Source organism: Duganella sp. GW822-FHT06D06 (assembly GCF_058799615.1).
Map to the genome: position 1 here is coordinate 1 of NZ_JBXALQ010000005.1, position 111,437 is coordinate 111,437.

Sequence of the window (111,437 nt, forward strand, 5' to 3'; positions counted from 1 at the left end):
TACAACGGTCATTGTTTCTCCTTGATGGCGGCAGTGTCCTGCCAAATGACCGTTTACACAAAATTATTTACACCCTCTCTTTCTGGTTGGCTGGACAGTCTCCTTCTTCCTGCATTTTTTGAATGGAATTCATCCTTTCCCAGCCGAGATATTGGACTTTATTACAAAATTTGAACTATATTTGGTTTATGGTGACTCAGTGTTATGCGTGTTCGTGTTGTTGGGCGGTGCATTTCGCTTTATCGCCGAAGGATGGGAGAATCGAAAATGAGGAACAGATTGCTTGGCTCGTTCTTGGAGGGCTTCAAGAACAGTTTCCGTCTATCGACGTCGCTGGTGACGTCGGTCGTCGCGACCATCGCCACCTTTGCCCATCATCATCGTGCAGAGGCCCCTGCGAGATCCGCCAACCAGAAGATATCGAGGAAACATAGGAAGCGATAGACATCGATTTGTCTAAAGTCCCCGCTATCGGGACGCGAACGTTACAAGCGTTACAATCAGCTTCATCGCCTTGTCATATGCACTGCTGTATACTGCGCGATCACGCCCGCCGGCAATACCTGGAATTAGCATATGAACAAGCGCCCGACGCTCTCCCTGAAGTCCCCCGTCAAGGCGGCAGCGCCCAAGCTGCGCGCCAGCCATGCGCGCGAGCTGAAGCCGGCGCTGCAAACCAGCTTCCAGACCGGCCTCAAGCCCGATTCGCTGGCTTACAGCCTGATCGGCGCCGCCCAGGCGGTGGCCCAGGTCCGCACCGGCACCAACCTGCCGCAGGCGCTGGCCCAGGTCTGGTCCAGGGGCGACGCCAGCCCGCAGGCGCGCGGCGCGATGCAGGACATCGCCTACCGCTGCATGCGCCAGCTGGGCCAGAGCGAGATCTTGATCGGCCTGATGGCGCCCAAGGCGCCGGAGCCGCTGGTGGCGGCCCTGCTGGCCTGCGCGCTGGCGCTGATGACGGCGCCGGACGAAGTCCAGCCCTACGAGGAATTCACCGTGGTCGACCAGACCGTGACGGCGGCCGACGCCCATCCGGACACCGCGCGCGCCAAGGGCATGGTCAACGCCGTGCTGCGCCGCTTCCTGCGCGAGCGCAAGGCGCTGCTGGAGACCGCGCTGCTGCAGCCGGTGGCCAAGTGGAACTATCCGCAATGGTGGATCGACGCCGCCAAGGCCGCCTGGCCGCAGGACTGGCAAGACGTGCTGGCGACCGGCAACACCGCGCCGCCGCTCACTTTGCGCATCAACGCCCGCAAGACCAGCATGAGCGACTACCTGGCCACCCTGGACGCGGCCGGCATGGCCGCCACCCAGATCGGCCCGTACGCGGTGCGCCTGGCCAAACCGGTCGGCGTGACGCTGATCCCCGGCTTCAACGACGGCCTGGTGTCGGTGCAGGACGCCGGCGCCCAGCTGGCCGCGCCGCTGCTGGACGTGCGCGACGGCATGCGCGTGCTGGACGCCTGCGCCGCGCCCGGCGGCAAGACTTGCCACATCCTGGAACTGGCCGACGCCAGCGTGACGGCGCTGGACGCCGACGCCAAGCGCCTGGCGCGGGTCGGCGAGAACCTGGAGCGGCTCGGCCAGCAGGCCACGCTGCGCGCCGCCGACGCCCAGAGCGCCGAGTGGTGGGACGGCACGCCGTTCGACCGCATCCTGGCCGACGTGCCGTGCACGGCGTCGGGCATCGTGCGCCGCCACCCGGATATCCGCTGGCTGCGCCGCAAGGGCGACACGCTCCAACTTGCAACACTTTCGTCCAAAATCCTCGACAACCTTTGGCAGATGCTCGCACCGGGTGGTAAATTGCTCTTCGTGACATGTTCCTTGTGGCCGCAGGAATCCGAAGCCCAGGCAGCCGCGTTTGCCGTGCGCAACCAGGCTGTGCGGCTGGATGCGCCCGGCCAGTTGCTCCCCGCCGGTGGCGCAGGGCAGGATCACGATGGTTTGTTCTACGCGCTGTTCCAGAAAAATGCGTAATCGTTTTGCCTGCTTTGTTGCCCGCTTATTTGCCAGTACGCTACCGACGGACCTTTTGAACACCGGCCCCCACGTGACATCACGATTTTTTCGCCTCCTGATTGGACCACTGCTGCTGATCATGGCCTGCCTGCTGCCGCAGGCCGCCAGCGCCGCCGACGGCGTCGATATCCGTCGCTGGCAGATCGAGGCCAACGAAGAAGGCTACCGGCTCAACGCCAAGTACAGCTTCGAGCTGACCCACGACATGGAGGAAACGCTGCAATACGGCGTGACCCTGTACTTCAGCACCGAAATCGAATTCACCCGTCCGCGCTGGTACTGGTTCGACGAGAAGGCCATCGTCAAGCGCCAGACCATCAGCCTGTACTACAACGTGCTGACGCGCCAGTACCATGTGACCATCGACGGCAACGTGCGCCACTCCTTCTCGACGCTGGAGGACGCGCTGTTCCTGATCCGTAGTCCCAACCGCTGGGTGGTGGCGCCGCGCGGCGCGCTGGAGGTCGGCAAGACCTACAACGTCAAGCTGAGCATGGGGCTGGACCCGAACTACGTCTCCAAGCCGCTCAAGGTCACTGCCCTCAACAGCGCGGAATGGCGCCTGGCGTCCGACAAGAAAATCTTCCAGTACAAGGCGGAGTAAGTGAGCACTGCCCTGCGGTATTTTTCCGTCGTCGGCGGCGCCGTCATCAGTATCCTGCTGTTCCTGCTCGCTTCCGCCTCCGACAACTCCGGCTTCTTCGACCGCTACTACGCCTGGCTGCTGGGCCTGAACGCGGCGGTGGCCGGCGCGCTGCTGCTGCTGGTGACCGTGTCGCTGTTCCGCCTGTACGGCCGCTACAAGAGCGGCAAGTTCGGCTCCAAGCTGATGACGCGGCTGGTGCTGCTGTTCGCCGCCATCGGCGTGCTGCCGGGGCTGGTGATCTTCCTGGTGTCGGTGCAGTTCGTCTCCCATTCGATCGAATCGTGGTTCAATGTGCCGGTCGAGGAGGCGCTGGAGTCCGGCATCAACCTCAGCCGCGCCGGCCTGGACGCGGCGCTCAAGGAACTGACCGCCACCGCCAACAAGACCGTGCAGCAGCTGGCCGAACAGCCGTACGGCACCGAGCGCGCCGCGCTGGCCGGCCTGGTCAAGGGCCAGGCCGGCATGCAGAACGCCATCATCGTCGATGCCGAAGGCGGCCTGATCATCAGCGCCCGCGCCAACCGCAGCGGCAACCTCAGCGCCGACCTGCCGACCCGCGAAATGATGGCCAAGGCCAAGGAGAGTGACAGCTACGGCGCGCCCGAGGGCGGCAGCGAGCTGCGCAGCAACCTGATCAACGCCCCCGTCGCCACCGTCGACAACGCCAACCAACTGCGGCTGCGGGTGGTGATGGCGATCCCCGACCTGGTGCAGGCCAACGGCACCCACCTGGCGCCGCGCTACCTGCAGCTGATCCAGCTGGCGCCGGCGCAGCTGGCGGCCGACGGCGAGACCATCCGCAGCGCCTATTCGGACTACAAGGAACGCTTCATCGCCCGCGTCGGCCTGCGCAAGATGTACATCGTCACCCTGACGTTGACCCTGCTGCTGGCGGTGTTCGGCGCCATCGCCAGCGCCTTCCTGATCGCCAGCGACCTGGCCCAGCCGCTGCTGCTGCTGGCCGAGGGCACGCGCGCGGTGGCCGAGGGCGATTTGTCGCCGCGGCCTATCGTCGCCACCTCGGACGAGCTGGGCACGCTGACGCAATCGTTCAACACCATGACGCGCCAGTTGTCGGACGCCCGCAGCGCCGTCGAGCGCAACCGCTCGGCGCTGCAGAACGCCAAGGCCCACCTGGAATCGGTGCTGGCCAATATGTCGGCCGGGGTGATGGTGCTGGACCATGAATTCCACCTGATCAGCTGCAACGACTCGGTCGAGCGCATCCTGCAGCAGGCCGGCGTGACGATGATCGGCCAGAAGCTCGACGAGATCGAAGGCTTGCAGGAATTCGGCGGCGCCATCGTCGCCGCGTTCGCGGCGCAGAGCGCGCAGTCGGCGGCCGGGCGCAGCCTGCAGCGCATGCACTGGCAGCGCCAGATCGAGGTGCCGCGCCGCTCCGCCAGCCTGGACGACAACGACCAGACCCTGCTCACGCGCGGCTCGCGGCTGCCGGTCGAAAGCGGCGGCAGCGGCTACCTGGTGGTGTTCGACGATATTTCCGACGTCATCTCGGCGCAGCGCTCGATCGCCTGGGGCGAGGTGGCGCGCCGTTTAGCGCACGAGATCAAGAATCCGCTGACGCCGATCCAGCTGTCGGCCGAGCGTCTGCAAATGAAACTGGAAGGCAAGCTGTCGCCGGCCGACACGGAGCTGCTCAACAAGGGCACCGCCACCATCGTCAACCAGGTGGCGGCGATGAAGCGCATGGTCGACGATTTCCGCGACTACGCGCGCACGCCGCCGGCCGTGCTGGAGCCGCTGGACCTGAACGCGCTGGTCGAGGAGATCCTGCACCTGTACCTGCGCGGCGAAGGCGACGACATCATCCACCCGCAACTGGCGCCCGGCCTGCCGATGGTGATGGGCGACCAGACCCAGCTGCGCCAGGTCATCCACAACCTGCTGCAGAATTCCCAGGACGCGATGGCCGAGCGGCCGGAGGGCGCGCCGCAAGCGCACATTGACGTGATCAGCGAAGCCATTCATTATCAGGGCGCGGACGGCACCGCGCGCACCGCGGTGCGCCTGGCGATCTCCGACAACGGGCCGGGATTCGCGCCGAAAATCCTGGCGCGGGCGTTCGAACCGTATGTCACATCGAAGGCCAAAGGCACCGGCCTGGGCCTGGCGATGGTGAAAAAAATTATCGATGAACATGGGGGCCGGATCGATATCCAGAACCATGTCGATAGAAGTGGCGCGTCGGTATTGATTTTGCTGTTAAAGTTAGCACCGACGTCGCAAAATACCTAAGTAGCACTGATTAAAAAAATCATTGCCGGCCATGAGCGGGCGAAATGAGGAAGGCAAGGGAAGATGGCAAACATTCTGGTGGTGGACGATGAAATGGGTATCCGCGAGTTGCTCTCGGAAATCTTGAGCGACGAGGGACACGCAATACAATTGGCGGAGAACGCCCAGCAGGCGCGTGAGGCGCGGGCCGCAGGCGCGCCCGACCTGGTGCTGCTCGATATCTGGATGCCGGATACCGATGGCGTGACCTTGCTCAAGGAGTGGCAGCGCGACGGTTTGCTGACCATGCCGGTGATTATGATGTCGGGTCACGCGACCATCGATACGGCGGTCGAGGCGACCCGCATCGGCGCGCTGAACTTCCTGGAGAAGCCGATCGCCCTGCAAAAACTGCTGAAAGCGGTCCAGCAAGGCCTGACCCGCGCGCAGGAAACGGTGCGCGCTCCGGCGCTGGCGCCGCGTCCGATCGCGACGGCCCAGGTTGAAGAGGCGCAAAACGCCGGCTTCAACCAACCGAACCCGGCGGCGGCGATCTCCGTGCGCGGCGGTGCCACGGTGGCCGGCGCGGACAATCACATGTTCAACCTGTCGTTCGACCTGCCGCTGCGCGAGGCGCGCGACGCCTTCGAGCGCATGTACTTCGAACACCACCTGGGCCGCGAAGGCGGCAGCATGACGCGCGTGGCCGAGAAGACCGGGCTGGAACGCACCCACTTGTACCGCAAGCTCAAGCAATTGGGCGTGGAGCCGGGCAAACTCGCAAAAAAGGGCGCCTGAGCCCGTGACCGGACCCATGTCCACCGGTGCAGCCCCCAAGCGGGCGCCGGTGCCGACCTGGCTGGTCATTGGCTCCCGCGCCCGCGAGCGCGAAACCGCCATCGCCGCACACCTGGAAACCGGTGTGCCCAGCGTCGTCATCCTGGAAGGCCTGTCGGACGGAAGTTCGGCACTGGCCTTCGATCCCGCCGACCGTCCCTCCGCAGTAGATTCCCTACAACAAGATTCCGTACCGCAAGTGTTGCGTATTGCCCCAGGCTGTCTTCATTGCAGCGGCAATCTCATTTTGCGAGTAACATTGAATCGTGTGTTGCGCCGTCCTCCCGCGCGGCTCTACATCAGCCTGGCATCCGCCGAGCACCTCGAACCGCTGCGTTCCTGGCTGTCCGAGGCGCCCTACGGTGAGTTGCTGGATTTGCAATCCGACATCGCGGCCTGAACCCCGCCCGCTGATCGGCCTTGATTTGGCCTTGAATCGTCCGCCTTCAGCCCCATTTCGGTACTGAAGGCGCAACCGATAAGTGTTACGCCCCTTGTGAAAGGAAGCAACATGAACCTCATCTATAACAGCGAGCAATACAGTGTTGTCGAGTTTGGCGCGGACCGTACCCTCGATGCGCTACGCTTCGGCGGCTATGAGATTGTCGACAAAGGCGGCAAACGGGAGATCTTTATCAACGGCATCCTGGCGCAGAACTTCCGCCGCGACGTCAATGAACTGATCGCCGGCGAACCGACGATGGCGGAAATCGATGAATTTTTGGGCAGTTATGATGAGCTGATGAGCCATCCGGTGCTGCTGCACTGAAAAAAGCGGGTGGCGCATGGTATGGTTCTGCTGTAACAACAGAGAACCAGACCATGTGCCAACTTCTAGGAATGAACTGCAATGTCCCGACCGACATTGTGTTCAGCTTTACCGGCTTCGCCATGCGCGGCGGCCACACCGATACCCACCACGATGGCTGGGGCATTGCCTTTTTCGAAGGCGCCGGCGTGCGCCACTTCGTCGACCACCAGGCCGCGATCGCTTCGCCGATCGCCGAGCTGATCAAGCGTTACCCGATCAAGTCCACCAACGTCATCGCCCACATCCGCAAGGCCACGCAGGGCCAGGTGGCGCTGGAGAATTGTCATCCCTTCGTGCGCGAGTTGTGGGGGCAGTACTGGGTGTTCGCCCACAATGGCGACCTGAAGGAGTTCGCGCCGGTGCTCAACGGTTCCTACCGTCCGGTCGGCACCACCGACAGCGAACAGGCGTTCTGCTACATCCTGCAGCATTTGCGCGCCCGCTTCGGCGAGCAGCGCCCGCCGCTGGACCAACTGCGCGCCGCGCTGGGCGAGATGGCGCGCGAGATCGCCGGCTACGGCACCTTCAATATGCTGCTGTCGTCCGGCGGCGAGCTGTTTGCCCATTGCTCGACCCATCTGTACTACCTGGTGCGCCAGCATCCGTTCGACACCGCCAAGCTGTCGGACGAGGATGTCAGCGTGGATTTCTCGCAGGTGACCACCCCCAACGACCGCGTCGCCATCATCGTCACCCAGCCGTTGACGACCAACGAACAATGGACGGCGTTCGCTGCCGGCGAGTTGAAACTGTTCATCGACGGGGTGCCGCAGGCTTAGGGCCGGCCAAATTATCCGAGACAGGGGCAAGTATTGCTGTCAAAATATTAGTACGGCGAAATATTAGCCCCATGTTTTGTACTGATAGAAGCGATGATCGATCTCTCCCTACACGATACCGGCCCTCGAAGCCTGCGCGTGCGCGAATTCTATCTGGGCCGCCAGCCCATCCTGGACCGCAACCAGACGCTGTTCGGCTACGAGTTGCTTTTCCGCAATGCTCCGGTCGGCCCGGCACACATCACCAGTGAATTGTCGGCCACGGCGGCCGTGATCGCCCACGCCTCGCAGCTGGGCATGGAAAAAACCATCGGCGACGCCCTGGGCTTCGTCAATGTGGATGCCGATGTGCTGATGACCGACATCTTTTCCTTCCTGCCGCGCGAAAAAGTGGTGCTGGAAGTGGCCGCATCCATGCCGCTGACGCCGCAAGTGCTGGCGCGCATGACGGAACTGGCCGGCCACGGCTTCAGCTTCGCGCTGGACGACGTCACCGGCGACAACCCCAACGTGGCCGCGCTGCTGCCGCTGACCGAATACGTCAAGCTGGACATGCGCAATATTCCGCTGTCCACGCTGATGAAGCTGGCCCCGCGCTTCCGCCAGGACAAGAAGAAACTGGTGGCGGAAAAGGTCGAGACCCGCGAAGAATTCAAGAATTGCCTGGACCTGGGCTTCGATTTCTTCCAGGGCTATTATTTCGCCAAGCCGGTCATCATGAGCGGCAAGAAGCTGTCGCCGTCGCAACTGGCGGTGATGGAGTTGATGACCTTGGTTACCTCGGAAGCGGACAACCTGGAAATCGAGCGCGCCATCAAGCGCGACGTGTCGCTGGCGCTGAACCTGCTGCGCCTGGTGAACACGCCGGCCGTGGGCGCCCGCCAGCGCATCGATTCGCTGAGCCAGGCCGTGACGATACTGGGCCGCCGCCAGCTGCAACGCTGGCTGCAAATCATGCTGTACGCCGAGCCGAGCAAGCGCGGCCACAGCATGACGCCGCTGCTGATGCTGGCGACCACCCGCGGCCGCCTGCTGGAGCTGTTGGCCGGCAAGCTGCGTCCGAGCCAGCGGCAGTCCGCCGATGTCGCCTTCACGGTCGGCATCATGTCGCTGATGGACACGCTGTTCGGCATCCCGATGACCGAAATCCTGTCGCAGATCCCGGTCAACGAGGAAGTGTCGGAAGCCTTGCTGTACCGGGGCGGCTTCTTCGGCGACCTGCTCAAGCTGGCCGAATGCATCGAACGCATCGAAGAAATGGACGACTACATCGTACCGACGCTGCGCGACCTCGCCATGTCCACCGACGAACTGGTGGAACTGGAAATGGCCGCCTACGAATGGAGCGACAACGTGGTGCGCTACGCGCTGTAACGCACCACGCTAGCCGGGTTACGCCACGTCAGTTCATGTTGCGTGGCCGGCGCCCGGCCAGTGCTTGTGCAGCTCGGGATCGGTGCGCATTTCCCACAGCGCCAGCACCGCCACGGCGATGCCGACCACCAGCGAGTTCCACATCAGCTCGCGGTTGTCGGCGATTTTCAGCACCCAAGGGGAAACCGCCACCCATATCCCCACCAGCAGATTGAGTACCACGGCCCAGAAGTAGGTCTTGTACAGATCGAACGCCGCCAGCAGCGCCACCACCGCGCCGGAGATGAACGCGGTCCATGCCTGGATCGACGGTATCGGATAAGCGAACACCCATGGTGAGATGAAGAACCACAGCCCCAGCAGCAGGATCACCTGATCCTGCCAGCGTTTGAGCGATGGATTGTTTGCCGGATTGTTTGCCATGTCTGCCTCCCTGGTTACTAGTCAACACCTGCCGCCGGATGGCGGCGTTCATTCTTAGGCCGCGCAACAACGCAAAAGTTCACGCCAGCCGCTCCGTCCTTGCCATCCTGGCATCGCACCGCTATGCTTGCCGCTTATCGAAAACACATGGTGGGCTCGCTTATGGCATCGGTTTTACTCAGCGTGAATCAGGTTTCCAAATCCTACGGCGCGCGCAAGGCGGTGGATGGCGTGTCGTTCCAGGTGCGGCAGGGCCAGACCGTCGGCCTGATCGGCCCCAACGGCGCCGGCAAGTCCACCACGGTCGGCATGATCTGCGGCCTGCTCAGCGCCGACAGCGGCAGCATCGCCATGGACGGCGTCACCATCGGCCAGGGCTCCAGCGAGGCCAAGCGCAAGATCGGCTTCGTGCCGCAGGACCTGGCGCTGTATGAAGACCTGTCGTCGCTGGAAAACCTCAAGCTGTTCGGCGCGTTGTACGGACTCAAGGGCGCGCTGTTGAAGCAGCGCTGCGAGCAGGCGCTGGCGCTGGTCAACCTGGCCGACCGCGCCAACGACCGGCCATCGACCTATTCGGGCGGCATGAAGCGCCGCCTCAACATCGCCGCCGCGTTGCTGCACGATCCGCAGTTGCTGATCCTCGACGAACCCACCGTCGGCGTCGATCCGCAAAGCCGCAACGCCATCTTCGACACGCTGGAAACGCTGAAGGCGCAGGGCCGCTCGCTGATCTACACCAGCCACTACATGGAGGAAGTCGAGCGCCTGGCCGACCACATCGTCATCATCGACCACGGCAAGGTGCTGGCCGACGAAACCCCGGCCGCGCTGTACCGGCGCCTGCCGGCGCAGGCCGCCTTGCGCGCCGAGCTGGCCGCCGCGCCGTCGGCCGCGCTGCTGTCCGGTGTGCAGGCGCTGCCGGGCGTGACCGGCGTGCAAAGCGACGGCAATGCGCTCGACATCGGCCTGGCCGACGCCTCGCACGCAGCGGCCACACTGGCCTGGCTGGCCGCGCAGGACGTGGCGCTGCTGCACTTCGCCACCGCCAAGACTTCGCTGGAAAACATCTTCCTCAACCTGACCGGCCGCAGCCTGCGCGACTGATAGGAACACTATGATTGCTTTGATCGCCCTGGTCCGCAAGGACCTGATCCTCTATATCAACGACAAGCGCGCGCTGATGCTGCACCTGCTGATGCCGGTGGTGCTGGCGGCCTTTTTCGGTTCGCTGTTCGGCGGCGGCTCGGAAGCCAAGACCAGCAAGATCGAAGTCGGCCTGGTGCTGCTGGACCAGTCCGACAACGGCAAGAAAATCGCCGCCGGCCTGCGGGCCGACAGCGCGCTCAAGATCGTCGAGTTGAGCGACGCCGAGGCGCAGGCCAAGGTCCGCTCCGGCAAGCTGTCGGTGGCGGTGGTGATCCCGGTCGGCTTCGGCGAGCAGGCCGCCGACGCGCTGTTCAGCGGCCAGAACAAGCCGCAACTGCCGGTCTATTACGACCCGTCGCAATCGACCATGCTGGCCATGGTGAAGGGCATGCTGACGCAGCAGGTGATGCAGGTGACCAGCGCCGCGGCCATGAGCCCCAAGGGCAACAAGACCACGGAACGACAGCTGGCCGAGCTGCGCGACAGGCCCGGCAAGGATCCCGAGACGGTGCAGCTGAGCGAGTTCCTCACCAGCTTGAAGAAGTACCAGGACCAGCGCGTGGCCGCCGACGCCGAGAAGGAAGCCGCCGCCAAGGCCAGCGGCAAGCCGGCGCCGGCCGACGCGCCGGTCGGCATGAGCATGCCTTACACCACGCAGGACCAGGCGCTCAGCAGCGGTCCCAAGTACAACGGCTATGCGCACTCGTTTGCCGGCATGGGCGTGCAGTTCATCTTGTTCATGGGGATCGACATGGGCATCGGCATCTTGCTGGCGCGCCGCATGGGCATCTGGAACCGCCTGCTGGCGGCGCCGGTATCGCTGGCCACGGTGCTGATGGGGCGCGCCATTTCCGGCGCCATCATCGCCATGGGGCTGATGTGCGCGATGTTTGTTTGCGCCATGCTGATCTTCAAGGTGCAGATCGGCAGCGTGGCCGGCTTCCTCGGCATCGCGGCCAGCTTCTCGCTGATGACGGCGGCCTTCGGCCTGCTGATCGCCGCCTTCGGCAAGACGCCGGAAGCGGCGCGCGGCATCGCCACCTTCGCCACGCTGATCATGGTGATGCTGGGCGGCGCCTGGGTGCCGTCCTTCGTGTTCCCGGAATGGGTGCAGCAGATCACGCTGGTGGTGCCGACGCGCTGGGCGGTCGACGGCTTCGACGCCGTCACCTGGCGCGGCCTGGGGCTGGAAGGCGTGCTGGCGCCGATCGCGGTGCAACTGGGCTTTGCCGCCGTGTTCGGCGGACTCGCCGGCTGGAAGTTCCTGCGCGATCAGAAGTAGTATGGCGTTCTGGAAGGTGAAATTTGACACCATTCACATATAAGGCGATGTCCTCCTGATGAATCACGCATTTACCATTTCCGTGCCACACCTTCAGACGGAACGACTAACGCTTCGTGAATATCGGCGCGCCGACTTCGGCTTATTTGCAGACCATTTGGCGAATCCGGAAAGCTCCGCTCATTTGGGCTCAGTTGACCGCCAGACGGCTTGGAGAATCTTCACGTCACATTCAGGATTATGGCTCGTAGACGGAGCTGGATGGTGGGCGATAGAGGATAAGCAGACCGGCCAACTTGTCGGCACTGTGGGAGCCTTCTTTCGCGAACAATCAACCGAGATGGAAATGGGATGGAATACCTATCGCCCATTCTGGGGGCGAGGATTTGCGAACGAGGCGGCTGCAGCAGTTTTGAACTATGTGTTCGAGGTTCGCCGCGAATCGAAAGTTAGAGCGCTTATCAGTTCCGGCAATGATTCATCGCGACGCGTTGCCGAGCGCCTGGGAATGACCTACGAAATGGAGACTGAGCTGAACGGCAAGGCAATCAGCAGTTACATGCGTGAGCGCACGTGAATCGGCGCTTGTCGGCCAAGACCGGACATTTAACTTTAGATAGACTATGAGATTTCTTGAACGCTTGATGGATTGGGAAAGCACAGCTTATTTCGTCGGCGTAATTGCTGGGCTCGGTGTTGTTGGGTACATTGTCTCAAATTGGTTTCTAGCATTTTGGAGTCACGGCAGCTATGCCGCTGCGTTGGCATTATCGGTAGCTGGGATTTTGTTGGCTGGCCTCGCTTTGGTTCGGGTTCCCATTGCACTTATTGTTGTGTTTGGTGGGGCAGCTGTATCAGCTACGGCATTTTTTTCGGGTCATCTTAACCTTTTGTTGCCGTAGGCGCTGGTTCCGCATCCGGCCAATAGCAGACACCCCAAGACAGGTAAGTTTTAAAGAGAGTCGCATGAACTTGAATTTGAAGGCCACATCCCTACCAGAAATTGAGATGCTTCGCCGTAGATGTAAGGCGCTGGCAATGCTCGATGCCTTGATCTGCCCTGAATGGGACTATCGGTATTACAGCTTCAATGCAAACTGGTCAACAGGTGAAGAAATGGCTTCCATGCGCAATGGGCAAGGAGATGAGTGGTTCCTTTTGTTCGATAAGGCTGGCGCGGTCCTCAAAGGTTTTGCCCACGAATCGGACGTTGCTAAGTCAGACTATGCGAAGAGAATCCAAATTGAAGTCCCACCGAGCTTCAGCTCATTCTTGTCTGAGCCTGCGTTTTCGATGGACGACGCCACATTTTGTTATTGGAGGAGCGTTGGTGCCTCTGAATGGTCGAAGGTAAGCCCCAAGGACCCGGAATTGGATGATGGCAGTACGGCTATGCTTGCGCTCCTTGCAGATTCAGCGGAGTCATATGTTGATTTTGCAATCGATTACTTTGAGGAAAATATTTCTGTTGAACTCGTTCGTTGTGTGTATAGCCTTCAGCCTATAGATGAACGACTAGTTTCATCTGTAAATTCTGAACTAGCAATTGCCGATGCGCTGACTATGGCACGAGAGATTGGGTATCCGATTGTACACGGGCTTTCCGGCAACTAGCGGCCAGTAGCTGCCTGTGGCGTTTGACGATAGATTTTTATGCGGCCAGAAATTAGAAGACTAGTCGAGTTAGGTCGGCTTCCAAGCGAGGACGATGCCAACATTGAAAAGCTTCGTAAATACGAAGTTGAGTACCGTGGAATTGCGCGCCCAATCTCTAACGAAGAGGCGACGGCGCTTGTCGGGTTGTTTGGCGACGACGGATGTTTTGGGCTCGCCTCATCATTGATGCACCTGATCGAAACAGCTCCAGGCTGGCCGATACAGAACTGCCTTACCAACACTGACAATCCATGGGTTCTCGAACTTAAGAATCGTGCCATCCGAGGTGGCGTTTTGTCAGATTAAGCGTGAGCTGCACACGGTCACAAGCCGCCACTCGCAAATAAGATAGGCATTAATGGTTCGACTCGATTGTTCTGGCGTTACCTTCGGCTCCCAGCTTGATGAGCGACATTTGTTCGAGTGGGCTATGCAAATTCCGGGCATCCTTCGGTGGGAGCAAGATACACTTGTGGTGAAATCATTGAACCTGAGTCAAGCGTCTATGATCAAACGGGACTCGACATCTAAGAGACTTGGTGGCGTTCTTCTCTTCGATACCAGATACCCATGAATCAGCTTGCCCAATTTCGAAACGCCAGGAACGAAGCATGGTTTGCGTCTCCGCAGACGTACTGGCATACCAGAGTTTTTGGATAGGCTGTAACCGGCCAGAAGCGGCCCCTCGTCGACCACAGCATCAACTTTTCCTACACGCTTGACTAACGTAGCAAGACACGAATTCTTGATGGGAAGGTGCAGATCAATGAGAAGAATAGAGGAAACGAATCTTGAACTCACAAATCGAATTTGCGAACTTCTTCCTGAAATTGACCAAGTCTTAAATTCCATAGGCACAAAATTATCATCTCGTCCAATGGACGCAACAACAACGCTTTTAGATGGTTTTATTACTGTTAAGAACGGTTCAATGGATCAACCATATCTTCAGGATTGGTTCGCGGTGCTTTTTGCGATTGTCAAGGGGTGGTATGAACGGAAATACGGAGCGGCACTGAACGCCAAAAGTGGCGCGCTTAAAGGTTTAGTCGAAATCCACGGACTTCCTTTCGTTTTAAACGTACCAGAGAATTATGGTGTTAAGGATCAGGAAAATGGTTATTTCACATTGTGCTTCGATCCAGCACTTGGTGATAGTGAGGTCCCTCGAAAATGGATTATCGACCCACCTGCGTTAGAAAATCTAACGCAGCGACAATCAAGCCGCCTCGATCGCGATCTGCAGTCAATAACAAAAACGTTGCGCACAATTAACGTGAACCTAATGCTGGGTGATCCCGCGCCGGACAGATACAGGAATTGCTGTGCGATTTCTTTAATTTCAATCTGCAACGCAGCTGAGAAAATATCACCTCGAGATGAGACGCACTGCTCGTCTGCAGTTTGGGAAATCTACTTTGCCGTCGAAAATATGCTGAAGGCGCTAATCGCTCAAAGAGGAGCAGAGCCTGATTTTGAGCATAGTCTGTCATACCTTGTGAAGCAAGCAGAAACGGTTGGCGTCGAAATTAACGAGCCTTTGAACTTTGGATTCCTTCCAGGTCCATTTCGTGCGATTGATTATCGTTATGGCGCTCCGTTCCCTGGCGGTTACAAGAAGGTTCTAGTGATGTACCAGAAGGTTCTACCGCTACTCTTAGATTTGTCGTCGAAAGTGCAGCACACCCTGACGTTTGGGGACGGAGCCGCCATCATTCTTCGACGGCCGCCATGGTTTAAGTTCTTGTATGACTAGGAAATTCTTGGCGTGACGTCGAAAGTCAGCATCGGGGCGGCTTCAGCCTTACGTGAGAATTCATGAGTTTTGCAGATGAGCAAGCTGCTATCCTGAACGCCATCGGCTGCGTTCGGCCAGTAGCAGCCGGTCAAAGATTGAGAACGTGAAAATGATTTTATCAAACACAGTGGTTGTCACTGCCACGAATGATGTGAGCTCTGAAGCTGTCCAAAAAGACAGCCGCCATCATTTGACGTCAGAAGTGGATGTCAAAAACGGTGACATCCATTTAAGATTTTCAAGTCGCCTGGCGATGTATGATTTTGCGAAATCCTTGTTGCAAGAGGCTGTATTCGGTCAAGGTGGGCAGCAAGAGTTTCTGCCTCTGATTTCCGACGGGAATGCTTTGGTCTCAAACGGAGTTAGGATGACCGAGGGTAGTTCCAGAGTTTTCGTCTTCTACCCGGACGAATACTTATTCGAAGGCCGATTACGGCCAACAGCAGACCATTGATATAGGAACCAGATGCTCGTTATTGTTCACGTAAATCGCGATAGTGTTCATGCTGGCGATGACTTAGAGTCTCATGCTGCAAAAGTCGAAGTTGACTCCGAATCCGATATCGGTAGCATGTTGAAGGATTTGAAGTCTCGTTATTTGCCAGGCATTGCTGGCGGTGCCGCCACTTGGATTGTTTCGTGCTCTGGTAACGGTCCTAGCCCAATTGGGGTGCTCGCGCAGCAATGGCAGGAGCCTCGCCTGCGAGTACCATTGGAAACGCCCATAGCTCAGGTGCTTGGGACTGGCCGACTCAGCGTTACGTTTGAATATTGGTGCCAGAAAGACCCAGCGCTCGTTTTCGAGAGAATCGCTGCAGGGAAAGAACCACCATCCAAATGGTAGTCTCTGAACGGCCAGAAGCTGCCGGTCAACTTCGGCGTTTTATATGAATTTATAGGGAAAATATGAAGCAGGTTTTACCCCATATCCAAATCGGACGGCACAACGATGAGCATGTCATCGTCGAGGTGGGCGATTATGAGTTGGCTGACTTCATCGAAGATTACCTCTGCGACGACTGTGACTTACCCTACGATTATCGGACTGCCGTCGAACGGCTTGGCGGCGAAATTATCACCTTACATTTCCCTGCGTCCGCGCTATTGCAGGAAATAGAAGATTGCCTAACCAAGTTGTCCTCGGATGAAGTTGAGGATATCTATCGCCTCAACAACTCGGCGTGAACCTGACGCATTCCGGCCAATAGGCGCCGCTCACGAACACAAATTATGAATTCAAATATTGCCGTAAATTTCTTGGTAGAGCTTTTTCGGTCTCATGGAATTCAATCTTCAATTGATGAAGATTGGGTCTTGCCTGAGTCGTCGCCACACGCGATTCGTGCCCACTGGCATCCCGGAGACACCAGCGGCCGACTAGACGTTCACGTACTTGTCGGAGATGAGCTCGTTATTGAGGAGTGCTTTGCAGGAATTGGTGCGGGCGCACTGGGACTTAATGACGCGCTAGCAAACTTCACAATAAATTCGTTTCACGTACTCCTTGCCGCACTTTGGAACTTAAATGACGCCAGCCAAGTGACTACGGAGTCTTGGTCGATAAGTGGCGTTTCTTACACGGCACATATTGGTAATTGCGGCACGCGCGCCTCAGAAGGTGTGGAGCCATTTATTCCGCAATTGCTCTTCCCGGCAATCGCGCAAGCAATTCAGGCCGAAAATTTGCATGGTGAGTTGCATTGGTTTCGCTTCTTCTTTTGCAACGTGGCTGGCGAATATACGGTTGAATCATTGCGCGATAATGAGGAGTGGAATCGCGGCAAAGAATTGCTTCATGAAATAGCCTGGGAACCTAGTCCTGGATACTACAGTGTTCGATTGTTCCTAGCGCTTCGAAAGGTACAGAGTGCGCCAGCAAAGAGAAAATCACCATTCGATCGCGTTCGGGATTTTATCTTCAAAGGGTGGGGAAATCGACCCATTTCCGCTTCACGCCCTGAGGTACTCCGTCAAGCCGCCGGTGGTCAGGTGCAATCTGCAAGGTCAGGCCTGGGCCACTACAAGTTGCTCAAACCAGACCAAGCACAGCATTAGCCTAAAGTTTCCGTAAAACAACCCGTTACTTAAGGATACAAACCGTTTTCGTGAGCTTTTGAATGGCGCAATCCGTCAGGGCCCTGATCGCACACTGCGTGAATCAGGTCGTCCGCCAGTATTACCCTGAACAATATTGTTCGCTGTGCCATGTGTACGCCATCGTCGGCTCCAACCTGATCAGTATCGTGCTGGGCCGGGTGTACCGGCCGGTGGCGGGCCTGGCCGCCGTCGACTGCGGTGGCGGCCAGCTGATGCGCATGATGGACAACGACGCCTTCGCCAATCCAGCTGGCGGGGCGTATCACTGCTGGATCGAATCTGCCGACGACCTGATTGCCGAGCGCGAGGTGGTCGACCTGACCTTCCGCCACAACCACACTTATGCTGTCAAGAACGGCTACGGCTGGCAGCGCGAGCTGCCGCCCGCTTTCCTGTGGGGATCGCACAGCCGCGTCGCCGTGCAGGCGTCGCCGGACGCGATACCGGACGCCTTCCCGGACGGCACGGTGTGGCTGCATGAAACCGACGAAGGCTGGCAGTGGATGACGCAGCAGTTGCTGGCCCATCAGAACGCCTTTGTGGCGCTGACGGCCGAGGCCCTGAAGCTGTTCCAGGCCAGCCTGCCGCCGGACGCCACGCTGCTGGGCCAGCCGGCGGCGAGCGCCACCGGCGCGGCGACGAATCAGGACAGGTTAGGGGCCAGCCAGCGCTCCATGTCGGCCTTGTCCACCTGACGGCGGGTGACCATGTCGTTCAACTGGTCCTCGCCGATCTTCCCGACCACGAAGTACTTCGATTCCGGGTGCGCGAAGTAGAAGCCCGACACCGCCGCGCCTGGATACATCGCAAACGATTCCGTTAGCACCATGCCGATGTCTTCGGCCTGCATGGTGTTGAACATCTCGCGCTTGACGGTGTGCTCCGGGCAGGCCGGATAGCCCGGCGCCGGACGGATGCCGACATACTTCTCGGCGATCATGTCGTCGTTGCTCAGCGATTCGCCGGTGGCATAACCCCACAGGTCGGTACGCACGCGCTCGTGCAGGTATTCGGCGAAGGCTTCGGCCAAGCGGTCGGCCAGTGACTTCAGCATGATCGACGAATAGTCGTCATGCGCGTCTTCGAAGCGCTGCTCGTACTTCTCGATGCCCAGGCCGGCGGTCACGGCGAACATGCCGATGTAGTCCTTGATGCCCGACGCTTTCGGCGCGATGAAATCGGCCAGGCACTGGTTCGGGCGCTGCACGCCGTCCACCACCGGCTTGACGCCTTGCTGGCGCAGGCCGTAGTAGGTGAAGTCCACGGTGTCGCGGGTGTCGTCGGTGTAGATCTCGATGTCGTCGTCGTTGACCGTGTTGGCCGGCAGCAGGGAGACCACGCCGTTGGCGGTCAGCCAGCGGCCGTCGATCAGCTTTTTCAACAGCGCCTGGCCTTCGGCATACACCTTGGTCGCCGCCTCGCCGACCACTTCATCGGTCAGGATGGCGGGGAAGGGACCGGCCAGGTCCCAGGTCTGGAAGAACGGACCCCAGTCGATGTACTTGGCGATGGTGGCCAGGTCGACATTCTTGAACTCGCGGCGGCCGATGAACTTCGGCTTGACCGGCGCGGCCGCGCCGGTGAACGGCACCACCATCTTGTTGGCGCGCGCGTCCTTCAGCGACAGCATCGGCAGCGCCTTCTTGTTGGCGTGCTGCTCGCGGATGCGCACGTAGTCCTGCTGGATGTCGTCGATGTATTGCTGGCGGCTTTCCGGCGTCAGCAGCGACTGCGCCACCGATACCGAACGCGAAGCATCCGGCACGTACACCACCGGACCCTCGTAGTTGTGGGCGATCTTGACGGCGGTGTGGGCGCGGCTGGTGGTGGCGCCGCCGATCAGCAGCGGGATCTTCAGCATGCGGAAGTGCTCGTCGCGCTGCATTTCCTTGGCCACGTGGGCCATCTCTTCCAGCGACGGCGTGATCAGGCCGGACAGGCCGATGATGTCGGCGTTTTCCAGCTTGGCGCGCGCCAGGATCTCGGAGCAGGGCACCATCACGCCCATGTTCACCACTTCGAAGTTATTACACTGCAGGACCACCGAGACGATGTTCTTGCCGATGTCGTGCACGTCGCCCTTGACGGTGGCGATGACGATCTTGCCCTTCGGCTTGGCGACGATGCCGGTGCGCGCTTCCTCGGCCTTTTTCTCTTCCTCGATGTACGGGATCAGATGGGCCACGGCCTGCTTCATCACGCGCGCCGACTTGACCACCTGCGGCAGGAACATCTTGCCCTGTCCGAACAGGTCGCCGACGATGTTCATGCCGTCCATCAGCGGGCCTTCGATCACGTGGATCGGACGGCCGTTGGCCGCCAGCACCTGCTGGCGCATCTCTTCGGTGTCGTCGGTGATGAACTGGGTGATGCCGTGCACCAGCGCGTGCGCCAGGCGCTTCTCGACCGGGGCGTTGCGCCATTCCAGGTTCTGCGCGTCCTGCTTGCCGGCGCCGGCCTTCAAGGTGCCGGCGATGTCGATCATGCGTTCGGTGGCGTCGTCGCGGCGGTTCAGCACCACGTCCTCGACGCGTTCGCGCAGCTCGGCCGGCAGGTCGTCATACACGCCGACCATGCCGGCGTTGACGATACCCATGGTCATGCCGGCCTTGATGGCGTGGTACAGGAACACGGTGTGGATCGCCTCGCGCGCCGGGTCGTTGCCGCGGAAGGAGAACGACACGTTGGACACGCCGCCCGAGATCTTCGCGTGCGGCAGGTTGTCCTTGATCCAGCGGGTGGCGTTGATGAAGTCCACCGCGTAGTTGTTGTGCTCTTCGATGCCGGTGGCGATGGCGAAGATGTTCGGGTCGAAGATGATGTCTTCCGGCGGGAAGCCGACGGTGTTCACCAGCAGCTTGTAGGCGCGCTCGCAGATTTCGGTCTTGCGCTCGAAGGTGTCGGCTTGGCCTTTTTCGTCGAAGGCCATGACGATGACGGCGGCGCCGTAGCTGCGGCACAGCTTGGCCTGGCGGATGAATTCCTCTTCGCCTTCCTTCATCGAGATCGAGTTGACGATGGACTTGCCCTGCACGCACTTCAGGCCCGCTTCGATCACCGACCATTTCGACGAGTCGATCATGATGGGCACGCGCGAGATGTCCGGCTCGGAGGCGATCAGGTTCAGGAAGCGCGTCATGGCCGCCAGCGAATCGAGCATCGCCTCGTCCATGTTGATGTCGATCACCTGGGCGCCGTTTTCCACCTGCTGGCGGGCCACGCTGAGCGCCTCGTCGTACTGCTCGTTGAGGATCATGCGGGCGAAGGCCTTGGAGCCGGTGACGTTGGTGCGCTCGCCGACGTTGACGAACAGCGAGTCGTCGTCGATGGTGAACGGCTCCAGGCCGGACAGGCGCTGCGCCACCGGCACGTGCGGTACCACACGCGGCTTGACCTTGGCGAGGATCTCGCCGATGGCCTGGATGTGGTCGGGCGTGGTGCCGCAGCAGCCGCCGGCGATGTTGATGAAGCCCGCTTCGGCGAACTCCTTCAGCAGCGCCGAGGTGTCGGCCGGCAGTTCGTCGAAGCCGGTGTCGCTCATCGGGTTGGGCAGGCCGGCGTTGGGGTAGATGCAGACGAAGGTGTCGGCGATCTGCGACAGCTCTTCGGCGTAGGGGCGCATCAGCGCCGCGCCCAGCGCGCAATTGAGGCCGATGGTCAGCGGCCTGGCGTGGCGCACCGAGTTCCAGAAGGCCGGCACGGTCTGGCCGGACAGGATGCGGCCGGAGGCGTCGGTCACGGTGCCGGAGATCATCAGCGGCAGGCGTGGTACGCCGGGGTTCTCTTCGTAGAATTTGTCGATGGCGAACAGCGCGGCCTTGCAGTTCAGCGTGTCGAAGATGGTTTCGACCAGCAGCACGTCGACGCCGCCTTCGATCAGGCCCTTGGTCTGCTGGTGGTAGGCGTCGACCAGCTGGTCGAAGGTGATGTTGCGGGCGGCCGGGTCGTTGACGTCCGGCGAGATCGACGCGGTTTTTGGCGTCGGTCCGAGCGCGCCGGCGACGAAGCGCGGCTTGTCGGCGCTGCTGTACTTGTCGCAGGCGGCGCGCGCCAGCTTGGCCGCTTGCACGTTCATCTCGTAGGCCAGGTGGCCCATGTGATAGTCGTCCTGGGCGATGGTGGTGGCGCCGAAGGTGTTGGTCTCGATCAGGTCGGCGCCGCCGGCCAGGTAGCGCTCGTGGATCTCCTGGATCACGTGCGGCTGGGTCAGCGTCAGCAGCTCGTTGTTACCCTTGACGAACAGTTCGCGCGCGCCGGAATCGACCGGGGCGGCGAAATCGATGAAACGGCCGTTGGGGCCGCCGCGGTATGCGGTTTCATCCAGCTTGTACTGCTGGATGATGGTGCCCATCGCGCCGTCGAGGATCATGATGCGGCGCGCAAGGATCTCGCGCAGTTGGGCATCGGTCTTGGACATGACGGGGCGGGACACGTTGTTATTCATTTGTTACTTTCTGTGGTCGTGGACGAGCGCGCTGGAAGTTGCTGGCGGTCTAAAATTATACGGCATCACGGAACTTGCTTCAGCCGACTGCCGCGGCGCAGCAACAATCTGCCAAATTTGCCTGTTTTTTCGTCACGCAGCTTTACGACACACAGCGATACTCAGGCGCGCGCAGGACGGACGTGATCCCGCGATGCTCGCCCAGCGCAACGCCTTCGGCGGCTCCAACAGCTGCGCCATGCTGCTGCGCGGTCTATACTTGGAAGGTCGTCGCCGTCGGAGGAGAAACGATATGAACGAGGCTATTGATTTCAGCGACATTCCCGAGCTTGATGACGAGTTCTGCAAGGACGCCAAGATGCGGCCGCCACTGACGCAAAAAGACACGGTACTTTTGGACCACGATATCTATGAGTGGTTCAAAAGTAAGGGCCCGGACTATCAGCAGCGGATTAATTTGCTCCTGCGTAGCCACATGAACAAGCCTTAAGCCTGCCTGCAACGCAACTAACTCCCCGTTACCAGCGGCCTAGGCGTCGCGCCGGCGAAGAACATGTCGGTGGCGCGCTTGACCACTTGCCGGATTTCTTGCGGCGACAGCGGTGGCGGGGCGCGCTGGTACAGCCGCACATCCACTTCCGCCGTCAGCAGCGACAGGAACTGCTGCGCAGTGACCTTGGGGTCGGCCTGGCGGATGTCGCCGCGCTCCATGGCGCCCGCCAGCACCGCCGCCAGCGTCTCCACCGAGGTGCGCGGACCGGCGTCATAAAACAGCTGGCCGACATTGGAGCGGCCCGCCTCAGCCACCACCATGCGGTAGACCGCCAGCGCGCTCTTGTCGTTGGCCAGCACGCCCAGCATCCGCTCGCCAAAATGCTCCAGCGCCGATTCCAGCCCGGCGCGACCCATCGGCGCGGTCGACAGTTCCTGCGTTGCATCGGCCAGGTGGCCGGTGGCGCAGGATTGCACCACCGCGACAAACAGCGCTTCCTTGGACGGGAAGTAGCCGTACAGCGTGACTTTCGATCCGCCCCAGCGCTTCGCCACCTCATTCATCGACGCGCCGTCATAGCCGGCTTCCTGAAACAGCGCGTCGGCGGCCTCAATGATGGCCTGGCGGCGCGCCTCGGTACGTACCTTCATTGCTACTCCATATCTGAACGCTACCGTACATTTTATGCGAAAACACGCTTGACAGTGGTGGCTAATCACTCAATACTGTACCAGTGTGTTCAGTTATGGAATTCTCCGACGCTTACTTCTCCCCTCACAAATAAGGCCATGCCATGCACTCCTCACTCAAATCACAGCTTCCCTTTCTGTTAGCCCTGTGCGGCGCAATCGCCGGTTGTGCCAGCACCCAGCCGGTCGCTTATGGCGGCCTTGCTTCGGCAGCCCACCTGCGTCCGAACGTGGATGACAAGTCCGGGCGCGTTCCCTACAGCTATTCGACGGCGGTGACGCTGCGCGACTATTCGAGCATCATCATCGATCCGGTGCTGGTCTATCGCGGCCAGGACAGCCAGTTCGAGGAGGTCAGCGATGACCAGAAGGACATGCTGGCCGCTTACATGCGGGGCGAGTTCGAGTCCAAGCTGCGCAACCGCTTGCGGATCAGCAGGGACGCGGGTTGGAAAACGCTGCGCCTGAAGCTGACGCTGACCGGCGCCAAGTCGAGCACGCGTTTCCTCAGCACGGTGACGCGCTTCGACCTGGTCGGCGGCCCGTACAACATCGTGCAGAGCATACGGGGCAAGGAGGGCACCTTCACCGGATCGGTGAGCTATGCGGTGGAGCTGTACGACGCCAGCACCAACCTGCTGGTGAGCGCTTATGTCGCCAAACAGTATCCCAGCCCGATGAATATCTCGGCCAGCCTGGGGCCGATGGATGCGTCCAAGGCCGGCATACGGAACGGCGCGGACGAGTTGCTGGCCGCGTTCAATTGAAAACATCTATACTTGCTGTTTGAAAAAAACCGAGGATATCCAATGCCTGTTTCCCTACCAATCCGCCTCATCGCCGCCGCCGGCGCGCTGGGCATGGCGCTGCAAGCGAATGCCGATAGTTTCGCCTCGTCGGCGTCGAGTGCCGGTTCCGCCTCCAGCGGCAGCATCTCCGATTCGCTCAACGGTTCGAGCAACAGCTCGAGCGGCGACAAGCGCAAGGTCGCCGACGGCGAGTACCGCATCATCCAGATCGCCGCCACGCCGGAGCACGCCGACCGCACCCGCGTCACGATGCAGGCCAGCGATCCGGCACAGCGCATCGTGCTCGATCTGCCGCAGACCACCTTCGACAAGCAGCAGCTCGCCGTTGGCGATGCGATGTATGCGCAGAACCGCGCGTACGGCATCGAGTTCGGTCGCGGCAATCCGCATCAGCCGTTCTACCTGGTGCTGGCCGACGAGTGGTACGGCGAGCTGGCCTCGCGTCCGGTCAGCCTTTGAAGCCAGGCCGCGCGCTGGCGCTGGTCGCGTTGACCTGCGCGGCGCTCGGTGCGGGCGGGGCGGCGCAGGCCGCCGGCTCGTCCGCATCCTCCGGCTCGTCGCGCTTCTGCGATCGCGGCGAGCCGCTGTCCGCCGCCGAGCAAGACCGCCTGCTGCGCTTTGCCGCCGTGTTGCGCGAGGAACTGGCGGGCGTTGGTGATGGCGTGGCGCTGGTCAGCCGCTCCGGCTTGGACTTGTCGCGCTTCGATATCCGCTATTCGCATGCGGCGCTGGCATGGCGTTCGGAGGCCGGCGTCTGGTCCGCGCGTCAGCTGTACTATGCCTGCGATGAAAGCCGTCCCCGCATTTTCGACCAGGGCCTGGCCGGTTTCGCGCTCGGCACCGACGATCCGGCGCTGGGCTATGTTTCCGTGGTGCGGCTGCCGGCCGAGGCGATCGCCGCGCTGCGTCCGGCGCTGCTCGACGGGCCGCGCGTGCAGCATCTGCTGGCGTCCCAGTACAGCGCCAGCGCCTACGCGTTCAGCGTGCGCTACCAGAATTGCAATCAATGGGTGATGGAGATGTTGGCCGCCGGCTGGGGCGATCTGCCCGACGGCGACGACCTGCGCGTACGCGCGCAAACCTGGCTGCGCGACGCGCGCTACACGCCGCAACCGGTGCAGGTGGGCTCGCGCTTGCTGATGCTGGCTTCGCACTTCGTGCCGCTGCTGCATCTGGACGACCATCCGGATGAGGACCGCTCGGCCATGCAGCTGCGTGTCAGCCTGCCGTCCACGGTGGAGGCGTTCGTGTACCAGCGCTATCCGGCCAGCGAGCGCGTCGAGCTATGCCACGACGATGAGCATATCGTCATCCATCGTGGCTGGACGCCCATCGCCGCAGGCTGCAAGTCGGGCGAGGGCGACCGTGTGGTGTCGCTGCGCGATTAAGCCACTTCGGTGATCAGGTTGGGACGCGAACGGCGCACCTTCTTCAGGTTGACCAGCCAGTCGCCTTCCGGCTGGCGATAGCCGATCGGCAGCAACACCACGCTGCGCAGCTTGCGCTCCTTCAGCGACAGGATTTCGTCGACGGCAGCAGGATCGAAGCCTTCCATCGGCGTGGCGTCGACGCCTTCAAACGCGGCGGCCACCATGGCCACGCCCAGCGCGATGTACGCCTGGCGCGCGGCCGAATCGAAATTGCCCTGCTGGCCGCGGGCGGCGACGATGCCCAGCAGCTGCTTGCGATATGCTTCCCAGCCTTCGTTGATGAAGCCGCGCTGCTCGTTGGTCAGGTCGAACATCATGTTGACGCGATCGGCGGTGATGTCGTCCCACGCCGCGAACACCAGCAGGTGCGAGCTTTCGCTGATCTGCGCCTGGTTCCAGCCCACCGCCTGGATCTTGGCGCGGATGTCCGGGTTGGTGACGACGAAGACTTCAAACGGCTGCAGGCCGCTGGAGGTCGGCGCCAGGCGGATCGCTTCCAGGATGCGTTCCAGTTTTTCGTCGCTTACCTGCTTGGCGGGATCGAACTTCTTGGTGGCGTAGCGCCAGTTCAGTTTGTCAATTACATCGGTCATTTGTGAACTCCAGTGTGAAATCGTGAATGCGCCCCCAGTTAGCAAGCTCTGGAGTACCGTTCTATAATAAGTTTCAAGCTAACTTGAGAGTCAAGGCGCAAATTGACGTCCTCTCCGCGCTAAAGAGCGGAGATTCCTACCGCTAGCGTCGCACGTCCGCGACGGAGAATATTGACCGCAGCATTGAGATCACGATCATGTACAGCACCGCAATCGCTACAGCACCACTCTCTTACTCCAAGGTCTGCGATACCTTTCGGCCTCGTATCGGGCAAAGCACCACAATGCGAGCAGGCCTGGGTGGTGAAACGTTCGTCGACTTCCTCGAACCAGGCGCCATGCTTAACAGCCTTGTACGCCAGTTGTGTACGGAAGGACGACCAGCCGACATCGTAGACCGACTTCGCCATGCTGGTTTGGGCGAGGCCCTGTGCGTTGACGTTGCCGACCACGATATAGTCGAAGGCGGCGATGATCGCGCTGGTATGGGTGTGCAGAAAATTGAGCCTGCGGTTGGCGATCTTGGCGTGGATGGCCTTGGTCCGCCGTTTCTTGCGCGCGCGCTGGGCACACGCCAGCGCCGCCTCGCCTTCCCGCTAAAAGCGAGGCGCTTCGATGGTGCTGCCATCGCTCAAAGTCGCCAGCATCTTCAGGCCAAGATCGATTCCGACCCCGCGCACAGGGGCGCGCACCGCTGCGGGTTCCACCTCGACGACAATATTGAGAAACCAGTTGCCGCGCCGGTCGCGCGAAAAGTTGGTGCCATCGAGGATTTTCCCTTCCGGCAGAGGGCGCGAATAAAACACACGAAACGTACGGCCGGCGAACCGGAAGGCGTTGCCTTCACGCTTGAGTTCACGTCCCTTCAACGGTACCCAGCCCATCGCTTTGCGGCCGCGATAGCGCAGGTAAGGCCGGTGCGAGCTGGCGCGCGAGCTGGCGTAGCGCTGGCAGATGTCGTTGACTGTGCCCGAATGCAGACCAAGCTCTTTGGAGCAACCGGTGGTCAGTTTGATCAGGTCAAATCCCGTATGCCAGCGCCGGCCGAAGCGCAACGCATCCTTTTGCCGGTCGTTGCAGTAATTCCAGACGAAATTGACCGTCCGTGCTTGCTGGTTCAGCAGGCCGGTCAAGGATTTGACGCGATATCGGTAGACCAGTTTCATATTTATTTGACCACTGCCGAACGCATGAGTTCCATGTTCTCTTCCCTCGCATCGACTCCTGCGGAGTCGATTCCTTTCACTCCTCGTCCTGAAGGACGAGATTTCTTGGAACAATTCTGATGAAAATAGGTGAATTGGCCCGTAAAACGGGCTTGACCCCGTCCACCATCCGGTTTTACGAGGAGCAGGGTCTGTTGTCGCCCATTTCGCGCACCGCCGCTGGTTATCGCGAATACTCCAACTATGCAATGGAGCGGCTGCACGTGATCCAGGTGTCGAAGCGTTTGGGATTCTCGCTCGACGTCATCCGGGGCATGTTTGGCGCCAACGGCCAATGTCTGAAAACGGAGATACTGGAGCGTACCGAAACCCGCCTGCGGGAAGTCGAGGAGCAGCAGCTGGCGCTGGCGAGCCAGCAACGGGAGCTGCTGGCACTGCGCGCCATACTGCTCGATGAGAGTATCAGCCGGCCGTTTTGCGCGGACCTTGCGGTGAACTGAGCGCCATCGCCAGCGCGTCGTCCAGCCGGTCGTTCCCCCAGAACATGGCGTCGCCGACCATGAAGGTGGGCGCGCCGAAGAGGTGGCGGGCCTTGGCCTGTTCGGTGCGTTCGCGCAGCCTGGCCTTGTTTTGGTCCGCTTGCGCGGCGTGCAGGATGGCCGCCGCGTCCTGGCCCAGCGCGGACAATATCTCCGTCATGCATAGGTCGCTGGCGATGTCGCGGTCCTCGGCGAAATTGGCCAGCATGGTGAGTTCGCAGAAGTCGGTCATCCAAGGCTGCTCTTCGCACAGGATGCCGATGCGCGCCGCCAGCAGCGAGTTGCGCGGGAAGGTGGACGGCTGCCGCCACGGCAGGCCGTACTTGGCGCACTGGCGCGGCATGTCCTGCCATACGTAGGCGCCTTTGTCCTTTTGCAGCACGAAGGGCGAGTTGTTCCAGCCGGCGTCCTTGAAGATGGGGCCGAGCAGGAAGGGCCGCCACACTACACCGTCCGGCGCCAGCTGACGGATGCGCATCACGCTCAGGTAGCTGTAGTTGCTGGCGAAGTCGAACCAGAATTCCATATTCATTTTCAATTCCCCTTGTAGATCAGCAGGCAGCGGATTTCTATGCTTTCCCGTAGCGGTGCGTCGGGTGGCGCGTCGGCGTGTTCGAAGGCTGCGTGCGGCGTGTACCTGGCCACCGGCCCGGGCGCCGAATCGAACTGCTTGAACACCAGTACCTCGTCGCGCGACATCGCCGGGAAGTACGACCATGCATGATCCGTATTGTGCACTGCCTGGTAGATTTCGCCGTTCCGCTCCGGATAAAAAATATCGCTGGCGACCAGGTCGGCGGGTGTGGCGCTGCGGGCGTCGCACACGGCCAGCGGGGCGTCGAGCACCGGGTGGCGGATCGAGCGCCACAGGTTGATGATGCTGTAGCGCTGCACGGAGGCGGTGTCGCCTTGCAGTTCCAGCTCCAGCCTGCGCCGCGCCGATGTTGGCGTGAAGTCGCAATGCACGCGGCCCGCCGCGCCGGGGCGCTGGCCTTCGATGCGGCCGAAGGCTTGTGGCGAGCCGGGCGTGCGCTTGCGCACCAGGTGGTCGAACACGAAGGCTTCGCTGGCGCCTGTCAGCGCCAGGGCCAGCTCGGCGACTTCGGGGTAGTAGAGTCGCACGACCTCTTCCTTGTCGGTGAAGTCGTGCACGGCGCTGGGGGCGTGGTGCAGCAGATAGCCTTCGCGGTCCAGCGACAAGTGAGTGTCGTCGCGGGCGTCGCGTATCGTCACCGGCACACGCTGGTAGCTGGCGTTCTGCCACGGCTGGCCGTCCGGCGGCGGGTACATATAGGTGTACGGACGGTCCGATGTCGGCCGCAGGTACTCCAGCGCGGCGGTGGTTGTGTGTGTCATGGCGTTCTCCCTGAAAGCTCCATTGAATCCGATCGCCATGCCGCGCTCAAACGATATTCTCGGCGCTTTCGCATTCCTATTTCGCATGCGTGATACATTCATGGCATGGCTAATCGACTTCTGGATCTTCCTCCTTTGGACTTGCTGCGCAGCCTGGTCGCAGTCGGCCGGCGCATGAGTATCACGCTCGCTGCGCAGGATATGTGCGTGACGCAATCGGCGCTCAGCCGGCAGATACAGGCGCTGGAGGCCACGCTGGGCTATCGCGTGCTGGTGCGCGGCCACCGCTCCATCGAGTTCACGGCCGAGGGGCGGCGGCTGTTTCGGCATGCCGATGCGATGCTGGAGCAGTTGGGTGAAGTGGTCGCCAGCTTGCGGCCCGGCGATGCGCGCCAGGCGGTGACCATCAGCGCCAGTATCGGTGTGACCGCCTTGTGGATACTGCCTCGCTTGAATGCCTTCCAGCAGGCCGCGCCGCAGATCGATGTGCGTGTGGCGGCCAGCAATCGCTTTGTCGACCTGGAGCGGGAGCTGGTGGATTTGTCGCTGCGCTATTGCCGGCCGCAGGATGCGCCCGAAGGCGCGCTGCGTCTGTTCGACGAGGCGCTGGTGCCGGTGGCGCATCCTGCGCTGGCGGTGGCGGCGATTGAGGATGCGGCGCAGCTGCGGCGACAGGTGCTGCTGGAGTTTGACGACGTGTCGCGTCCGTGGCTGCAATGGCCTGCGTGGTTGCGCGACGCAGGTGCGGGGCGCGTGAAGCCGAAGGGCGTGCTGCGTTTCAATCAGTACGATCAGGTGGTGCAGGCGGCGTTGGCGGGGCAGGGCGTGGCGCTGGGCCGCTTGGAATTGGTGCGGCCCTTGCTGGAGCAGGGCAAGCTGGCGCTGGCCAGCGCGCTACAGGCAACGGCCAGCGATTACGCGTACTGGCTGATCGCCCGCAGCGCGCTCAGCGCGGATGCGGTCGTGGTGCGGGATTGGATACGGGAAGAGGCGGCGCGCAGCAAGGCCAAGGCCAGGCCACGCGTCCGCTAAGCCATCAGGCGAAGCTCAAACCTTCGAGCGGGAAGCCTTTGATGAACTCCGCCGCCGGCAAGCGCTTGCCGCCCGGCTTTTGCAGTTCCGTCAGACGCAGCGAGCCGCTGCCGCAGGACACCACGATGCCATGTTGCGCATCGGCCGCCAGCACCTGGCCGGCCGGCGCCTTGCTGTCGGCTTCCAGCACTTCGGCGCCCCACAGCTTGACGTTGACGCCGTTGACCGCGCCATGCGCGCCGGGGAAGGGATTGAAGGCGCGGATCTTGCGGCTGATCTCCAGCGCCGATTGCGTAAAGTCCAGCACCGCTTCTTCCTTGCTGATCTTGGCGGCGTAGTTGACGCCCGCTTCCGGCTGCGGCACGGCTTCCAGCTGGCCGTGCTGCATCTTGCGCAGCGCTTCGACGATCATCCTGCCGCCCATTGCGGCCAGCTTGTCGTGCACCATGCCGGTGGTGTCCTGCTCGCCGATGGCGATGCGCTCGATCAGCAGCATCGGACCGGTGTCCAGGCCTTCTTCCATTTCCATGATGGTGATGCCGGTCTCGCTGTCGCCAGCCTCGATGGCGCGGTGGATCGGTGCGGCGCCGCGCCAGCGCGGCAGCAGCGAACCGTGGATGTTCAGGCAGGGCTTGATGTCCAGCGTGGCGCGCGGCAGGATCAGGCCATAGGCCGCCACCACCATCACGTCATACGGCGTGGACAGCAAACGCGCATGCGCTTCCTTCGCCTGCTCGGCGCGCACCGGATCCTTGCTGTCGGTGCGCAGCGACAGCGGCTGCAGCACCTCGATGCCTTGCGCCAGCGCGTACTGCTTGACGGCCGACGGTTGCAGATGCATGCCGCGACCGGCCGGGCGGTCCGGCTGGGTCAGCACCAGCGGAATCTCGAAGCCCGCCTCGTGCAAGGCTTGCAGCGCTACCGCGGCGAATTCCGGCGTGCCGGCGAAGATGACTTTCATGCGTTGTCCTTGTGCTGCTTAGAAACGGCGGCCGGCGGCGCGCAGCTGGGCTTCGCGCGCCATGCCGCGCTCTTCCTTGACGAGCTTGGCCTTGATGCGGTTGCGCTTCAGCGGCGACAGGTATTCGACGAAGACCTTGCCCAGCAGGTGATCCATTTCGTGCTGGATGCAGACCGCCAGCAGGCCATCGGCTTCCACTTCGAAAGGCTGGCCCTTGACGTCCAGCGCGCGCACCTTGATCTGGGAGTGGCGCTCGACGCCGTCGTAAATGCCCGGCACCGACAGGCAACCTTCGTCGTAGACCTGCTTCTCTTCGCTGGCCCAGACGATTTCCGGATTGATGTAGGCGACCAGCGCATCCTTGGTTTCGGAGATGTCGATCACGACCAGTTGTTCGTGCACGTCGACCTGCGACGCGGCCAGGCCGATGCCCGGCGCTTCGTACATGGTCTCGGCCATGTCGGCGACCAGTTGTTCCAGTTTGGCGTCGAAGACGGTGACTGGGGTGGCGACTTTATGCAGACGCGGATCGGGGTAACGCAAAATATTTAAGATGGCCATATGCAGTAACTGTGTTGATAACTATGTGAAAACTAAGTGAGTGCCTTGATAACGCGCGCCGCGTCGAGGGCGTCGCCGCCGTCATTTTCCCGATCAAAAATGCAACAACCGCGCGGGCTGTCATTGCGCGGTTTCTCTTGCTAGTTCAGGGTTTTATGGGCAGAATTTGATTCAATTTAGCAAGCCTTTTCCGTTGATTGGGCGCTTCTTGCTATCGTGTGCCTGCGCAATTTATGGCGCATTTACTGGATCTACTAATGAAAAATTTTAGCACAGTCGGCACCCGCTTAGTATTGGCAGCTCTTTTTTCGGGCTTGACGGCGGCTTCCGCCGAACCACTGAAATGCGAGTTTCGCGCCGATGCGCCGGATCAGCACCTGGTGGTCAGGGGCGATACGCTGTGGGATATTTCCGGTAAATTCCTTGAGCGCCCCTGGTGCTGGCCCACCGTCTGGGGCATGAATCGCGACGAAATCGCCAATCCGCACTGGATCTATCCGGGCCAGATCATCTGGTTCGATCGCAGCGCCGGGCGCCTGCGCCTGGGCAACAAGATCGACGCCAGCAACGACGCCAGCAACAGCGCCTCCAATCTGCGGCTGAAGCCGCAATTGCGGACCGAGGGCCTGGGCAAGGATGCCGTGACGTCGATCCCGGCCGGCGTGATCGAACCCTTCCTGACCCAGCCGTTGATCATCGAAAACGACGAACTGGCCGGCGCGCCGCGCGTGGTGGCCACGCAGGACGGCCACGTGTTCCTGGGCAAGGACGACAAGGCCTATGTACGCGGCGATCTGAAGGGCGGCACCTCGTTCCAGGTGTTCCGTCCCGGCAACCCGCTGAAAGACCCGATCACCAAGGCCGTCATCGGCTACGAGGCGTTTTACCTCGGCACGCTGAAATTACAGGCCGAAGCCCGGCCCGGCGCCGCCAGCGACGTCCACACCTTCGTGGTCGCCAGCGCCAAGGAGGAGATGGGCAAGGGCGACCAGTTGCGCGCGATACCGCCGATGCCGATGCAAAACTACGTGCCGCATCCGCCCGAGCAGAAGGTGGGCGCGCGGGTGGTGGCGATTTACGGCGGCGTCACGCACGCCGGCCAGAACCAGGTAGTCAGCATTAATCGCGGAAAGCTTGATGGACTCGACATCGGCTCCGTGCTGCAGCTGTACCATGCGGGGAAGACTGTCAGCGATACCACGGCCTCCAAAAGCTGGTTGGGCATGCGCGAACAGCAGGTCAAGCTGCCGGACGAGGAAGTGGGCAGCTTGTTTATCTTCCGCGTGTTTAAGCATATTTCCTACGGCTTGATCATGCAGGTGTCGGCGCCGGTGGAAGTGGGCGACGTCGCCAAGTCGCCGGAGTGACCCGCGCCGTGCAAGCCACGGATACCCCTGCCGCCACGTTCCAGCCCGTCAGCGCCGCCGCGCTGGCGGGCTGGCTGCGTCTGGAGATGACGGACGGCGTCGGCCTGGGCACGGCGCACCGGCTGCTGGAGCGCTTCGTCACGCCGGAGGCGATCTTCAGCGCCGGCCGCGGCGCGCTGCTGGAAGAGGTCAAGCCCGAACAGGCCGATGCGCTGCTGCAAGCGCCGCCGGACCGGCTGGCGGCCCTGGTCGACGCCACGCTGGCCTGGCAGCAACAACCGGGCAACCGGCTGCTGAGCTACGACCATCCCGACTATCCCGAGGCGCTGCGCCATATCGCCGCCGCGCCGCTGCTGCTGTACCTGAAGGGACGGGCTGAGCTGTTGGGGCGCCCGTCGCTGGCCGTGGTGGGCGCGCGCAACGCCAGCGCCCAGGGCATGCTGAACGCCGACCGCATGGCGCAGGCCTTGTCCGAGGCCGGGTTGACCATCGTTTCCGGGCTGGCGCTGGGGATCGACGCGGCGGCGCACGCCGGCGGCCTGAACGGGCCAGGCAGCACGATCGCCGTGATCGGCACCGGTCCCGACCGGATCTATCCGGCCCGCAACAAGGAGTTGGCGCGCCGCATCGCCGAGGAGGGCTGCATCGTCAGCGAATACGCGCTGGGCACGCCGCCGCTGCGCGACAACTTCCCGCGCCGCAACCGCGTCATCAGCGGCCTGGCGCGCGGCGTGCTGGTGGTGGAGGCGGCTGCCAAGTCCGGTTCCTTGATCACGGCGCAGTTGGCGATAGACCAGGGCAAGGAGCTGTATGCTATCCCCGGTTCGATCCACGCCACGCTGGCCAAGGGCTGCCATGCGCTGATACGCGAGAGCGGCGCCAAGCTGGTCGAGACGGCGGCCGACATCCTGACCGACCTCAAACTGCTCAAGCCCGGCGCGCACGGTACGCGGCCGTCGCTGGACGATACCTTTGTCGACCGGGTGCTGACGGCGCTGGGCGAGCATCCGGCCGGCGCCGACCTGCTGGCGCTGCGGCTGAACCAGTCCGCCGCCGACTTGCAGGGGCAGTTGCTGGCGCTGGAGCTGGCAGGCCTGGTCGAGCGATTGCCTGGTGGCATGTTTCAGCGTTTGCGCGCATGATGGTGGGAAGAAAAGGCGAACCGTCCGGCACTTGTGTCCGATCTGTTTTAACTGATAGAGTAGAGCCATGTTCGACATCCTTGTTTATCTCTACGAGACTTATTATCGTCCCGATGCCTGCCCGGAACCGGCCGCATTGGCCAAGAAACTGTCGGCTGTCGGTTTTGACGATGTCGAGATTTCCGAGGCGCTGGTCTGGCTGACCGACCTGAACGCCATGGCCGGGGTGGAACACACGCTGACCGCATCCTCCACCGGCACCCGTTTCTACGTGGAAGAAGAGCAAGATGTGCTGGGCTCGGCCGCGATCGGCTTCATCCAGTTCCTCGAGTCGGCCAAGGTGCTGTCGCCGCTGCAGCGCGAAATCGTCATCGAGCGCGCGCTGGCGCTGGAAGAGGCGCCGGTCTCGCTGGGCAAGCTCAAGGTCATCGTGCTGATGTTGCTCTGGAGCCAAGGAAAAGAGCCGGACGCGCTGATGTTCGACGACCTGTTCGGTTCCGACGAGGACCAGGCGCCCCGCCTGCTGCACTAATATAAGCCGCCGCAGCGGCCGGTGCTTCCTTTTGAGTAACGAATTAAGCAACATTCTGCTGCGCGATACGCTGTATTGCCGCTGTCCTGCGCGGTTTGCTTGCAGTCTTGCCGGCAACGCGCTTATCATTGGCGCTTTGACAAGACTGTGACGCCTCGGCCTTGCCATCCGCATCGCAAAAGTGCAGACTGCGACACGATCCATGTATGATGCGCATGCTGCACCCATCCCAAGTGTTAAAAAACGAGATACAAAATATGACCAAAACCCTCATCATCGCCGAGAAGCCTTCTGTCGCGAACGACATCGCGAAGACGCTTGGCGGCTTTACCAAGCACGATGAGTACTTTGAATCCGACGAGTACGTGCTGTCCTCCGCCGTCGGTCACCTGCTGGAAATCGCCGTACCGGAAGAACACGACGTCAAGCGCGGCAAATGGAGCTTCGCCCACCTGCCGATGATTCCGCCGTACTTCGCGCTGAACCCGATCGCCAAGACCGAGGCGCGCCTCAAGGTGCTCAACAAGCTGATCAAGCGCAAAGATGTCACCACCCTGATCAACGCATGTGACGCGGGCCGCGAAGGCGAGTTGATTTTCCGTTTGATCGCGCAGAACGCCAAGGCCAAGCAACCGGTCAAGCGCCTGTGGCTGCAATCGATGACGCCCGGCGCGATCCGCGAAGGCTTCACCAAGTTGCGGACCGACGAAGACATGATGCCGCTGGCCGACGCCGCCCGTTGCCGCTCGGAGGCGGACTGGTTGATCGGCATCAACGGCACCCGTGCGATGACCGCGTTCAACTCGAAAGAGGGCGGTTTCTACCTGACCACCGTGGGCCGCGTGCAGACGCCGACCCTGTCGATCGTGGTCGAGCGCGAAGAGAAGATCAAGAAATTCGTCTCGCGCGACTTCTGGGAAGTGCGCGCCGAGTTCGTCTGCGCGGCCGGCATCTACGAAGGCCGCTGGCTGGACACCAAGTTCAAGAAGGACGAGACCGACCCGGAAAAACGCGCCGAGCGCCTGTGGAGCAAGGCCGCGGCCGACTCCATCGCGCTGGCCGTGCGCGGCAAGCAGGGCGCCGTCACCGAAGAATCCAAGCCGACCACGTCGATGGCGCCCGCGCTGTTCGATCTGACCAGCTTGCAGCGCGAAGCCAACTCGCGCTTCGGTTTCTCGGCCAAGAACACGCTGGGCCTGGCGCAGGCGCTGTATGAAAAGCACAAGGCGCTGACCTACCCGCGTACCGATTCGCGTCATCTGCCGGAAGATTACATTCCGACCGTGATGCAGGCGCTGGAAGTGGTCAAGGAAAACCCGAACTACCACCAGTTCGCCAAGCAGATCCTGGACAAGAAGTGGGTCAAGCCGAACAAGCGCATCTTCGACAACACCAAGATCTCGGATCACTTCGCGATCATTCCGACCACCATCGCGCCGAAGAACCTGTCCGAGCCGGAACAGAAGCTGTACGACCTGGTCACGCGCCGCTTCATGGCCGTGTTCTTCCCGCCTGCCGAGTTCCAGGTCACCACCCGCTACACCGAAGTGTCCGGCCATCAGTTCAAGACTGAGGGCAAGGTCATGACTAATCCGGGCTGGCTGGCGATCTACGGCAAGGAAGCCTCGACCGACGACGACAAGGACGGCAACGCCAACGGCAACCTGGTGCCGGTCGCCAAGGGCGAGAAGGTGCTGACCGACACGGTCAACGCCAACGGCCTGGTCACCAAGCCGCCCGCCCGCTACACGGAAGCGACGCTGCTGTCGGCGATGGAAGGCGCGGGCAAGCTGGTCGAGGACGACGAACTGCGCGATGCGATGGCCGGCAAGGGCCTGGGCACGCCAGCGACGCGCGCCGCCACCATCGAGGGCCTGCTGACCGAGCGCTACCTGCTGCGCGAAGGCCGCGAGCTGATGCCGACCGCGAAAGCGTTCCAGCTGATGACGCTGCTGCGCGGCCTGGGCGTCAACGAACTGACCGCGCCGGAACTGACCGGCGAGTGGGAATACAAGCTGTCGCAGATGGAGAAGGGCAAGATCTCGCGTGACGAGTTCATGCGTGAAATCGCGCAGATGACGCAGATCATCGTCAAGCGCGCCAAGGAATACGACAACGATACGATCCCGGGTGACTACCACACCCTGCACACGCCGTGCCCGAACTGCGGCAGCGTGGTCAAGGAAAACTATCGCCGCTTCGCCTGCACCAAGTGCGAATTCTCGATGAGCAAAACGCCGGGCAGCCGCCAGTTTGAAATCGAGGAAGTGGAGCAGTTGCTGAAGGACCGCACCATCGGCCCGCTGCAAGGTTTCCGCTCGAAGATGGGACGTCCGTTCGCGGCCATCCTGCGCATCGTGCGCGACGAAGAGATCAAGAACTTCAAGCTGGAGTTCGACTTCGGCCAGAACGACGATTCGGAAGATGCCGAGCCGGTCGACTTCACCGGCCAGACCGCCTTGGGCCCGTGCCCGAAGTGCGCCGGCGGCGTGTACGAGATGGGCCTGGCGTATGTTTGCGAAAACAGCGTCGCCAAGCCGAAGACTTGCGATTTCCGCAGCGGCCGCATCATCCTGCAACAGGAGATTTTGCCGGAGCAGATGGTCAAGCTGCTGAACGATGGCAAGACCGACTTGCTGCCGGGCTTTGTCTCGCAGCGCACGCGTCGTCCGTTCAAGGCCTTCCTGACCAAGGGCAAGGATGGCAAGATCAGCTTCGAGTTCGAAGAGCGCAAGGCCAAGGCTCCGGCCAAAGGCAAGGCGGCCAAGGTAGCGGACGAGGGCGCGGACGGTGCAGCGGAAGACGCGGCGCCGGCGAAGAAAGCTCCGGCCAAGAAGGCGGCGGCAGCCAAGGCTCCGGCCAAGGCGGCAGCGGCCAAAAAGCCGGCGGCCAAGAAAGCGCCAGCCAAGAAAGCGGCGCCTAAAAAAGCTGCCGCCACCGCTGAGTAATTTTCAGCGGAGCCAATAAAAACGGGACCTTATGGTCCCGTTTTTTTTATGCCTTCGACCGACGCCTTGCGAAAGCGACGACTACCAGACCGCCCAGGAACATGGCATAAGTTTCAGGCTCCGGCACCGGCGCTGCGAAGCTTTGGCCGGATGTGCTTGTAGAAAAACCGAGCCGGCCATCGAGTTCGGCATTCCCGGCGATGACTGTCACGTTGAGGACCCTGCTTTGTTGCGGGCCACGGTATGAATAAAGGCTATCGTCAAGATAGGTTTCATACAGATCGGCTGGATTTGCCTTATACGACGCAAAGACCCCAGCGTATGCGTTGACCACGGCATCAGATGTTTGTTGTGAGGAAATGCTACCGTAACCCATGATGACTGCTGCAGTGTGTGGTGTCAGCGCGAAGTCCCATTGAACTATGGTATCGGCGGAAAATCGCGGCGATGTCCCGCTTACATGGGTAAAGGAAAACGCGAGAGTGTCGACGTAAAGGGAGGTGGCGCCGCCGGTGCCGTCAGTGACGGAGGCTCCACCAGGGTGGTTAATAATGTCCACCGGATTAGGATGCCCAGACGAGTCTGGGTACGCGGCGGCTGCGATCCAATACGAAGGATTGGTTAACGTCAGGCTGGGGGCGATTCCATCGCCAGGATTAAGATCGATGAGTGTGTAGGTAAATCCAGTCAGCTGGGCATTAGCGATACTCTCAGCATGACTTGTCGGCGCAGCAGCGGCCAACAAACAAAAACTTGCAAGACTGACGATTTTTTTCCAATTCATGTGACATCCCTAGATCATTGTGGTTGTAATAACGGCATGCAATATTACATAGCATTATCTAGTTGTCAATAATATTTTCCTTTCGGTATTAATTATTGCAGATCGCCGGTGGCGAAGTAGATGGCGCCGGCGGCTGCCAAGGCTCCGGCCAAGGCGGCAGCGGTCAAAAAGCCGGCGGCCAAGAAGCGCCAGCCAAAAAAGCAGCACCTAAGAAAGCTGCAGCCACCGCTGAGTAATTTTCAGCGGAGCCAATAAAAAACGGGACCTTGATGGTCCCGTTTTTATTTCAAAATATACTGCAATGAGTTCCTTTAGCCGGCGAGTAGAAAATACAGCTCGCATCTCTACATCAGGAGTGATCATGGCCGATCGTGTTGCCGAACTTGCCGCTTTGGGCTGCGCGCTCCCTGCCCATGAGCGGCTACGCTTGCTGTCCTTACTTCTCCAGTCCTTGCATAGCGATGCGTTGGGCGAGGTCGATGCCGTATGGATGGTGGAAATCGAACGTCGCGTCGCCTCCCATGAGCGCGGGGACGGCGAGTTATTCGAGGTGGATGACGTGATGAATGATGCCGCCCGTATAGCACCTTGAACCAGAAACGCCTCCGCATACGAGCCGAAGCCCGCGCCGAGTTGCTGCGCGAGACGGAGTACTACGAGAAGCTGCAACCCGGAGCCGGCCGGCGTTTTCGAACTGCCGTGCAAGCGACGTTCAATCTGATCTTGAAGTTCCCTACAGGTGGACCATTGGGACTGCTGGTACGCGTAAGACCAAGGTTAAGGGCTTTCCATTTACGGTGGTGTACCGCGAAGAGACGGCCGAGATTATTATCTTTGCGATTGCGCACGACAAGAAACGACCTGGCTACTGGATGAAATCCCTCTAGTCGAAGCTGGACCTATGCAAAGCCGCTGTTCGGTCGCGGCTTCCGACCAAACTATCCTTCGAGCCATTTGCTAAGGCGCCGTTTGACATCGTCCTGCGAAAGTGTTCCCTCAGCTTTTACGCGCTCGTCGCTTTTCTCGATCTTGGTGAGCACGTAAAGATGATACTGGATATCGTCTAGCGAACAGTCGTCTGGCAGAGACTCCAGAAGACTGATTACTCGTTGTTTGGCTGGTGACATGGCTTGGCTCCAGAATCTGATGTCCTTGTATGACTTTAGTATATCGCGTGGATGCGATGCTTGATCTTGCCGAAAGTAGAGTGCGTGCCGGCTGGAGCTAAACGCGCCAGGTCTTGCCCGGCTTCATGGGGATTTCGACTGGTTCGCCGGCCTGCCATTGCAGCACGTCTTCCTTGCTGAGCGCGACTGCGGGTGTGGCCGTGGCCAGGTTGGTGGCGATGGCGATCCATTGCGGCTGTTCGCTCCGATAGATTGTGATCTCGCACGCGCCACTTGGACTGCCGCAAGCCCAGGCCAGCCAGTCGTCGCTGATCAACAGATAAGCCAAGTGGTCGCTATGCGGATCTGCCAGCCGCAGGCCGTGCATGGCGCCGCTGGGCTCGCGATACCAATCTTCCTCGTAGCTGTTGTCGAGGCCGGTTTCGTGGACGTGGTCAGCGTCGTCGAAGCGCATCCAGCCGGCGTCGAGCTCGCCGCTGAGGGCGGGGTAGGCGATGGCGGGATGCCAGGTGCAGCGCTCGCCTTCCACCACGGTCTCGCCGGCGAAGCCGTTGATGCCGATGCGGTCGACGGGAATGCGCAGGTCGATGTGATAGCGCTCCGCCTGGAGCCACCACACTTGCGTGGTCAGGTCGCTGCTGCCGTTGCTGCGCCAGATGCCGCTGCGGCGCCACAGGCCTTGGTATTCTGCTGGAACCATGTCACTTCAAATCGTCGGTGTAAAAATAGACCGTACCACGAATCGCGCTGGCGGGCACATGCAGCGCGGCGGCCAGCGCTTGCACGTCCGGCTGCCGCAAGGCTTGCTTGTTCAGCGTGATCGCCGCCGTCGATGCGCCGCCGGCCGCCGCGTAGGAAACGATGTGATCGAAATCCGGTCGGCTGTCGATCTGCTTGACCAGGTAGCGCTGCTTGCCGCTGCCGATCTGCACGTAGCGGGCGTCGGCACTGGCCTTCTGCGCCGGCGACAACTGGCGGTACATCAGCACCTTGTCGACCACGACAGTGGAGGCGGCGAACTGCGTCTTGCCGCCTTGCTCGAAATGGCCCAGCACCAGGTCGGCCTTGAACTGTCGCAGCGGCGCGGCGCTCGCAGGCGCCAGGCGCGACAGCTCGAACTTCTCCGGCGCGATGGTCCACAGCGCGGTCTTGCCGTCGAGGCGCTGGCGCAGCGCCGCGTCGGTGGCGGGATCGGCCACGTGCACTTGCAGGATCACCTGATAGTCGTGCGGCGCATGGAACATCGGCAGGTGCGATGCGTACAGGCCCTCCTTGCCGCCGAACAGCGCCATGCCGTGCTCGCCGTAGCTGGCGTCGGCCGCACCGGCGCCGCCGGCGATCAAGGCCAGCGCAAGTAGTGCGGCCCTCATGCCTTCACCAGCAGCTTGCCGCGATGCTCGCCGGTGAACAGCGAGTTCAGCGCGGACGGCAATTGCGCGAAGCCGTCGATTACGGTTTCCTCGAACACGATCTCGCCCGCCTTCACCCACGGCGCGACGATGTTGATCATTTCGTCCGTGCGGTGCAGATAGTCGCGCGCCAGCATGCCCTGGATGGTGGCGCGCTGGTACAGCATGTGATGCAGCAGGCGCGGCCCCAGTTCCGGCGTCTCCAGGCCGCCGCTGTACTGGCTGATCTGGCCGCAGATGACGATGCGCGCGCGGCGGTTGATCAGCGGGATCACCGCATCGGTCACCATGCCGCCGACGTTATCGAAATACACGTCGACGCCGCCGGTCAGTCGCTTGATTTCCGCGCCCAGCGACCCTGCGTCGGCGTAGGCCTTGTAGTCGATGGCCCAGTCCGCGTACAGCGTGTTGCGCAGCCAGTCGCACTTGGCGGCGCCGCCGGCGATGCCGAGCACGCGCGCGCCGTGGCGCTTGGCGAATTGCACCACCAGCGAGCCCACCGCGCCGGCCGCGCCGGACACCACCACCACCTCGCCCGCATGCGGCTTGCCCGATTCCGTCAGGCCGAACCAGGCGGTGCGGCCCGGCATGCCCAGCACGCCGAGCGCGGTGGTCACCGGCGCCAGCTCGGGATCGATGCGCTTCAGGCCGCTGGCGTGGATGCGCGCATGCGTCTGCCAGCCGGTGTAGCTCTGCACCCAGTCGCCGGCGGCGAAGCCGGGCGCGTTCGACGCCAGCACCTGCGCCACCACGGCGCCTTGCTGCACGGTGTTGAGCGGATGCGGCTCGGTGTCGTAGGTCGGCTTTGTGGACTGGCCGATGCGCATGTAGGGATCGACGCTGAACCAGCGCGCTTCGATCAGCACCTCGCCGTCGCCCAGCGCGGTCGACAGTGGTTGTTCAACGAGCTGGTAGTGCTCGGCCGTGATCTGGCCGACGGGTTGCCGGCGGTAGATCCATTGTTGTTGGGTGAGAGTCGTCATGCTGCAGATGGTAAGATGCGCTTCGTATCCAGTAAAGCAACTTAAATTCACCTTTCGTATCCTGTTGGGACATCATGAATCTTTCCGACCTGCGTGTTTTCGTCAGCGCCGCGCGCCGTCCATCGCTGGGCGCCGCCGCGCTGGAGTTGCATTTGACGCCGTCGGCGGTGTCCAAGGCGCTCAAGCGGCTGGAAGACAGCCTGGGCAAGCCGCTGTTCGACCGCAGCGCCAAGCAGCTGGTGTTGAACGATAGCGGCCAGCTGTTGCTGGCCCGCGCCCAGAACTTGCTGGCGCTGGCCGACCAGGCCAAGGCCGACCTGATGGGCGAACGCGCCGCCGTGGACAGCCGCGTCGCCGGCCCGGCCATCCTGCTGTGGCGGCATGGACAGATGCTGTCGCAGGCGCTGCGCGCCTACCCGGAGGCCAGCCTGCGCATGCAGGCCATGTTCGAGGATGAAGCGCTGGCGGCGCTGCTGCGCGGCGATATCAACGCCGCCATCGTCACCGGCGACGTCATCGAGGGACGCGGCGAGCACTGGTCGGATGAATGGCAGGTCACGCCTCTGGGCAGCGTGACCTTGCATCTGGTGGCGGGGCAGCGTCATCCGCTGGTGGCGTCGCTGGCGCCGGCGTCGCTGCTGGAGGCGGACACGGCGCAGGTGCTGGCGCATGATTTCGCCTGCCCGTCGAGGTCGCTGTTTTGCGGCGTGCAGCGCGGCGCCCGTTCCGACGGCTGGCGCGACGACCAACTGCCGCGCAAGATCCGCTACTGGACCGACGATCTGCAGCTGTTGCTGGCGCTGGTCAAATCCGGCGAAGCGCTGGCCTATCTGCCGGACTTCGCGCTGGCCGATCCCGAGCTGCGCCGCATCCACGTGGCCGATTGCGGGTTCGAATGCGTGGAGCAGGTGGCGCTGGTGTGGAACCGCGTCAAGGCCAGCGCCTGGCAGCGCGAACTGGCGGCCTCGCTGGCGGGCCACCTAATCCGGGGTCAAGTCTGACATTCGGACACGGCCTCTGCCGTACGATCAGCTACGGCAGAGGCCGTGTCCGAATGTCAGACTTGACCCCCGCTTATTGGCTCTGCAGTTCGACGGGGAGCATGTTGTCGTCGGGCTTGCGGTCGATCAGCTTGTTGTCGGGGTCGATCCCGGCCTTGCCCGGACGGCCGCTGATGATCACGGTGTACAGATTGTCCTTGCGCTCGATCAGCTTGCGCTCGCGGTACAGGCTGTTGCCGTCCTTGTCGTCGATGCCGATGTCGATCCAGTCCTTCAACGGCGTGTCTTTTTCCGCGCCCTGGTCGTTGGCCCGCACCTTGGCGGCGCTGACCGCGAACGTCACTTCATACTTGCCGTCCACCAGCTTGCGCGCGGTGGCCGAGACCGCATGGTTTTCGTACAGCACGATGTGGTTGAACAGGTCGTCGATCAGGTAGGCCTGCTCCGGCGGCGTGATCTTGCGCAGCGCGTCGACCAGCACCGTGACGCTAGGATAGGGCCCGGTCTTGCGGCCATATTGCGCCAGCATCTCCTTCAACGCGGCGTTGACCTTGGCTTCGCCCAGGATGTCCTGCAATTGGTACATCGCCAGGCTGCCCTTGCGGTACTGGATGTAGTTCTGGTTTTCGTTTTCCGCCAGCGGCATTTCTTTCTTGCGCTCCAGCGCGCGGCCCATCAGGTACAGGTCCAGGTCGTAGTGCAGGAAGCGCCGCATCTTGTCCGCGCCGAAGTTCTTTTTCATGACCATCAGCGCCGAGTATTCGGCCAGCGTTTCGCTCAGCACCGTGCCGCCGCGCGTGTTGCCGCCGACCAGCTGGTGGCCCCACCACTGGTGCGCCACTTCGTGCGCGGTGACGTAGAACGGGTAGTCGATGTCCTTCGGGCTCTTGTCGTTGACCTTGGCGATGAAGCCCAGCGATTCCGAATACGGTATCGTGGTCGGCAGCGATTGCGCGAAGGTGGCGTAGCGCGGGAACTCGACGATGCGCACCAGCTTGTGCTGGTAGGGCCCGTAGTTGCGGGTGTAGTAGTCCAGCGATTCCTTGATGCCCTTGTCCATGCGGTCGAGGTTGTACTCGTGGCCGGGATGGTAGTACAGCTCGATGCCCACGTCCTGCCACCAGTCGCGCTTGACCAGGTAGCGCGCCGACTGGATGGCGTAGTTGTTCAGGATGGGCTGGTCCATCTTGTAGTGGTAGTAGTGCCGTCCCTGCTTGCTCCATTCCTTGACCAGCGTGCCCGGCGCGATGGCGATCTGGTCGGCGCTGGTGCTGACGGTAGCGTCAAAGTTGATCCAGTCGGCGTCGTTGCTGATGAGGTTGTTGGCCAGGCCGGCCGGATCGTCGCGCGGCAGCATGCGCTCGCGCGCCGGCAGCTTGTGTTTCCTGCGGTCGCGCACGTCGCTCAGTTCCATCCCTTGCTGGTAGCCGATGTGCGGCAGCACGCCGTTGTTGAAGAAGGTGCCGTTGCCGATCACCGGCGTGTCCTGGCCCATGCCCAGGATGCCGCCGGGCAGGTAGACCACGTCGAAGTCCATCGCCAGCTGCGCGCCCGGCGCCAGCGGCTTGGCCAGCTTGTAGCTGTAGAAGCCGAGCTCGTCATCCTGGAAGCCTGGCCGCGCGTCCTGGCTGAAGCGTACCTTCAACTGGCTGGTGCTGTTGTCCTGGTAGACCAGCACGTCGCTGATCGGCTGCGCGGTTTTGTTCTCCAGCAGATAGCGGCCCTTGACGACCAGGCTGCGCTGTTCCGGCGCGATGGCGACGTCGAGCTTGACGTCGGTGATGCGCGGCTGCGGCACCACGGCGAATTTCTTGTACTTGCGCTCGTAGTCGGCGCGTTCGGCATCCTTCTGGTAGGCCGACTTGAAACAGTGGACGATGTGGGTGTTGTAGAACACCACGCTGCCGGCGCCGACCAGGACCAGCAGGCCGGCCGCCAGCGCGCTCAGCACCGGCACCGTCAGCGCATGGCGCGCCAGTTGCAGGCGCTGGCGCCAGCCGTCGTTGGTGCCGCGCGCCCAGAACAGCAGCGACAGCACGATCAGCAGCAGGGCGGCGCCGGTCCAGTAGAGCTCGAACCAGCGCTCGCGCGCCAGGAAGTGGCCGTAGCCGTTCATGGCGGAATAGATGAAGGTCGGCATGCTGCCGTAGATGAGCATGGGATCGTCGATGCCCACCGTGCCCAGCGTGACGCTGGCCACGTAGTAGACGATCATCGCGAAGTAGGCCAGGTATTTTTGGTTGATCAGCACTTGCAGCGCGATCGCCAGCACCGCCGACAGCGCATAGGCCGGCAGCTGGAGCAGGAACAGGTGGTACAGGTACAGCCCCGGCTCCAGGATGAAATAGCCTTTGGCGATCTGGATCGCCATGCCGCACAGCATCACCACCACCATTAGCAGGGTTTGCAGGCCGATCAGCGCGATCAGCTTGGACAGCAGCGGCAGCCAGCTCGGGATCGGCAGCGCGTCCAGCATCTGCGCCATGCGCGCCTCGCGTTCGCGCCACACCAGCTCGCCCGCGTAGAAGGTGGTGATGACGAACATGAACAGCGTGAAGGTGGCCGACACCGACTCCAGCACCAGGTAGGTGACCGGATAGGTGGTGGTGCCGAACATCGAGCCCATGTCCAGCGCGCTGGCCAGCATCATCAGCACGCCGGCCAGCACCAGCACCAGGAAGTAGATGTTCTTGGTGGTTTCGCGCAGGTTCAGCCAGCTCATCTTGAACAGCAGCGCGGCCAGGCTGCGCGACTGGAAGTCCGGCTTTTCCTGGGTGCTGGTGGACTGGGCCGACAGGTGCAGCGGGGTTTCGCCTTCGCCGCGGCTGGTGCTGCCGGCGCCGCTGTCGATGGTGGCGATGAAGTGGAAGCGCCAGTAGCCCAGCAGCAGGCCGGCCAGCGCGAACGAACACCACAGCACGCGGTTGAGCAGGTACACGCCTTCCGGCCAGAACATGCGGCTGTTGCGCTCGATGATGGGCCAGTACTCGGTCAGGCGGATCACGGCGGTGGTGCCGAAGGGGTCGATCAGCGCGGCCAGGGTTTTGTAGTCGAGGTCGCGCGCCAGGCCGGGGGCGACGATGTAGCCGATCAGCATGACCACGCTGGAGATGTAGACCGGCAGCATGCGCCGCGTCAGCGCGGCCAGGATGAAGAACACCGCGCCGAAGATGAAGATGTTGGGCAGGATGACGATCAGGTAGGGAATCAGATAGCCCGGCACGCCAGGCTGGCCCAGCCGCTCCGGATCGATGCCGGGGATGTAGCTGCCCAGCCAGGCGCCCAGCAGGATGCTGGTGAAGATGATGGCCAAGGTCAGGTAGGCGCCGAGGAAGCGGCCGAACATGTACTGGTGCTTCTTGATCGGCGCCGAGAAGAAGAAGTGCTGCATGTCGTATTCGAAATCCTGCTGCACCGAGCGGCCCATCATGGCGGCCATGACCACCACGCCCAGCGAGGCCAGCACGCTGGTGGTGAACATCAGCGAGCGCGGCGAATTGATCAGCTGGCTGCCGAAGGCGACCGAGCTGCCCTTGAAGACGCCGCCCGCGGCGGCCATCCACAGCAGCGACAGCGCCAGGAAACCGAAGAAATAAACCCAGGTGGACAGCAGCTTGAGGCGCTGACGCGCTTCAAAGTAGGCGATGGAAAACATGGGCCCGCCTTAATCGCAGGTGGCCGCAGCGCTGTGGCGGCCGGCGATGGTGGCGAAATAGACATCCTCGAGGTCGCCGATGGCTTCTTCGAAGCCATCGCCGGGATCGGTCTCGCTGTAGACATGGATCAGGGTGCGGCCGGACAGCAGGCGCGACGAGATGACCGGATGGCGCAGCTGGAACGATTGCAGGTCGCGCTTGTCGATGAAGCGGGCCCAGATCTTGTCGCTGACGTCGTGGATCAATTCCTGGGTCGGGCCGCACAGCAGCAGATGGCCCTTGTTGATGATGGCCATGTTGGCGCACAGGTCGGCCACGTCGCTGACGATGTGGGTCGACAGGATCACGGTCTTGTCGTCGCCGATGTCGGACAGCAGGTTGTGGAAGCGCACCCGTTCCTGCGGGTCGAGGCCGGCGGTCGGCTCGTCGACGATGATCAGCTTGGGGTCGCCCAGCAGCGCCTGGGCGATGCCGAAGCGCTGGCGCATGCCGCCGGAGAAGCCGCCGAGGCGCTGGTTGCGCACGTCGAACAGATTGGTTTGCTGCAGCAGGCCGTCGACCACTTCGCGCCGGCGGTTGCGGTTGGACAGGCCCTTGAGCACGGCGAAATGGTCGAGCAGCTCGTAGGCCGTCACCTTCGGGTACACGCCGAAGTCCTGCGGCAGGTAGCCCAGCAGGCGGCGCACCTCGTCTTTTTCGTCCAGCACGTCGATGTCGTCCAGGAACACCGAACCGGAATCGCATTCCTGCAAGGTCGCCAGCGTGCGCATCAGCGTCGACTTGCCGGCGCCGTTGGGCCCGAGCAAACCGAACATCCCGGCCGGGATGGTGAGCGAGATATTGTCCAGCGCTACGACGCCATTGCCGTAGGTTTTAGACAAGTTGCTGATGCGTAATTCCATGCTAACTCCTGAATGATTCTGCCGGTGCCTGCGCCGCGTTTCTGCACGGCCATACACTTTTCACATGATGGCATTGTATTGAATTTGCTCTATATGTGGGGCGCCATTGCGATAGGCGGCCGAAACCGCGCGCCAGAGTGCAGAAAAGGCCGACCAGACGGCGGCGCGTAGCGGCCCCATCCGTGGCTAGTTGAATAGACAACTTGTTCAATTTCTAAACAAAACCTGCTCCCGGTTGAACCACCAGCGGCACAGGGCCAGCAGGGCGCCGGCGGTCAGGCTGGTCGACAGCAGGATGAGCCAGAACATGCTGTAGTCCATCGTGCCCTTCACCAATTCCTTCATCGCGAGCGAAACATTGGTCATCGGCACCATCGCCCATTTCCAGTTCAGCTCGACGCCGGGCAGCAGCGCCACCAGGGTCGGCAGCACGGTGACGATGATCAGCGGCGAGATCAGCCCGGCCGCTTCCTTGTAGCTTTTGGCGTAGACCGAGATCGACAGCAGGATGGCGGCGAAGATGGCGGCGGTCGGCACCAGCATCAGCGCCACCATGGTCAGGTCGAGCAGGCCGATGGCGCGCACCATCTGCACCAGGTCGCCGCCCATCATGGGGCCGAAGAAATACAGCAGCATGCCCAGGCTGGCTATCATCAGCAGCGCCGAGGTCAGGCCGACGGTGAACAGCATCAGGAACTTGGCCATCACCAGCGCGGTGCGCGAGACCGGCGCCAGCAGCAGGGTTTCCAGGGTGCCGCGTTCCTTCTCGCCGGCGCCGGTGTCGATCGCCGGATACATGGCCGCCATCAGGCACACCATCAGCAGGATGTAGGGCAGCATGCCGCCGACCACGGCGCCCATCTGCTCGCGCTTGTCGGCGGTGGAGTGGTCTTCCAGCGTGATCGGGTCGAGCGCGAAGCGCAGCTGCTCCTTGTTGAGCTTGAGCGCGGACAGCGCCTGTTCGCGCAGCAGGCGGTTCTGGCCGCCGACCACCGACAGCACGCGCTTGCGCGTCAGGTCGACCGTGACGGCGCTGTTGTAGTGCAGCGCGATCACGGCTTGCTGTTGCTGGGCCAGGCTCGCTTCGAAGCCGGCCGGGATCACCAGCGCGAACTTGATGCGGTCGTCGCCGATGGCGGCCTTGATGTCGGCCGGGCCGGCCAGCACCACTTCGCGGAAGCCTTTTTCGCTGGCGAAGCGTTCGGCCAGCTTGGGCGCGTTGTCCTTGCCGAAGATGGAGTAGGTCATCTCGGCCTGGCTGGCCTGCTTGAACATGCTCGACGAGACGTAGCTGAAGCCGGCGAAGATCAGCGGCATGGCGAACACCGGAATGAACACGGTGAAGAAGAAGGTGCGGCGGTCGCGCGCCAGCTCCAGCAACTCCTTGAGGTAGATGATCCACATGGCTCAGGGCTCCTGGTTGATGACGCCGACGAAGGCGTCGTACAGGTCGGCGCTGCCGCCCAGGTGGCGCAGCTGGTCGACCGTGCCGTGGAAGGCGGTCTTGCCGTGGTTGATGATGCAGACGCGGTCGCACAGCTTTTCCACTTCGTGCAGGTGGTGGGTGGAGAAGATCAGCGGCACATGCAGCGCCTTGTAGCTGGCGATGAAGTCCAGCAGGATCTTGGCCGACATCACGTCCAGGCCGGTGGTCGGTTCGTCGAGGATGACGATCTGTGGCTCATGCACCACGGTGCGGGCGATCGAGCATTTCTGTTTCATGCCGGTGGACAGCTGGTCGGCGCGCTTGTTGCCGTACTCGGTCATCTGCAGCAGCTCGAACAACTCGTCGCAGCGGCGCTTCAGGTAGGGCGGGCTCATGCCGTGCAGGCGGCCGAAGTATTCGACGTTTTCGCGCGCGGTCAGGCGGCCGTACAGGCCGGTGGTGCCGGATAAAAAACCGATGTGCTGGCGCGCCGCCAGCGGATCTTGCAGCAGGTCGACGCCGTTGGCGTGTATGCTGCCTGCATCTGGTTTCAGGGCGGTGGACAGCAGGCGCAGGGTGGTGGTTTTGCCGGCGCCGTTGGGCCCGAGCAGGCCCAGCACCTCACCGGGAGCGCAGCGGAAGCTGACGTCGCGCACCGCATGGAACCAGCCGTCGTGGTCGCGCGGATCGCGCGCCTGGGCCGGCTTGCCGCCGCGCGACGACAGGCGAAAACGCTTGGCGAGACCCTTGACCTCGATCATTGTTCTGCCCCTTGTTAAAAAGATTTCAAGAGTAGCATGTAAAAATTCTCGCGCGCAAGCTACTAGCTGTACAAATGTCTTGCTATAGTCGGATATGGGAGAACAACAAAAAATGCATCCTCAATTGCAGGAAAAAATTCTGGCGGTCACCCATTGCGGCGTCGATCGCAGCGAGTCCACCGGCTTCTTTCGCGTGGCGCTGGGCCTGTTTTACCTGTCGGGCCTGATGACCAAGGAAACGCTGGATTTCGGCAAGCTGGACCGCGACTTCAACCGCTTCATCTATCACAGCATCGGCAAGGGCCACAGCATCACTAGCATCCTGCAATACATGAGCGGGGAGAAGGTGGTGCCGGTGGTGGAATCCAAGCGCTTCCTGCGTGCGTTTGCCGAGCACTGCCCGGAAGTTCCGATCGAGAACATCCCCTTCCTGCTGGGCCTGAACCTGAGCGTGGCGAAGGACATTTCCAGGATCGACGTGCGCGGCCCGGTGGCCGACTACATCGAACGCCAGCGCCAGTTGCGCGAAGCGGCCGAGGCAAACTGAGGCTGACGCCTCTATAATATTGCTTTCGTCCGAAATCGAGTTTTCCTATGGCCGCACAGCACCACACTCCGCTGGACCGATTGATCGCCGGCGCCGACAAGGCGCTGCGCGTGATCACCGGCGTCGCCTCGGCATCGCGGCCGACGCCGGCGCAGCACGCGGCCGACGCCCAGATGAGCGAGGCGGAAACCCGCCACAGCGCCGGCTTGATGCGGGTGAACCATGTGGGCGAGGTGTGCGCGCAGGCGCTGTACAACTCGCAGAGCCGCTTCGCCAAGACCGCGGAAATGCGCGCGCAGTTCGAGCAGGCGGGCAGGGAAGAGGAAGACCATCTGGCCTGGACCGCGCAGCGGCTGGCCGAACTGAACTCGCACATCAGCGTGCTCAATCCGCTGTTCTATGCCGGCGCGTATGCGCTGGGCACGGTGGCGGCGGTGCTGGGCGATGCGCGCAGCCTGGGCTTTGTGGTGGAGACCGAGCGGCAGGTGGAGGCGCACCTGGCCAGCCATCTGGATAAGCTGCCGCCGCAGGACGCCAAGTCGCGCGCCATCGTCGAGCAGATGCGGCAGGATGAGATCGAACACGGTGCCGCCGCGCAGGCGCTGGGCGCCTCGCAGACGCCGGCCCCGGTGCAGGCCGTGATGGCGGTGATGGGCAAGGTTATGACCAGCACCGCGTATTACGTCTAAGCCTCGATAATCTCGAACGAGTGGGTGATCTCGGCGGTCTTGCCGAGCATGATGGACGCCGAGCAGTACTTGTCGTGCGACAGCGTGATCGCCCGTTCCACCGCTTCCGGCTTCAAGTCCTTGCCGGTCACGGTGAAGTGGAAATTAATCTTGGTGAACACCTTCGGCTCGGTGTCCGCGCGCTCGGCGGTCAAGGTGCATTCGCAGCCGCGGATGTCGGCGCGGCCCTTCTTCAGGATCAGCACCACGTCGTACGCCGTGCAGCCGCCGGTGCCCAGCAACACCATCTCCATCGGCCGCGGCGCCAGGTTGTGGCCGCCGCCCTCGGGCGCGCCATCCATGTTGACCATGTGGCCGGAACCGGTCTGGGCCAAGAAACTCATGCCCGACGGGCCATTCCAGCTGACTTTGCATTCCATCATTCTCTCCGTTAAAAAGCGTTGCGCATATTGTAAAGGAGTCCGGCCGGACTGGCTTGCATGAGGTTTTTTAACTTGCAGCGACCGCGAACGAATCGCATACTTTATGACTTAGATCAAGGAGGGTGCGATGAATCAGGCCATCAAATACCTTTGTTCCTATGGCGAGTTGACCGCGCCCGGCACCACGCCCCTGGGTCCGCTGCCCGACGATTTCACGCTCAATTCGCCGGTCGGCGTGCATGCCGATAGTTTCGGAAGGCTGTGGGTGTGCGATACAGGCAACAGTCGCGTGCTGGTGTTTGACGCCGATTTGTCCGAACTGCTGCATGTGATCGAGGGCCCGGGCGACGACACGCCCGACGCGCCGCGCCTGCTGATGCCCTTCCACGTGTGCCCGCATCCGACACACCAGTTGATGTACTGCACCGACATGGGCCACGGCCGCGTGGTGGTCTTCGCCTACGACGAGCACGAGATCTGGTTCAGCTATGTCTTCGGCGAAGGCGACAGCCATTACCTGCCGCTGTCCGATCCGAACGGCATCACCGTGGTGCGCGAGCGCGACGGCGTCGACTACCTGTATGTCTGCGACGAGTTCTTCCACACGGTCGACGACCTGGCCAGCCGCTGCGTCAAGTTCACGCTGGAGGGCGAATTCATCAGCCAGTTCCGCCACGTCGGCGGGCCCGGCGTCAGGCATGAATTGCTGTGGCCGCAGGGCCTGGCCAGCGACACACAAGGCAATCTCTACCTCGCCAACACCGGCCACTACGAAATACTGAAGATTAGCACCGACTGGCCCATCGTCGACGAGTGCGTGCAGGCGCCGCATGACACGGTGATGCTGCACCAGCACGGCAAGCCCACCGGCATCGGCAAGTTCAATGTGATGCGTTCGGTGTGCGTGATCGGCGACCGCGTGTTCGTGCCCGGGCATATCGAGAACGCCATCACGGTGTACGACCTGGCGGGCAATCAGGTCAGCGTGGTCGACGGCCTGCTGCCTATGTGGAATCACACGCTGGAGCCGGTGCACAGCCTGTCCGATTTCGTCTATGGCGCGCTGGAGGACGTGGTGTTCGTCGGGCCGTACCAGATCTGCGCGGCGGAAGGCGAGCAGGATGTGTATTTCATCAGCGAGCCGTTCGCCTCCAGCGTGATCAAGGTGCGCATCCCGCGCATGATGGGCAACGGCGGCGAGGAGGATGCGCTGCTGATCGAATCGGTCGGCCACCGGCGCGACGACCAGAACCAACTGCGCTCGAGCTCGCAATTCAATTGCATGACCTCGGTGATCGGCTTCAATCGCGAACGCCGCACCGTGCCGCGCGAGCCCCAGGCCGGCGGCAACTGGATCGACCAATGGGCGCTGGCCACGACCAGCATCTACAAGTACTGGTACGAGCAGTTCCGCAGCCACATGGGCATCGATCCGCTGGCGCGCATGGAGAATGCGTCGCTGAACATCGATTCCGGCAACTGGTGCATTAAGACTTTCAACACCGAGAGCGCCCCCTACCACCAGCTGCAGGACATGATGCGCGGCTTCTTCGTGCCGGGCGACCTGGCGATGGACGTCTACTATCCGCACGCGGCGCCGCTGGGGCAGATCTGCCCCGGCACGCCGATCGTGTTCGTCACCAACTTCAATATGGGTACGGTGGCGATGTACCAGTTCAATCCGGCCGGCTACCTGATCAACTACGGCATGCCCTTCGGCCGCGAGGGCGTGGGCGGCGACGGCACGCTGAAGGCGCCGCAGGGCATCGCCATCAACGGCCAGGGCGAGATCTATATCGCCGATTCGCTCAACAACCGCATTTCGATGTGGCAGATCCAGCCGACCGGCTACGTCGCCTTCCGCAAAAACTTCCGCTGGCAGTCGGACGACGACTTCACGCCCTGCGACGTCGCCATCGACGCCCGGGACCGCCTGTTCGTCTGCGACCAGTTCAACAACTGCCTGCGGGTGTTCGACCGCGAGGGCAATAGCCTGTGGACGTACGGCAAGCTCGGTTATTGCGACGATGTCAATGTCGACTACGAAAAATTCATGCTGCCGGCCAGCGTCTGCATCGACGGCGACCGCCTGATCGTCAACGACCTGGTCAACCGCGCGCTGAAAGTGTTCCGCATCGGCGAGCACACGCTGACTTACGAAACCGGCATTTCCGTGTTCAAGAAGTACCCGGACGCGGGCGGCGTCTGGATGCCGTACTTCATTTACGCCGACCGTGGCCGCCTGTACGTGCCCGATACCACTTTCAATGTGGTCAATGTTTTCCGTTATGGGGCCGCGGGGCCTGATTCCGCCGGCATTGCGGCTTGACTCGGCGGGTGTTTCCCGCTTATACTTGTCGGCTTTCCGTTCGCTCAGGAAAGTAAATAAGAAGGCCGAGTCCGCTGAAACAATGGCGGAACCACCATTTGAGCGTGTTTTATTATTTAGGAAGTCAACATGAAAACTTTTTCCGCTAAGGGCCATGAAGTCCAGCGCGATTGGTTCGTGATTGACGCGACGGACAAAGTCCTCGGACGTGTTGCCAGCGAAGTGGCACTCCGACTGCGCGGCAAACACAAGCCAGAATTTACTCCTCACGTCGATACCGGCGATTTCATCGTCATCGTCAATGCAGGCAAACTGCGCGTGACCGGCACCAAAGCAACCGAGAAGACCTATTACCGTCACTCGGGCTACCCAGGTGGCATCTATGAGACCAACTTCCTGAAAATGCAACAGCGTTTCCCAGGTCGTGCTCTGGAAAAAGCCGTCAAGGGCATGCTGCCGAAGGGCCCACTGGGCTACGCAATGATCAAGAAGCTGAAAGTGTACGCTGAAGGTTCGCACCCGCACGCTGCTCAGCAACCTAAAGCACTCGAAATCTAAGGAACTGACATGATCGGTAACTACAATTACGGCACCGGCCGTCGCAAGAGTGCAGTAGCTCGTGTGTTTATCAAAGTTGGCACTGGCCAAATCATCGTTAACGGCAAGCCAGCGGCTGAGTACTTCTCCCGCGAAACCGGCCTGATGGTTATTCGTCAACCACTGGAACTGACCGGCAACGTTGAGCGTTTTGACATCAAAGTCAACGTTCACGGCGGCGGCGAGTCCGGCCAGGCAGGTGCTGTGCGTCACGGCATCACCCGCGCCCTGATCGACTACGATGCAGCGCTGAAACCGGATCTGGCACGCGCCGGCTTCGTTACCCGCGATGCACGTGAAGTTGAACGTAAAAAAGTTGGTCTGCGCAAAGCACGTCGCGCAAAGCAATTCTCGAAGCGTTAATTTTTACGCTGTGGTGCGCTGCTTGCGGCGCACCAAGAAAAAAGCCGCCGGCCCTGTGTCGGGCGGCTTTTTTGCTATCTGGCGGGCGCGCAGTGGTACGTCACGCGTCTGTCGCATATGCCTGATAAAATGGCAGTCCCCTCTACGCACTACCTCATTCAAGGAAAGAACATGATCAAAGTTGGCATCGTCGGCGGCACCGGATACACCGGAGTGGAATTGCTGCGACTGTTGGCAGTCCACCCTGATGTGCAGCTGACGGCTATCACGTCGCGCAAGGAAGATGGCTTGCCGGTTGCCGATATGTTCCCTTCGCTGCGCGGCCGCGTGGACCTCGCCTTCTCGTCGCCGGACAAGGCCGACCTGAGCAAGTGCGACGTGGTGTTCTTCGCCACCCCGCACGGCGTGGCCATGGCGCAGGCGCCGGCGCTGCTGGCGGCCGGCGTCAAGGTGATCGACCTGGCGGCGGATTTCCGCATCAAGGACAAGGCCGTCTTTGAAAAATGGTACAAGATCGACCACACCTGCCCGGAACTGCTGGAAGAAGCGGCCTACGGCCTGGCCGAACTGAACCGCGACGCAATCAAGGGCGCGCGCCTGGTCGCCAACCCGGGCTGCTACCCGACCACCATGCAGCTGGGCTACTACCCGCTGCTGAAGGCCGGCCTGATCGATGCAGGCTCGCTGATCGCCGACTGCAAGTCGGGCGTGTCCGGCGCCGGCCGCAAGGCCGAGATCGGCACGCTGTTCTCCGAATCGAGCGACAACTTCAAGGCCTACGGCGTGGCCGGTCACCGCCACACGCCGGAAACCTCGGCGCAGTTGCAAAAGTTCACCGCCGACCAGGTCGGCCTGGTGTTCACGCCGCACCTGGTGCCGATGATACGCGGCATGCACTCGACCTTGTACGGCCGCCTGACCAGGGATGTCGGCAACGAAGAGCTGCAGGCGCTGTTCGAGGCGCAGTACCAGGATGCGCCGTTCGTCGACGTGATGCCGTTCGGTTCGCATCCGGAAACCCGTTCCACCCGTGGCTCCAACATGTTGCGCCTGGCGCTGCACCGCCCGGACAACGGCAACACCGTGATCGTGCTGGTGGTGCAGGACAACCTGGTCAAGGGCGCGTCCGGCCAGGCGGTGCAGTGCATGAACCTGATGTTCGGCCTGGAAGAAACCACCGGCCTGACCCAGATCGCGCTGCTGCCGTAAATCAAAGTGCGGCAGGGCGGGGATAGTAGATTAGGAATTCCCGCCCACTCCGCCAGCAGAAAGCCGCACATGATCGATTTGGACAGCCTGATCGGCGCCGCCACCCGCGTGCAAGGTAATTTGCTGTTTCGCGGCGGGATGCGCATTGATGGCGAGGTCATCGGCAATATTGTCGCGGAGGCAGGACATCCCAGCTATCTGGTCATTGCCGAGCATGCTCGTGTGGAAGGCGAGATACGTTGCGACCACCTGGTGGTCAATGGCGAGGTTCAGGGTTGTGTTTTCAGCGCGGATTTGCTTGAAATCCAGCCGAGTGCCCGTATCATTGGAGATGTCAGTTATAAAGTACTGGAAATGCACGGCGGCGCGCAGGTGTTGGGCACATTGACCCATCGTGACAGCTCCGGCGTGGAGCCGCTTTTGGCGGTCTCTGGAGCATGAATTACGCCAACGGTCTATAATGGATCAAATGTTTTCACGTAGGAGTCTGAAATGAATGCTGTCGCCGAATCGCTAGATGTAATCCCGTCGCCTATTATCTTCACCGATAGCGCGGCTGAAAAGGTCGCCCAACTGATCGAGGAAGAGGGCAATCCAGACCTGAAGCTGCGCGTATTCGTGCAGGGTGGCGGCTGCTCCGGCTTCCAGTACGGCTTCACGTTTGACGAAATCGTCAACGAAGACGACACCACCATGGTCAAGAACGGCGTCCAGCTGTTGATCGATTCGATGAGCTACCAGTACCTGGTCGGCGCGGAAATCGACTACAAGGACGACCTGGAAGGCGCGCAGTTCGTCATCAAGAACCCAACCGCCACCTCGACCTGCGGCTGCGGCTCTTCGTTCTCGGTATAAGTTGCGCACGACCGGCCCTGGCCGGTTGCGCTAAACGGCGGACAACTCCGGTTGTGCCGCCGTTTTTGTTTTAGCGCGGGTACAGCGCACCCAGCACGCGGTCGCCACTGGCGCCCGTCACGCTCGGCAGGTTGCCCGCCAGCCGCTCGGTGAAACGGTAGCCCAGCCAGGCGAAGGCCATCGCCTCGACCCGGTTCGGCGCCACGCCCAGCGCCTGCGTCGACGCCACCGTCACCTGCCGGCCCAGCGCCGCGCCCAGCTCATCCATCAGCACGCCGTTGTAGGCGCCGCCACCGCAGACGTAGACCGCGTCCGTGCCCGCACCATAGGCCTGGATCGCCCGCGCCAGCGTGAGGGCCGTCAGGCGCGTCAGCGTGCGCTGCACGTCTTGCGGCTGCGCGCCGGCGAACGCCGCCAGATGCTGGTCCAGCCAATCGATGTGGAACAGGTCGCGGCCCGTGCTCTTGGGCGCCGCCAGCGCGAAATACGGCTCGGCCAGCAGATTCGCCAGCAGGCCGGGGATTTCCTTGCCGCTGGCCGCCCAGGCGCCGTCCTGGTCGAATTCCTTGCCCTGGTGGCGGGCGATCCACGCATCCATCAGCACATTGCCCGGCCCGGTGTCGAAGCCGATCACCTTGCCATCCGTCAGCACGCTGATGTTCGAGATGCCGCCGATATTCGCCACCACCCGCGTCTGCCCGGGCTTGCCGAACAGCGCCTGGTGGAAGGCCGGCACCAGCGGCGCGCCCTGGCCGCCGGCGGCGATGTCGCGGCTGCGGAAGTCGGCGATCACGTCGATGCCGCACAGCTCGGCCAGCAGGGCGGGATTATTGGTCTGGCGCGTGAAGCCCAGCTCGGGACGGTGGCGGACCGTCTGTCCATGCACCGCCACCGCGCGCACGTCCTGCGCTTGCAGCGAGGCGTCGTCCAGCAGCGCCTTGACGCACTCGGCGTAGAAGCGCGCCAGCTGATTGGCGGCCAGCGCCTCGCGCTCGATCTCGTTGTGGCCGGCGGCTTGCAGGGCCAGCAGGTCGGCGCGCAGGGCGGGCGGGAAGGGCACGTAGGCGGCCGCCAGCGTGTCGATGGCGTCGCCGGTGAAGCGCGCCAGCGCGCCGTCCACGCCGTCCAGGCTGGTGCCGGACATCAAACCGATATACAGAGACATTGTGGTATCCCGAAGCAGAAAAACGTATTCTGCCTGAGTCGGCGTGCGCTGTCGCACAGAAGAAGCGGCCTGGCCGGCGCATGCTGATAAAAAAACAGGCCGCTGGCGCGACCTGTCTTGGATGAAGCTGAATTGAAACCTTATTTCGCGGCGACGCGGGTGCCGCCGGAGCCGCCCGGCTGCAGCAGCGCGAAGCGGTGCGACATGTCGGAAGCGTAGGACTTGAAGCGGGACATCTCGGCTGCCGTCAGCGGCGCCTGGGCCTGCACATTCATCTTGCCCGGATCCTTGGCTTCGCCGCCGACGCGGAATTCGTAGTGCAAGTGGGCGCCGGTCGACCAGCCGGTGGTGCCGACGTAGCCGATCACGTCGCCCTGGCTGACCTTGCTGCCTTTTTTCAGGCCAGGCGCGAAGCGGCTCATGTGGGCGTAGGCGGTGGTGTAGTTGGCCCAGTGCTTGATCATGACGAAATTGCCGTAGCCGCTTTGGGTGCCGGCGAAATCGATCACGCCGTCGCCCGAGGCGCGGATAGGAGTGCCGGTCGGCGCCGGGAAGTCGATGCCTTTGTGGGCTTTCCACTGGCCGGAAATCGGATGCACGCGCATCGCGAAGCCAGAAGAGATACGGGAGAATTCAACCGGGGATTTGAGGAAGGCTTTCTTGAGGGCTTTGCCGTCGAAGCTGTAGTAACCGCCGCCCTGCTTGCTTTGTGGATCTTCGAACCAGACCGATTGATAGGTCGTGCCCTTGTTGGTGAACTCGCCCGCCAGGATGCGGCCCGCTCGCACAAACTCTCCATCCTGCCAGAACGTTTCGTAGACCACATTAAAATGGTCGCCGCGCTTCAGGTCGCCGCGGAAGTCGATGCTGGTCGAGAACATCTCGACGATCTGCTTGACGATGGTGTCCGGCAGCTTGGCGCCGTCTTCGCTCGAATCGGTTGCCGCATACAAGGTCGAGCTGATGGTGCGCGCATGCATTTCCACGCGGCGTTCCAGCTTGGCCGCTTCTTCTTCCGCGACAAAGCCGTCGCCCTTGCGGGTGACCTTGATGTTCTTGACCGGAATGTCCTTGCCATCCACCACCACGGCGCGCAGCCATTGCAGATTGCCCTCGTCGTCGGTCTGCGCCTGTACCCGCTTGCCGGTCTTGAGCTGCATCACGCCTTTCGCGACTTTATCTTTTTTGATAAAGTTCTCGGCCGCGTCGTCGTCGATGCCCAGACGGGTCAGCAGCGCGGCCAGCGTATCGCCGGCGCGGATTTTTTCTTCGTGGACGAAGTGTTCGTTGGAGGATTGCTGTTCCAGCGCGGAGATCTGCGAGCTGAGATCCGGCAGTGCGACCGATTCCTGCACCGATTTGACCGGCAGGTCGGAGGCGTCTGGGGCGAGCGGAGCTACGCCGGCGGCGCCAAAAGCACAGACTGCCAGAAACAATGCAGACGTGCTGATGATGCGCGCTTTGCGCGTGGAACCTAGCAGACTGAACAAGCGTGAGCTCGTGAATTTATGTATTTGGTTCATGCAATCAGTTAAAATTTGCCGCTTGAACTATTCAGGAACGTTTTATTTCTTCTAATTATTGTTTAAGTTCGTTTTCGTACGGCAAGATTGATGGATCGAGGATTATAACAAACTCCTGAAGCTGCCTGCCTTTTTCTGAAATATACCGCAAAAAAACTATGACTACCTCTACTTCGACATCGCCGGCCCCATCGAAAGTCCTGCCGTTGACCGACAGCGTTCTGGAGGCCCTCGCCATCACCAAGCGCGGTGTCGACGAGCTGCTGATTGAAAGCGAGTTTGCGCAAAAGCTGGCGCGCTCCGAGCAAAGCGGCGTACCGCTGCGCATCAAGCTGGGCCTGGATCCTACCGCACCCGACCTGCACCTTGGCCACACCGTTGTGCTGAACAAGATGCGCCAGCTGCAGGACCTGGGCCATCAGGTGATCTTCCTGATCGGCGATTTCACGTCGATGATCGGCGACCCGTCCGGCCGCAACGCCACCCGCCCGCCGCTGACGCGCGAGCAGGTCGAGCAAAACGCCATGACCTATTTCAAGCAGGCCTCGCTGGTGCTGGACCCGGCCAAGACCGAAATCCGCTACAACTCCGAGTGGTGCGATCCGCTGGGCGCGCGCGGCCTGATCAAGCTGGCCTCGCACTACACGGTGGCGCGCATGATGGAGCGCGACGATTTCAGCAAACGCTTCAAGAGTGGGACCCCGATCGCGGTCCACGAGTTCCTCTACCCGTTGATGCAGGGCTACGATTCGGTCGCTTTGAAGGCGGACCTTGAGCTAGGTGGAACAGACCAGAAATTTAACTTGCTTGTTGGCCGCGAGCTGCAGAAGGACTACGACCAGGAACCGCAGTGCATTTTGACGATGCCGCTGCTGGAAGGCCTGGACGGCGTCGACAAGATGTCCAAGTCGAAGAACAACTACATCGGCATCACCGAGCCGGCCAACACCATGTTCGCCAAGATCATGAGTATTTCCGACGTGATGATGTGGAAATATTACGAACTGCTGTCGTTCCGCTCGCTCGCCGACCTGGCCGCGCTGAAGGCCAGCGTCGACGGCGGCGCCAATCCGCGCGACGCCAAGGTGGCGCTGGCGCAGGAAATCGTCGCCCGCTTCCACTCGCAGGCGGCGGCGGAAGAGGCGCTGAACGACTTCGTCAACCGCTCCAAAGGCGGGATTCCGGACGACGTCGCGGAAATCACGCTGCCGGGCGCGCCGGCCGGCATCCAGCAATTGCTGAAATCGGCGGGCCTGTGCGCTTCGGTGTCGGAAGCGGGCCGCATGATCGAGCAGGGCGGCGTGCGCATCGACGGCGCCGTGGTCAGCGACAAGGCGGTGAAGATCGAAGCCGGCGTCTTCGTGCTGCAAGTGGGCAAGCGCAAGTTCGCGCGCGTCACGCTGACGGCATGATAGGCCTGCTGCAACGCGTCAGCGGCGCCAGCGTGGTGGTTGACGGCGCCACGGTCGGCGCCATCGACGCCGGCCTGATGGTGCTGGTATGCGCCGAACGTGGCGATACCGACAAGGAAGCCGATGCGCTGCTGACCAAATTGCTGGGCTATCGCGTGTTCGCCGACGACGCCGGCAAGATGAACCGCAGCGTCACCGACGTCGAGGGCGGCCTGCTGCTGGTGCCGCAGTTCACGCTGGCGGCCGACACCAAATCCGGCACGCGGCCCTCGTTCACGCCGGCCGCGGCGCCGGCCGACGGTCTGCGCCTGTTCAATTATTTTGTGGAACAGGCGCGCCAAAAGCATAAAGTAGTGGAAACCGGCCAGTTTGGCGCGGATATGAAGGTCACGCTGACCAATGACGGTCCGGTGACGTTCTGGCTGCAAACAAACGCAAAATAAAACAGGCGGTTGGGAGATGAGCATGAAACTTTCGAGCGACAGCTTTCGCGATGGCGGCGTCATTCCGGCTGAGTACGCCTTTGGCAAGCTGGATGCGGACGGACAAGTCGTCCTGTCCGCCAACCGCAACCCCCATCTGGCGTGGCGCGACGTGCCGGCCGGCACCGAGTCGCTGGCGTTGCTGTGCATCGACGGCGACGCGCCGCGGGACGCCGGCAATGTCAACCGCGCCGGCTGCTCGCTGCCGGACAGCCAGCCGCGCGGCGACTTCTTTCACTGGAGCCTGGTCGATATTCCGCCCGGCCTGCAAGCGATCGCGGACGGCGCGCTGGCGCGCGGCGTGACCGCGCGCGGCAAGCCCGGCCCGGACGTGGCGCTGGACGGGCTGGCGCTGCGCCAGGGCGTCAACGACTACAGCGGCTGGTTTTCGGCCGATCCGGCGATGACCGGCGACTATTACGGGTATGATGGCCCCTGTCCGCCGTTTAACGATGAGCGCCTGCACCACTATATTTTCCGGCTGTATGCGCTCGATACTCCGCGCCTGGCGCTGGACGGGTGTTTCAGCTGCGCCGACGTGCTCAACGCCCTGCACGGCCACATCATCGATGAAGCCCAATTGATCGGCATATACACCCTGAACCCGGCCCTGGCCGCCCAGCTGCGCCGGTCCAGAAAAAAGATTGCATGAAGAACACCACTATTTTGCTGATCCGCCACGGCGAGACTTCCTGGAACGCCGGGCGCCGCCTGCAGGGCCATACCGATATCCCGCTGAATGACGAGGGCGCCCGTCAGGCCGGCGCGCTGGCGCAGGCGCTGGCCGCCGAGCAGGTGGAGGTGCTGGTCTCGAGCGACCTGCAACGGGCGATGCAGACGGCGCAGGCCGTGGCCGACCAGTACGACGGCCTGGACGTGCAAACCGACGACCAGCTGCGCGAACGCTGCTACGGCGTGTTCGAAGGCATGCTGTACGCCGACATCGAGCGGCAATACCCGTCCGAGTACGCGTTGTGGCAGGCGCGCGATGTCGACGCCGTCATGCCGGCCGGTGTGCGGGCGGCGGAAAGCTTCCGCCAGTTCTATCAGCGTTCCACCGACGGCATCGCCGAGTGGGCGCAACGCCACCCCGGCCGCACCATCGCCATCGTCGCCCACGGCGGCGTGCTGGAGTGCGCCTACCGCGCGGCGGTCGGCATGTCGCTCGACAGCCCGCGCGATTTCCAGGTCAAGAACGCCAGCATCAACCGTTTTACTTGGGCCGACGGTAAGTTGGCGCTCACCAGCTGGGGTGAAGTCGACCACCTGAGCCTGGCTGCGATGGACGACATTATCTGACGACCGTGCTTATAGTTTATGCATGGAAATGTTCGTTCATAACGGCACGGCTGCACATTTGCCGAATACATAAAAAATAGTGCTTATTATTTGAGCAGTCCTTCGGTTAAAATAGAGGGTTCCTTCTTCACGTTCAGGTACCGCCAGTGCAAATCGGCCCTCATTTACTGCGCAACAACGTTTTCGTCGCCCCCATGGCCGGCGTCACCGATCGCCCCTTCCGCCAGCTGTGCAAACAGCTCGGAGCAGGCTATGCGGTGTCCGAAATGGCGGCCTCGAACCCGCGCTTGTGGGCGACCGAAAAAAGCTCGCGCCGTACCGACCACACCGGCGAGATGGAGCCGAAAGCGGTGCAGATCGCCGGCGCCGATCCCAAGGACCTGGCCGATTGCGCCCGCTTCAACGTCGAGCGCGGCGCCCAGATCATCGACATCAACATGGGTTGCCCGGTCAAGAAAGTCTGCAACGCCTGGTGCGGTTCGGCGCTGTTACAGGACGAGTTGCTGGTCAAGCAAATCCTCGACGCCGTGGTCGGCGCGGTCGACGTGCCCGTCACGCTGAAATTCCGCACCGGCTGGAACCGCGCCAATAAAAACGCGCTGAACATCGCGCGCATCGCCGAGGACGCCGGCATCGCCATGCTGACCCTGCACGGCCGCACCCGCGCCGACGGCTACACCGGCGACGCCGAGTACGACACCATCGCGGCGGTCAAGCGCTCGGTTGGCATTCCGGTGGTGGCCAACGGCGACATCACCACGCCGGAGAAGGCCAGGTTCGTGCTCGACTACACCGGCGCCGACGCCGTCATGGTCGGCCGCGCCGCCCAGGGCCGTCCGTGGATCTTTCGCGAGATCGACCATTACCTGCGCACCGGCACCCACCTGCCGGCGCCGTACGTGGACGAAGTGCGCGCGCTGATGGATGAACACCTGCGCGCCCACTACGCCTTCTACGGCGAATTCCTGGGCGTGCGCACCGCGCGCAAACACATAGGCTGGTATGTGCGCGACCTGCAGGGCGGCGAGGAATTCCGCCAGAAAATGAACCTGCTGGAGTCCACCGAAGAACAACTGATTGCCGTTGATCAATTTTTCGAATCCCAGTGGAGTTACGGCGAGCGGTTACAATACCGCCTCCCCGAAGAATTGGAAGCAGCGTAAGACGGCGTAGAGAGCCCAAAAAAGTCGGATCAGAAGGGTGAGCGCCAGGGTCATAAGCCCCGCAGCGATTTACCAGCGTCAACAGATTAAAAGCGAACGATATAAAATGAGCAAAGAAAGCATCCAGGAAGTAGTCCAGAAGAGCCTTGAAGATTACTTCAACGACCTGGGCGAGCAGCAGGCATCGAATATCTACGACATGGTCGTGCTGACCGTGGAGAAACCGATCCTGGAAGTGGTCATGACGCGCGCCGACGGCAACCAGTCGCATGCCGCGCAGATGCTGGGCATCAACCGCAACACCTTGCGCAAAAAACTGCAAGAACACGGCCTGCTGTAACAGCGCGCGTTTTTCCGGCATGAGTGGCTGGGGACGGCCGCTGTTGCCGCACCCGCAATACCGAATACGTCATCCCCTCATATTCAACCACTAGCCCCTCTCAAGCCATGATTAAACAAGCTCTCATCTCCGTCTCCGACAAAACCGGTGTGCTGGACTTCGCTCGCGCGCTGTCCGCCATGGGCGTCAACATCCTGTCGACCGGCGGCACCGCCAAACTGCTGGCCGACAACGGCGTGGCCGTGACCGAAGTGGCCGACTACACCGGTTTCCCGGAGATGCTCGACGGCCGCGTCAAGACGCTGCACCCGAAAGTCCACGGCGGCATCCTGGCCCGCCGCGATTTCCCGGAGCACATGGCCAAGCTGGAAGAGCACAACATCCCGACCATCGACATGGTGGTGGTCAACCTGTACCCGTTCCAGGCCACCGTGGCCAAGGATAGCTGCACGCTGGAAGACGCGATCGAGAACATCGACATCGGCGGCCCGGCCATGCTGCGTTCCTCCGCCAAGAACCACAAGGACGTGGTGGTCATCTGCGATCCGGCCGACTACGGCGTGGTGCTGGCTGAAATGAAGGCCAGCGACAACGCCCCGGGCCACGTCAGCTACGACACCCGTTTCAAGCTGGCCACCAAGGTCTACGCGCACACCGCGCAGTACGACGGCGCCATCGCCAACTACCTGACCAGCCTGGACGCGACCCGCGCCCACGCCAGCCGCAACACCTATCCGGACACGCTGAACGTGGCGTTTGAAAAAGTGCAGGACATGCGCTACGGCGAAAACCCGCACCAGTCGGCCGCGTTCTACCGCGACGTCACCCAGACCGAAGGCGCGCTGGCCAACTACCGCCAGCTGCAGGGCAAGGAACTGTCGTTCAACAACATCGCCGATGCGGACGCCGCATGGGAATGCGTGAAGAGCATGGGCAGCTTCGACCAGAGCGCCGCCTGCGTGATCGTCAAGCACGCCAATCCGTGCGGCGTGGCGCTGGGCGCCAACGCGGCCGACGCCTACAAGCGCGCGCTGCAGACCGATCCGACCTCGGCGTTCGGCGGCATCATCGCCTTCAACGTCGAAGTGGACGCCGCCGCCGCGACCGAGCTGGCCAAGCTGTTCGTCGAAGTGCTGATCGCGCCGACCTTCACCGCTGAAGCCAAGCAGATCCTGTCGGCCAAGCAGAACGTGCGCCTGCTGGAAATCCCGTTGGGTAACGGTGTCAACGCGATGGACTTCAAGCGCGTCGGCGGCGGCCTGCTGGTGCAGTCGGCCGACTCGAAGAACGTGCTGATCGGCGAACTGAAAGTGGTCAGCAAGCTGCAGCCTACGCCGCAGCAGTTGCAGGACCTGATGTTCGCCTGGCGCGTGGCCAAGTACGTCAAGTCCAACGCCATCGTCTTCTGCGGTAACAATATGACGCTGGGCGTGGGCGCCGGCCAGATGAGCCGTATCGACTCGGCCCGCATCGCTTCGATCAAGGCGCAGAACGCCGGCCTGTCGCTGACCGGTTCGGTCGTGGCGTCGGACGCCTTCTTCCCGTTCCGCGACGGCCTGGACGTGGTGGTCGATGCCGGCGCGACCTGCGTGATCCATCCGGGCGGCTCGATGCGCGACCAGGAAGTGATCGACGCCGCCGACGAGCGCGGCGTGGTCATGCTGTACACCGGCACCCGCCACTTCCGCCACTAATCGGTCGCTGAAACGCGGCCGCAGCTTCGTTGCAGCGCCTTGCCGTGCTAGCGCACTGTCTTCGGCGCCGCGCCTCGCTGCGACCACGTTTCAGCAACCTCATTTAGCACTAGAAGGCCCGCAGGTTTGCACCGTGCGGCGGATCTGCGGATCCGCCGCACTGTTTTTATATACAGCATTCAATGTTCCCGGTTACAATCCGGGAATGATTATTCTCGGCATCGACCCCGGCTTGCGCACGACCGGCTTTGGCGTCATCCACAAGCAGGGCGCCAAGCTGCGCTACATCGCTTCCGGCACCATCAAGAGCGGCGAGGGCAGCCTGCCGGAGCGCCTCAAGGTGATCCTGGTCGGCGTGGCCGAGGTGGCCCGCACCTACCAACCCGACTACGCCGCCATCGAGCAGGTGTTCGTCAACGTCAATCCGCAATCGACTCTGCTGCTGGGCCAGGCGCGCGGCGCGGCCATCTGCGCGCTGGTGTCGGCCGACCTGAGCGTGGCCGAGTATTCGCCGACCCAGGTCAAGCAGGCGGTGGTCGGCACCGGGCGCGCGGTCAAGGCGCAGGTGCAGGACATGGTGGCGCGGCTGCTGGCGCTGCCCGGCCTGCCCGGCAGCGACGCCGCCGATGCGCTGGGCGTCGCCATCTGCCACGCCCACAGTCGCGAAACGCTGACCCTGATCGCCGGCGCCGGCCAGGGAACGACCACGGCCGCGCGCGGTCCGCTGGCCGGCCTGCGCATGAAAAACGGCCGCCTGGTCGGCTAAACCTCCCTCTTTAAAGGCAATCACACGATGATCGGTCGTCTCTCCGGTATTCTGCTTGAAAAAAATCCGCCGCAACTGCTGGTTGACTGCGGCGGTGTCGGCTACGAAGTCGATGTGCCGATGAGCACCTTCTACAACCTGCCCGGCGTCGGCGAGAAAGTGGTGCTGTTCACGCACCAGGCGATCCGCGAGGATGCGCACCTGCTGTTCGGCTTCGGCAACGCCGAGGAGCGCGCGGTGTTCCGCCAGCTGATCAAGATCACCGGCGTCGGCGCGCGCACCGCGCTGTCCATCCTGTCGGGCATGTCGATCGCCGACCTGGCGCAGGCGGTGACGTTGCAGGAGTCGGGCCGCCTGGTCAAGGTGCCGGGCATCGGCAAGAAGACCGCCGAGCGGCTGCTGCTGGAACTGAAGGGTAAGTTGGGCGCGGACCTCGGCGCCGGCGGCGTACACGCGGTGCCGGACTCGCAGTCCGATATCCTGAACGCGCTGCTGGCGCTGGGCTATTCCGACAAGGAAGCGCTGCTGGCACTGAAGACCGTTCCCGCCGGCAGCGGCGTCTCGGACGGCATCAAGCAGGCGCTGAAAGCGCTGTCCAAAGGCTGATCCGCCTCAATTGAATCGCCGGCGGCCCCGCCTATGCTCGACCAACGAGCCAAGCGGAGCCGCCGATATGGACCAGCCGACACGTTTTCCGTGGGGTGATTTTCCAGACGTTTTGATCCAAGCATCAGAACAACACGTCAAACAGCATTTCAACTATCAGCAGGCCAAGACGGGCGACGTTTTCGCATCGGTCAATCTCGTATTGGATTCGCTTTCGCATGAGACGGTAAATTGCATGAACGGGGAGTTTGGCCTTCATGCGCCGATCTTGCTTCCCGTGCTAGCCGAAGAATCCGCAGGTATGAATGCGATCCCCAGGGTGATGGCCGAAGTACTTGGGCACCTATTGCGATGGGATGTCGAAGGACGTGTTTTTCAGACCAACGTTGTAGGGCATACTGGCGCGAGCGGGTTTGTTCGCCTGGCGCATCAACCTATTTTCAAGGGACGCGTGGAATCTGGCCTACACTATGTGTTGATCGATGACTTTATTGGTCAGGGTGGAACACTGGCCAATCTGCGAGGTCATATTCTGGCGCAGGGCAGCCAAGTCTTGGGGGCGAGTGTTCTGACCGGAAAGGCATATTCGGCGACGCTGGCCCCGACTGGCTATCAGCTCGCTGAGTTAAGGGGGAAGCATGGAACAATCGAATTCTGGTGGCGACAGCATTTTGGCTTCGGCTTCGATTGCCTCACCGCTTCAGAAGCCCGATATCTCATCCAGACTGCAACAAGCGAAAGAGTCATTGAACGCTTGGAGGAAGCTGGTCGAGGAAGGTAAAGTTGAACCTTTGGTTGTACGGTTGGACAGTCTGCCTGAGCTGACGGGAAAAGTCCGTATGCTGAGCCAAGCCGAGCAGGAACAGCTTCTTGCCGGGAACGAAATGATAGGGGATTATGTGCGCCGGATATTAAACGCTGCACAGCCTCAGTTGAATGACAAGAACTAGTGATTGAGTATTGATGAGCATCCAGACCGACAGCTTCACCGAACAACGCATCATCGACGCGGCGCCGTCGTCGCCGAATGAGGAGGCGATCGAGCGCGCCTTGCGCCCCAAGCATCTGGATGAATACGTCGGCCAGTCCAAGATCCGCGACCAGCTGGAGATCTTCATCGCCGCCGCCCGCAACCGCAAGGAGGCGCTGGACCACACGCTGCTGTTCGGCCCGCCCGGCCTGGGCAAGACCACGCTGGCCAACATCATCGCGCGCGAGATGGGCGTCAACCTGCGCCAGACGTCCGGCCCGGTGCTGGAGCGTCCGGGCGACCTGGCCGCCATCCTGACCAACCTGGAAGCGAACGACGTGCTGTTCATCGACGAAATCCACCGCCTGTCGCCGGTGGTCGAGGAGATCCTGTACCCGGCGCTGGAAGACTACCAGATCGACATCATGATCGGCGAGGGCCCGGCCGCGCGCTCCGTCAAGCTGGACCTGCAACCGTTCACGCTGGTCGGCGCCACCACCCGCGCCGGCATGCTGACCAACCCGCTGCGCGACCGCTTCGGCATCGTCGCCCGGCTGGAGTTCTACAACACCGAGGAACTGACCAAGATCGTCACCCGCAGCGCCGCGCTGCTGAAGGCTAATATCGCCCCCGACGGCGCGGTGGAGATCGCCCGCCGCGCGCGCGGCACGCCGCGCATCGCCAACCGCCTGCTGCGCCGCGTGCGCGACTACGCCGAAGTCAAGAGCAACGGCGACATCACCAAGGCCACCGCCGACGCCGCGCTGGTCATGCTCGACGTCGACACCGTCGGCTTCGACGTCATGGACCGCAAGCTGCTCGAAGCGGTGCTGTTCAAGTTCGGCGGCGGCCCGGTCGGCATCGGCAACCTGGCGGCGGCCATCGGCGAAGCGGCCGACACCATCGAAGACGTGCTGGAGCCCTATCTGATCCAGCAAGGCTTCTTGCAGCGCACGCCGCGCGGCCGCGTCGCCACGCCGGCCGCCTACACGCACTTCGGCGTGACGCCGCCGCGCACCAGCCCCAACGGCGAATTGTGGGACTTGTGATGCAGATCTGGGTCGACGCCGACGCCTGTCCGGCGGTCATCAAGGACATCCTCTATCGCGTGGCCGACCGCGTGCCGCTGCAAGTCACGCTGGTGGCCAACCAGTTGCTGCGGGTGCCGCCGTCGCGCCACATCCGTTCGGTGCAAGTGCCGTCCGGCGCCGACGTCGCCGACCAGGAAATCGTGCGCCTGCTGGCGCCGGGCGACCTGGTCGTCACCGGCGACATCCCGCTGGCGTCGGACGTGCTGAAGAAGGGGGGCTACGCGCTCAACCCGCGCGGCGAGTTCTACACCAACGACAACATCGCGCAGATGCTGACCATGCGCGCCTTCATGGACGAGCTGCGCGGCAGCGGCGTCGACACCGGCGGTCCGGCCGCCTTCAACCAGGGCGACCGACAGAACTTCGCCAACAGCCTGGACCGGCACATCAGCAAGATCCAGCGCGAGTCCGCCGGCCGCGGTTGACCGCGGACGATTTCGATGGCCCCCTCAGACGTCGGCGCGTCAGCCGCGCGCGGAGCCGGGACGACGGACACTGATCGCCTTCTGTTCAGCCAGGATGCGTTGAGCCGTCGCACGTAGAATTACCGGGTGCAGCATCGTCAATTGCCGCATCCGTCCTTGCAGCATCTCTCTGTCTAAATGCATCGCGTCGCCTTTGGGCGCGAAGGCGATCACATTCAAAGAGTCAAGCGCGTTGATCATAATGACTGATTCGCCAAAGCTATTCCGCATGCGATTTAGATAGATATTTGTCTGCCACAAGTCGCCGCCAAGCAGATTAACCACCATTACGCCATTTGGCGCCAAAGCTTTATGGCAGTCCTGATAAAATTCCTGGCTGCATAATTGGTCCGGTTGCCCATTATTATCAAAACCATCAACCAGCAGCACATCAAACTCGGCTTCCGCGCGCCGCACGAAGTCGGCGCCATCCACGCAAACCACATTAAATCGTTCGTCATCTTTCGGAACGAAGAATTGCTCGCGTAAATCGATCACCTGTCGATCAATTTCTGCGACGGCGATGACGGATTCGGGGAGATGGCGATAGCAAAATTTTGCCAAGGAGCCTCCACCCAGACCGATCATGCCGATTTTATTTGGATTTCGCTTAAACAACAGAAAACCCATCATGGCTTGGGTATATGCCAACACCAGATCATCCGGCTTGTCCAGATTCATTTCGCTCTGGATTGAGACGGCGTCGAACATCAGGGCCAGCGAGTTTCGGTCTTTGTGGAGAATTGGTTTATCGGGGGAGGAAAGGAGAAGTAAATCCGACAGTTTCTCCAAAAGCATGATTACGCAGTCCTGACGGGGTGGAAGTCTTTCGGCGAGCAGCGTGGACGAAATATAAAACCCCAAACTCCGCATTAAATGTGACGAAGGGGAGGCGTGCAGAGATCGGAGCAAAAATCTCGTGAGTACGGCTTTTACCTGCAGCTCAAAAAAGGGCGATGAACAGGGCTTTTGCATGTGCCGGTATAGCATTTTCAAGGCGTATATGTGAAATCAGCAGGTGGAGCTGGCGACTTCGCAGCGGTGCTCTTCGCAAAGATATTCACAACTGATCATTAGCATACGTCTGCCGTGTTCCCTGATGGTAAGGGGCCTGACTTGCCAAACGCTCTCGCTTGCCCTGTACCTGGGACACGCGGCGATAGTGTGGGCTGTTGTGGGGCGGTTCTCGGATTTTTTCATTTTTAGACGTTTTTATGCTGTATTGATGTCAAAACTCGGCGCCCTATCGTTGACCAGATAGAGCGGCGGCTGGTCCGTGTACATTACCATAGTATGATAATGTATTTATCATCAAAGTGGTGTAAGATGATGTTTTGCTACGCATGCTTTCCGATCGGATAAGACGTAGCAGGTGGACTGCGGGGGATTTCTAGTGCTGGCTGGAATCAAGTGTTGAACTTAAACGAGGACTATGCGATGTCTTCCAATCGTTTTGCCGAGACGCTGGCGTACAGCCAAGGCAAGCCCTTTGCGTTCGATCATGGCGGCATGCGTACGCTGCATTTCGACGGGCGCTATATTCAGAGCGCCATGAGCATTGCCGCACCTGATGAATTGCTGTTGAGTTACACGCGGGCCATGATGGCTTTCCTGCTGACCAAACCGTCACCCCGTCATATATTGATGATCGGTTTGGGCGGAGGTTCGTTGGCCAAGTTCTGCTATCGCCACTTGCCTGCCGCGCGCATCACCGTGCTGGAATTGGATCATCATGTCATCGCGCTCAGGCGGCAATTCATGCTGCCGGAGGACGATGAACGCTTCCAGATCGTTCATGCCGATGCCGAAGCCTATCTGTTCGGCATGCAACAGACTGTCGACGTCATTTTGCACGATGGTTTCGTGGCGGATGGGCTGGCGCCCGAACTCAGCACAGAAATATTTTATCGGCGTTGCAGCGAGGTGCTGGACTGGGATGGCGTCCTGGTGTCGAATGTATTCGGCACAACAGATGATTTAATGCCTGTGATGACGCGATTGCGCAACGTATTTGGGGCGCGGATGTGGTGGGGCGATCCCTCCGGTTGCATCAATCGCATCATCCTTGCAGCGAAAGATGCGGGCCATATGGCGCATCGCCCGGCGCTGGTAAAGCGTGCTGAACAACTTGACCTGCGGCATGGCCTCGCATTGGGCGACTTTGTCGACCGGCTGAAAACCGTTCACGACAAGGATGGCGCGGAGTTTGATGTAATCGCTGACTATGATGCGGACGCGGCCTTTATTCCCTATTGACACCTCATCGAGATTCCGGGGCCGGGCCTTTACCGCCGCCGTAGGGGTGGGCATTTTGGGGAATGAAATGCTCATTCAATTATAATATCGGCATTTTCAGCAGCTTAGGATATGATCATGGAAAGCAAAACGGCGCGGATGACCGTGCTGGTCGACCCGGTGAAAAAACAAGCGTTCGAACGCTTGTGCGCGAGCCAGGATCTAACGCCCTCTCAAGTATTGCGTCAGCTCATGCGGGACTATATGGAGAGCTTTGGTATCGACTATAGTACCAAAAGTCGAATTAGCAAGAAGCAAGCCGAAGAAGAGGCGTTGTAGTCTTGGTTGGCGCGAAGCCCAAGGTCTTGCGCCCAGATGCCCCACAATCGCGCCGATGATCCGCACAGACCGATGGAAACCAAATCCGCCCGCATGACCATTTTGCTCGATCCCGCCAAGAAGAGGGCATTCGAGGAGTTGTGTGCGGCGCAGGATCTGACGCCATCCCAGGTCTTGCGCCGGCTGATGCGCGAGTACCTTGAACAGCATGGCATACCTTCCAGTACCCCCAATACCCCCGGCTTGCCCCCGCAAAAAAAATAAACACGGTCTATGGCATGGATGGACATAGTCAAAAAATCAAATTCTTTCGCAGCAGGATACCGGAGTTCGAGTGCGTTCCGGGCTGCCACGATTGCTGCGGGCCGGTACGTACTTCGACCGTGGAGATCGCCAGGCTGCCGATAAAGAGCGCGGCGCAGCATGAAGCTGCGCTCGCCGCCTGGAGCTGCCCCTATCTGGGCAGTGGGGGGTGTGAGGTGTATGCCGAGCGTCCCTTGATTTGCCGGCTGTTCGGTACCACACCGCAACTGGTGTGCCCTAACGGCAGGCGGCCGGCGGACCTGATTTCGCCGCTCATCGAGCAAGAAATATTTACCTACTTCAGCGAAGTACGTCACGTACTGCTTTGACGGTCGCCGCGGACGGCTGGTGTTTTTTGCCCGACATGCTGGCAGCGGAGATTGCCGTCATCAAACATGAACGGCTGGCCGTGATTATTGCGGAAGGCGCATGGTGGGCACGAAGCGGACCAGATAGATGGTGACGCAGGCGCCGATGAGCAGCAGCATGATCTGCAATCCGAGCTTGTCCACCCGCCACATCGAATACCCCAGCGACGACCACATGAAGATCAACACCCAGATCTTGCCGCGCAAGGGGATGCCCTTGCCGTTTTCGTAGTCGCGCAGGTATTTGCCGAACACGCGGTTGGTCTGCAGCCAGTGGTGCAGGTGGGTCGAGCCGCGCGCGAAGCAGGCCGAGGCCAGCAGCAGAAAAGGGGTGGTCGGCAGCAGCGGCAAGAAGATGCCGAGGATGCCCAGCGCAACGGCCAGGCAGCCGACCAGATTCAGGAATATTTTCATTCAATCAGCCTGGTGGAGGACCGCCCCATTATCCACGCTCTGCCACAGCGTGGATAGTAGGGGCGTTCCGCCCGGGCTTACTTGGCGACGGTGCGGGTGCCCACCACTTCGACCGTCACCCGGCGGTTCTTGGCGCGGCCTTCGGCGGTGCGGTTGTCGGCCAGCGGCTGAGTCTCGCCCTTGCCCTCGGTGTAGATGCGCGCGGCGTCCACGCCCTTGCTTACCAGATAGCCCTTGACCGCCTCGGCGCGGCGCAGCGACAGCTTCTGGTTGTAGTCGCCGGCGCCCACCGAGTCGGTATGGCCGACGGTGACCATCACCTCGGTGTCCATGCCTTGCAGCTTGGTCAGCAAGTCGTCCAGCGCGGCCTTGCCGTCCGGCTTGACGGCCGATTTGTCGAAATCAAACAGCGCTTCGGCGGCGAACGAGACTTTCTCCGAGGTCGGCTGCGGCGCTTTCGGCGGCGGCGGTGGCAGCGGCGTCAGCGCTGGAGGCGGCGGCGCCGGTTCGGCGGCCGGCGGCGGCACATACTCCGGCGCGCTGCGCGCCGGCCGGCCCAGCTTGTAGACCAGGCTGACCGACAGCAGATCGACATTGCCGCGATTGCCGACGGCGTCGTTGACGCGGTAGCGCTCGACTTCGCCGCGCAGCGCCAGTGCTTCGTTCAGCTTGTATTCCAGGCCCAGGCCGGCCTTGGCGTTGAGCTTGCGCTCGCTACGATCGGGACCGGTGACCGCCGCCAGGCGGTTGCCGCCGAAATGGGTGCTGGTCTTGGCGTAGTTGGCGCCGACCCGGCCCAGCAGCGACAGCCGCTCGGTCAGGGGGAGTTGCGCCAGCAAGTCCAGGTTGCCGCCGCGGAAGCCGGCTTCGCCGTTGAGCGTGCCGTTGCCGGAGGTGGTGGCGTTGAAGCCGAATTGTCCCAGATCGAAGTAACCCAGCTCCAATGCCAGATAGCGGTTCAGCTGCTTGCCGACGAACAGCTTGTAGCCGGTGTCGCGTTGGTCCGTGTTGAAGGCGGTGACGGTGGCGCCGTTCGCTTGCAGGCTGGTGGTCAGGCGCTGCTGGTCGATATTGGCGCGCGAGCGGCCGACGCCGGCGCCCAGGTACCAGGCGCTGTTGGCCCAGTCCGGGTTGACGAAGGGTTCCGCCGCTTGCGCGGCCTGCATGGCAAGCATGGCGCACGCGAGCGCGCTCAGTGTTCCGATTTTTTTGGCGATGGTCATGATGAGGTCCCTGAGAGGTGAGCGTTTATTTGGCGATCTGGTTGTTGCGCAGCGTGACGGCGGCGGCGGTCAGCACGCGGCCGTTGAGCAGCGTGGTGTTGTCGCCCACCGTGATCGCCGCCGACTGGCCCAGGATGTTGCCCTTAAAGACGCTGTTGGCGCCCAGCGTGGTCGGGCCGACCGGCAGCCAGCTGACATTGGCCGCGGTGGCGCCGTTGCTCAGGGCGACGATCGAATTGGCGGTCGAGTCCAGCGTCAGCGCGGTGCGGAAGATGTACACGCCGGTACCGCTCAAGGTCAGGGTGCCGGTGATGTTGATGGCGCCGGCGTAGCAGTAGACGCCCGGGGCGAAGGTCTGGCCGCCGAGATCGACGTCGCCGGCGAAGCTGACGTCGCAAGTGCGGCCGTTGGCGTTGCTGATGGCCACTTGCAGGTCGGCCAGGGCGCCGGCCAGGATGGCGCCGGATTTGTAGTTGGTGAAGCCGGCCGCCAGGGTTGGATCGGTGGTTTGCGACGGCGAACCGACATTGCCGGTGATTAGCGTGGTGCCGCCGGAGTTATTGGTCAACGAGGTGCCGGCCAGGACGGCGAAGCTGGCGGCGTTGCCCAGCGGGACCGGCTGGGCCACCGGTGGCACTGGCGGCAACACGCCGGCGGTCACGGTCAGCGCGGCGCTGCCCGATTTGGCGCCGACGGTGGCGGTGACGGTGGTGGTGCCGACGGCGACGCCGGTGGCCATGCCGGCGGTGGCGATGGTGGCGACGGCCGGGCCGCTTGAACTCCAGGTGGCGCTGCCGGTGACGAAGGCGGTGCTGTTATCCGAGTAGGTGGCGGTGGCGACGAATTGCTGCTGGCCGCCGATCAACACGGTAGGGTTGGCCGGCGTGACGGCGATGCTGGTGAGCGTGGCGCCCGGTACGGTGACGGTGGTGCTGGCGCTCTTGCCGTTGCTGGTGGCGGTGACCACCGAGCTGCCGAGTGCGACGCCGGTGACCAGGCCGCCGGCGTTGATGGTGGCGCTGGCCGGCGTGGCCGACACGAAGGTCGAGCTGGCGGTCAGGTCCTGGGTGCTGGCGTCCGAATAGGTGCCGATGACGGCCAGCTGGCGCGTGGCGGCGACCTGCACGGTCGGCGCTTGCGGCGCGACGGCGATGCTGCTGAGTGTGGCGGCGGGCACGGTGACGGTGGTGCTGGCGCTCTTGCCGTTGTTGGTGGCGGTGACCACCGACGTGCCGAGCGCGACGCCGGTGATCCGGCCGCCGGCGTTGACGGTGGCGCTGGCCGGCGTGGCCGAGGCGAAGGTCGAGCTGGCGGTCAGGTCCTGGGTGGAAGCGTCAGTATAGGTGCCGACGACGACCAGCTGGCGGGTGGCGGCGATCTGCACGGTCGGCGCTTGCGGCGCGACGGCGATCGACAACAGCGCCGGCGGCGTGACAGTCAGCGTGGCCGAGGCGGTCTTGCCGTTGAAGGCGGCGCTGATCACCGAGCTGCCGACGCTGGCGCTGGTGGCGAGGCCGGTCGCGGCAACGACGCTGGCGACGGCCGGGGTGGCGGAGCTCCAGGCGGCGCTGACGGCCTGGGTGGAGCCGTCGCTATAGGTCGCGCTGGCGCTGAACTGCTGGGTGGTGCCGAGGGCGATGCTGGCCGCCGGCGGCGTCACCGCCAGCGACACCAGCGTGGCGGCCGGCAGGCCGAGGATGGGATCGCGCCCCTGGTCGCCGCCGCCGCAGCCTGCCAGCAGGGTGGCGGCAAGCAGGCCGACGGAACAGATGAGGGACTGGGTGGATCTTTGCAGGAATTTCATGATGTTTCCTTTGGGCTGAAACAGTGGGCTAACTAGCAGCCTTCGCAATGTGCGATAGGCAAGTGTTCCACGGTCTCATGCGCCCAAGGACGGGTATGTACGCTAGCGCTCTTAGTCGAGGCCGCTGCGGCATCCTTACAACGGATACCAGAAATATAAAAATGAAATGATTGTAATGATGGCGTGATGTCATGTGACCAACACGAGCCGCGCAACCGCGCCGCATCCTGTTCACCTCACCAAGGAAGACCTCAAATGAAACCTAACATTCTCGCCAAGGCCTTGCTGGCCGCCAGCGTCAGCCTGTCCGCCTGCGCCGCCCAGGCGGCCGACGTCACCTTCACCTTTACCAACACCGGGCCGGTGGGCGGTGTCGGCGTCGCGCCGTTGTGGCTGGGCTTGCATGACGGCAGCTTCGACAGCTTCGATGTGGGCGGCGCGTCCTCGGTGGCGATCGAGCGCGCCGCCGAGGACGGCAATGCCGGCGTGTTGACCTCCAATTTCGCCAGCCAGGTCGCAGGCGGCCGCCAGACCAGGCTGCCGAACGGCCCGCGCTTTCCGGGCGCCAGCAGCACGTTCACGCTGCACAACGTCGACCTGAACGGCGCCAACCGCTACCTGAGCTACGCCGCGATGGTCGTGCTCAGCAACGATTTCTTTATCGGGAATGACAACGCCAAGGCGATCGACCTGTCGTCGCTGGCGGCGGGCGGCCGGCTGTCGCTGGCGCTGGGCGGCGCCGGCCAGGTGTACGACGCCGGCACCGAGCAGAACAACTTTGCCTACTCGCTGGCCAACGGCGCCTACGGCATCGGCGGCGGCCAGAGCGGACCGAACCAGGGGATCGACGAGCTTGGCGTGGTGCATGTCGCGACCGGCAATCCCTACCTGAGCTTTGTCGACGACGGCAACTACGTGCCGGCCAATTTCGACTGGACACCGCTGAACTTCAATAACCAGCAAGCCTTTGGCCGCCTGGATATCGCGGTGGCGGCGGTGCCGGAGCCGGAAACGTATGCGATGCTGTTCGCCGGCCTCGGCATGCTGGGCGTTATCGCCCGCCGCCGCCGGCGGACCGGCGCCTAAGCTAAGGCAGCGCCGGGAATGTCATGTGCGTTGATTGATGAGCGTTATTCCTGGCGCACCCACACCTGCGAACGGCCCAGCATCGGCACGCCGATGTAGCCGCGCATGCTCAGCTTCTTGCCGCCGTCGGTCAGGTGCAGCTTGCACTTGTAGGTCTCGCCGTTGTCCGGGTCGAGGATCTGGCCGCCGCTGTAGCCGTCGCCGTCCTTCTTCAGGTTGGACATGATGACCATGCCGATCACCGGCTTGCCCTTGCGCGCGTCCTGGCACTTTTCGCAGTTGGGCGTCTGGTCTTCGCTGGGCTCGCGGAACAGTTTCTCGATCTGGCCTTGCAGCACGCCGTTGGTCTCGGTGACGCGGATCAGCGCTTTCGGCTTGCCGGTCTTGTCGTCGATATTTTTCCACAGGCCGATCGGCGAGGCGTCGTCGGCGAAGGCGGGGGCGATGGACAGGAAGGCGGCAACCGCCAGGCCGAGGAATTTCAAAGTACGCATGCGAGTCTCCAGGTTATTTTTTGTCTGACGAGTGTAGCAAAAAAATGACCGGTCGTACTATTTTCGTGGTTTTTACACAAATAATCTAAAACAAGATAATATGTGTAAATGAAAAAGACACCCGAACAGCACAATCTGCTTGAACAGATGCGGCAGGTCGCCGACGGCCTGGGCAAGACCCTGGCGCCGTTCTGCGAAGTGGTGCTGCACGATCTGACCGATCCCGAACACGCCATCCTGGCGATCCACAACAACCTGTCCGGCCGCGCCATCGGCGCGCCGGCCACCGAGCTGGGTCTGGCGCGCGCCGCCGATCCCGACGTCGCCCAGGTGATCGCCAACTACCCCAACACCTTCGCCGACGGCCGCCGCGCCAAGAGCACCTCGATCGGCATCAAGGACAGCGAAGGCAAGTATGTCGCCGCGCTGTGCATGAATGTCGACCTGACGGTGTTCCGCAGCCTGAACACCTTGTTGACCCAGTTCAGCGCGGTCGACAACGATAGCGCCGTGCGCGAGACGCTGGAGCCGGCCGGCGCCGACGCCATCCGCGCCCGCATCGACCAGTTCGCCGCGCGCCTGGCCACCACGCCGCGCGCGCTGAAAGCCGAGGAGCGCAAGGCGCTGATGCGCGAGCTGAAGGAATCGGGCCTGGGCGATGTGCGCCGCGCCATGGATATCGTCGCCAATTATTTGAACGTCTCACGCGCCACGGTGTACAACGATGCCAGATAACGCCCAACTGCTGTTACTGGACCGCGACCAGGCCGCCGCGCTGTTGCAGCCGGACGAAGTGCTGGCCGCCGTGCGCGAGTCCTTCCAGCTGCACGCCAGCGGCGACGGCCGTATCTTCCCGCTGGTGCGCGAGGCGCTGCCGGCCGGCGTGTTCGGCATCAAGTCCGGCGGCGTGATGACGCAGGACCTGCTGGGCATGAAGGCGGCCGGCTTCTGGCCCGGCAACCGCCAGCACGGCGCCGACGGCCACCAGGCCACGATCATGCTGTTCGATCCCGCCAGCGGCCGGCCGCAATGCCTGATCGACGGCAACGCCGTCACCACCACGCGCACCGCCGCCGCCGGCGCCCTGGGCTTGCTGGCGCTGGCGCGGCCCGACAGCACCAGCCTGTGCGTATTCGGCACCGGGGTGCAGGGCACGGCCCATGTCGAGTACGCGCTGCGCGTGCTGCCCGGCCTGCGGCGCGTGCGCTACCTGACCTCCGACGGCCGCCGCGACCCGCAGTTTGAAGCGCGCTTCGCGCCGCGCTGCGACATCGCCCCCGGCGCCAGCGCCGACGCGGCGGTGGCGGCGAGCGACATCGTCATCACCGCCACCACCGGACGCGGCGCGCTGTTCGCGGCGCAGGCGGTGCGCCCCGGCACCCATGTGAACTGCGTCGGCAGCGACACGCGCGGCAAGCGCGAACTGCCGGAAGGCATGCTGGCGCTGGCCCACACCTGGGTCGACGATCTGGCGCAGGCGCTCAGCATCGGCGAGCTGCAATGGGCGCCGCAAACGCCGGTGCAGGAATTCGGCGCGCTGCTGGCGGCCGAGGCGCCCGCGCGCCACGGCATCGCGGCGGACGCCATCACCATCTTCGACATGACGGGCATCGCCCTGCAGGATCTTTCGGTGGCGCGCATGCTGCAACGGCGCGCTTTGGCAACTGGCACGGGCACCAATATCGCCTGGCCCTGGTAATGACAAGGAATACCATGAACGAACTGAAGCTCCCAACCTACGCCGACGTGCTGGCCGCGTCGGAACGCATCGCCGGCCACGCCCACCACACGCCGGTGGCCACCTCGCGCACCGCCAATGAAGAACTGGGCGCCGAGGTGTTCTTCAAATGCGAGAACATGCAGCGCATGGGCGCGTTCAAATTCCGCGGCGGCTACAACGCCTTGGCGCGCTTCACGCCCGAGCAGCGCCGCGCCGGCGTGGTGGCGTTCTCGTCGGGCAACCATGCGCAGGCGATCGCGCTGGCCGCCAGGCTGCTGGGCATTCCGGCCACCATCGTCATGCCGCTGGACGCGCCGGCCTCCAAGGTCGCCGCCACCCGCGGCTACGGCGCGCAAGTGGTGAGCTACGACCGTTACACCGAAGACCGCGAACAGATCGGCCGCGACCTGGCGCAGCAACACGGCCTGACGCTGATCCCGCCCTACGACCACCCGGACGTGATCGCCGGGCAGGGCACGGCGGCCAAGGAATTGCTGGAGACGGTGGGCCATCTGGACGCGCTGTTCGTGTGCCTGGGCGGCGGCGGTTTGCTGAGCGGCTCGGCGCTGGCGGCGCGCGCGATTTCGCCGTCGACCAGGATCTACGGCGTGGAGCCGGAAGCGGGCAACGACGGCCAGCAATCGTTCCGCAGCGGCAGCATCGTGCACATCGAAACGCCGAAGACCATCGCCGACGGCGCGCAGACCCAGCACCTGGGCAACCTGACCTTCCCCATCATCCAGCGCGATGTGGACGATATCCTGACCGTCAGCGACGAGCAGCTGCGCCACGAGATGCGCTTCATCGCGGCGCGCATGAAGATGGTGGTGGAGCCGACCGGCTGCCTGGGCTTCGCCGCCGCGCGGGCGATGAAGGACCAGTTGCAAGGCAAGCGGATCGGCGTCATCATCAGCGGCGGCAACGTCGACATCGACCGTTACGCCGCCTTGCTGGCGCATTAACTACGCGTATTTTTTCTGCTTGAAGTCGCGCAGGATTTCGTGGGCCGCGTTGTGTCCCGGCGCGCCGGTCACGCCGCCGCCCGGGTGGGTGCCGGCGCCGCAGGTGTACAGCCCGGCGATCGGGCCGCGATAGTCGGCGTGGCCCAGCATCGGCCGCGCCGAGAACAGCTGGTCCAGTCCCAGCGCGCCGTGGAAGATGTCGCCGCCGACCAGGCCGAAGGTGCGTTCCAGGTCGAGTGGGCTCATGATCTGCCGTCCCAGCACCGACTGCTTGAAGTTGGGCGCGTAGTGGTTGACGGTGTCGATCATCAAGTCGGCGACGGTGTCGCGGTGCTGATCCCAGCTGGCGCCGTCGGGCAACTGCGGCGCCACGTGCTGGCAGAACAGGCTGGCCACGTGTTGGCCGGGCGGCGCCAAAGTCGGATCCAGCGTCGAAGGGATCAGCACTTCGACGATGGGCTTGCGCGCCCAGCCCAGCGCGCGGGCGTCGTGGTAGGCCCGCTCCATGTAGTCGAGGCTGGGGGCGATGATGATGCCGCTGCCATGATGTTCCGCCATCGTCTTGCCGGGCAGGCAGCTGAAGTCCGGCAGTTCCGACAGCGCCACGTTCATGCGGAAGGTGCCGGAGCCGCAGCGCCAGCCTTCCATGCGGCGCAGGAAGTCGGCGGGCAGGGCGGCCGGATCGACCAATGACGTGTACAGCAGGCGTGGATTGAGGTTGGACACCACCACCCGCGCGTCGAGCCGCTCGCCTTGCGTGGTGACCACGCCCACGGCGCGGCCTTTATCCAGCAGCACTTCCCTGACGCCGCAGCCGGTGCGGATCTCGACTCCGCGCACCTCGGCCGCCCTGGCCATCGCCTGCGTGATGGCGCCCATGCCACCGATGGCGTGGCCCCATGCGCCTTTCTTGCCGTTCACCTCGCCGAACACATGGTGCAGCAGCACGTAGGCCGAACCTGGCGTGTACGGGCTGGCGTAATTGCCGACGATGCTGTCGAAGCCGAAGGCGGCCTTGATCGGCGCGCTCTCGAACCAGCCGTCCAGGTAGTCGCCGGCCGATTTGGTGAACAGGTCGAGCAGCTCGCGCTGGGTGGCCAGCGGCAGCTTGCGCATGCGGTTGCCCAGGCCGCCGGCCTTGATCAGTTCCGGCAGCGCGCTGAGCCAGTTGCCCTGTACCAGGTTGGGCGGCGTTTGCAGCACCGTGTCGCGCAACAGCTCGGCGGCGACTTCCAGATGTTCGCCATAGGCTTGCAGGCGGTCGGCGTCGCGCTGGGAGAACTTGGCGACTTCCCCGGCGGTCTTGCCGGGGCCGATTTTCAGATAGCGGCCGTCGTCCAGCGGCAGGAAGTTCGACAGCGGGCGTTCGACGATCTTCAATCCATGCTTGACCAGCTCCAGGTCGCGGATCACCTTGGGATTGAGCAGCGACACGGTGTACGCGGCCACGGAATTGCGGAAGCCCGGATGGAATTCCTCGGTCACCGCCGCGCCGCCGACCACGCCGCGCTGCTCCAGCACCGTGACTTTCAAGCCGGTTTTGGCCAGATAGTGGGCACACACCAGGCCGTTGTGGCCGCCGCCGATAATGATTACGTCGCGCATCGCTACTCTCCTTGGATTCAGTAGCATCATTGTGCGGACGGCGTCGGCAAATTGCATTGCGCAAGCCGACGAATTGCGGGAATATACTGAGCAAAGTGACGAATAACTCGGCAAAAGGAAAAGATGGACGACATCGACCAGCAATTGCTTGCTTTGCTGCGCGAAAATGCGCGCGCCACCACCAGCGAGCTGGCGCGCAAGCTTGGCCTGTCGCGCACGACGGTGCAAAGCCGGATTGACCGGCTGCAGCGTTCCGGCGTCGTGATCGGCTACACGGTGCGTACCAGCGCCGACTATCGCGCCGGACTGGTGCGGGCGCTGGTGATGATCACGGCCACGCCCAAACTGACGCCCGGCATCGAAAGCGCCTTGCGCAAGGTCGCGCACGTGCGCACGCTGCATTCTGTAAACGGTATATACGATTTCATCGCCGGCGTGGAAGCCGGCTCGGTGGAGGAGCTGGACGGCGTGGTCGACCGCATCGGCGCGCTCGACGGCGTGGAGCGCACCGCCACCTCGATCCTGATGACGACCCGCATCGACCGCTAAAAAAACGGGGGTCAAGTCTGACATTCGGACACGGGCTCTGCCGTAGCGCTTGGCTACGGCAGAGCCCGTGTCCGAATGTCAGACTTGACCCCCTTGGTTTTTGACTAGGCAGCCGGCAGCTTGGCGAACTGCTCGCGCATCTTGTCCAGCGTGGCCGAGAAGTTGGCGACGCGTTCCTTTTCCTGCGCCACCACCTCGGCCGGCGCGCGGGCGACGAAGCTTTCGTTCGACAGCTTGCCGTTGGCCTTGTTGATCTCGCCTTCAACGCGGGCGATCTCCTTGGCCAGGCGCTCGCGCTCGGCCTTCACGTCGATCTCCACCTTCAGCATCAGCTTGGTCGTGCCGACGATCGACACGGCGGCCGGCGATTCCGGCAGCGCGTCGACGATCTGCACTTCGGCCAGCTTGCCCAGCGACTGGATGTACGGTGCGAACACCTCCATCGCCGCCTTGTCGGCCGCATTGGTCGGCTCGACGATCAGCGGTACGCGCAGCGACGGCGCCAGCTGCATTTCGCCGCGCAGGTTGCGGGTCGCGTCGGTCAGCGCCTTCAGCTGCTGCATCCAGGCCTCGGCCGATTCGTCGATGGCGGCGGTGTTGGCGATCGGGTAGGGCTGCATCATGATCGAGTCGCCCGTCTTGCCGGCCAGCGGCGCGACAGCCTGCCACAGCGCTTCGGTGACGAACGGAATGATCGGATGCGCCAGGCGCAGCACCACTTCCAGCACGCGCAGCAGCGTGTGGCGGGTGGCGCGCTGCTGGCCTTCGGTGCCGCTCTGGACCTGGACCTTGGCCACTTCCAGATACCAGTCGCAGTACTCGTCCCAGACGAACTTGTAGATGGTCGAGGCGATGTTGTCGAAGCGGTAGTCTTCGAAGCCCTTGGCCACGTCCAATTCGGCTTTTTGCAGCAGCGAGATGATCCACTTGTCGGCGTTCGACAGGTCGGCCACGCTGGCCGAGCAATCCTTGTCCTCGGTGTTCATCAGCACGAAGCGGGTGGCGTTCCACAGCTTGTTGCAGAAGTTGCGGTAGCCTTCGGCCCGGCCCAGGTCGAAGTTGATGTTGCGGCCCAGCGAGGCGTAGGACGCCATCGTGAAGCGCACCGCATCGGTGCCGTAGGCGGCGATCCCCTCCGGGAACTCCTTGCGGGTGGCTTTTTCGATCTTGGCGGCATCTCTCGGGTTCATCAGGCCGGTGGTGCGTTTCTGCACCAGCGCATCGATGCCGATGCCGTCGATCAGGTCGATCGGGTCCAGCGTGTTGCCCTTGGACTTGGACATCTTCTGGCCGGTCGAGTCGCGCACCAGGCCGTGCACGTACACCGTTTCAAATGGTACTTTGCCGGTGAAGTGCGCGGTCATCATGACCATGCGCGCCACCCAGAAGAAGATGATGTCGAAGCCGGTCACCAGCACCGACGACGGCAGGAAGGCCTTGATGTCGGGCGTTTCTTCCGGCCAGCCGAGCGTGGAGAACGGCACCAGCGCGGACGAGAACCACGTGTCGAGCACGTCGTTGTCGCGGCGCAGCGGGCCGGTGCTGCCCTTGGCGGCCGCTTGCGCGATCGCTTCGGCCTCGGTCTTGGCGACGAAGATGTTGCCGGCGTCGTCGTACCAGGCCGGGATCTGGTGGCCCCACCACAGCTGGCGCGAGATGCACCAGTCCTGGATGTTGTTGAGCCACTGGTTGTAGGTGGTGCTCCAGTTTTCCGGCACGAACTTGATCTCGCCGTTGGCGACCTTGTCCAGCGCGGTTTCGGCGATCGACTTGCCCGGGAAGAAAGTGCCTTCCGGCGCCGGCTTGCTCATGGCGACGAACCATTGGTCGGTCAGCAGCGGTTCGATGATGACGCCGGTGCGGTCGCCGCGCGGCACCATCAGCTTGTGCGGCTTGACTTGTTCCAGCAGGCCCAGCGCGTCGAGGTCGGCGACGATCTGCTTGCGCGCCACGAAACGGTCCATGCCGCGGTAGGCCACCGGTGCTTCGTCGTTGATCTTGGCTTCCAAGGTCATGATGGTCAGCAGCGGCAACTGGTGACGCTGGCCGACCGCGTAGTCGTTCAGGTCGTGCGCAGGGGTGATCTTGACGCAGCCGGTGCCGAATTCCTTGTCGACGTATTCGTCGGCGATGATCGGGATTTCGCGCTCCGTCAGCGGCAGCTTGAGCATCTTGCCGACCAGCGGCAGGTAGCGCTCGTCGGTCGGGTCCACCGCCACGGCGACGTCGCCCAGCATGGTTTCAGGACGGGTGGTGGCCACGGTCAGCGTGCCGCTGCCGTCGGCCAGCGGGTACTTGATGTACCACATCGAACCGTCTTCTTCCTCCGACACCACTTCCAGGTCGGAGACGGCGGTGCCCAGCACCGGATCCCAGTTGACCAGGCGCTTGCCGCGGTAGATCAGGCCTTGCTCGTGCAGGCGCACGAAGACGTCGGTGACGACCTTCGAGCGCGGCTCGTCCATCGTGAAGTATTCGCGCTGCCAGTCCGGCGAGGTGCCCAGGCGGCGCATCTGGCCGGTGATGGTGGAGCCGGATTTCTCTTTCCACTCCCAGACTTTCTTGACGAACGCTTCGCGGCCGAGGTCGTGGCGCGAGATTTTCTGCGCGTCCAGCTGGCGCTCCACCACGATCTGGGTGGCGATGCCGGCGTGGTCGGTGCCCGGGATCCAGGCGGTGTTATGGCCCAGCATGCGATGGTAGCGGGTCAGGCCGTCCATGATGGTCTGGTTGAAGGCATGGCCCATGTGCAGGGTGCCGGTCACGTTCGGCGGCGGCAGCTGGGTGCTGAAAGAAGGTTTGCCGGCGTCGAGGGTGGCGGTGTAGTAACCGCGCTGTTCCCACTCGGTACGCCAGAATTGTTCAATGTCGGCAGGCTCGAAAGACTTGGCTAATTCCATGATTTGGCAGATTAAATTTGGGAAAACAGCCATTATAGATGACCCGGCAAGCCATGAGCAGATCGCCGCTTGTTAAACTCTGGACATTTCCCGCCCGGATGTCGAATTACGCAAGTTTTTTGACTCGCCTCCACGAAGAGCATAACGTTGCCCCTCCTAATAATGTTTTTTTAATATGGAGACGGAAATGACAACTCGCATCATTGCTGTGCTGATCGCTGGCTTATTCGCCGGCGCATCGGCCTCCGCGCTGGCCCAATCCGACAAGATCTGGATCAGCGTCGGCGACGCCGCCTATGCGCAATTGCAGAAAGTGGCGCCACGGGCGCTGGCGCGCGAAAGCCGCGCCAGCTTCGCGGCCTCGGCCGGCCAGGAGAAACTGCACCTGGTCGAAGTCGACGAGCAGCAGATGCTGGCGCTGTCGGCCGCCGTGCACCGCAAGCTGCGCCGCTGCGGCGGCTTCATGTTCCACGCCAGCGAGGCGGCCGGCATCGCCGCGCTGAGTCCGGCCAAGGCCGTGGACCAGGCCCGCGTCGCGCAACTGGCCGCCGTGCGGCCGTCCTACGTGATCGACCAGCAGAGCGTGGTCAACCCCATGCTGACGCAAATGCAGGCCAGTAACATCGGCCAGACCATCGTCGACATGTCGTCCTACGCCAACCGCTACTACACCACCAACAACGGCGTCAACGCGTCGAACTGGCTCAAGCAGCGCTGGACCAGCATGGCGGCCGGCCGCAGCGACATCGCCGTCAGCCAGTACACGCACTCGGCCTACCCGCAGAAGTCGGTGATCCTGACCATCACCGGCAGCGACAACCCGAACGAAGTGGTGGTGCTGGGCGGCCACCTCGATTCGATCAACCAGTCCGGCACCAGCGAGACCACCCGGGCCCCCGGCGCCGACGACGACGCCTCCGGCATCGCCACCATGACCGAGGTGCTGCGGGTGATGGTCGCCAGCGGCTACAAGCCGCGCCGCACCATCAAGATGATCGGCTACGCCGCCGAGGAAGTGGGCCTGCGCGGCTCGCAGGACATCGCCCAGAACCACAAGGCCAACAACGTCAACGTGGTCGGCGTGATGCAGCTCGACATGACCAACTACAAGGGCTCGGTCAACGACATCTACCTGTACACCGACTACACCGACAGCGCGCAGAACACCTTCCTCGGCAACCTGATCACGACCTACCTGCCGACCCTGAAGATCGGCTACGACCGCTGCGGCTACGCCTGCTCCGACCATGCGTCGTGGACCTCGGCCGGCTACTGGTCGTCGATGCCGTTCGAGGCGGCGATGGGCGAGGACGATCCCTACATCCACACTGCCAACGACACCTACGCCAACACCGGCAACCAGGCCGACCACGCGCTCAAGTTCGCGCGCATGGCGCTGGCCTACGCGGTCGAGCTGGGCAGCGACGGCGGCGGCGTGACGCCGCCGGCCGACCGCACCGAAACCTTCACCGGCAGCCTGAGCAGGGGCCAGACCCGCGCCTACGGCCCGTACAAGGTGGCCGCCAACGGCAGCTTCAAGGCCACGCTCAGCGGCACCGGCGACACCGACCTGTATGTGCGCAAGGCCGGCCCCGCCAGCACCACCAGCTACGACTGCAAGTCCGACGGCCCGACCAGCACCGAGAGCTGCACCCTGTCCTACGCCGCCAACGGCAACGCCTATGTGCTGCTGAACGGCTACACGGCCTCCAGCTACACGCTGACCGTGACCTACACGCCGCAGTAGTAATGTCGCCCAATGGGCGGCATTACGGGACGGGGCGGCCGGCTTGTTGCGGCCGCCCCATCTGGAGTATTCTTGAGCAATACACAACAGGAGACCCCGATGCCCAGCTTTGAAACCTTGACCCTCAGCGTTGCCGACCATATCGCCACCGTGCGCCTGAACCGTCCCGAGAAATTGAACGCCATGAACCTGGCGATGTGGCACGACATCCGCAGCGTGTTCCAGCACATCGACGCCACGCCGGAGATCCGGGTGGCGGTGCTGGAGGGCGAGGGCAAGGCCTTCACCGCCGGCATCGACCTGCAGATGATGATGGGCCTGGGTCCGCAGATCCGCGACGACTGCGACGGCCGCACGCGCGAGAACCTGCGGCGCGTGATCCTCGACCTGCAGGACACGCTGACCAGCCTGGAACGCTGCCGCAAGCCGGTGCTGGCGGCCGTGCACGGCGCCTGCGTCGGCGGCGGCATCGACCTGATCTGCTGCGCCGACATGCGCTACTGCTCGGCCGACGCCTGGTTCACCATCAAGGAAATCGACATCGGCATGACCGCCGACGTCGGCACCTTGCAGCGCCTGCCCAAGCTGATCGGCGACGGCATGGCGCGCGAGCTGGCCTACACCGCGCGCAAGGTCGATGCCGCCGAGGCGAAGGATATCCGCCTGGTCAACCGCGTGTTCGACACGCCGGAGGCGCTGGGCGCCGGCGTGCGCGCGCTCGCCGCCGAGATCGCGGCCAAGGCGCCGCTGGCGATCCGCGGCGTGAAGGAAATGATCTCCTACGCGCGCGACCACTCGGTGGCGGACGGCCTCAACTACAACGCCACCTGGAACGCGGCCATGCTGATGTCGGCCGACCTGCAGGAAGCCATGATGTCGGGCATGAGCAAGCGGCCGCCGACGTTCAAGGACTAGCGCGGCGCGCCTTACCCGGCCTTCCGGTTTTTCCGGCTGTGCGGAGCAGGGATGGGCAGGTTCTCAGCCCGCAAGGCTTCAATGGTCGCGGCCAGTGCGTCGCGACCGTTGATGATGGCTTCTTCGACGGTCTCGCCATCGGAGAAACATCCCCAGAAATCGGTATAGGTGATCAGGAATCCGCCTCCCTCGTCGTGGGTCAGCGGACGGATCTCGTAAGGGTACTCGTCAAGGATGTCCATGTTCACATTCCCTCGGCAAACAAAACGAACTGGCGCAAGTAAAACGCTTTGATGATGCGATGGGTCGGAATCGATAGTATCTCGCCGTCCGGCCGTCTGAACACGCAATGGCTTCCGGCCATATGCCAAGTCATATTACGCCGTTTTGCGACCATTTGAAGGTCGCGCAGATGCCAGTTTTGTGGGTTTGCGCGCATGGCGGCAAACAGTTTTTCCGCAGTGTTCATCACATGGCTCTCGATGCGAGGTTAACTCTCGATATCAGAGCCGATTTTTCGGTTGGATGTTTTGCTGCCGCGCAGAGGGGCGTGGACCGTCGACCGCTAGCGGAGCAGGTCGCCGGGCTTGCCCTCCAGTTGGCAGGGCAAGCCGGGAGGACGCGTTTACGGCTTGAGGTTGAAGTTGACGTTGCTCTGGTTGAGCAGCGAGATGTCGACCAGCGGCACGCTGGCCGTGGTGTAGCCCTCGGCGCTGGCCTCGGCCATGTATTTGCCGGCGCCCGGCAGCACCGTGGCGGCGCTGGCGAATTGCAGCGGCAGCGTGGCGCTGTACGGCGCGTACTGTGGCGCGCCGACCGGCAGGCCGGCCAGCGTGTAGCTGCCGCTGGCCAGGTCGGCGCCCTGGTACTTGACGGTCACGGTCGGCCCGGCCGCGAAGCTTTGCTTGGCCGCGACATAGGCGGTGGCGGTGCTGCTGGCCGGGGTCAGCGTGACGGCGCCGGCGATGCTGCCGGTGACGCTGGCCGGCAGCGCGATCGGCGCGGCGGCGGTGCTGATGGCGACCGTGGCCGAGGTGCTGGTGACCGGCACCGCGCCGACCACGGCGGCGGCGCTGCTGTCGGCCGTGACCACCACGTCGTAATTGCCCAGCGGCAGGCGGCTCAGCGTGAATTCACCGGTGGTGGCGTTGGGCGTGGTGGCGCTGACGATGGCGCCGTTCTGCTGCGCCGACACCATCACGTGCCTGCCCAGCAGCGCGGTCGAGACAAAGCCGCCGATGCCGTTGAGCGTGGTCGGAATGACCTTCACCACCGGCTTCAGCGCGTACTTGCCGTTGCCCTTGGTGACGATGGATTTGCAGGCGTCGAAGTCCAGCACCAGGTCGACCCGCTGGCCGGCGGCGACATCGAAGGAATTGACCAGCTTGATGCCGCTCTGCACCGCGCTCGGCGTGTCGAGCGAAACCTCGGTGGTGCCGCCGCTGACGATCACGGAGTTGGCCAGGCCGGTGCCGGTGTTGGGATCGAGCACCAGCCGCAGCTGCGTGTAGCGGCCGGCGCTGAGCGAGGTTTGCCCCAGCGACTCCAGCGCGCCGTTGGTCAAGGTGAGCAGGTTGATCTTGCGGGACGGGGCCAGCGTGATGTCGGCCCAGCCGGCGTCGGTGTCGCTGGCGCTGCTGCTCTGGTGGACCCGCACCTTGCTGACGGTGACGTTGACGGCGTCGAAACCGCACGCCGGCGCGTCCGTCATCGACACCGACAGCGTGCCCAGCGTGCTGACCGGCGTGCTGGCGCCGCTGCTGCCGCCGCCACCGCCACAGGCGCTCAGGCCGGCCGCGGTGAAGGCCGCGACGGCGGCCAGGTAAATGCTTGGGTGTGCTGACTTCATGATGGTTCTCCCGATAATCGCGCGTAGGGCGCTTGTTGTGGCGACGCAGGTGTCGCTGTGTGGATATTGTGTATTCCTTTTGGAAACTCCTATGTTGGATGCCTCACATAGCGCCCGCCTCTTACATTTGTTACACATCAGCTCGTTGAATTTGGGCGACGGCTGCCGGGCATGATGCAATCCACCCCGCCGGCTGTTGTTTCGTGGTGACAGCGGCAGCGGTTTCCGGCGGGCGCCGGGCTGGCCGGCATGATCGGCGCGTCGCCGCCGTTGCGCCGCGCCGGCGGCGGCACTAGACTAGCTAACAGGCCAAGCCCGGCGGCGCGGCCATCCTGTTGATACCACCACGGAGGCGATGATGACGCGAACGACATGGGTGTGCGCAGTAGCGGCGGCGGTGTTGGCGGGCGCCGCCCTGGCCCAGCAGAACCTGCCGGGCGCGATGGAGGCGATGCGCGGGCGCCACTGGCACGGCACCGAGTGTTGCGGCTGGACCTGGGATTGGGTGCAGCAATCCGGCCCCAATTTCAGCGGCACTTTCCGCAATCCCAACGGCCAGCAGTTGCAGGAACCTAGCATCATTATTTCCATCTCCGGCAACCAGGTGCAGATCACCCGCGCCGGCGGTTCCGCCGCCGGCGGCTGCACCTATACCGGCACCATCCGCGTCGGCAGCGCCGAGGGCACTTACGCCTGCGCCGGCCGGCCGGCCGGCCCGTGGGCGGCGACCATTTATCAGACCGCGCCGTCGCGCTAGTGCCGGCCTGTACGCCGTCGGTCGCGCGCCGTGCGCCTGTTCTTGTCCGGCTTGTTGTGGGCGCTGTGCTGGTGCGCGGCGGCCGGCGCGCAACCGGCTTTTTCGGTGCGGCCCGCAGCGATCGAAGCGCTGCAATTGACCGTGACGCGGCAGGACAGCGCCAGCGCCGCGGAAACCGAGCAAGTCTATTTTCGACGGCGCGCGGCCGATGCCGTCGTGCTGCCGTCCGAGCCTGGCGCCGTGCTGGCCGGGCTGGTCGGCGGCGCGCAGCCTGCGTTCGGCGTGCGGCGCTGCGATGCCGATCCGGCCGGCGCCGCGCAGGCACCGCTGTATCTGGCGGTCGAGTTGCGCATCTGGATCGCGGACCAGCCGCCGCTGAGGCTGCGCTCGGACAGTCGCTGCGCCTTCATGCTGCCGTGGCAGGTGACGGACGGCGGCCGTCTGGCGGTGTTGGACCGGCGCGCTGACGGCCTGGCGTTGATGCGCTTGATCCAGGGCTGGTGCGGCGCCTGTCTGCCGGAGTGGCGGCAGGCGCCGCCGGACGTGCCGGCGGCGGTGCCGCACGGCGAGTTCGACGCGCATTACGAGGCCTTGCTGGCCGCATGGCGGCAACTGGGCCGCCGCCTCGGCGCCACCGACATCAAGCTCGCCACGCTGCCATTGACCGATGCGCTCGACTGGATGGACCATGACCGCTTCGAGCGTACGCTGCGCGCCACGGCGCACGGCGGGAAGGGCACGCGCGCCGTGCTGGCGGCGGACCTGCTGCGCACCTTGCAGGTGGCGCGCTGGGGCTATGTCGATCGGCAGGGACGGCTGAAACTGCCGCGCCGCTACGAGCGAGCCACGTCCTTTGCGGCGGGGCAGGCGATGGTCCGCGTCGACGGCGGCTGGCAGCAGATCGACCGGCTCGGCCAGCGCGTGGCGGCGCCGGCGGCCGGCGGGCCGCTGGCGCCGCCGTCCGCGTCCAGCGCCTCCGCCGTATCCCCCGAGGGCGCCGCCGCGTCCGTCACCTGCGGCGGCGGGCAGCGGGTCGACGCCGTGCGTCCCTATGCCGATGGCCTGGCGGCCGCCCGCTGCGGCCTGCTGTGGGGTTATCTCGACCGCGACGGACGGTTCGTCATTCCACCTCGTTACATGGAGGCCGGCGACTTCGCCGACGGCCTGGCGCCGGTGCGGTGAAGCGCCTGGCCGGTCTCTCCATAGTATTTCTAAATGACACTGATTATTGTCAACTGACAAGAATTTATGGGCGTTAAGCAGGCATCCCCCGTCGCAGCACCCACCCAAAGGAGTCCAGCATGAAACTGCAACTTGCCCTGTGTCTGTTCGTGGCCGCCAGCGCCGCGCCCATGGTCCAAGCGGTCGAGCCCGTCTCGTTGTACCAGGGCTTGATCTCGTTCCGCGACGGCCCCGACCCGGCCGGCAAGACGCCGGTGTACTGGGCCACCAGCAAGACCCTGCACACGATCAACGGCCCGCGCGCCGCCGCACTCAAATTCGGCGCCAACTGGGTGGCGGAAATCCGCTGGTGCGGCGACCGCAACGGCCGGCCGCTGCCGGGCGAATGCTCGGACATTTATCACAATTTCCGGCATGGCGTCGACATCACGGAAACCACCGTCAACCTGCTGCATCCCTGACCCACCCACCATGCCCGGAGACCGTGATGAAAAAGCCGCTATCGATGTTGGCCGCGCTGCTGGTGCTGCCTTGCCTGTGCGCCGCCCAAGGCGCCGAGCCGTGGGGAGTGTGGGCCAACCGCATGAATCCCAACTTGCCGTGGAGTGAACCCTGCAATATCCAGTACGTGATCTCGCCCAGCCCGGCCCGCTATGATCGCCAGCCCGAGTACGTGCGGGTGCGCAGCGCCGCCAATCATCACGACGCCGACCAGTTCCAGCGTCTGTTCAGCCCCTTTTTTGACGATATGCCGGACAAGGTGGTCAAGCTGGCGCGCTGCCATGGCGGGGGCGCGGGCACGGATGGGGGGGCGGGCGGTGGTGGCGGCGGCTCGATGCAGCGCTTGCAGTCCGGGATCAACCGTTACGGCGGCGACTACAACGATGCCTGGAGCGAGCCCGGCGGCGGCGACGCCGGCAGCTGCGCCGCGCGCTGCGAACAGGATGCCCAGTGCCGCAGTTTCAGCTGGGTCAGGCCGGGCGTGCAGGGACGGGTCTCGCGCTGCTGGTTGAAACACACGGTGCCACAAGCGAGCAATAACGACTGCTGCGTTTCCGGCGCCAAATCGTCCGACTGAGCGCGAGGAGAACATCATGAGCTTCGTCGTCGCGCCCCGTTGGCTGGCGGGCTTGAAACGCCTGGCCGCGTTCTTGCTGGCAGGTTGTTTCTTCCTGCCGCTGTATAGCTGCGGCACGCAGGGCCAGCCGCCCGGCCTGGCGCGTTCGGCGTCCGCGCCGGCCCTGGCGACGGTCCGGGCCCCGGCCGCCGTTGCGCCGCGCGCCGGATCGCCGGCGCCGTCGAAGCTGCCCGGGCGGCTGGAATTTATCCCTTACGAGATGTTTTCCTGGGGCGATTCCTACAGCATGGCCGGCTTGCTGGTGTTCTTCTGGCCGGCCGCGCTGCAACTTGCCGTGGCGGTGGCGCCTGCGGCGGGCGTCCGCGCGGCGCGGGCCGAGCCGTTGCTGTGTCTGGGCAGCGCGGCCGCCTTGGCCTGGCTGTTGTGGCGCGCGCATTTCCTGCCGGGCTATCAGCTGGAAGTGGGCATGCCGCTGGCGGCGCTGGCGTTGTTGCTGTACGCCGTGCCGCGCTTGGCGCGCGGCGCCCCGCCCGCATCCGGCTAGCCCGCGTGGCCTGATACCGGGTATGGCGGTTTTTTTTGCGCGGACATGGTCCGCGCGGCGCGGCGCGGCGTATAATCAGCCCGCTGCCGCAAGGCGGCACACGCTAGGGGTCCTGCGCATTGCGATGCGCGGGTGAGAAATACCCTCCGAACCTGATCTGGATAATGCCAGCGAAGGGAAGCTTAGGACATCGCCGCCACGCATCGCTCCATCTGTGGCCCGGCGCCGTCCAATCTCCTTTGCTGGCTCCTGTAGCTAACGAAGGAGCCACATGAACGCCAACGCCAAATTCCTCTCCGCCACCGCCACGGTGGACGAGGCAGCCATCAAGCCCTTGCCGAATTCCCGCAAAGTTTACGTCGAAGGCAGCCGTCCCGACATCCGCGTGCCGATGCGCCAGATCACCCAGTCCGACACGCCGGCCTCGTTCGGCTTCGAGGCCAATCCGCCGATCTACGTGTACGACACCTCCGGCCCGTACACCGACCCGGAAGCGCTGATCGACATCCGCTCCGGCCTGGCCGCGACGCCGCGCCTGCCGTGGATACTCGAGCGCGACGACACCGAAGAACTGGATGGCCCGAGCTCCGAATACGGCCAGGCCCGCCTGGCGGACCCGGCGCTGGCCGAGCTGCGCTTCAACCTGCTCCGCAAGCCGCGCCGCGCCCGTGACGGCAAGAACGTCACGCAGATGCACTACGCGCGCCAGGGCATCGTCACGCCCGAGATGGAGTTCGTCGCCATCCGCGAAAACCTGCGCCGCCAGGAGTACATGGAAGACCTGAAGCACTCCGGCCCGATGGGCCAGCGCCTGGCCGACCTGATGGGCCGCCAGCATCCGGGCCAGTCGTTCGGCGCCAGCATCCCGGCCGTCATCACGCCCGAATTCGTGCGCGAGGAAATCGCCCGCGGCCGCGCCATCATCCCGGCCAACATCAACCACCCGGAAATCGAGCCGATGATCATCGGCCGCAACTTCCTGGTGAAGATCAACGCCAACATCGGCAACTCCGCCGTCACCTCGTCGATCGGCGAGGAAGTCGAGAAGATGACCTGGGCCATCCGCTGGGGCGGCGACAACGTCATGGACCTGTCGACCGGCAAGCACATCCATGAAACCCGCGAGTGGATCATCCGCAACAGCCCGGTCCCGATCGGCACCGTGCCGATCTACCAGGCGCTGGAGAAGGTCAACGGCAAGGCCGAGGACCTGACCTGGGAGATCTTCCGCGACACCCTGATCGAGCAGGCCGAGCAGGGCGTCGACTACTTCACCATCCACGCCGGCGTGCTGCTGCGCTACGTGCCGATGACGGCCAAGCGCCTGACCGGCATCGTCTCGCGCGGCGGCTCGATCATGGCCAAGTGGTGCCTGGCGCACCACCAGGAATCGTTCCTGTACACGCACTTCGAAGAGATCTGCGCCATCATGAAGGCCTACGACGTCTCGTTCTCCCTGGGCGACGGCCTGCGTCCCGGCTCGATCTACGACGCCAACGACGAAGCGCAGCTGGGCGAGCTGAAGACGCTGGGCGAACTGACCCAGATCGCCTGGAAGCACGACGTGCAGGTGATGATCGAAGGCCCGGGCCACGTGCCGATGCAGCTGATCAAGGAGAACATGGACCTGCAGCTGGAACAGTGCCACGAAGCGCCGTTCTACACGCTGGGCCCCTTGACCACCGACATCGCGCCCGGCTACGACCACATCACCTCCGGCATCGGCGCCGCGCAGATCGGCTGGTACGGCACCGCCATGCTGTGCTACGTCACGCCGAAAGAGCACCTGGGCCTGCCCGACAAGAACGACGTCAAGGACGGCATCATCACCTACAAGATCGCCGCCCACGCGGCCGACCTGGCCAAGGGCCATCCGGGCGCGCAGATCCGCGACAACGCGCTGTCCAAGGCGCGCTTCGAGTTCCGCTGGGACGACCAGTTCAACATCGGCCTCGATCCGGACAAGGCGCGCGAATTCCACGACGAGACCCTGCCCAAGGATTCGGCCAAGGTGGCGCACTTCTGCTCGATGTGCGGCCCGCATTTCTGCTCGATGAAGATCACCCAGGAAGTGCGCGAGTACGCCAAGGCCAACGGCGTGTCCGACGGCGCGGCGCTGCAGCAGGGCATGCAGGTGAAGGCGGTGGAGTTCATCAAGAACGGCGCCGAGCTGTATCGCAAGCTGTGAGGCCGGCATGATCGACATCGAATTGAACGGCGCCCCCTACCAGGTGCCGCCGCGGCAGACGCTAGCCCAGCTGGTCGCCGCGCTGTCGCTGACCGGGCAGGCGCTGGCGCTGGCGGTCAACCGCGCCGTGGTGCCGCGCCAGCAGTGGCCGCAGCGCGAGCTGCAGCCGCAGGACCAGGTCGACATCGTGCGCGCCATCGGCGGCGGCTAATTTTAATGGGGTCAAGTCTGACATTCGGACACGGCCTCTGCCGTAGCGGCCGCTAGGGCAGAGGCCGTGTCCGAATGTCAGACTTGACCCCCAAGGATAAGGAACCATCATGGACCATCAAGACTTGCTCACCATCGCAGGCAAGAGCTACAAATCGCGGCTGCTGGTCGGCAGCGGCAAGTACAAGGACCTGCCGCAGACCCGCGCGGCGACCGACGCCGCCGAAGCGGAAATCATCACCGTGGCGATCCGCCGCGTCAACATCGGCCAGGACCCGAAGGCACCCAGCCTGCTGGACGTGCTGCCGCCGTCACAGTACACCATCCTGCCCAACACGGCCGGCTGCTACACCGCCAAGGACGCGGTCTACACGCTGCAAATGGCGCGCGAGCTGCTGAACGGCCACAAGCTGGTCAAGCTGGAAGTGCTGGGCGACGAGAAGACGCTGTTCCCGCACATGCCGGAAACCCTGATCGCCGCCGAGGCGCTGGTCAGGGACGGCTTCGACGTCATGGTCTACTGCAGCGACGATCCGATCCAGGCCAAGCTGCTGGAGCAGATCGGCTGCGTCGCGGTGATGCCGCTGGCCTCGCTGATCGGCTCCGGCATGGGCATCCTCAACCCGTGGAACCTGTCGCTGATCATCGAGCAGGCCAAGGTGCCGGTGCTGGTCGATGCCGGCGTCGGCACGGCGTCGGACGCCGCCATCGCCATGGAGCTGGGCTGCGACGGCGTGCTGATGAACACCGCCATCGCCGGCGCGCGCGATCCGGTGCGCATGGCGCGCGCCATGAAGCTGGCCGTGCAGGCCGGCCGCGAGGCTTACCTGGCGGGCCGCATCGCCCGCAAGTTCGCGGCCTCGCCGTCGTCGCCGATGGCGGGCCGGCTGGCATGAGCGAGCGCCTGTCCTCGCAAATGGCGGCGCAGCTGATGGCGCAACTGGTGGCGCGGCCGTGCGTGCTGGTGTTCGCCGGACTCGATCCGTCCGGCGGCGCCGGCATCGCCGCCGACCTGCAAGCGGTGGCCGGGCAGGGCGCGCACGCGCTCACCGTGGCCACCGCGCTGACGGTGCAGGACAACGACCGCGTCTACGGCGTGCAGCCGGTCGACGGCGCGATGGTGCTGCGCCAGGCGCAGGCGCTGCTCGACAAGATGACGGTGCGGGCGGTGAAGATCGGCATTCCCGGCAGCGCCGCCAACGCGCTGGCGATCGCCGAGATCATCGGCCGCCTGCGCGCCCGCCAGCCGGAGTTGCCGGTGGTGCTGGACCCGGTGCTGGCCAGCGGCCACGGCGACCTGCTGTCGCGCGACGACGCGGTGCAGGCGCTGGCGCCGCTGCTGCCGCTGGTGACGGTGCTCACCCCCAACGGCCCGGAAGCGCTGGCGCTGACCGGCACGGCCGAACCGGGCGCGCAGGCGCAGGCCTTGCGCGCGCGCGGTTGCCGCCATGTGTTGATCACCGGCGGCCATGATGAGCGTGGCGAGGAAGTCATCAACCGCTGGTTCGGTCCCGGCGCCACGCCGGCGCCGCGCCTGTCCGACAGCGAGCCGCCCGAGGACGCGCGCCACTGGAGCTGGCCGCGCCTGGCCGGCGAATTCCACGGCAGCGGCTGCACGCTGGCCTCGGCCATCGCCGGCCAGCTGGCGCTGGGCATGTCGATGGAACGCGCGCTGGAACTGGCGCAACAGTATTGCTATCGCGCGCTGCGCGGCGCCTACACGGTGGCCGCCGGCCAGCGCATCCCGCAGCGCCTACCTTTGATTTGAGAGCACATCATGCACGGACTTTATTTGGTTACCCCCAACTGGGACGACAGCGCCAGGATGCTGGCGCTGAGCGAGCGGGCGCTGGCCGCCGCCCAGGGCGCGCGGCCGGGCGTCGCCATGCTGCAATACCGCCACAAGGAAGCCGGCCCGCAGCAGCGGCTGGATCAAGCCGGCGCCTTGCTGGCGTTGTGCCGGCGCTACGGCGTGCCTTTCATCGTCAATGATTATGTCGAGCTGTGCGAGCAGCTCGGCGCCGACGGCGTCCACCTCGGCGGCACCGATGCCGACGTGGCGCAGGTGCGCGCCCGGCTGGGGGCGGACAAGATCATCGGCGCCTCCTGCTATGGCGACCTGCCGCGCGCGCTGGCGGCGCAGGCGGCCGGCGCCAGCTACGTGGCGTTCGGCGGTTTCTACCCGTCGCGCGTGAAGCAGTACGCAGTGACTACCAGGATGGAGATCCTCGACCAGGCGCGCGCGGCGGTTCGCGTGCCGACCGTGGTGATCGGCGGCATGACGCCGGACAACGCCGCGCCGCTGGCCGCGCGCGGCGCCTCCATGGTGGCGGCCATCAGCAGCGTCTACCAGGCCGACGACGTCGGCGCCGCCGTGGCCGCGTTCCTGCGGCTTTATGCCGATAAAAATACGGGGCGATAAAAGGCTGGCATGACGGGCGGTTTTCCGCCTTATAATTGGCGGGTTAGCTTAAGCCTAAGGTTGCCGCCACATGAATGTCCCTTCCAGCCCGAAGCGTCTGATTCTGATCGTCGACGATGACCCACTGCTGCTCGATTTCCTGGGCGAGGTGCTGGGCCACGCCGGCTACGACATCCTCAAGGCCTCGTCGGCCGAACAGGCGCTGGAGCAGATCGCCCAGCGCGAACCGGACCTGGCCCTGCTCGACATCCACATGCCCGGCATGAACGGGCTGGAGCTGGCCAAGCAATTGCACGCCACCAGCTCGGTGCCCTTCATGTTCCTGTCCGGCCGCGGCGACGCCGACGCCGGCAAGCAGGCCGCCTCGTACGGCGCGGTCGGCTTCCTGGTCAAGCCGGTCGACGAAAAACACCTGATGCCGGCGTTTGCCGCCGGCCTGGCGCGCGCCGACGAAATCCGCCAGCTGCGCCGCACCGAGCTCAATCTGAACGCCGCGCTGGCCGCCGGCCGCGAGACCAGCCTGGCCGTCGGCCTGCTGATGTGCAAATTCCAGACCGACCGCAACACCGCCTTCGAAGTGCTGCGCGACCACGCCCGCTCCAACCGCCGCAAGGTCAACGAGGTGGCCGACCAGTTGCTGGCGGCCGAGGAAACCTTGAACAGTTTGCACGTGGCCTTCAACCAGCGTCTGAAAAAGTAAACGCCGGCGCTTATTTTTCGGTATTTTCTTGCTTTGCGGTACTCATCATGTAGACTGTGTCCATGAGCGGCAGGCCTGTCCTGCCCGCTTCGTAGTGCGGCGGGGCCTCCAACCTGCGCCTGCCGCCTCCCCAGCCGCCTGTTCCCTGCGGCCGTCCGTATCCCCTCGGCCCAACTCCGCCGACCCCTGCGTTGTCCTGCCAGCCCCGTGCTGCCGGCGCCGCGATCCCTTGGTTTTTGTGTGCGGAGACACTTATGACGAACGATTATTCCCAGGATGGCTATCGGCCCTTCAGCGAGCAGGACGGCGGCGCCGCGATCGGTTTTTCGATTTTCGCGGAAGCGCCCCGCGTGCTGCATATCGACAAGGACTTCGACGCGGCGCTGGTGCTGTCGACGCTGCTGGTGCCGGAAACCCGGGTCACCCATGCGTCCACCCTGGCCGACGCGCGCGACATGCTGCAACACCAGCGGTTCGCGCTGGTGGTGATCGATCCCGACCTGGCCGACGGCGACGGCGCCAGCCTGCTGCCGCTGTTGCAGCAGCACCAGGGCGAGGCCCGCGTGCTGGTGTATTCGGCGCGCCATCCCGAGCGCCACACGGCCGGCTGCGCCTTCCTGCCCAAGCCGTGGACTTCGCCGCGCCAGCTGTGGCGCACCGTGTCCGACCTGCTGGGCATCGGTTCGGCGATGCCGGTCGAACCGCAGTAGTCGCACGCGCCACAGATCGTCGCCGGCTTGCTATCATGGCGGACCACCGGAACGGCCCCCCGTTCCGGTGCCCCGAACAACGCAGCCACAGGACGAACAATGAAAACCAAAGCAGCTATTGCATGGCAGGCGGGCAAACCGCTGACGATCGAGGAAGTGGAACTGGGCGGCCCGCGCGAAGGCGAGGTGCTGGTCGAGATCAAGGCCACCGGCATTTGCCACACCGATTACTACACCCTGTCCGGCGCCGATCCGGAAGGCATCTTCCCGGCCATCCTCGGCCATGAAGGCGCGGGCGTGGTGGTCGACGTCGGTCCCGGCGTCAAGTCGCTCAAGAAGGACGACCACGTCATTCCGCTGTACACGCCGGAGTGCCGCCAGTGCAAATTCTGCCTGTCGCAGAAGACCAACCTGTGCCAGTCGATCCGTTCCACCCAGGGCCGCGGCCTGATGCCGGACGCCACCAGCCGCTTCTCGATAGCCGGCAAGCCGATCTACCACTACATGGGCACGTCGACCTTCTCCAACTACATCGTGGTGCCGGAGATCGCGCTGGCCAAGATCCGCGAAGACGCGCCGTTCGACAAGGTGTGCTACATCGGTTGCGGCGTCACCACCGGCGTCGGCGCGGTGCTGTTCACCGCCAAGGTCGAGGCCGGCGCGAACGTGGTGGTGTTCGGCCTGGGCGGCATCGGCCTGAACGTGATCCAGGCGGCCAGGATGGTGGGCGCCGACAAGATCATCGGGGTCGACATCAATCCGGCCCGCCAGGAGATGGCGCGCAAGTTCGGCATGACCCACTTCATCAATCCTAAGGAAGTCGAGAACGTGGTCGACGCCATCATCGGGCTGACCGACGGCGGCGCCGACTACAGCTTCGAGTGCATCGGCAACACCACCACCATGCGCCAGTCGCTCGAGTGCTGCCACAAGGGCTGGGGCCAGTCGATCATCATCGGCGTGGCGGCGGCGGGGCAGGAGATCTCCACCCGGCCGTTCCAGCTGGTGACCGGGCGGGTGTGGAAGGGTTCCGCTTTCGGCGGCGCGCGCGGCCGCACCGACGTGCCGAAGATCGTCGACTGGTACATGGAAGGCAAGCTCAATATCGACGACCTGATCACCCATCGCCTGCCGCTGGAACGCATCAACGAAGGCTTCGATCTGATGAAGAGCGGCGAATCGATCCGCTCGGTCGTCATCTATTAGTGAACTGCAGCGCTTAAATCGGGAGCGCCTGCCGCGCAGGCAACGCGCATGGCGGCGTTACAAATGCTCGCGATAGCCCGCTATCGCTGCGCTTTGCGCCTTGCCCTGCGCGCCGCCTGCACGTCCTTCGCTCCCAATTTAAGCGCCGCAGTCCACTACGCCTGTCGCGGCGGAATGCAGTTGGCTCCGGTCAAGCTGCATTCCGTCGCAATCGGCGGGCGTCCGGCGGCCTGTTTGTCTACAGTGGAGTCATGGAAGTAAGCCCCACCACTGAAGGAGAAACATCATGAACGTACTGAAAAACATGGAAGTCATCTTCGTCGCCAGCGCCGTCATCCTGTGCGCCACCGGCTACGCCAGTGCCCAGGTGCGCGCCACCCCGGCGATCGACGCCGGCGCGGTCAAGGTGGTGGTGGTGGACGGCGTCAAGATGCAGGTCGTCACCGTCCACGGCAAACGCGCCCACTAAACCCAGCTGGATGAATGTAGAAAAAAAGTTCTAGACATCGTCATCTAGATAATTTATTCTACATCCATCAACTGGGGAGCGCGGAATGGAAGCGATACGCAATCATAAGATTTCACGGCCGGCAGGACGCGCATGAACAGCGTCCTGGCCGCCCTGGTGCCCGCCGTCGGCTGGGCGCTGCTGCACTTCATCTGGCAAGGCCTGTTGATCGGCTGGGCCGTGGCGCTGGCGATGCATGCGCTGCGCGGCGCCCGTCCACAGACCCGCTACGCCGTGGCCTGCGCCGGCATGTTGCTGTGCGCGGCGCTGCCGCTGGCCGGCATCCTGGCCCAGCTGGCCGATGGCGAGCGCGGCGCCGGCTCCGCCGCGCTGCTGCGGGTGCTGGTCGGGCAGGGCGCCGGCATGGCGGACGCCGCCGGCCAGGCTGCCGCTGCCGCCGCCCCCGGCCTGCTGGGCGACGGCGCTTTCTCCTCGTTTGAAGCGGTGTTGCGGCGCCAGTTGCCGTGGGTGGTCGGCCTGTGGCTGGCCGGTGCGGCGCTGATGTCGCTGCGGCTGGCGCTGGGCCTGAAGTGGGTGGCCGAGCGCACCCGCGCCGGCGAATACACGGTCAATCATTACTGGCAGCGGCGCCTGTCCGAGCTGGCGCGCCGCTTCGACATCGAACGCCATGTGCGGCTGGGCGTGGCCGACCTGCTGGACAGCCCGATCACCGCCGGCTGCTGGCGTCCCATCGTGCTGGTGCCGACGGCGCTGGTCAGCGGCATGCCGCCCGATCTGCTGGAAGCCTTGCTGGCGCACGAGCTGGCGCACATCAAGCGGCACGACTACCTGGTCAACCTGATTCAAAGCGCGATCGAGATCGTGCTGTTCTATCACCCTAGTGTTTGGGCCCTGTCACGCAGGATACGGATCGAGCGGGAACAAATCGCCGACGACCTCGCGGTGGACATGCTTGGCCAGCCCCAGAGGCTGGCAAAGGCCCTGTCGGAACTGGATCGGTTCCAGTTCGACACCACACAACTAGCCCACGCGGCTCACGGAGGAAATCTCATGTCTCGTATCAAACGCCTGCTGCGTCCCGATGTTGAACCGGTCAGCTGGAAAATGGCCTTGCCCCTGATGGGTTTGTTTGCCGCCGGCGCGGTGTTCTACGCCCACGCCGCGCCGCAGCCGCCGGCCGTCGCCGCCGTCGCGCAGATAGACCAGGTCAGCCAGGTGGCCGACGCCGCCGCCGCCGATCCGGTACAGCCGCCGGCACCGCCGGCGCCGGCCGCTCCCGCCGCGCCGGCAGCGCCAGCCGAGCCAGCCGAGCCGGCAGCGGTCGCCGAACTGACGGTACCAGCCGCGCCGGCCAAGCCGCCTAAGCCACCCAAGCCGCCGCGCGTCCTGGCGGCCGCTCCCGCCATGCCCGCCATGCCAGCAACCCCGGCAACTCCCGCCGTCGCGGCAGCGCCGGCAGCCCCAGCGCTGCCGGCTGCGCCAGCTGCGCCGCCCGCACCACCCGCACCTCCGGCAGGGGCACAAAGCTACCACTTTGAGCGCGCCAACTTCTCCAACCGCGACGGCCAGCGTGCCGGCTATGCGCTGGTCCACGCCAACAAGGAGACCATGACGGTCTCGGCCACGCGTCAGGACCTGTCCAAAATCGACAATGCGCGCCGCGCCGTCAAGGGCGACTTCATCTGGTTCCGCGACGGCGACAAGGCCTACCTGATCCAGGACGCGGCCGCCATCGCCAAGGCCGACGAAGCGTGGGTCGCCGTCAACCGCCTCGGCGAAAAGATGGATGCGCATGGCAAGAAAATGGATGCGCAAGGCAAAATCATGGACGCGCTGGGCCGGCAGATGGAGAAACTGGGCCGCGACACCGAAGGCAAGGCCCAGCTGGACATGGACCGCCAGCAGCGCCAGATCGAACGGGTGGCCCGCCAGCAGGAAGCCGTGGGACGCCGCATGGAGCAGGCCGCGCGCGACATGGGCGACGAGCCGACGCCGGAAAAGCTGCGCCGCTTCCACGAGCGCCAAGCCGCGCTGCAGGGCGAAATGGCGTCGTTGCAAAGCCAGATGAGCCAATCCCAGCGCGACATGGCGCCGCAACTGGAAAAAATCCACGCCATGCAAGCGCCGATGCAAGCGCTGAACAAACAGATGGCGGAAGCCAGCCGGCCGATGGCTGAACTGGGCCAGGCCATGGGCGAGCTGGGCCGCGAGCAAGCCAAGGCCAGCCGCGAAGCGGAGCGCGCCATGAAAGAGCTGATCAAGGACGCCATCAAGGCCGGCAAAGCCGTCCCCGCGCCGTCCGCATAAAATTGGGGTCAAGTCTGACATTCGGACACGGGCTCCGCCGTAGTGCAAGCTACGGCGGAGCCCGTGTCCGAATGTCAGACTTGACCCCCATCCCGGTATAATCACGGGATGCACAATCTTCTTCATAATCTCAACGACGAACAACTCGCCGCCGTGACCCTGCCGGCACAAAGCGCCCTGATCCTGGCGGGCGCCGGCTCCGGCAAAACCCGCGTTCTGACGACCCGCATCGCCTGGCTGATCCAGACCGGCCAGGTGTCGCCGTCCGGCCTGCTGGCGGTGACCTTCACCAACAAGGCCGCCAAGGAAATGATGACGCGTTTGTCGGCGATGTTGCCGATCAATACACGCGGCATGTGGATCGGCACCTTCCACGGCCTGTGCAACCGCCTGCTGCGCACCCATCACCGCGACGCCGCGCTGCCGCAGACCTTCCAGATCCTCGATACCCAGGACCAGCTGTCGGCCATCAAGCGCCTGATCAAGGCCAACAACGTCGACGACGAGAAGTTTCCGCCGAAAGAGGTGATGTACTTCATCAACGGCGCCAAGGACCAGGGCCTGCGCGCCAACAAGATCGAACCCTACAACGCCGACGAGCGCAAGAAGTGCGAGCTCTACCAACTCTACGACGACCAGTGCCAGCGCGAAGGCGTGGTCGACTTCGCCGAGCTGCTGCTGCGCACCTACGAGCTGCTCAGCCGCAACCAGCCGCTGCGCGAGCACTACCAGCAGCGCTTCAAGCACATCCTGGTCGACGAGTTCCAGGACACCAATGACCTGCAATACAAGTGGCTCAAGTTGCTGGCCGGCCACGGCGAACGCGACGGCGGCAGCGCCCTGTTCGCGGTCGGCGACGACGACCAGAGCATCTACGCCTTCCGCGGCGCCAACGTCGGCAACATGAGCGCCTTCGAGCGCGAGTTCAAGGTGCAGAACTTGATCAAGCTGGAGCAGAACTACCGCTCCCACGGCCACATCCTGGACGCCGCCAACGTGCTGATCGCCAACAACAGCAAGCGCCTGGGCAAGAACCTGCGCACCGACGCCGGCCACGGCGAACAGGTGCGCGTGTACGAAGCCAGCTCCGACCTGGCCGAGGCGCAGTGGATCATCGAGGAAACCAAGAACCTGATCGCCGACGGCGCCGCCCGCAGCGAGATCGCGGTGCTGTACCGTTCCAACGCGCAGTCGCGCGTGATCGAGCATGCGCTGTTCTCGGCCGGCATCCCGTACCACGTGTATGGCGGCCTGCGCTACTTCCAGCGCGCCGAGGTCAAGCACGCGATCGCCTACCTGCAGCTGATGGACAATCCGCACAACGATTCGGCCTTCCTGCGGGTGGTGAACTTCCCGACCCGCGGCATCGGCCTGCGCTCGATCGAAGCGCTGCAGGCGGCCGCCGACCAGCACCGCATGTCGCTGTACGCGGCGGTGCCGTATGTGGCCGGCAAGGCCGGCTCGTCGCTGGGCGGCTTCGTCAAGCTGGTCGAGGGCGCGCGCTTTGAAACGCAGCAGATGGCCTTGCCGGAGCTGGTGCGCGTGGTGCTGGAGGCGTCCGGCCTGCTGGCCCACTACCAGACCGAAAAGGAAGGCGCCGACCGCATCGAGAACCTGGAGCAGATGGTCAGCGCCGCCACCCAGTTCGTGTCGGAGGAAGGTTACGGCCAGGGCGCGCCGGCCCACTTGGGCCCGCAGGCCCAGGCGCAGTCCGGCTTGCCCATCGTCAACCAGGACGGCTTCGAGATCCTCGACGCCGACGCCGCGCTGCCGACCGTGATGTCGCCGCTGTCGGCCTTCCTGTCGCACGCGTCGCTGGAGGCGGGCGACAACCAGGCCACCGCCGGCCAGCAGGCCGTGCAGATGATGACGGTGCACTCGGCCAAGGGGCTGGAGTTCAACAACGTCTTCATCACCGGCCTGGAGGAGGGCTTGTTCCCGCACGAGAGCAGCTCGCGCGAGCACGACGGCGTGGAAGAGGAGCGCCGCCTGATGTACGTGGCGATCACGCGCGCGCGCCAGCGCCTGTACATGTGCTTCGCGCAGACCCGCATGCTGCACGGCCAGACCCGCTACAACATGAAGTCGCGCTTCTTCGACGAGTTGCCGGAGGAATCACTGAAGTGGCTGTCGCCCAAGGTGCAGTCTCACTGGTCCGGCAACAAGAAATCGGCCTGGGACCAGGCGCCGCTGGTCGGTTCGGACAACGCCATCGCGCAGAAGATCGCGCAGAAGTCGCCCGGCTCCGGCTGGCGCATCGGCGAGTCGGTCGCGCACGGCAAGTTCGGCGAGGGGGTGATCGTCAACATCGAGGGCAGCGGCAACAACGCCCGCGCGCAGATCAACTTCGGCAGCCACGGCATGAAGGTGCTGGACCTGAGCATCGCCAAGCTGGACCGGCTGGGCCGCTGAGGCGGGCGCGAGGTGTACCATAAGAACAGGCGGCCATGGCCGCCTGTTCTTATGGTTTCGGCGGCAGCGCCGGCGCCGCGCTGGCCTGCGGCGTGCCGAAGATCTGGCGGTAGCAGGCGTACAGCGTGCAGTGCATCAGCACGACCATGAGCAGGAAGATGGTGAAGATGGCCGTCACCTTCAGCTGCGCCGAGTCGAACAGCAGCACCGGCAGCATGCTGCCGACCTGGAACATCAGGAACAGCACCACGGCCGCCGTCAGGAAGGCCTTGAGGTCGCGCCACACCGCCACCACGCTGAAGAACAGCGCCTTGGCCAGGGTCATGTTCTGCCAGTAGATCAGCGGCGCGGCCAGGCAGGTCAGCATCCAGCCCAGCATGTAGATGCCGGACGAGATCAGCAGGGCGCTGCGGGAATTTTCCAGCATGTCCTGGTCCATCGGGATCTGGCGCGTGGCCATCTGGATCAACACGCCGTCGTCCAGCCAGCTCAGCACCGCCAGCGCGAGCAGCATCACCAGCAGGTAGATCACGCCCAGGCCCAGCAGGGGTTTGCGCACCGGCTTGCGGAAGCCGCTGAACACCAGGTTCGGCAGGGCGCGCTGGTCGTGGTCGACGTCGGCGCAGGCCCGCAACATGGCGACGGTGAACATCGGCGCCAGCAAGGTCGGCGCCACCGAACCGAGCAGGGGCACCAACAGCGACAACATCGACATGAACATGCAGCAGAAGAACAGCGCCATCAGCGCGCCCGGCTGCTTGCGGAACAGCTGCAGGGCTTGCTTGACCCAGTGCCAACCGGCCTTGGCGGGGAGCTGGTTCATCCGCGCAGTCCCGGCGCCGGCGTGGCGATGCGTTCGCGCAGGATGCGTTCGAAGTGGGTCGGGTCGTGCGGCGTCAGCATCTCCGCTGCGCGCGGCAGGTGGAAGTCGTACAGGCGCGACAGCCAGAAGCGCAGCGCCGCCGCCCGCAGCATCGGCTGCCAGGCGGTCTGCTCGGCGTCGGTGAACGGCCGCACGGCGTGGTAGGCGTCCAGCATGGCGCGCACGCGGGCGGTGTCGAGCACGCCGGTGTCGAGCTCGACGCACCAGTCGTTGACGGTGACGGCGATGTCGAACAGCCAAGTGTCGCAGCCGGCGAAGTAGAAGTCGAAGAAGCCGGTCAGGCGCTCGCCGTCAAACATCACGTTGTTGCGGAACAGGTCGGCGTGCACCGGGCCGCGTTGCAGCTGGCGGTAGGTGCCGCAGCCGGCAAACGCGTCCTGGAAATGCATTTCGGCGCGCAGCAGGTGGGCGCAACTGTCGTCCAGGAAGGGCAGCACTTGCGGCGTGGTCTCGTTCCACCAGTCCAGGCCGCGCAGATTGGGCTGCTGCAGCGGATAGTCGACGGCGGCCAGGTGCATGCGCGCCAGCATGGCGCCGACGGCGGCGCAATGCACCGGCCGCGGGTCCATCTGCGACTTGCCCTCCAGCTTGGTGACGATGGACGCCGGCTTGCCGTGCAGGGCGACGATCAGCTCGCCCTGGTCGTTGGCGACCGGCGCCGGCACCAGCACGCCGCGATCGGCCAGGTGGTGCATCAGCTTGAGGTAAAACGGCAACTGCTCGAAGGACAGGTTCTCGAAGATGGTCAGGACGTACTCGCCCGCTTCCGTCGTCAGGAAAAAGTTGCTGTTCTCGATGCCGCTGGCGATGCCTTTGAGCGCCGAGGGCTGGCCGAGGGGGAATTGCTTGATCCACTGGGTAAGGTCGTCCAGGCTAACCGGGGTAAACACTGCCATGAGAAAACTTGATGAGGTTCGGTGAGCGGCGCCGTCGTCGGGACGGGGCCGGGGGACGCCCGCGCAGGGCGGGCGCGCGGGTTATTTCACGGCAGGCGGCGCGGTGCTGTCCGTCGAGCCGTCTTCTTCCGTGGTTTTCTTCTTTTTCTTGCCGATGTCGAATTCCATCACCGTCCATTGCGGGCCGCGGTTGGCGCCCCCCATCGCATCGCCGGGTAAGGCGGTGCCGGCCGGGCGGTTCGGCTTCAGCGTGTAGGTGCTGGGGCCGCTTTTGACGGTCGCTTCCGTCACCTGACCGCTGTTGTCGCGCTTTTCGGTGATCTTGCGTTCCGGCGTAGGCTTGGCGGTCACGGTGATCGCGTCGCCGGCCACTTCCTCTATCTTTTCCAGTTTTGGCGGCGCCTGGCTCGGAGTCGACTGGGCAAACGCCGTGTGGGCGCCGAGCGTCAGGAGGAGGGCAGGCACAAGAATGGAGGTGCGCGTCATGATGGATCGCCTTAGGGTGAAATACGGCTGTGAAAAACCGTCAAATTTTTATGTATGATCCATTGTAACAAACAGACACGCTTCGCTGTTTTTAAAAGCCGATTTCCCCACGGCGACGCTGGGGTATTGTTATTTTGAAAAGACCCTCGTGGGCGGGCGGAAGCGCCGCCAAAACCTGCGATAATGCGCCATTCGTGGCCTTGCCGCCATTGTTGCGCGGCGCCCTCACCCATATCCAGTTTCTATGCAAAATACCCTGCTGTTAGTTGACGGTTCCAGTTACCTCTATCGCGCCTTCCACGCGCTGCCCGACCTGCGCAGCCCGGACGGCCATCCGACCGGCGCCATGCACGGCATGGTCAATATGTTGCGCCGTTTGCGCGCCGACTACCCGGCCGCCTACATCGCCTGCGTGTTCGACGCCAAGGGCAAGACCTTCCGCGACGACATGTATCCCGACTACAAGGCGACGCGCGCCTCGATGCCGGACGACCTGCGCCTGCAGATCGAGCCCATCCACGAGGCGGTCAAGGCCATGGGCTGGCCCATCCTGATGGTCGAGGGCGTGGAGGCGGACGACGTCATCGGCACGCTGTCGGTGCAGGCGGCGCAGGCCGGCATGAACGTGGTGGTGTCCACCGGCGACAAGGACCTGGCGCAGCTGGTCAATCCGCAGGTCATGCTGATCAACACCATGACCAACGAGAAAATGGACGAGGCCGGCGTGCTGGCCAAGTTCGGCGTGCCGCCCAACCGCATCATCGACTACCTGACCCTGATCGGCGACACCGTCGACAACGTGCCGGGCGTCTCCAAGTGCGGCCCGAAGACCGCGCTCAAGTGGCTGAGCGCCTACGACTCGCTGGACGGCGTGATCGCCAATGCCGCCCAGATCGGCGGCGCGGTGGGCGAGAACCTGCGCAGCGCGCTCGAATGGCTGCCCAAGGGCCGCGAACTGATCACCGTCAAGCTGGACTGCGACCTGTCGGCCCACATGGCCACCATAGCCGAATCGCTGGTGGCGCGCGGCGAAGACCAGCAAACGTTGCTGGCCTTCTTCAGCAAGTACGGCTTCAAGACGCTGTTGCGCGAACTGGGCGGAAGCACGCCGTCGGCGCCGGTCGGCGCGGCCGGCAAGGCCGCCGCCGCTGCGGCCGCCGCACCGGCGGCCGGCGGCGCCGTCTCCGCCAACCTGGACATGTTCGGCGAAGCGCCCAAGCTCGACACCCACTACGAAACCGTGCTGACCGACGCCCAGCTGGACAAGTGGATCGCGCTGATCGACGCCGCCCAGCTGACCGCGGTCGACACCGAAACCACGTCGCTGGAGCCGATGACGGCGCAAATGGTCGGCATTTCGCTGTCGGTGGAGCCGGGCGTGGCCTGCTACATCCCGGTCGCGCACGCATATCCCGGCGTGCCGCAGCAGCTGTCGCGCGAGCACGTGCTGGCCAGGCTGAAGCCGTGGCTGGAAGACGCCGCCAAGTTCAAGGTCGGCCAGAACCTGAAGTACGACAGCCACATCTTCGCCAACCACGGCGCCAAGCTGCTGGGCATCCATCACGACACGCTGCTCGAATCGTATGTGTTCGAATCGCACCGCACGCACGACATGGACAGCCTGGCGCTGCGCCACCTGAACCACACCACCATCCCGTTCGTGGACGTGTGCGGCAAGGGCGCCAGCATGATCACCTTCGACAAGGTGGAGATCGCCCGCGCCACCGAGTACGCGGCGGAAGACGCCGACATCACGCTGCGCCTGCACCTGGCGATGATCGGTGAAGTGGAGAACGACGCCAGGCTGAACTTCATCTACCGCAACATCGAACTGCCGACCGCCGTGGTGCTGCAAAAGATCGAACGCAACGGCGTGCGCATCGACGCCGAGCTGCTCAACGTCCAGTCGGCCGAACTGGGCAAGCGCATCGTCGAGCTGGAAGCGAAGGCGCATGAACTGGCCGAGCAGCCGTTCAACCTCGGCTCGCCGAAGCAGATCGGCGAGATCTTCTTCGAGAAGCTGAAGCTGCCGGTGGTGAAGAAGACCCCGAGCGGCGCGCCGTCCACCGACGAGGAAGTGCTGCAAAAGCTGGCCGAGGACTATCCGCTGCCGAAAGTGTTGCTGGAATACCGCAGCCTGTCGAAGCTGAAGTCGACCTACACCGACAAGCTGCCCAAAGGGATCAACCAGGACACCGGCCGCGTGCACACCAACTACGCGCAGGCGGTGGCGGTGACGGGCCGCCTGGCCTCCAACGATCCGAACCTGCAGAACATCCCGATCCGCACCAAGGAAGGCCGCCGCATCCGCGAAGCCTTCATCGCGCCGGCGGGCAGCCACATCGTCTCGGCCGACTATTCGCAGATCGAGCTGCGCATCATGGCGCACATCTCGGAAGACGAGAACATGCTGCGCGCGTTTGCCGAGGGCGTCGACATTCACCGCGCCACCGCCGCCGAGATCTTCGGCGTGGCGCCGGAAGAGGTCAGCAGCGAACAGCGCCGCTACGCCAAGGTGATCAACTTCGGCCTGATCTACGGCATGAGCGCGTTCGGCCTGGCCGGCAACCTGGGCATCGAGCGCGGCGCGGCGCAAAGCTATATCGACCGCTACTTCGCGCGTTTCTCGGGCGTCAAGCAGTACATGGACGACACCCGCCTGCAGGCCAAGGCGCGCGGCTACGTGGAGACCGTGTTCGGCCGCCGCCTGTGGCTGCCGGAGATCAATTCGCCCAACGGCCCGCGCCGCCAGGGCGCCGAACGCGCCGCGATCAACGCGCCGATGCAGGGCACGGCGGCCGACCTGATCAAGCTGGCCATGGTGGCGGTGCAGGATTGGCTGGAACAGGATAAGCTGCAGACCAAGATGATCATGCAGGTGCATGATGAACTGGTGCTGGAAGTGCCGGACGCCGAACTGGCGCTGGTCAAGGAAATGCTGCCGAAGCTGATGGCCGGCGTGGCGGAGCTGAAGGTTCCGCTGACCGCTGAAGTTGGCGTGGGCAGGAACTGGGATGAAGCGCATTGAGAATGTGCTTCCACACACTAATCGTGGGGGTATTGCATGGATGATTTGACGCAGGATGCAGAGAGTTTGTTGACCAAAACCAGTCTGTCGGACGGCGTCGACCGCCGCGACTTTTTGAAAGTAGCGCTGGGCACCGGCTTTGCCGCCGCCGCGCTGCCGGTGGTGGCGCAGAACGTCATCAAGACCGACAGCGCCGGCCTGGTCGCCGGCACCATCACCCTGACGGTGGACGGCGTGCAAATG

The 111,437-nt window shown here is 63.3% G+C and carries 111 protein-coding genes, 1 pseudogene and 1 riboswitch (1 of these 113 running past the window's edge); of the genes and pseudogenes, 79 read left to right on the forward strand and 33 right to left on the reverse strand.

Going from position 1 to position 111,437, the window contains the following annotated elements; translation table 11 throughout:
- The first annotated feature begins 576 nt into the window (after positions 1-576).
- The 8 genes from rsmB (at position 577) to AC1RMD_RS10645 (ending at position 8,704) form a co-directional block, all read left to right on the forward strand.
- Positions 577-1,980, forward strand: coding sequence for a 16S rRNA (cytosine(967)-C(5))-methyltransferase RsmB (gene rsmB / locus AC1RMD_RS10610; RefSeq protein ID WP_492926384.1), 1,404 nt, complete (start codon positions 577-579; stop codon positions 1,978-1,980).
- On the forward strand, positions 1,973-2,626 hold the full coding sequence (locus tag AC1RMD_RS10615) for a DUF4390 domain-containing protein (protein ID WP_492926386.1): 654 nt from the start codon (positions 1,973-1,975) through the stop codon (positions 2,624-2,626). The genes rsmB and AC1RMD_RS10615 overlap by 8 nt, the downstream gene beginning before the upstream one ends.
- Entirely contained in the window at positions 2,627-4,924 is a 2,298-nt protein-coding gene (locus AC1RMD_RS10620; RefSeq protein WP_492926388.1) for a sensor histidine kinase, read from the forward strand.
- A 63-nt stretch (positions 4,925-4,987) separates the two neighbouring features.
- Entirely contained in the window at positions 4,988-5,701 is a 714-nt protein-coding gene (locus tag AC1RMD_RS10625; RefSeq protein WP_492926390.1) for a response regulator, read from the forward strand.
- Positions 5,702-5,717: 16 nt separating this feature from the next.
- Positions 5,718-6,140, forward strand: coding sequence for a GTPase (locus tag AC1RMD_RS10630; protein ID WP_492926392.1), 423 nt, complete (start codon positions 5,718-5,720; stop codon positions 6,138-6,140).
- 111 nt (positions 6,141-6,251) lie between these two features.
- Positions 6,252-6,509, forward strand: a complete 258-nt coding sequence (locus AC1RMD_RS10635; RefSeq protein ID WP_020704859.1) for a BTH_I0359 family protein — start codon at positions 6,252-6,254, stop codon at positions 6,507-6,509.
- A gap of 53 nt (positions 6,510-6,562) precedes the next feature.
- A complete protein-coding gene (locus AC1RMD_RS10640; protein ID WP_492926394.1) occupies positions 6,563-7,330 on the forward strand; it encodes a class II glutamine amidotransferase in 768 nt (255 codons plus the stop codon).
- A 93-nt stretch (positions 7,331-7,423) separates the two neighbouring features.
- Positions 7,424-8,704: an EAL and HDOD domain-containing protein gene (locus AC1RMD_RS10645; RefSeq protein WP_492926396.1), complete on the forward strand. Its 1,281-nt coding sequence runs from the start codon at positions 7,424-7,426 to the stop codon at positions 8,702-8,704.
- A gap of 33 nt (positions 8,705-8,737) precedes the next feature.
- Here AC1RMD_RS10645 and AC1RMD_RS10650 read toward each other — a convergent pair whose 3' ends face one another.
- Positions 8,738-9,127: an SPW repeat protein gene (locus tag AC1RMD_RS10650; RefSeq protein ID WP_492926398.1), complete on the reverse strand. Its 390-nt coding sequence runs from the start codon at positions 9,125-9,127 to the stop codon at positions 8,738-8,740.
- Between the two features lie 162 nt (positions 9,128-9,289).
- On the opposite strand from AC1RMD_RS10650, the gene AC1RMD_RS10655 reads away from it, so the two are divergent.
- From AC1RMD_RS10655 to AC1RMD_RS10700, 10 genes are all read left to right on the forward strand, one after another.
- Positions 9,290-10,231 (forward strand): ABC transporter ATP-binding protein, encoded by a 942-nt coding sequence (locus tag AC1RMD_RS10655; RefSeq protein WP_492926400.1) that lies wholly within the window; start codon positions 9,290-9,292, stop codon positions 10,229-10,231.
- Positions 10,232-10,241: 10 nt separating this feature from the next.
- Entirely contained in the window at positions 10,242-11,555 is a 1,314-nt protein-coding gene (locus AC1RMD_RS10660; protein WP_492926402.1) for an ABC transporter permease, read from the forward strand.
- A gap of 58 nt (positions 11,556-11,613) precedes the next feature.
- Positions 11,614-12,132 (forward strand): GNAT family N-acetyltransferase, encoded by a 519-nt coding sequence (locus AC1RMD_RS10665; RefSeq protein ID WP_492926404.1) that lies wholly within the window; start codon positions 11,614-11,616, stop codon positions 12,130-12,132.
- A gap of 46 nt (positions 12,133-12,178) precedes the next feature.
- Positions 12,179-12,457 carry a hypothetical protein gene (locus tag AC1RMD_RS10670; protein WP_492926406.1) on the forward strand — a complete coding sequence of 93 codons (279 nt, stop codon included), beginning with the start codon at positions 12,179-12,181 and terminating at the stop codon, positions 12,455-12,457.
- 64 nt (positions 12,458-12,521) lie between these two features.
- On the forward strand, positions 12,522-13,169 hold the full coding sequence (locus AC1RMD_RS10675; protein ID WP_492926408.1) for a hypothetical protein: 648 nt from the start codon (positions 12,522-12,524) through the stop codon (positions 13,167-13,169).
- A gap of 808 nt (positions 13,170-13,977) precedes the next feature.
- Complete coding sequence (locus AC1RMD_RS10680; protein ID WP_492926410.1) at positions 13,978-14,967, forward strand: HEPN domain-containing protein; 990 nt, start codon at positions 13,978-13,980, stop codon at positions 14,965-14,967.
- 145 nt (positions 14,968-15,112) lie between these two features.
- Entirely contained in the window at positions 15,113-15,463 is a 351-nt protein-coding gene (locus tag AC1RMD_RS10685) for a hypothetical protein (protein ID WP_492926412.1), read from the forward strand.
- 452 nt (positions 15,464-15,915) lie between these two features.
- Complete coding sequence (locus AC1RMD_RS10690) at positions 15,916-16,194, forward strand: hypothetical protein (protein WP_492926414.1); 279 nt, start codon at positions 15,916-15,918, stop codon at positions 16,192-16,194.
- 45 nt (positions 16,195-16,239) lie between these two features.
- A complete protein-coding gene (locus tag AC1RMD_RS10695) occupies positions 16,240-17,064 on the forward strand; it encodes a DUF6348 family protein (protein WP_492926416.1) in 825 nt (274 codons plus the stop codon).
- A gap of 98 nt (positions 17,065-17,162) precedes the next feature.
- On the forward strand, positions 17,163-17,801 hold the full coding sequence (locus tag AC1RMD_RS10700; protein ID WP_492926418.1) for a hypothetical protein: 639 nt from the start codon (positions 17,163-17,165) through the stop codon (positions 17,799-17,801).
- Here AC1RMD_RS10700 and metH read toward each other — a convergent pair.
- On the reverse strand, positions 17,750-21,523 hold the full coding sequence (gene metH, locus AC1RMD_RS10705) for a methionine synthase (protein WP_492926958.1): 3,774 nt from the start codon (positions 21,521-21,523) through the stop codon (positions 17,750-17,752). The two genes, AC1RMD_RS10700 and metH, sit on opposite strands and share 52 nt — an antisense overlap.
- On the opposite strand from metH, the gene AC1RMD_RS10710 reads away from it, so the two are divergent.
- Positions 21,522-22,040, forward strand: coding sequence for a BrnA antitoxin family protein (locus AC1RMD_RS10710; RefSeq protein ID WP_492926420.1), 519 nt, complete (start codon positions 21,522-21,524; stop codon positions 22,038-22,040). The genes metH and AC1RMD_RS10710 overlap by 2 nt on opposite strands.
- Positions 22,041-22,057: 17 nt before the next feature.
- Here AC1RMD_RS10710 and AC1RMD_RS10715 read toward each other — a convergent pair whose 3' ends face one another.
- Positions 22,058-22,693: a TetR/AcrR family transcriptional regulator C-terminal domain-containing protein gene (locus AC1RMD_RS10715; RefSeq protein ID WP_492926422.1), complete on the reverse strand. Its 636-nt coding sequence runs from the start codon at positions 22,691-22,693 to the stop codon at positions 22,058-22,060.
- Between the two features lie 143 nt (positions 22,694-22,836).
- Here AC1RMD_RS10715 and AC1RMD_RS10720 point away from each other — a divergent pair, with 143 nt between their 5' ends.
- From AC1RMD_RS10720 to AC1RMD_RS10730, 3 genes are read left to right on the forward strand one after another with little or no spacing between them, the layout of a single operon-like run.
- The gene (locus AC1RMD_RS10720) at positions 22,837-23,499 is read left to right on the forward strand and encodes a DUF3313 domain-containing protein (RefSeq protein WP_492926424.1); all 663 of its coding nucleotides are present in this window, start codon (positions 22,837-22,839) and stop codon (positions 23,497-23,499) included.
- 42 nt (positions 23,500-23,541) lie between these two features.
- Complete coding sequence (locus AC1RMD_RS10725; RefSeq protein ID WP_492926426.1) at positions 23,542-24,000, forward strand: hypothetical protein; 459 nt, start codon at positions 23,542-23,544, stop codon at positions 23,998-24,000.
- Positions 23,997-24,929 carry a DUF2145 domain-containing protein gene (locus AC1RMD_RS10730; RefSeq protein ID WP_492926428.1) on the forward strand — a complete coding sequence of 311 codons (933 nt, stop codon included), beginning with the start codon at positions 23,997-23,999 and terminating at the stop codon, positions 24,927-24,929. Before AC1RMD_RS10725 ends, AC1RMD_RS10730 begins: the two co-directional genes overlap by 4 nt.
- On the opposite strand, the gene AC1RMD_RS10735 is transcribed toward AC1RMD_RS10730, so the two are convergent.
- Positions 24,926-25,564, reverse strand: a complete 639-nt coding sequence (locus tag AC1RMD_RS10735) for an NAD(P)H-dependent oxidoreductase (protein ID WP_492926430.1) — start codon at positions 25,562-25,564, stop codon at positions 24,926-24,928. The two genes, AC1RMD_RS10730 and AC1RMD_RS10735, sit on opposite strands and share 4 nt — an antisense overlap.
- A gap of 119 nt (positions 25,565-25,683) precedes the next feature.
- Positions 25,684-26,730: pseudogene (locus tag AC1RMD_RS10740) on the reverse strand (RNA-guided endonuclease InsQ/TnpB family protein).
- Between the two features lie 119 nt (positions 26,731-26,849).
- On the opposite strand from AC1RMD_RS10740, the gene AC1RMD_RS10745 reads away from it, so the two are divergent.
- Positions 26,850-27,230 carry a MerR family transcriptional regulator gene (locus tag AC1RMD_RS10745; RefSeq protein WP_492926432.1) on the forward strand — a complete coding sequence of 127 codons (381 nt, stop codon included), beginning with the start codon at positions 26,850-26,852 and terminating at the stop codon, positions 27,228-27,230.
- Here the strand turns inward: AC1RMD_RS10745 and AC1RMD_RS10750 are convergent.
- Both AC1RMD_RS10750 and AC1RMD_RS10755 read right to left on the reverse strand, forming a co-directional pair.
- Entirely contained in the window at positions 27,193-27,801 is a 609-nt protein-coding gene (locus tag AC1RMD_RS10750; RefSeq protein ID WP_492926434.1) for a 2-hydroxychromene-2-carboxylate isomerase, read from the reverse strand. The genes AC1RMD_RS10745 and AC1RMD_RS10750 overlap by 38 nt on opposite strands.
- A 2-nt stretch (positions 27,802-27,803) precedes the next feature.
- A complete protein-coding gene (locus AC1RMD_RS10755; RefSeq protein ID WP_492926436.1) occupies positions 27,804-28,625 on the reverse strand; it encodes a CmcJ/NvfI family oxidoreductase in 822 nt (273 codons plus the stop codon).
- 105 nt (positions 28,626-28,730) lie between these two features.
- Here AC1RMD_RS10755 and AC1RMD_RS10760 point away from each other — a divergent pair, with 105 nt between their 5' ends.
- On the forward strand, positions 28,731-29,657 hold the full coding sequence (locus tag AC1RMD_RS10760) for a LysR substrate-binding domain-containing protein (RefSeq protein WP_492926438.1): 927 nt from the start codon (positions 28,731-28,733) through the stop codon (positions 29,655-29,657).
- Positions 29,658-29,661: 4 nt separating this feature from the next.
- Here the strand turns inward: AC1RMD_RS10760 and fmt are convergent, their stop codons facing one another.
- Positions 29,662-30,618, reverse strand: a complete 957-nt coding sequence (gene fmt, locus AC1RMD_RS10765; protein ID WP_492926440.1) for a methionyl-tRNA formyltransferase — start codon at positions 30,616-30,618, stop codon at positions 29,662-29,664.
- Positions 30,619-30,636: 18 nt separating this feature from the next.
- Complete coding sequence (def, locus tag AC1RMD_RS10770; protein WP_492926442.1) at positions 30,637-31,179, reverse strand: peptide deformylase; 543 nt, start codon at positions 31,177-31,179, stop codon at positions 30,637-30,639.
- Positions 31,180-31,436: 257 nt separating this feature from the next.
- Here def and AC1RMD_RS10775 point away from each other — a divergent pair, with 257 nt between their 5' ends.
- From AC1RMD_RS10775 to AC1RMD_RS10790, 4 genes are all read left to right on the forward strand, one after another.
- Positions 31,437-32,546 carry a LysM peptidoglycan-binding domain-containing protein gene (locus tag AC1RMD_RS10775; RefSeq protein WP_492926444.1) on the forward strand — a complete coding sequence of 370 codons (1,110 nt, stop codon included), beginning with the start codon at positions 31,437-31,439 and terminating at the stop codon, positions 32,544-32,546.
- A gap of 8 nt (positions 32,547-32,554) precedes the next feature.
- A complete protein-coding gene (gene dprA / locus AC1RMD_RS10780; RefSeq protein WP_492926446.1) occupies positions 32,555-33,688 on the forward strand; it encodes a DNA-processing protein DprA in 1,134 nt (377 codons plus the stop codon).
- Between the two features lie 67 nt (positions 33,689-33,755).
- Entirely contained in the window at positions 33,756-34,220 is a 465-nt protein-coding gene (locus AC1RMD_RS10785) for a Smg family protein (RefSeq protein WP_026334984.1), read from the forward strand.
- A gap of 257 nt (positions 34,221-34,477) precedes the next feature.
- A complete protein-coding gene (locus AC1RMD_RS10790) occupies positions 34,478-37,168 on the forward strand; it encodes a DNA topoisomerase III (protein ID WP_492926448.1) in 2,691 nt (896 codons plus the stop codon).
- A 46-nt stretch (positions 37,169-37,214) separates the two neighbouring features.
- Here AC1RMD_RS10790 and AC1RMD_RS10795 read toward each other — a convergent pair whose 3' ends face one another.
- The gene (locus AC1RMD_RS10795) at positions 37,215-37,952 is read right to left on the reverse strand and encodes a PEP-CTERM sorting domain-containing protein (protein WP_492926450.1); all 738 of its coding nucleotides are present in this window, start codon (positions 37,950-37,952) and stop codon (positions 37,215-37,217) included.
- A 361-nt stretch (positions 37,953-38,313) separates the two neighbouring features.
- On the opposite strand from AC1RMD_RS10795, the gene AC1RMD_RS10800 reads away from it, so the two are divergent.
- A complete protein-coding gene (locus AC1RMD_RS10800) occupies positions 38,314-38,544 on the forward strand; it encodes an addiction module protein (RefSeq protein WP_492926452.1) in 231 nt (76 codons plus the stop codon).
- A 632-nt stretch (positions 38,545-39,176) separates the two neighbouring features.
- Here AC1RMD_RS10800 and AC1RMD_RS10805 read toward each other — a convergent pair.
- Genes AC1RMD_RS10805 through AC1RMD_RS10815 form a run of 3 tightly spaced genes read right to left on the reverse strand, consistent with a single transcriptional unit; the run spans position 39,177 to position 41,471 of the window.
- Positions 39,177-39,779: a hypothetical protein gene (locus AC1RMD_RS10805; protein ID WP_492926454.1), complete on the reverse strand. Its 603-nt coding sequence runs from the start codon at positions 39,777-39,779 to the stop codon at positions 39,177-39,179.
- 1 nt (position 39,780) lies between these two features.
- Positions 39,781-40,449, reverse strand: coding sequence for a hypothetical protein (locus AC1RMD_RS10810; protein WP_492926456.1), 669 nt, complete (start codon positions 40,447-40,449; stop codon positions 39,781-39,783).
- Positions 40,446-41,471, reverse strand: coding sequence for an NADP-dependent oxidoreductase (locus AC1RMD_RS10815; protein WP_492926458.1), 1,026 nt, complete (start codon positions 41,469-41,471; stop codon positions 40,446-40,448). Before AC1RMD_RS10815 ends, AC1RMD_RS10810 begins: the two co-directional genes overlap by 4 nt.
- Before the next feature lie 74 nt (positions 41,472-41,545).
- Between AC1RMD_RS10815 and AC1RMD_RS10820 the strand changes: the two genes are divergently transcribed.
- Positions 41,546-42,472, forward strand: a complete 927-nt coding sequence (locus AC1RMD_RS10820; RefSeq protein ID WP_492926460.1) for a LysR family transcriptional regulator — start codon at positions 41,546-41,548, stop codon at positions 42,470-42,472.
- A gap of 73 nt (positions 42,473-42,545) precedes the next feature.
- Here AC1RMD_RS10820 and AC1RMD_RS10825 read toward each other — a convergent pair whose 3' ends face one another.
- The 4 genes from AC1RMD_RS10825 to AC1RMD_RS10840 all read right to left on the reverse strand — a co-directional run bounded on the left by AC1RMD_RS10825 (position 42,546) and on the right by AC1RMD_RS10840 (position 49,217).
- On the reverse strand, positions 42,546-46,127 hold the full coding sequence (locus AC1RMD_RS10825) for an ABC transporter permease/M1 family aminopeptidase (RefSeq protein ID WP_492926462.1): 3,582 nt from the start codon (positions 46,125-46,127) through the stop codon (positions 42,546-42,548).
- A gap of 9 nt (positions 46,128-46,136) precedes the next feature.
- Positions 46,137-47,030 (reverse strand): ABC transporter ATP-binding protein, encoded by an 894-nt coding sequence (locus tag AC1RMD_RS10830; protein WP_492926464.1) that lies wholly within the window; start codon positions 47,028-47,030, stop codon positions 46,137-46,139.
- A 207-nt stretch (positions 47,031-47,237) separates the two neighbouring features.
- Positions 47,238-48,434, reverse strand: a complete 1,197-nt coding sequence (locus AC1RMD_RS10835; RefSeq protein WP_492926466.1) for an ABC transporter permease — start codon at positions 48,432-48,434, stop codon at positions 47,238-47,240.
- A gap of 3 nt (positions 48,435-48,437) precedes the next feature.
- Positions 48,438-49,217 (reverse strand): ABC transporter ATP-binding protein, encoded by a 780-nt coding sequence (locus AC1RMD_RS10840; protein ID WP_492926468.1) that lies wholly within the window; start codon positions 49,215-49,217, stop codon positions 48,438-48,440.
- 112 nt (positions 49,218-49,329) lie between these two features.
- Here AC1RMD_RS10840 and AC1RMD_RS10845 point away from each other — a divergent pair, with 112 nt between their 5' ends.
- Positions 49,330-49,764: a hypothetical protein gene (locus tag AC1RMD_RS10845; protein WP_492926470.1), complete on the forward strand. Its 435-nt coding sequence runs from the start codon at positions 49,330-49,332 to the stop codon at positions 49,762-49,764.
- 47 nt (positions 49,765-49,811) lie between these two features.
- Positions 49,812-50,453 (forward strand): 2-polyprenyl-3-methyl-6-methoxy-1,4-benzoquinone monooxygenase, encoded by a 642-nt coding sequence (gene coq7 / locus AC1RMD_RS10850; RefSeq protein ID WP_492926472.1) that lies wholly within the window; start codon positions 49,812-49,814, stop codon positions 50,451-50,453.
- Here coq7 and AC1RMD_RS10855 read toward each other — a convergent pair.
- Positions 50,450-50,872, reverse strand: a complete 423-nt coding sequence (locus tag AC1RMD_RS10855; protein WP_161083897.1) for an OsmC family protein — start codon at positions 50,870-50,872, stop codon at positions 50,450-50,452. The genes coq7 and AC1RMD_RS10855 overlap by 4 nt on opposite strands.
- A 130-nt stretch (positions 50,873-51,002) precedes the next feature.
- Between AC1RMD_RS10855 and AC1RMD_RS10860 the strand changes: the two genes are divergently transcribed.
- The 6 genes from AC1RMD_RS10860 (at position 51,003) to erpA (ending at position 56,228) form a co-directional block, all read left to right on the forward strand.
- On the forward strand, positions 51,003-53,204 hold the full coding sequence (locus tag AC1RMD_RS10860; protein ID WP_492926474.1) for an NHL repeat-containing protein: 2,202 nt from the start codon (positions 51,003-51,005) through the stop codon (positions 53,202-53,204).
- A 129-nt stretch (positions 53,205-53,333) separates the two neighbouring features.
- The gene (gene rplM / locus AC1RMD_RS10865; protein ID WP_008445136.1) at positions 53,334-53,762 is read left to right on the forward strand and encodes a 50S ribosomal protein L13; all 429 of its coding nucleotides are present in this window, start codon (positions 53,334-53,336) and stop codon (positions 53,760-53,762) included.
- A gap of 9 nt (positions 53,763-53,771) precedes the next feature.
- Positions 53,772-54,164: a 30S ribosomal protein S9 gene (gene rpsI / locus AC1RMD_RS10870; protein WP_020704898.1), complete on the forward strand. Its 393-nt coding sequence runs from the start codon at positions 53,772-53,774 to the stop codon at positions 54,162-54,164.
- Positions 54,165-54,335: 171 nt separating this feature from the next.
- Positions 54,336-55,373: an N-acetyl-gamma-glutamyl-phosphate reductase gene (argC, locus tag AC1RMD_RS10875; protein ID WP_492926477.1), complete on the forward strand. Its 1,038-nt coding sequence runs from the start codon at positions 54,336-54,338 to the stop codon at positions 55,371-55,373.
- Positions 55,374-55,442: 69 nt separating this feature from the next.
- The gene (locus tag AC1RMD_RS10880) at positions 55,443-55,814 is read left to right on the forward strand and encodes a bactofilin family protein (protein ID WP_492926479.1); all 372 of its coding nucleotides are present in this window, start codon (positions 55,443-55,445) and stop codon (positions 55,812-55,814) included.
- A 51-nt stretch (positions 55,815-55,865) separates the two neighbouring features.
- On the forward strand, positions 55,866-56,228 hold the full coding sequence (gene erpA, locus AC1RMD_RS10885; RefSeq protein ID WP_008445143.1) for an iron-sulfur cluster insertion protein ErpA: 363 nt from the start codon (positions 55,866-55,868) through the stop codon (positions 56,226-56,228).
- Positions 56,229-56,298: 70 nt separating this feature from the next.
- Here the strand turns inward: erpA and AC1RMD_RS10890 are convergent, their stop codons facing one another.
- Together AC1RMD_RS10890 and AC1RMD_RS10895 are read right to left on the reverse strand one after the other, a co-directional pair.
- The gene (locus tag AC1RMD_RS10890; protein WP_492926481.1) at positions 56,299-57,393 is read right to left on the reverse strand and encodes an anhydro-N-acetylmuramic acid kinase; all 1,095 of its coding nucleotides are present in this window, start codon (positions 57,391-57,393) and stop codon (positions 56,299-56,301) included.
- 140 nt (positions 57,394-57,533) lie between these two features.
- Positions 57,534-58,916, reverse strand: coding sequence for a M23 family metallopeptidase (locus AC1RMD_RS10895; protein ID WP_492926483.1), 1,383 nt, complete (start codon positions 58,914-58,916; stop codon positions 57,534-57,536).
- 158 nt (positions 58,917-59,074) lie between these two features.
- On the opposite strand from AC1RMD_RS10895, the gene tyrS reads away from it, so the two are divergent.
- The 12 genes from tyrS to AC1RMD_RS10955 all read left to right on the forward strand — a co-directional run bounded on the left by tyrS (position 59,075) and on the right by AC1RMD_RS10955 (position 69,164).
- On the forward strand, positions 59,075-60,328 hold the full coding sequence (gene tyrS / locus AC1RMD_RS10900) for a tyrosine--tRNA ligase (RefSeq protein ID WP_492926485.1): 1,254 nt from the start codon (positions 59,075-59,077) through the stop codon (positions 60,326-60,328).
- Positions 60,325-60,771 carry a D-aminoacyl-tRNA deacylase gene (dtd, locus tag AC1RMD_RS10905; RefSeq protein ID WP_492926487.1) on the forward strand — a complete coding sequence of 149 codons (447 nt, stop codon included), beginning with the start codon at positions 60,325-60,327 and terminating at the stop codon, positions 60,769-60,771. The genes tyrS and dtd overlap by 4 nt, the downstream gene beginning before the upstream one ends.
- Before the next feature lie 22 nt (positions 60,772-60,793).
- Positions 60,794-61,462: a YbhB/YbcL family Raf kinase inhibitor-like protein gene (locus tag AC1RMD_RS10910; protein ID WP_492926489.1), complete on the forward strand. Its 669-nt coding sequence runs from the start codon at positions 60,794-60,796 to the stop codon at positions 61,460-61,462.
- Complete coding sequence (locus AC1RMD_RS10915; RefSeq protein ID WP_492926491.1) at positions 61,459-62,109, forward strand: histidine phosphatase family protein; 651 nt, start codon at positions 61,459-61,461, stop codon at positions 62,107-62,109. Before AC1RMD_RS10910 ends, AC1RMD_RS10915 begins: the two co-directional genes overlap by 4 nt.
- 146 nt (positions 62,110-62,255) lie before the next feature.
- Entirely contained in the window at positions 62,256-63,272 is a 1,017-nt protein-coding gene (gene dusB, locus AC1RMD_RS10920; RefSeq protein ID WP_492926493.1) for a tRNA dihydrouridine synthase DusB, read from the forward strand.
- A gap of 106 nt (positions 63,273-63,378) precedes the next feature.
- On the forward strand, positions 63,379-63,612 hold the full coding sequence (locus tag AC1RMD_RS10925; RefSeq protein ID WP_008445162.1) for a helix-turn-helix domain-containing protein: 234 nt from the start codon (positions 63,379-63,381) through the stop codon (positions 63,610-63,612).
- A 107-nt stretch (positions 63,613-63,719) separates the two neighbouring features.
- Entirely contained in the window at positions 63,720-65,306 is a 1,587-nt protein-coding gene (gene purH, locus AC1RMD_RS10930) for a bifunctional phosphoribosylaminoimidazolecarboxamide formyltransferase/IMP cyclohydrolase (protein WP_492926497.1), read from the forward strand.
- 205 nt (positions 65,307-65,511) lie between these two features.
- On the forward strand, positions 65,512-66,072 hold the full coding sequence (gene ruvC / locus AC1RMD_RS10935; RefSeq protein ID WP_492926499.1) for a crossover junction endodeoxyribonuclease RuvC: 561 nt from the start codon (positions 65,512-65,514) through the stop codon (positions 66,070-66,072).
- A gap of 27 nt (positions 66,073-66,099) precedes the next feature.
- Positions 66,100-66,678, forward strand: a complete 579-nt coding sequence (gene ruvA / locus AC1RMD_RS10940) for a Holliday junction branch migration protein RuvA (protein ID WP_492926501.1) — start codon at positions 66,100-66,102, stop codon at positions 66,676-66,678.
- Between the two features lie 67 nt (positions 66,679-66,745).
- Positions 66,746-67,459: a phosphoribosyltransferase gene (locus AC1RMD_RS10945; RefSeq protein ID WP_492926503.1), complete on the forward strand. Its 714-nt coding sequence runs from the start codon at positions 66,746-66,748 to the stop codon at positions 67,457-67,459.
- 182 nt (positions 67,460-67,641) lie between these two features.
- A complete protein-coding gene (gene ruvB / locus AC1RMD_RS10950; RefSeq protein ID WP_492926505.1) occupies positions 67,642-68,697 on the forward strand; it encodes a Holliday junction branch migration DNA helicase RuvB in 1,056 nt (351 codons plus the stop codon).
- Positions 68,697-69,164, forward strand: coding sequence for a YaiI/YqxD family protein (locus AC1RMD_RS10955; protein ID WP_492926507.1), 468 nt, complete (start codon positions 68,697-68,699; stop codon positions 69,162-69,164). Before ruvB ends, AC1RMD_RS10955 begins: the two co-directional genes overlap by 1 nt.
- A 39-nt stretch (positions 69,165-69,203) precedes the next feature.
- Here the strand turns inward: AC1RMD_RS10955 and AC1RMD_RS10960 are convergent, their stop codons facing one another.
- Positions 69,204-70,001: a fused MFS/spermidine synthase gene (locus tag AC1RMD_RS10960; RefSeq protein WP_492926509.1), complete on the reverse strand. Its 798-nt coding sequence runs from the start codon at positions 69,999-70,001 to the stop codon at positions 69,204-69,206.
- Positions 70,002-70,640: 639 nt separating this feature from the next.
- Between AC1RMD_RS10960 and AC1RMD_RS10965 the strand changes: the two genes are divergently transcribed.
- From AC1RMD_RS10965 to AC1RMD_RS10980, 4 genes are all read left to right on the forward strand, one after another.
- The gene (locus tag AC1RMD_RS10965) at positions 70,641-71,459 is read left to right on the forward strand and encodes a fused MFS/spermidine synthase (RefSeq protein ID WP_492926511.1); all 819 of its coding nucleotides are present in this window, start codon (positions 70,641-70,643) and stop codon (positions 71,457-71,459) included.
- 117 nt (positions 71,460-71,576) lie between these two features.
- On the forward strand, positions 71,577-71,777 hold the full coding sequence (locus tag AC1RMD_RS10970; protein ID WP_492926513.1) for a CopG family transcriptional regulator: 201 nt from the start codon (positions 71,577-71,579) through the stop codon (positions 71,775-71,777).
- Between the two features lie 72 nt (positions 71,778-71,849).
- Positions 71,850-72,041: a CopG family transcriptional regulator gene (locus AC1RMD_RS10975; protein WP_492926515.1), complete on the forward strand. Its 192-nt coding sequence runs from the start codon at positions 71,850-71,852 to the stop codon at positions 72,039-72,041.
- Positions 72,042-72,055: 14 nt separating this feature from the next.
- Positions 72,056-72,409, forward strand: coding sequence for a YkgJ family cysteine cluster protein (locus AC1RMD_RS10980; protein WP_492926517.1), 354 nt, complete (start codon positions 72,056-72,058; stop codon positions 72,407-72,409).
- A gap of 84 nt (positions 72,410-72,493) precedes the next feature.
- Here AC1RMD_RS10980 and AC1RMD_RS10985 read toward each other — a convergent pair whose 3' ends face one another.
- The 3 genes from AC1RMD_RS10985 to AC1RMD_RS10995 form a co-directional block, all read right to left on the reverse strand.
- Positions 72,494-72,862 (reverse strand): YbaN family protein, encoded by a 369-nt coding sequence (locus tag AC1RMD_RS10985; RefSeq protein ID WP_492926519.1) that lies wholly within the window; start codon positions 72,860-72,862, stop codon positions 72,494-72,496.
- Positions 72,863-72,939: 77 nt separating this feature from the next.
- Positions 72,940-74,085, reverse strand: a complete 1,146-nt coding sequence (locus tag AC1RMD_RS10990; RefSeq protein ID WP_492926521.1) for an OmpA family protein — start codon at positions 74,083-74,085, stop codon at positions 72,940-72,942.
- Positions 74,086-74,110: 25 nt separating this feature from the next.
- The gene (locus AC1RMD_RS10995) at positions 74,111-75,889 is read right to left on the reverse strand and encodes an Ig-like domain-containing protein (RefSeq protein ID WP_492926523.1); all 1,779 of its coding nucleotides are present in this window, start codon (positions 75,887-75,889) and stop codon (positions 74,111-74,113) included.
- Between the two features lie 255 nt (positions 75,890-76,144).
- Between AC1RMD_RS10995 and AC1RMD_RS11000 the strand changes: the two genes are divergently transcribed.
- Positions 76,145-76,975, forward strand: a complete 831-nt coding sequence (locus AC1RMD_RS11000) for a spondin domain-containing protein (protein ID WP_492926525.1) — start codon at positions 76,145-76,147, stop codon at positions 76,973-76,975.
- A 44-nt stretch (positions 76,976-77,019) separates the two neighbouring features.
- Here AC1RMD_RS11000 and AC1RMD_RS11005 read toward each other — a convergent pair whose 3' ends face one another.
- Positions 77,020-77,469: a DUF2147 domain-containing protein gene (locus AC1RMD_RS11005; protein ID WP_492926527.1), complete on the reverse strand. Its 450-nt coding sequence runs from the start codon at positions 77,467-77,469 to the stop codon at positions 77,020-77,022.
- Between the two features lie 108 nt (positions 77,470-77,577).
- On the opposite strand from AC1RMD_RS11005, the gene AC1RMD_RS11010 reads away from it, so the two are divergent.
- From AC1RMD_RS11010 to AC1RMD_RS11020, 3 genes are read left to right on the forward strand one after another with little or no spacing between them, the layout of a single operon-like run.
- Positions 77,578-78,204: a helix-turn-helix transcriptional regulator gene (locus AC1RMD_RS11010; RefSeq protein ID WP_492926529.1), complete on the forward strand. Its 627-nt coding sequence runs from the start codon at positions 77,578-77,580 to the stop codon at positions 78,202-78,204.
- Positions 78,194-79,168, forward strand: coding sequence for an ornithine cyclodeaminase family protein (locus tag AC1RMD_RS11015; RefSeq protein WP_492926531.1), 975 nt, complete (start codon positions 78,194-78,196; stop codon positions 79,166-79,168). The genes AC1RMD_RS11010 and AC1RMD_RS11015 overlap by 11 nt, the downstream gene beginning before the upstream one ends.
- Positions 79,169-79,182: 14 nt before the next feature.
- A complete protein-coding gene (locus AC1RMD_RS11020; RefSeq protein ID WP_492926533.1) occupies positions 79,183-80,151 on the forward strand; it encodes a threo-3-hydroxy-L-aspartate ammonia-lyase in 969 nt (322 codons plus the stop codon).
- Here AC1RMD_RS11020 and AC1RMD_RS11025 read toward each other — a convergent pair whose 3' ends face one another.
- The gene (locus tag AC1RMD_RS11025; RefSeq protein ID WP_492926535.1) at positions 80,152-81,756 is read right to left on the reverse strand and encodes a phytoene desaturase family protein; all 1,605 of its coding nucleotides are present in this window, start codon (positions 81,754-81,756) and stop codon (positions 80,152-80,154) included.
- A gap of 123 nt (positions 81,757-81,879) precedes the next feature.
- Between AC1RMD_RS11025 and AC1RMD_RS11030 the strand changes: the two genes are divergently transcribed.
- Positions 81,880-82,305 (forward strand): Lrp/AsnC family transcriptional regulator, encoded by a 426-nt coding sequence (locus tag AC1RMD_RS11030; protein ID WP_492926537.1) that lies wholly within the window; start codon positions 81,880-81,882, stop codon positions 82,303-82,305.
- A gap of 104 nt (positions 82,306-82,409) precedes the next feature.
- Here the strand turns inward: AC1RMD_RS11030 and AC1RMD_RS11035 are convergent, their stop codons facing one another.
- Positions 82,410-85,205 carry a valine--tRNA ligase gene (locus tag AC1RMD_RS11035; protein ID WP_492926539.1) on the reverse strand — a complete coding sequence of 932 codons (2,796 nt, stop codon included), beginning with the start codon at positions 85,203-85,205 and terminating at the stop codon, positions 82,410-82,412.
- Between the two features lie 187 nt (positions 85,206-85,392).
- Here AC1RMD_RS11035 and AC1RMD_RS11040 point away from each other — a divergent pair, with 187 nt between their 5' ends.
- Complete coding sequence (locus AC1RMD_RS11040) at positions 85,393-86,952, forward strand: M28 family metallopeptidase (protein WP_492926541.1); 1,560 nt, start codon at positions 85,393-85,395, stop codon at positions 86,950-86,952.
- Between the two features lie 99 nt (positions 86,953-87,051).
- Complete coding sequence (locus AC1RMD_RS11045) at positions 87,052-87,867, forward strand: crotonase/enoyl-CoA hydratase family protein (protein WP_492926543.1); 816 nt, start codon at positions 87,052-87,054, stop codon at positions 87,865-87,867.
- 11 nt (positions 87,868-87,878) lie between these two features.
- Here AC1RMD_RS11045 and AC1RMD_RS11050 read toward each other — a convergent pair whose 3' ends face one another.
- The 3 genes from AC1RMD_RS11050 to AC1RMD_RS11060 all read right to left on the reverse strand — a co-directional run bounded on the left by AC1RMD_RS11050 (position 87,879) and on the right by AC1RMD_RS11060 (position 89,716).
- Entirely contained in the window at positions 87,879-88,109 is a 231-nt protein-coding gene (locus AC1RMD_RS11050; RefSeq protein ID WP_492926545.1) for a type II toxin-antitoxin system HicB family antitoxin, read from the reverse strand.
- A gap of 2 nt (positions 88,110-88,111) precedes the next feature.
- Positions 88,112-88,336 carry a hypothetical protein gene (locus tag AC1RMD_RS11055; protein ID WP_492926547.1) on the reverse strand — a complete coding sequence of 75 codons (225 nt, stop codon included), beginning with the start codon at positions 88,334-88,336 and terminating at the stop codon, positions 88,112-88,114.
- 156 nt (positions 88,337-88,492) lie between these two features.
- A complete protein-coding gene (locus AC1RMD_RS11060; protein ID WP_492926549.1) occupies positions 88,493-89,716 on the reverse strand; it encodes a DUF4382 domain-containing protein in 1,224 nt (407 codons plus the stop codon).
- 358 nt (positions 89,717-90,074) lie between these two features.
- On the opposite strand from AC1RMD_RS11060, the gene AC1RMD_RS11065 reads away from it, so the two are divergent.
- The 16 genes from AC1RMD_RS11065 (at position 90,075) to AC1RMD_RS11140 (ending at position 105,901) form a co-directional block, all read left to right on the forward strand.
- The gene (locus AC1RMD_RS11065; protein WP_492926550.1) at positions 90,075-90,473 is read left to right on the forward strand and encodes a hypothetical protein; all 399 of its coding nucleotides are present in this window, start codon (positions 90,075-90,077) and stop codon (positions 90,471-90,473) included.
- Positions 90,474-90,503: 30 nt separating this feature from the next.
- The gene (locus AC1RMD_RS11070) at positions 90,504-91,655 is read left to right on the forward strand and encodes a WG repeat-containing protein (RefSeq protein WP_492926552.1); all 1,152 of its coding nucleotides are present in this window, start codon (positions 90,504-90,506) and stop codon (positions 91,653-91,655) included.
- A 119-nt stretch (positions 91,656-91,774) separates the two neighbouring features.
- Complete coding sequence (locus AC1RMD_RS11075; protein ID WP_492926554.1) at positions 91,775-92,116, forward strand: hypothetical protein; 342 nt, start codon at positions 91,775-91,777, stop codon at positions 92,114-92,116.
- A gap of 26 nt (positions 92,117-92,142) precedes the next feature.
- A complete protein-coding gene (locus AC1RMD_RS11080; RefSeq protein ID WP_492926556.1) occupies positions 92,143-92,733 on the forward strand; it encodes a PAN domain-containing protein in 591 nt (196 codons plus the stop codon).
- 16 nt (positions 92,734-92,749) lie between these two features.
- Positions 92,750-93,277 carry a hypothetical protein gene (locus AC1RMD_RS11085; protein WP_492926558.1) on the forward strand — a complete coding sequence of 176 codons (528 nt, stop codon included), beginning with the start codon at positions 92,750-92,752 and terminating at the stop codon, positions 93,275-93,277.
- A 95-nt stretch (positions 93,278-93,372) separates the two neighbouring features.
- Positions 93,373-93,473, forward strand: a riboswitch (TPP riboswitch).
- Between the two features lie 75 nt (positions 93,474-93,548).
- Entirely contained in the window at positions 93,549-95,465 is a 1,917-nt protein-coding gene (thiC, locus tag AC1RMD_RS11090; RefSeq protein WP_492926560.1) for a phosphomethylpyrimidine synthase ThiC, read from the forward strand.
- Between the two features lie 7 nt (positions 95,466-95,472).
- Positions 95,473-95,676 carry a sulfur carrier protein ThiS gene (gene thiS, locus AC1RMD_RS11095; protein WP_492926562.1) on the forward strand — a complete coding sequence of 68 codons (204 nt, stop codon included), beginning with the start codon at positions 95,473-95,475 and terminating at the stop codon, positions 95,674-95,676.
- 109 nt (positions 95,677-95,785) lie between these two features.
- Complete coding sequence (locus tag AC1RMD_RS11100; protein ID WP_492926564.1) at positions 95,786-96,571, forward strand: thiazole synthase; 786 nt, start codon at positions 95,786-95,788, stop codon at positions 96,569-96,571.
- Positions 96,568-97,443 (forward strand): bifunctional hydroxymethylpyrimidine kinase/phosphomethylpyrimidine kinase, encoded by an 876-nt coding sequence (gene thiD / locus AC1RMD_RS11105; RefSeq protein ID WP_492926566.1) that lies wholly within the window; start codon positions 96,568-96,570, stop codon positions 97,441-97,443. Before AC1RMD_RS11100 ends, thiD begins: the two co-directional genes overlap by 4 nt.
- 9 nt (positions 97,444-97,452) lie before the next feature.
- Positions 97,453-98,097, forward strand: coding sequence for a thiamine phosphate synthase (gene thiE, locus AC1RMD_RS11110; protein ID WP_492926568.1), 645 nt, complete (start codon positions 97,453-97,455; stop codon positions 98,095-98,097).
- A 70-nt stretch (positions 98,098-98,167) separates the two neighbouring features.
- Positions 98,168-98,797, forward strand: a complete 630-nt coding sequence (locus AC1RMD_RS11115) for an ANTAR domain-containing response regulator (RefSeq protein ID WP_217945042.1) — start codon at positions 98,168-98,170, stop codon at positions 98,795-98,797.
- Between the two features lie 254 nt (positions 98,798-99,051).
- Positions 99,052-99,507, forward strand: a complete 456-nt coding sequence (locus tag AC1RMD_RS11120; RefSeq protein WP_492926570.1) for a response regulator — start codon at positions 99,052-99,054, stop codon at positions 99,505-99,507.
- A gap of 99 nt (positions 99,508-99,606) precedes the next feature.
- On the forward strand, positions 99,607-100,713 hold the full coding sequence (locus tag AC1RMD_RS11125; RefSeq protein WP_492926572.1) for an S-(hydroxymethyl)glutathione dehydrogenase/class III alcohol dehydrogenase: 1,107 nt from the start codon (positions 99,607-99,609) through the stop codon (positions 100,711-100,713).
- 286 nt (positions 100,714-100,999) lie between these two features.
- Positions 101,000-101,182 carry a hypothetical protein gene (locus AC1RMD_RS11130; protein ID WP_492926574.1) on the forward strand — a complete coding sequence of 61 codons (183 nt, stop codon included), beginning with the start codon at positions 101,000-101,002 and terminating at the stop codon, positions 101,180-101,182.
- A gap of 132 nt (positions 101,183-101,314) precedes the next feature.
- Positions 101,315-103,489, forward strand: a complete 2,175-nt coding sequence (locus AC1RMD_RS11135) for a M56 family metallopeptidase (RefSeq protein ID WP_492926576.1) — start codon at positions 101,315-101,317, stop codon at positions 103,487-103,489.
- 108 nt (positions 103,490-103,597) lie between these two features.
- Entirely contained in the window at positions 103,598-105,901 is a 2,304-nt protein-coding gene (locus tag AC1RMD_RS11140; RefSeq protein ID WP_492926578.1) for a UvrD-helicase domain-containing protein, read from the forward strand.
- 49 nt (positions 105,902-105,950) lie between these two features.
- Here the strand turns inward: AC1RMD_RS11140 and AC1RMD_RS11145 are convergent, their stop codons facing one another.
- From AC1RMD_RS11145 to AC1RMD_RS11155, 3 genes are all read right to left on the reverse strand, one after another.
- Entirely contained in the window at positions 105,951-106,724 is a 774-nt protein-coding gene (locus AC1RMD_RS11145) for a BPSS1780 family membrane protein (RefSeq protein WP_492926580.1), read from the reverse strand.
- On the reverse strand, positions 106,721-107,680 hold the full coding sequence (locus AC1RMD_RS11150; protein WP_492926582.1) for a homoserine kinase: 960 nt from the start codon (positions 107,678-107,680) through the stop codon (positions 106,721-106,723). Before AC1RMD_RS11150 ends, AC1RMD_RS11145 begins: the two co-directional genes overlap by 4 nt.
- Positions 107,681-107,761: 81 nt before the next feature.
- A complete protein-coding gene (locus tag AC1RMD_RS11155) occupies positions 107,762-108,166 on the reverse strand; it encodes a hypothetical protein (RefSeq protein WP_492926584.1) in 405 nt (134 codons plus the stop codon).
- A 244-nt stretch (positions 108,167-108,410) separates the two neighbouring features.
- Between AC1RMD_RS11155 and polA the strand changes: the two genes are divergently transcribed.
- Positions 108,411-111,194, forward strand: a complete 2,784-nt coding sequence (gene polA / locus AC1RMD_RS11160) for a DNA polymerase I (RefSeq protein WP_492926586.1) — start codon at positions 108,411-108,413, stop codon at positions 111,192-111,194.
- A gap of 36 nt (positions 111,195-111,230) precedes the next feature.
- Positions 111,231-111,437, forward strand: partial view of a dienelactone hydrolase family protein gene (locus AC1RMD_RS11165; RefSeq protein ID WP_492926588.1) — the 5' portion only. Its footprint extends 678 nt past the window's final position; 207 of the gene's 885 nt are visible here — the first part of the coding sequence; it begins with the start codon at positions 111,231-111,233; the stop codon falls past the right edge of the window.

Bases quoted from the DNA above. Each gene is read 5' to 3' on its own strand.
- rsmB (WP_492926384.1), top strand. From the start codon at position 577: ATGAACAAGCGCCCGACGCTCTCCCTGAAGTCCCCCGTCAAGGCGGCA.
- AC1RMD_RS10615 (WP_492926386.1), top strand. From the start codon at position 1,973: ATGCGTAATCGTTTTGCCTGCTTTGTTGCCCGCTTATTTGCCAGTACG.
- AC1RMD_RS10625 (WP_492926390.1), top strand. From the start codon at position 4,988: ATGGCAAACATTCTGGTGGTGGACGATGAAATGGGTATCCGCGAGTTG.
- AC1RMD_RS10630 (WP_492926392.1), top strand. From the start codon at position 5,718: ATGTCCACCGGTGCAGCCCCCAAGCGGGCGCCGGTGCCGACCTGGCTG.
- AC1RMD_RS10635 (WP_020704859.1), top strand. From the start codon at position 6,252: ATGAACCTCATCTATAACAGCGAGCAATACAGTGTTGTCGAGTTTGGC.
- AC1RMD_RS10640 (WP_492926394.1), top strand. From the start codon at position 6,563: ATGTGCCAACTTCTAGGAATGAACTGCAATGTCCCGACCGACATTGTG.
- AC1RMD_RS10645 (WP_492926396.1), top strand. From the start codon at position 7,424: ATGATCGATCTCTCCCTACACGATACCGGCCCTCGAAGCCTGCGCGTG.
- AC1RMD_RS10650 (WP_492926398.1), bottom strand. From the start codon at position 9,127: ATGGCAAACAATCCGGCAAACAATCCATCGCTCAAACGCTGGCAGGAT.
- AC1RMD_RS10655 (WP_492926400.1), top strand. From the start codon at position 9,290: ATGGCATCGGTTTTACTCAGCGTGAATCAGGTTTCCAAATCCTACGGC.
- AC1RMD_RS10660 (WP_492926402.1), top strand. From the start codon at position 10,242: ATGATTGCTTTGATCGCCCTGGTCCGCAAGGACCTGATCCTCTATATC.
- AC1RMD_RS10665 (WP_492926404.1), top strand. From the start codon at position 11,614: ATGAATCACGCATTTACCATTTCCGTGCCACACCTTCAGACGGAACGA.
- AC1RMD_RS10670 (WP_492926406.1), top strand. From the start codon at position 12,179: ATGAGATTTCTTGAACGCTTGATGGATTGGGAAAGCACAGCTTATTTC.
- AC1RMD_RS10675 (WP_492926408.1), top strand. From the start codon at position 12,522: ATGAACTTGAATTTGAAGGCCACATCCCTACCAGAAATTGAGATGCTT.
- AC1RMD_RS10680 (WP_492926410.1), top strand. From the start codon at position 13,978: ATGAGAAGAATAGAGGAAACGAATCTTGAACTCACAAATCGAATTTGC.
- AC1RMD_RS10690 (WP_492926414.1), top strand. From the start codon at position 15,916: ATGAAGCAGGTTTTACCCCATATCCAAATCGGACGGCACAACGATGAG.
- AC1RMD_RS10695 (WP_492926416.1), top strand. From the start codon at position 16,240: ATGAATTCAAATATTGCCGTAAATTTCTTGGTAGAGCTTTTTCGGTCT.
- AC1RMD_RS10710 (WP_492926420.1), top strand. From the start codon at position 21,522: ATGACGGGGCGGGACACGTTGTTATTCATTTGTTACTTTCTGTGGTCG.
- metH (WP_492926958.1), bottom strand. From the start codon at position 21,523: ATGTCCAAGACCGATGCCCAACTGCGCGAGATCCTTGCGCGCCGCATC.
- AC1RMD_RS10715 (WP_492926422.1), bottom strand. From the start codon at position 22,693: ATGAAGGTACGTACCGAGGCGCGCCGCCAGGCCATCATTGAGGCCGCC.
- AC1RMD_RS10720 (WP_492926424.1), top strand. From the start codon at position 22,837: ATGCACTCCTCACTCAAATCACAGCTTCCCTTTCTGTTAGCCCTGTGC.
- AC1RMD_RS10725 (WP_492926426.1), top strand. From the start codon at position 23,542: ATGCCTGTTTCCCTACCAATCCGCCTCATCGCCGCCGCCGGCGCGCTG.
- AC1RMD_RS10735 (WP_492926430.1), bottom strand. From the start codon at position 25,564: ATGACCGATGTAATTGACAAACTGAACTGGCGCTACGCCACCAAGAAG.
- AC1RMD_RS10745 (WP_492926432.1), top strand. From the start codon at position 26,850: ATGAAAATAGGTGAATTGGCCCGTAAAACGGGCTTGACCCCGTCCACC.
- AC1RMD_RS10750 (WP_492926434.1), bottom strand. From the start codon at position 27,801: ATGAATATGGAATTCTGGTTCGACTTCGCCAGCAACTACAGCTACCTG.
- AC1RMD_RS10755 (WP_492926436.1), bottom strand. From the start codon at position 28,625: ATGACACACACAACCACCGCCGCGCTGGAGTACCTGCGGCCGACATCG.
- AC1RMD_RS10760 (WP_492926438.1), top strand. From the start codon at position 28,731: ATGGCTAATCGACTTCTGGATCTTCCTCCTTTGGACTTGCTGCGCAGC.
- fmt (WP_492926440.1), bottom strand. From the start codon at position 30,618: ATGAAAGTCATCTTCGCCGGCACGCCGGAATTCGCCGCGGTAGCGCTG.
- def (WP_492926442.1), bottom strand. From the start codon at position 31,179: ATGGCCATCTTAAATATTTTGCGTTACCCCGATCCGCGTCTGCATAAA.
- AC1RMD_RS10775 (WP_492926444.1), top strand. From the start codon at position 31,437: ATGAAAAATTTTAGCACAGTCGGCACCCGCTTAGTATTGGCAGCTCTT.
- AC1RMD_RS10785 (WP_026334984.1), top strand. From the start codon at position 33,756: ATGTTCGACATCCTTGTTTATCTCTACGAGACTTATTATCGTCCCGAT.
- AC1RMD_RS10790 (WP_492926448.1), top strand. From the start codon at position 34,478: ATGACCAAAACCCTCATCATCGCCGAGAAGCCTTCTGTCGCGAACGAC.
- AC1RMD_RS10795 (WP_492926450.1), bottom strand. From the start codon at position 37,952: ATGAATTGGAAAAAAATCGTCAGTCTTGCAAGTTTTTGTTTGTTGGCC.
- AC1RMD_RS10800 (WP_492926452.1), top strand. From the start codon at position 38,314: ATGGCCGATCGTGTTGCCGAACTTGCCGCTTTGGGCTGCGCGCTCCCT.
- AC1RMD_RS10805 (WP_492926454.1), bottom strand. From the start codon at position 39,779: ATGGTTCCAGCAGAATACCAAGGCCTGTGGCGCCGCAGCGGCATCTGG.
- AC1RMD_RS10810 (WP_492926456.1), bottom strand. From the start codon at position 40,449: ATGAGGGCCGCACTACTTGCGCTGGCCTTGATCGCCGGCGGCGCCGGT.
- AC1RMD_RS10815 (WP_492926458.1), bottom strand. From the start codon at position 41,471: ATGACGACTCTCACCCAACAACAATGGATCTACCGCCGGCAACCCGTC.
- AC1RMD_RS10820 (WP_492926460.1), top strand. From the start codon at position 41,546: ATGAATCTTTCCGACCTGCGTGTTTTCGTCAGCGCCGCGCGCCGTCCA.
- AC1RMD_RS10825 (WP_492926462.1), bottom strand. From the start codon at position 46,127: ATGTTTTCCATCGCCTACTTTGAAGCGCGTCAGCGCCTCAAGCTGCTG.
- AC1RMD_RS10830 (WP_492926464.1), bottom strand. From the start codon at position 47,030: ATGGAATTACGCATCAGCAACTTGTCTAAAACCTACGGCAATGGCGTC.
- AC1RMD_RS10835 (WP_492926466.1), bottom strand. From the start codon at position 48,434: ATGTGGATCATCTACCTCAAGGAGTTGCTGGAGCTGGCGCGCGACCGC.
- AC1RMD_RS10840 (WP_492926468.1), bottom strand. From the start codon at position 49,217: ATGATCGAGGTCAAGGGTCTCGCCAAGCGTTTTCGCCTGTCGTCGCGC.
- AC1RMD_RS10845 (WP_492926470.1), top strand. From the start codon at position 49,330: ATGCATCCTCAATTGCAGGAAAAAATTCTGGCGGTCACCCATTGCGGC.
- coq7 (WP_492926472.1), top strand. From the start codon at position 49,812: ATGGCCGCACAGCACCACACTCCGCTGGACCGATTGATCGCCGGCGCC.
- AC1RMD_RS10855 (WP_161083897.1), bottom strand. From the start codon at position 50,872: ATGGAATGCAAAGTCAGCTGGAATGGCCCGTCGGGCATGAGTTTCTTG.
- AC1RMD_RS10860 (WP_492926474.1), top strand. From the start codon at position 51,003: ATGAATCAGGCCATCAAATACCTTTGTTCCTATGGCGAGTTGACCGCG.
- rplM (WP_008445136.1), top strand. From the start codon at position 53,334: ATGAAAACTTTTTCCGCTAAGGGCCATGAAGTCCAGCGCGATTGGTTC.
- rpsI (WP_020704898.1), top strand. From the start codon at position 53,772: ATGATCGGTAACTACAATTACGGCACCGGCCGTCGCAAGAGTGCAGTA.
- argC (WP_492926477.1), top strand. From the start codon at position 54,336: ATGATCAAAGTTGGCATCGTCGGCGGCACCGGATACACCGGAGTGGAA.
- AC1RMD_RS10880 (WP_492926479.1), top strand. From the start codon at position 55,443: ATGATCGATTTGGACAGCCTGATCGGCGCCGCCACCCGCGTGCAAGGT.
- erpA (WP_008445143.1), top strand. From the start codon at position 55,866: ATGAATGCTGTCGCCGAATCGCTAGATGTAATCCCGTCGCCTATTATC.
- AC1RMD_RS10890 (WP_492926481.1), bottom strand. From the start codon at position 57,393: ATGTCTCTGTATATCGGTTTGATGTCCGGCACCAGCCTGGACGGCGTG.
- AC1RMD_RS10895 (WP_492926483.1), bottom strand. From the start codon at position 58,916: ATGAACCAAATACATAAATTCACGAGCTCACGCTTGTTCAGTCTGCTA.
- tyrS (WP_492926485.1), top strand. From the start codon at position 59,075: ATGACTACCTCTACTTCGACATCGCCGGCCCCATCGAAAGTCCTGCCG.
- dtd (WP_492926487.1), top strand. From the start codon at position 60,325: ATGATAGGCCTGCTGCAACGCGTCAGCGGCGCCAGCGTGGTGGTTGAC.
- AC1RMD_RS10910 (WP_492926489.1), top strand. From the start codon at position 60,794: ATGAAACTTTCGAGCGACAGCTTTCGCGATGGCGGCGTCATTCCGGCT.
- AC1RMD_RS10915 (WP_492926491.1), top strand. From the start codon at position 61,459: ATGAAGAACACCACTATTTTGCTGATCCGCCACGGCGAGACTTCCTGG.
- AC1RMD_RS10925 (WP_008445162.1), top strand. From the start codon at position 63,379: ATGAGCAAAGAAAGCATCCAGGAAGTAGTCCAGAAGAGCCTTGAAGAT.
- purH (WP_492926497.1), top strand. From the start codon at position 63,720: ATGATTAAACAAGCTCTCATCTCCGTCTCCGACAAAACCGGTGTGCTG.
- ruvC (WP_492926499.1), top strand. From the start codon at position 65,512: ATGATTATTCTCGGCATCGACCCCGGCTTGCGCACGACCGGCTTTGGC.
- ruvA (WP_492926501.1), top strand. From the start codon at position 66,100: ATGATCGGTCGTCTCTCCGGTATTCTGCTTGAAAAAAATCCGCCGCAA.
- AC1RMD_RS10945 (WP_492926503.1), top strand. From the start codon at position 66,746: ATGGACCAGCCGACACGTTTTCCGTGGGGTGATTTTCCAGACGTTTTG.
- ruvB (WP_492926505.1), top strand. From the start codon at position 67,642: ATGAGCATCCAGACCGACAGCTTCACCGAACAACGCATCATCGACGCG.
- AC1RMD_RS10955 (WP_492926507.1), top strand. From the start codon at position 68,697: ATGCAGATCTGGGTCGACGCCGACGCCTGTCCGGCGGTCATCAAGGAC.
- AC1RMD_RS10960 (WP_492926509.1), bottom strand. From the start codon at position 70,001: ATGCTTTTGGAGAAACTGTCGGATTTACTTCTCCTTTCCTCCCCCGAT.
- AC1RMD_RS10965 (WP_492926511.1), top strand. From the start codon at position 70,641: ATGTCTTCCAATCGTTTTGCCGAGACGCTGGCGTACAGCCAAGGCAAG.
- AC1RMD_RS10970 (WP_492926513.1), top strand. From the start codon at position 71,577: ATGGAAAGCAAAACGGCGCGGATGACCGTGCTGGTCGACCCGGTGAAA.
- AC1RMD_RS10975 (WP_492926515.1), top strand. From the start codon at position 71,850: ATGGAAACCAAATCCGCCCGCATGACCATTTTGCTCGATCCCGCCAAG.
- AC1RMD_RS10980 (WP_492926517.1), top strand. From the start codon at position 72,056: ATGGATGGACATAGTCAAAAAATCAAATTCTTTCGCAGCAGGATACCG.
- AC1RMD_RS10985 (WP_492926519.1), bottom strand. From the start codon at position 72,862: ATGAAAATATTCCTGAATCTGGTCGGCTGCCTGGCCGTTGCGCTGGGC.
- AC1RMD_RS10990 (WP_492926521.1), bottom strand. From the start codon at position 74,085: ATGACCATCGCCAAAAAAATCGGAACACTGAGCGCGCTCGCGTGCGCC.
- AC1RMD_RS10995 (WP_492926523.1), bottom strand. From the start codon at position 75,889: ATGAAATTCCTGCAAAGATCCACCCAGTCCCTCATCTGTTCCGTCGGC.
- AC1RMD_RS11000 (WP_492926525.1), top strand. From the start codon at position 76,145: ATGAAACCTAACATTCTCGCCAAGGCCTTGCTGGCCGCCAGCGTCAGC.
- AC1RMD_RS11005 (WP_492926527.1), bottom strand. From the start codon at position 77,469: ATGCGTACTTTGAAATTCCTCGGCCTGGCGGTTGCCGCCTTCCTGTCC.
- AC1RMD_RS11010 (WP_492926529.1), top strand. From the start codon at position 77,578: ATGAAAAAGACACCCGAACAGCACAATCTGCTTGAACAGATGCGGCAG.
- AC1RMD_RS11015 (WP_492926531.1), top strand. From the start codon at position 78,194: ATGCCAGATAACGCCCAACTGCTGTTACTGGACCGCGACCAGGCCGCC.
- AC1RMD_RS11020 (WP_492926533.1), top strand. From the start codon at position 79,183: ATGAACGAACTGAAGCTCCCAACCTACGCCGACGTGCTGGCCGCGTCG.
- AC1RMD_RS11025 (WP_492926535.1), bottom strand. From the start codon at position 81,756: ATGCGCGACGTAATCATTATCGGCGGCGGCCACAACGGCCTGGTGTGT.
- AC1RMD_RS11030 (WP_492926537.1), top strand. From the start codon at position 81,880: ATGGACGACATCGACCAGCAATTGCTTGCTTTGCTGCGCGAAAATGCG.
- AC1RMD_RS11035 (WP_492926539.1), bottom strand. From the start codon at position 85,205: ATGGAATTAGCCAAGTCTTTCGAGCCTGCCGACATTGAACAATTCTGG.
- AC1RMD_RS11040 (WP_492926541.1), top strand. From the start codon at position 85,393: ATGACAACTCGCATCATTGCTGTGCTGATCGCTGGCTTATTCGCCGGC.
- AC1RMD_RS11045 (WP_492926543.1), top strand. From the start codon at position 87,052: ATGCCCAGCTTTGAAACCTTGACCCTCAGCGTTGCCGACCATATCGCC.
- AC1RMD_RS11050 (WP_492926545.1), bottom strand. From the start codon at position 88,109: ATGGACATCCTTGACGAGTACCCTTACGAGATCCGTCCGCTGACCCAC.
- AC1RMD_RS11055 (WP_492926547.1), bottom strand. From the start codon at position 88,336: ATGAACACTGCGGAAAAACTGTTTGCCGCCATGCGCGCAAACCCACAA.
- AC1RMD_RS11060 (WP_492926549.1), bottom strand. From the start codon at position 89,716: ATGAAGTCAGCACACCCAAGCATTTACCTGGCCGCCGTCGCGGCCTTC.
- AC1RMD_RS11065 (WP_492926550.1), top strand. From the start codon at position 90,075: ATGACGCGAACGACATGGGTGTGCGCAGTAGCGGCGGCGGTGTTGGCG.
- AC1RMD_RS11075 (WP_492926554.1), top strand. From the start codon at position 91,775: ATGAAACTGCAACTTGCCCTGTGTCTGTTCGTGGCCGCCAGCGCCGCG.
- AC1RMD_RS11080 (WP_492926556.1), top strand. From the start codon at position 92,143: ATGAAAAAGCCGCTATCGATGTTGGCCGCGCTGCTGGTGCTGCCTTGC.
- AC1RMD_RS11085 (WP_492926558.1), top strand. From the start codon at position 92,750: ATGAGCTTCGTCGTCGCGCCCCGTTGGCTGGCGGGCTTGAAACGCCTG.
- thiC (WP_492926560.1), top strand. From the start codon at position 93,549: ATGAACGCCAACGCCAAATTCCTCTCCGCCACCGCCACGGTGGACGAG.
- thiS (WP_492926562.1), top strand. From the start codon at position 95,473: ATGATCGACATCGAATTGAACGGCGCCCCCTACCAGGTGCCGCCGCGG.
- AC1RMD_RS11100 (WP_492926564.1), top strand. From the start codon at position 95,786: ATGGACCATCAAGACTTGCTCACCATCGCAGGCAAGAGCTACAAATCG.
- thiD (WP_492926566.1), top strand. From the start codon at position 96,568: ATGAGCGAGCGCCTGTCCTCGCAAATGGCGGCGCAGCTGATGGCGCAA.
- thiE (WP_492926568.1), top strand. From the start codon at position 97,453: ATGCACGGACTTTATTTGGTTACCCCCAACTGGGACGACAGCGCCAGG.
- AC1RMD_RS11115 (WP_217945042.1), top strand. From the start codon at position 98,168: ATGAATGTCCCTTCCAGCCCGAAGCGTCTGATTCTGATCGTCGACGAT.
- AC1RMD_RS11120 (WP_492926570.1), top strand. From the start codon at position 99,052: ATGACGAACGATTATTCCCAGGATGGCTATCGGCCCTTCAGCGAGCAG.
- AC1RMD_RS11125 (WP_492926572.1), top strand. From the start codon at position 99,607: ATGAAAACCAAAGCAGCTATTGCATGGCAGGCGGGCAAACCGCTGACG.
- AC1RMD_RS11130 (WP_492926574.1), top strand. From the start codon at position 101,000: ATGAACGTACTGAAAAACATGGAAGTCATCTTCGTCGCCAGCGCCGTC.
- AC1RMD_RS11135 (WP_492926576.1), top strand. From the start codon at position 101,315: ATGAACAGCGTCCTGGCCGCCCTGGTGCCCGCCGTCGGCTGGGCGCTG.
- AC1RMD_RS11140 (WP_492926578.1), top strand. From the start codon at position 103,598: ATGCACAATCTTCTTCATAATCTCAACGACGAACAACTCGCCGCCGTG.
- AC1RMD_RS11145 (WP_492926580.1), bottom strand. From the start codon at position 106,724: ATGAACCAGCTCCCCGCCAAGGCCGGTTGGCACTGGGTCAAGCAAGCC.
- AC1RMD_RS11150 (WP_492926582.1), bottom strand. From the start codon at position 107,680: ATGGCAGTGTTTACCCCGGTTAGCCTGGACGACCTTACCCAGTGGATC.
- AC1RMD_RS11155 (WP_492926584.1), bottom strand. From the start codon at position 108,166: ATGACGCGCACCTCCATTCTTGTGCCTGCCCTCCTCCTGACGCTCGGC.
- polA (WP_492926586.1), top strand. From the start codon at position 108,411: ATGCAAAATACCCTGCTGTTAGTTGACGGTTCCAGTTACCTCTATCGC.